Source organism: Acidobacteriota bacterium, assembly GCA_040754075.1.
Classification (GTDB): domain Bacteria; phylum Acidobacteriota; class Blastocatellia; order UBA7656; family UBA7656; genus JBFMDH01.
Map to the genome: position 1 here is coordinate 81,108 of JBFMDH010000013.1, position 115,343 is coordinate 196,450.

Annotated in this window: 87 protein-coding genes, 1 pseudogene and 1 CRISPR repeat array (1 of these 89 only partly in view); of the genes and pseudogenes, 46 read left to right on the forward strand and 42 right to left on the reverse strand. The window is 47.1% G+C overall.

The genetic code is table 11. From position 1 onward, the window contains the following. Nucleotide 1: 1 nt before the first annotated feature. Nucleotides 2–2,059: a CRISPR direct-repeat array (repeat unit 37 nt; unit sequence GTGAAAATCGAAGAGGCGATTGTTAGCCGATTGAAAC). Nucleotides 2,060–2,146: 87 nt separating this feature from the next. Further along, entirely contained in the window at nt 2,147–2,869 is a 723-nt protein-coding gene (locus tag AB1757_15490; GenBank protein ID MEW6128442.1) for a hypothetical protein, read from the forward strand. Between the two features lie 318 nt (nt 2,870–3,187). Here AB1757_15490 and AB1757_15495 read toward each other — a convergent pair whose 3' ends face one another. The 6 genes from AB1757_15495 to AB1757_15520 form a co-directional block, all read right to left on the reverse strand. Continuing rightward, nucleotides 3,188–4,159: a sulfotransferase domain-containing protein gene (locus AB1757_15495; GenBank protein MEW6128443.1), complete on the reverse strand. Its 972-nt coding sequence runs from the start codon at nt 4,157–4,159 to the stop codon at nt 3,188–3,190. A 260-nt stretch (nt 4,160–4,419) separates the two neighbouring features. Then, on the reverse strand, nt 4,420–5,535 hold the full coding sequence (locus AB1757_15500) for an acyl-CoA dehydrogenase family protein (protein MEW6128444.1): 1,116 nt from the start codon (nt 5,533–5,535) through the stop codon (nt 4,420–4,422). Nucleotides 5,536–5,708: 173 nt separating this feature from the next. Beyond that, on the reverse strand, nt 5,709–6,893 hold the full coding sequence (locus AB1757_15505) for an acyl-CoA dehydrogenase (GenBank protein MEW6128445.1): 1,185 nt from the start codon (nt 6,891–6,893) through the stop codon (nt 5,709–5,711). A 176-nt stretch (nt 6,894–7,069) separates the two neighbouring features. Beyond that, nucleotides 7,070–9,139, reverse strand: coding sequence for a heterodisulfide reductase-related iron-sulfur binding cluster (locus AB1757_15510; protein ID MEW6128446.1), 2,070 nt, complete (start codon nt 9,137–9,139; stop codon nt 7,070–7,072). Nucleotides 9,140–9,272: 133 nt separating this feature from the next. Beyond that, nucleotides 9,273–10,241, reverse strand: coding sequence for an electron transfer flavoprotein subunit alpha/FixB family protein (locus tag AB1757_15515; protein ID MEW6128447.1), 969 nt, complete (start codon nt 10,239–10,241; stop codon nt 9,273–9,275). Nucleotides 10,242–10,285: 44 nt separating this feature from the next. Further along, on the reverse strand, nt 10,286–11,095 hold the full coding sequence (locus tag AB1757_15520; protein MEW6128448.1) for an electron transfer flavoprotein subunit beta/FixA family protein: 810 nt from the start codon (nt 11,093–11,095) through the stop codon (nt 10,286–10,288). Nucleotides 11,096–11,358: 263 nt separating this feature from the next. Between AB1757_15520 and AB1757_15525 the strand changes: the two genes are divergently transcribed. From AB1757_15525 to AB1757_15575, 11 genes are all read left to right on the forward strand, one after another. After that, the gene (locus tag AB1757_15525) at nt 11,359–12,333 is read left to right on the forward strand and encodes an NADPH:quinone oxidoreductase family protein (GenBank protein ID MEW6128449.1); all 975 of its coding nucleotides are present in this window, start codon (nt 11,359–11,361) and stop codon (nt 12,331–12,333) included. A gap of 218 nt (nt 12,334–12,551) precedes the next feature. Then, nucleotides 12,552–13,316 carry an SDR family oxidoreductase gene (locus AB1757_15530; GenBank protein ID MEW6128450.1) on the forward strand — a complete coding sequence of 255 codons (765 nt, stop codon included), beginning with the start codon at nt 12,552–12,554 and terminating at the stop codon, nt 13,314–13,316. A gap of 237 nt (nt 13,317–13,553) precedes the next feature. Then, nucleotides 13,554–14,756 (forward strand): acyl-CoA dehydrogenase, encoded by a 1,203-nt coding sequence (locus AB1757_15535; protein ID MEW6128451.1) that lies wholly within the window; start codon nt 13,554–13,556, stop codon nt 14,754–14,756. 171 nt (nt 14,757–14,927) lie between these two features. Beyond that, nucleotides 14,928–15,719: an SDR family NAD(P)-dependent oxidoreductase gene (locus tag AB1757_15540; protein MEW6128452.1), complete on the forward strand. Its 792-nt coding sequence runs from the start codon at nt 14,928–14,930 to the stop codon at nt 15,717–15,719. Further along, on the forward strand, nt 15,716–16,102 hold the full coding sequence (locus tag AB1757_15545; protein MEW6128453.1) for a Rid family detoxifying hydrolase: 387 nt from the start codon (nt 15,716–15,718) through the stop codon (nt 16,100–16,102). The genes AB1757_15540 and AB1757_15545 overlap by 4 nt, the downstream gene beginning before the upstream one ends. Before the next feature lie 134 nt (nt 16,103–16,236). Continuing rightward, nucleotides 16,237–16,440 carry a hypothetical protein gene (locus tag AB1757_15550; protein ID MEW6128454.1) on the forward strand — a complete coding sequence of 68 codons (204 nt, stop codon included), beginning with the start codon at nt 16,237–16,239 and terminating at the stop codon, nt 16,438–16,440. Between the two features lie 17 nt (nt 16,441–16,457). Continuing rightward, nucleotides 16,458–17,255, forward strand: coding sequence for an enoyl-CoA hydratase (locus tag AB1757_15555; GenBank protein ID MEW6128455.1), 798 nt, complete (start codon nt 16,458–16,460; stop codon nt 17,253–17,255). A 25-nt stretch (nt 17,256–17,280) separates the two neighbouring features. Then, the gene (locus tag AB1757_15560) at nt 17,281–17,736 is read left to right on the forward strand and encodes a hypothetical protein (protein MEW6128456.1); all 456 of its coding nucleotides are present in this window, start codon (nt 17,281–17,283) and stop codon (nt 17,734–17,736) included. 6 nt (nt 17,737–17,742) lie between these two features. Continuing rightward, a complete protein-coding gene (locus AB1757_15565) occupies nt 17,743–18,543 on the forward strand; it encodes an enoyl-CoA hydratase/isomerase family protein (protein ID MEW6128457.1) in 801 nt (266 codons plus the stop codon). Between the two features lie 12 nt (nt 18,544–18,555). Next, nucleotides 18,556–19,725, forward strand: coding sequence for a transporter (locus AB1757_15570; protein ID MEW6128458.1), 1,170 nt, complete (start codon nt 18,556–18,558; stop codon nt 19,723–19,725). 234 nt (nt 19,726–19,959) lie between these two features. Beyond that, nucleotides 19,960–20,370, forward strand: coding sequence for an OB-fold domain-containing protein (locus tag AB1757_15575; GenBank protein ID MEW6128459.1), 411 nt, complete (start codon nt 19,960–19,962; stop codon nt 20,368–20,370). A gap of 33 nt (nt 20,371–20,403) precedes the next feature. On the opposite strand, the gene AB1757_15580 is transcribed toward AB1757_15575, so the two are convergent. Both AB1757_15580 and AB1757_15585 read right to left on the reverse strand, forming a co-directional pair. After that, nucleotides 20,404–20,706: a DUF962 domain-containing protein gene (locus AB1757_15580; protein ID MEW6128460.1), complete on the reverse strand. Its 303-nt coding sequence runs from the start codon at nt 20,704–20,706 to the stop codon at nt 20,404–20,406. Between the two features lie 17 nt (nt 20,707–20,723). Next, on the reverse strand, nt 20,724–21,614 hold the full coding sequence (locus AB1757_15585) for an alpha/beta hydrolase (GenBank protein MEW6128461.1): 891 nt from the start codon (nt 21,612–21,614) through the stop codon (nt 20,724–20,726). Nucleotides 21,615–21,753: 139 nt separating this feature from the next. Between AB1757_15585 and AB1757_15590 the strand changes: the two genes are divergently transcribed. The 12 genes from AB1757_15590 (at nt 21,754) to AB1757_15645 (ending at nt 38,659) form a co-directional block, all read left to right on the forward strand. After that, a complete protein-coding gene (locus AB1757_15590; protein MEW6128462.1) occupies nt 21,754–22,041 on the forward strand; it encodes a hypothetical protein in 288 nt (95 codons plus the stop codon). A gap of 358 nt (nt 22,042–22,399) precedes the next feature. Continuing rightward, nucleotides 22,400–25,816 (forward strand): C25 family cysteine peptidase, encoded by a 3,417-nt coding sequence (locus AB1757_15595; GenBank protein ID MEW6128463.1) that lies wholly within the window; start codon nt 22,400–22,402, stop codon nt 25,814–25,816. Between the two features lie 194 nt (nt 25,817–26,010). Continuing rightward, on the forward strand, nt 26,011–26,649 hold the full coding sequence (locus tag AB1757_15600) for a TetR/AcrR family transcriptional regulator (protein MEW6128464.1): 639 nt from the start codon (nt 26,011–26,013) through the stop codon (nt 26,647–26,649). Between the two features lie 23 nt (nt 26,650–26,672). Beyond that, complete coding sequence (locus AB1757_15605; GenBank protein ID MEW6128465.1) at nt 26,673–28,388, forward strand: long-chain fatty acid--CoA ligase; 1,716 nt, start codon at nt 26,673–26,675, stop codon at nt 28,386–28,388. Between the two features lie 16 nt (nt 28,389–28,404). Then, nucleotides 28,405–29,547, forward strand: a complete 1,143-nt coding sequence (locus AB1757_15610; protein ID MEW6128466.1) for a hypothetical protein — start codon at nt 28,405–28,407, stop codon at nt 29,545–29,547. 41 nt (nt 29,548–29,588) lie between these two features. Further along, nucleotides 29,589–31,724 carry a 3-hydroxyacyl-CoA dehydrogenase NAD-binding domain-containing protein gene (locus AB1757_15615; protein ID MEW6128467.1) on the forward strand — a complete coding sequence of 712 codons (2,136 nt, stop codon included), beginning with the start codon at nt 29,589–29,591 and terminating at the stop codon, nt 31,722–31,724. 116 nt (nt 31,725–31,840) lie between these two features. Then, complete coding sequence (locus AB1757_15620; GenBank protein ID MEW6128468.1) at nt 31,841–33,118, forward strand: cytochrome c; 1,278 nt, start codon at nt 31,841–31,843, stop codon at nt 33,116–33,118. A 44-nt stretch (nt 33,119–33,162) separates the two neighbouring features. Further along, on the forward strand, nt 33,163–33,876 hold the full coding sequence (locus tag AB1757_15625; protein ID MEW6128469.1) for an HAD family hydrolase: 714 nt from the start codon (nt 33,163–33,165) through the stop codon (nt 33,874–33,876). Between the two features lie 16 nt (nt 33,877–33,892). After that, nucleotides 33,893–34,630, forward strand: a complete 738-nt coding sequence (locus AB1757_15630) for a GNAT family N-acetyltransferase (protein MEW6128470.1) — start codon at nt 33,893–33,895, stop codon at nt 34,628–34,630. A 67-nt stretch (nt 34,631–34,697) separates the two neighbouring features. Next, the gene (locus AB1757_15635) at nt 34,698–35,885 is read left to right on the forward strand and encodes a thiolase family protein (protein MEW6128471.1); all 1,188 of its coding nucleotides are present in this window, start codon (nt 34,698–34,700) and stop codon (nt 35,883–35,885) included. Nucleotides 35,886–36,068: 183 nt separating this feature from the next. Next, the gene (locus AB1757_15640) at nt 36,069–37,577 is read left to right on the forward strand and encodes an amidohydrolase family protein (GenBank protein MEW6128472.1); all 1,509 of its coding nucleotides are present in this window, start codon (nt 36,069–36,071) and stop codon (nt 37,575–37,577) included. Nucleotides 37,578–37,645: 68 nt separating this feature from the next. Beyond that, on the forward strand, nt 37,646–38,659 hold the full coding sequence (locus tag AB1757_15645; GenBank protein ID MEW6128473.1) for a multiheme c-type cytochrome: 1,014 nt from the start codon (nt 37,646–37,648) through the stop codon (nt 38,657–38,659). Nucleotides 38,660–38,793: 134 nt separating this feature from the next. Here the strand turns inward: AB1757_15645 and AB1757_15650 are convergent, their stop codons facing one another. From AB1757_15650 to AB1757_15730, 17 genes are all read right to left on the reverse strand, one after another. After that, entirely contained in the window at nt 38,794–40,182 is a 1,389-nt protein-coding gene (locus AB1757_15650) for a hypothetical protein (protein MEW6128474.1), read from the reverse strand. Nucleotides 40,183–40,189: 7 nt separating this feature from the next. Further along, nucleotides 40,190–41,212, reverse strand: coding sequence for an AAA family ATPase (locus AB1757_15655; GenBank protein MEW6128475.1), 1,023 nt, complete (start codon nt 41,210–41,212; stop codon nt 40,190–40,192). Next, nucleotides 41,197–41,763 carry a nicotinamide riboside transporter PnuC gene (pnuC, locus tag AB1757_15660; GenBank protein ID MEW6128476.1) on the reverse strand — a complete coding sequence of 189 codons (567 nt, stop codon included), beginning with the start codon at nt 41,761–41,763 and terminating at the stop codon, nt 41,197–41,199. The genes AB1757_15655 and pnuC overlap by 16 nt, the downstream gene beginning before the upstream one ends. 136 nt (nt 41,764–41,899) lie before the next feature. Then, on the reverse strand, nt 41,900–44,350 hold the full coding sequence (locus AB1757_15665) for a glycogen/starch/alpha-glucan phosphorylase (GenBank protein ID MEW6128477.1): 2,451 nt from the start codon (nt 44,348–44,350) through the stop codon (nt 41,900–41,902). 145 nt (nt 44,351–44,495) lie between these two features. Further along, a complete protein-coding gene (locus tag AB1757_15670; protein ID MEW6128478.1) occupies nt 44,496–45,650 on the reverse strand; it encodes a glycosyltransferase family 1 protein in 1,155 nt (384 codons plus the stop codon). Continuing rightward, entirely contained in the window at nt 45,635–46,864 is a 1,230-nt protein-coding gene (locus AB1757_15675; protein MEW6128479.1) for a glycosyltransferase family 4 protein, read from the reverse strand. Before AB1757_15675 ends, AB1757_15670 begins: the two co-directional genes overlap by 16 nt. After that, nucleotides 46,845–48,086, reverse strand: a complete 1,242-nt coding sequence (locus AB1757_15680; GenBank protein ID MEW6128480.1) for a glycosyltransferase family 4 protein — start codon at nt 48,084–48,086, stop codon at nt 46,845–46,847. Before AB1757_15680 ends, AB1757_15675 begins: the two co-directional genes overlap by 20 nt. 189 nt (nt 48,087–48,275) lie before the next feature. Beyond that, complete coding sequence (locus AB1757_15685) at nt 48,276–50,756, reverse strand: Wzz/FepE/Etk N-terminal domain-containing protein (protein ID MEW6128481.1); 2,481 nt, start codon at nt 50,754–50,756, stop codon at nt 48,276–48,278. Nucleotides 50,757–50,787: 31 nt separating this feature from the next. Next, a complete protein-coding gene (locus tag AB1757_15690; protein MEW6128482.1) occupies nt 50,788–52,377 on the reverse strand; it encodes an oligosaccharide flippase family protein in 1,590 nt (529 codons plus the stop codon). A gap of 37 nt (nt 52,378–52,414) precedes the next feature. Continuing rightward, nucleotides 52,415–53,800, reverse strand: a complete 1,386-nt coding sequence (locus AB1757_15695; protein MEW6128483.1) for an O-antigen ligase family protein — start codon at nt 53,798–53,800, stop codon at nt 52,415–52,417. Next, a complete protein-coding gene (locus AB1757_15700; GenBank protein ID MEW6128484.1) occupies nt 53,797–54,729 on the reverse strand; it encodes a phosphotransferase in 933 nt (310 codons plus the stop codon). The genes AB1757_15695 and AB1757_15700 overlap by 4 nt, the downstream gene beginning before the upstream one ends. Further along, nucleotides 54,729–55,850, reverse strand: coding sequence for a hypothetical protein (locus AB1757_15705; GenBank protein ID MEW6128485.1), 1,122 nt, complete (start codon nt 55,848–55,850; stop codon nt 54,729–54,731). Before AB1757_15705 ends, AB1757_15700 begins: the two co-directional genes overlap by 1 nt. 28 nt (nt 55,851–55,878) lie before the next feature. Continuing rightward, nucleotides 55,879–56,730: a glycosyltransferase gene (locus AB1757_15710; GenBank protein MEW6128486.1), complete on the reverse strand. Its 852-nt coding sequence runs from the start codon at nt 56,728–56,730 to the stop codon at nt 55,879–55,881. A gap of 8 nt (nt 56,731–56,738) precedes the next feature. Then, on the reverse strand, nt 56,739–57,887 hold the full coding sequence (locus AB1757_15715; protein MEW6128487.1) for an alkaline phosphatase family protein: 1,149 nt from the start codon (nt 57,885–57,887) through the stop codon (nt 56,739–56,741). Between the two features lie 25 nt (nt 57,888–57,912). Continuing rightward, a complete protein-coding gene (locus tag AB1757_15720) occupies nt 57,913–58,251 on the reverse strand; it encodes an STAS domain-containing protein (GenBank protein ID MEW6128488.1) in 339 nt (112 codons plus the stop codon). Continuing rightward, nucleotides 58,251–60,401: a SpoIIE family protein phosphatase gene (locus AB1757_15725; protein ID MEW6128489.1), complete on the reverse strand. Its 2,151-nt coding sequence runs from the start codon at nt 60,399–60,401 to the stop codon at nt 58,251–58,253. Before AB1757_15725 ends, AB1757_15720 begins: the two co-directional genes overlap by 1 nt. Beyond that, entirely contained in the window at nt 60,382–60,837 is a 456-nt protein-coding gene (locus AB1757_15730) for a response regulator (protein ID MEW6128490.1), read from the reverse strand. Before AB1757_15730 ends, AB1757_15725 begins: the two co-directional genes overlap by 20 nt. A gap of 327 nt (nt 60,838–61,164) precedes the next feature. Here AB1757_15730 and AB1757_15735 point away from each other — a divergent pair, with 327 nt between their 5' ends. From AB1757_15735 to AB1757_15760, 6 genes are all read left to right on the forward strand, one after another. Next, nucleotides 61,165–62,022, forward strand: coding sequence for a sugar phosphate nucleotidyltransferase (locus AB1757_15735; protein ID MEW6128491.1), 858 nt, complete (start codon nt 61,165–61,167; stop codon nt 62,020–62,022). A gap of 212 nt (nt 62,023–62,234) precedes the next feature. After that, nucleotides 62,235–62,963, forward strand: coding sequence for a sugar transferase (locus tag AB1757_15740; GenBank protein MEW6128492.1), 729 nt, complete (start codon nt 62,235–62,237; stop codon nt 62,961–62,963). Nucleotide 62,964: 1 nt separating this feature from the next. Further along, the gene (locus tag AB1757_15745; protein ID MEW6128493.1) at nt 62,965–64,365 is read left to right on the forward strand and encodes a WecB/TagA/CpsF family glycosyltransferase; all 1,401 of its coding nucleotides are present in this window, start codon (nt 62,965–62,967) and stop codon (nt 64,363–64,365) included. Then, nucleotides 64,362–65,855 (forward strand): sugar transferase, encoded by a 1,494-nt coding sequence (locus AB1757_15750; protein MEW6128494.1) that lies wholly within the window; start codon nt 64,362–64,364, stop codon nt 65,853–65,855. The genes AB1757_15745 and AB1757_15750 overlap by 4 nt, the downstream gene beginning before the upstream one ends. Nucleotides 65,856–65,965: 110 nt before the next feature. After that, nucleotides 65,966–66,511, forward strand: a complete 546-nt coding sequence (locus tag AB1757_15755; GenBank protein MEW6128495.1) for a heme NO-binding domain-containing protein — start codon at nt 65,966–65,968, stop codon at nt 66,509–66,511. A gap of 3 nt (nt 66,512–66,514) precedes the next feature. Then, nucleotides 66,515–68,800 carry a response regulator gene (locus AB1757_15760; protein MEW6128496.1) on the forward strand — a complete coding sequence of 762 codons (2,286 nt, stop codon included), beginning with the start codon at nt 66,515–66,517 and terminating at the stop codon, nt 68,798–68,800. 126 nt (nt 68,801–68,926) lie between these two features. On the opposite strand, the gene AB1757_15765 is transcribed toward AB1757_15760, so the two are convergent. From AB1757_15765 to AB1757_15790, 6 genes are all read right to left on the reverse strand, one after another. Beyond that, the gene (locus AB1757_15765) at nt 68,927–69,241 is read right to left on the reverse strand and encodes a hypothetical protein (GenBank protein MEW6128497.1); all 315 of its coding nucleotides are present in this window, start codon (nt 69,239–69,241) and stop codon (nt 68,927–68,929) included. Between the two features lie 105 nt (nt 69,242–69,346). After that, on the reverse strand, nt 69,347–70,657 hold the full coding sequence (locus tag AB1757_15770; GenBank protein MEW6128498.1) for a PQQ-dependent sugar dehydrogenase: 1,311 nt from the start codon (nt 70,655–70,657) through the stop codon (nt 69,347–69,349). Nucleotides 70,658–70,708: 51 nt separating this feature from the next. Continuing rightward, entirely contained in the window at nt 70,709–71,305 is a 597-nt protein-coding gene (locus AB1757_15775) for a hypothetical protein (protein MEW6128499.1), read from the reverse strand. Nucleotides 71,306–71,477: 172 nt separating this feature from the next. Continuing rightward, complete coding sequence (locus tag AB1757_15780; protein MEW6128500.1) at nt 71,478–73,226, reverse strand: vWA domain-containing protein; 1,749 nt, start codon at nt 73,224–73,226, stop codon at nt 71,478–71,480. 7 nt (nt 73,227–73,233) lie between these two features. Further along, a complete protein-coding gene (locus tag AB1757_15785; GenBank protein ID MEW6128501.1) occupies nt 73,234–74,265 on the reverse strand; it encodes a hypothetical protein in 1,032 nt (343 codons plus the stop codon). Continuing rightward, entirely contained in the window at nt 74,253–75,836 is a 1,584-nt protein-coding gene (locus AB1757_15790) for an AAA family ATPase (protein ID MEW6128502.1), read from the reverse strand. Before AB1757_15790 ends, AB1757_15785 begins: the two co-directional genes overlap by 13 nt. A 157-nt stretch (nt 75,837–75,993) precedes the next feature. Here AB1757_15790 and AB1757_15795 point away from each other — a divergent pair, with 157 nt between their 5' ends. Continuing rightward, complete coding sequence (locus AB1757_15795) at nt 75,994–79,272, forward strand: caspase family protein (GenBank protein MEW6128503.1); 3,279 nt, start codon at nt 75,994–75,996, stop codon at nt 79,270–79,272. 318 nt (nt 79,273–79,590) lie between these two features. Continuing rightward, the gene (locus AB1757_15800; GenBank protein ID MEW6128504.1) at nt 79,591–81,210 is read left to right on the forward strand and encodes a hypothetical protein; all 1,620 of its coding nucleotides are present in this window, start codon (nt 79,591–79,593) and stop codon (nt 81,208–81,210) included. A 61-nt stretch (nt 81,211–81,271) separates the two neighbouring features. On the opposite strand, the gene AB1757_15805 is transcribed toward AB1757_15800, so the two are convergent. The 4 genes from AB1757_15805 to AB1757_15820 all read right to left on the reverse strand — a co-directional run bounded on the left by AB1757_15805 (nt 81,272) and on the right by AB1757_15820 (nt 88,274). Then, complete coding sequence (locus AB1757_15805; GenBank protein ID MEW6128505.1) at nt 81,272–82,603, reverse strand: discoidin domain-containing protein; 1,332 nt, start codon at nt 82,601–82,603, stop codon at nt 81,272–81,274. Between the two features lie 98 nt (nt 82,604–82,701). After that, a complete protein-coding gene (locus AB1757_15810) occupies nt 82,702–85,014 on the reverse strand; it encodes a TonB-dependent receptor (protein ID MEW6128506.1) in 2,313 nt (770 codons plus the stop codon). A gap of 130 nt (nt 85,015–85,144) precedes the next feature. Next, the gene (locus AB1757_15815) at nt 85,145–86,839 is read right to left on the reverse strand and encodes a thiamine pyrophosphate-binding protein (GenBank protein ID MEW6128507.1); all 1,695 of its coding nucleotides are present in this window, start codon (nt 86,837–86,839) and stop codon (nt 85,145–85,147) included. 28 nt (nt 86,840–86,867) lie between these two features. Continuing rightward, nucleotides 86,868–88,274: an MFS transporter gene (locus AB1757_15820; protein ID MEW6128508.1), complete on the reverse strand. Its 1,407-nt coding sequence runs from the start codon at nt 88,272–88,274 to the stop codon at nt 86,868–86,870. Nucleotides 88,275–88,501: 227 nt separating this feature from the next. On the opposite strand from AB1757_15820, the gene AB1757_15825 reads away from it, so the two are divergent. Beyond that, on the forward strand, nt 88,502–88,684 hold the full coding sequence (locus tag AB1757_15825) for a hypothetical protein (GenBank protein MEW6128509.1): 183 nt from the start codon (nt 88,502–88,504) through the stop codon (nt 88,682–88,684). A gap of 329 nt (nt 88,685–89,013) precedes the next feature. Here AB1757_15825 and AB1757_15830 read toward each other — a convergent pair whose 3' ends face one another. Together AB1757_15830 and AB1757_15835 are read right to left on the reverse strand one after the other, a co-directional pair. Further along, a complete protein-coding gene (locus tag AB1757_15830) occupies nt 89,014–89,781 on the reverse strand; it encodes an SDR family NAD(P)-dependent oxidoreductase (protein ID MEW6128510.1) in 768 nt (255 codons plus the stop codon). A gap of 189 nt (nt 89,782–89,970) precedes the next feature. Next, nucleotides 89,971–91,131, reverse strand: a complete 1,161-nt coding sequence (locus tag AB1757_15835) for a thiolase family protein (protein MEW6128511.1) — start codon at nt 91,129–91,131, stop codon at nt 89,971–89,973. A gap of 143 nt (nt 91,132–91,274) precedes the next feature. Between AB1757_15835 and AB1757_15840 the strand changes: the two genes are divergently transcribed. The 3 genes from AB1757_15840 to AB1757_15850 all read left to right on the forward strand — a co-directional run bounded on the left by AB1757_15840 (nt 91,275) and on the right by AB1757_15850 (nt 95,696). Next, the gene (locus AB1757_15840; GenBank protein MEW6128512.1) at nt 91,275–93,038 is read left to right on the forward strand and encodes a PQQ-dependent dehydrogenase, methanol/ethanol family; all 1,764 of its coding nucleotides are present in this window, start codon (nt 91,275–91,277) and stop codon (nt 93,036–93,038) included. A gap of 17 nt (nt 93,039–93,055) precedes the next feature. Next, nucleotides 93,056–94,027, forward strand: coding sequence for a c-type cytochrome (locus tag AB1757_15845; protein MEW6128513.1), 972 nt, complete (start codon nt 93,056–93,058; stop codon nt 94,025–94,027). A gap of 112 nt (nt 94,028–94,139) precedes the next feature. Continuing rightward, nucleotides 94,140–95,696, forward strand: coding sequence for a carboxyl transferase domain-containing protein (locus AB1757_15850; protein ID MEW6128514.1), 1,557 nt, complete (start codon nt 94,140–94,142; stop codon nt 95,694–95,696). Between the two features lie 13 nt (nt 95,697–95,709). On the opposite strand, the gene AB1757_15855 is transcribed toward AB1757_15850, so the two are convergent. The 3 genes from AB1757_15855 to AB1757_15865 are packed head-to-tail and all read right to left on the reverse strand — an operon-like array spanning nt 95,710 to nt 96,777. Further along, on the reverse strand, nt 95,710–96,108 hold the full coding sequence (locus AB1757_15855; GenBank protein MEW6128515.1) for a hypothetical protein: 399 nt from the start codon (nt 96,106–96,108) through the stop codon (nt 95,710–95,712). 13 nt (nt 96,109–96,121) lie between these two features. Beyond that, a complete protein-coding gene (locus AB1757_15860) occupies nt 96,122–96,328 on the reverse strand; it encodes a hypothetical protein (GenBank protein MEW6128516.1) in 207 nt (68 codons plus the stop codon). After that, nucleotides 96,325–96,777 carry a hypothetical protein gene (locus tag AB1757_15865; protein MEW6128517.1) on the reverse strand — a complete coding sequence of 151 codons (453 nt, stop codon included), beginning with the start codon at nt 96,775–96,777 and terminating at the stop codon, nt 96,325–96,327. The genes AB1757_15860 and AB1757_15865 overlap by 4 nt, the downstream gene beginning before the upstream one ends. Nucleotides 96,778–96,794: 17 nt before the next feature. On the opposite strand from AB1757_15865, the gene AB1757_15870 reads away from it, so the two are divergent. Continuing rightward, nucleotides 96,795–96,935 (forward strand): hypothetical protein, encoded by a 141-nt coding sequence (locus AB1757_15870; protein MEW6128518.1) that lies wholly within the window; start codon nt 96,795–96,797, stop codon nt 96,933–96,935. Nucleotides 96,936–96,956: 21 nt separating this feature from the next. Here the strand turns inward: AB1757_15870 and AB1757_15875 are convergent. Continuing rightward, nucleotides 96,957–97,664 (reverse strand): annotated as a pseudogene (locus tag AB1757_15875) (choice-of-anchor V domain-containing protein). Nucleotides 97,665–98,037: 373 nt separating this feature from the next. Here AB1757_15875 and AB1757_15880 point away from each other — a divergent pair. The 8 genes from AB1757_15880 (at nt 98,038) to AB1757_15915 (ending at nt 112,371) form a co-directional block, all read left to right on the forward strand. Then, on the forward strand, nt 98,038–101,262 hold the full coding sequence (locus AB1757_15880) for a cytochrome P450 (protein MEW6128519.1): 3,225 nt from the start codon (nt 98,038–98,040) through the stop codon (nt 101,260–101,262). A gap of 88 nt (nt 101,263–101,350) precedes the next feature. After that, nucleotides 101,351–101,950, forward strand: coding sequence for a TetR/AcrR family transcriptional regulator (locus AB1757_15885; GenBank protein MEW6128520.1), 600 nt, complete (start codon nt 101,351–101,353; stop codon nt 101,948–101,950). A 225-nt stretch (nt 101,951–102,175) separates the two neighbouring features. After that, nucleotides 102,176–104,446 (forward strand): molybdopterin-dependent oxidoreductase, encoded by a 2,271-nt coding sequence (locus AB1757_15890; protein MEW6128521.1) that lies wholly within the window; start codon nt 102,176–102,178, stop codon nt 104,444–104,446. Nucleotides 104,447–104,935: 489 nt separating this feature from the next. Beyond that, nucleotides 104,936–107,638 (forward strand): [protein-PII] uridylyltransferase, encoded by a 2,703-nt coding sequence (glnD, locus tag AB1757_15895; GenBank protein ID MEW6128522.1) that lies wholly within the window; start codon nt 104,936–104,938, stop codon nt 107,636–107,638. Nucleotides 107,639–107,665: 27 nt separating this feature from the next. Beyond that, nucleotides 107,666–109,141, forward strand: coding sequence for an ammonium transporter (locus AB1757_15900; protein MEW6128523.1), 1,476 nt, complete (start codon nt 107,666–107,668; stop codon nt 109,139–109,141). An 88-nt stretch (nt 109,142–109,229) separates the two neighbouring features. Continuing rightward, a complete protein-coding gene (locus tag AB1757_15905) occupies nt 109,230–109,568 on the forward strand; it encodes a P-II family nitrogen regulator (protein MEW6128524.1) in 339 nt (112 codons plus the stop codon). Between the two features lie 215 nt (nt 109,569–109,783). Further along, nucleotides 109,784–111,382: an ammonium transporter gene (locus AB1757_15910; protein ID MEW6128525.1), complete on the forward strand. Its 1,599-nt coding sequence runs from the start codon at nt 109,784–109,786 to the stop codon at nt 111,380–111,382. Between the two features lie 248 nt (nt 111,383–111,630). After that, nucleotides 111,631–112,371, forward strand: a complete 741-nt coding sequence (locus AB1757_15915; GenBank protein MEW6128526.1) for a hypothetical protein — start codon at nt 111,631–111,633, stop codon at nt 112,369–112,371. Nucleotides 112,372–112,790: 419 nt separating this feature from the next. Here AB1757_15915 and glnA read toward each other — a convergent pair whose 3' ends face one another. Next, entirely contained in the window at nt 112,791–114,194 is a 1,404-nt protein-coding gene (glnA, locus tag AB1757_15920) for a type I glutamate--ammonia ligase (GenBank protein ID MEW6128527.1), read from the reverse strand. 435 nt (nt 114,195–114,629) lie between these two features. Between glnA and AB1757_15925 the strand changes: the two genes are divergently transcribed. Then, a protein-coding gene (locus AB1757_15925) for a sigma 54-interacting transcriptional regulator (protein MEW6128528.1) crosses the window boundary here: on the forward strand, nt 114,630–115,343 show its 5' portion. Its footprint extends 819 nt past the window's final position; only the first 714 of its 1,533 coding nucleotides appear in the window; its start codon is at nt 114,630–114,632; its stop codon lies beyond the right edge, outside the window.

Sequence of the window (115,343 nt, forward strand, 5' to 3'; positions counted from 1 at the left end):
CGTGAAAATCGAAGAGGCGATTGTTAGCCGATTGAAACATGGCTTTCATACCTCTCCCCCATTTGCAAAGTGCGCACGTGAAAATCGAAGAGGCGATTGTTAGCCGATTGAAACTTGATGGTAATCAATCAAATGTCAGCGGGTTGACATATGTGAAAATCGAAGAGGCGATTGTTAGCCGATTGAAACGAGCCAGGAGACCAAACGTGAAGCGGAATACGCTCCGAGTGAAAATCGAAGAGGCGATTGTTAGCCGATTGAAACGCCGGGAGCCATCATGAGACTGATTAGGGCATCATCCAGTGAAAATCGAAGAGGCGATTGTTAGCCGATTGAAACGTGGAGTTGAGTATCCACCACCAACCGTGTCTCGCGCCGGTGAAAATCGAAGAGGCGATTGTTAGCCGATTGAAACCCAACGTCCCCTCTTCGATCTCAAAGATCCTTATCGTGTGAAAATCGAAGAGGCGATTGTTAGCCGATTGAAACGACAGAATTGCTTCCAACTTCGTGCGTATCTTTTCCCGTGAAAATCGAAGAGGCGATTGTTAGCCGATTGAAACACAATTACAGCTACTACACTACTGTCTTCATCTGAAGTGAAAATCGAAGAGGCGATTGTTAGCCGATTGAAACGATGCCTGTGCGCATCCGTGTAGGAGCCTCCTTTCGGGTGAAAATCGAAGAGGCGATTGTTAGCCGATTGAAACGTGGGTGATTCTTCTAAACGTCATCCTTCTCGTCGGTGTGAAAATCGAAGAGGCGATTGTTAGCCGATTGAAACGCAAATTGCGGCAATTCGTTCGGGGATCATATAGTCCGAGTGAAAATCGAAGAGGCGATTGTTAGCCGATTGAAACGAAACTGGCTGCATAACCTGTCAATTGAACTCACGCGTGAAAATCGAAGAGGCGATTGTTAGCCGATTGAAACATGGAGAAGACTCCATTCTTGCCATAGTCTTCACTTCGTGAAAATCGAAGAGGCGATTGTTAGCCGATTGAAACATGCCCGACGGGCTGAGAGAAAATAATCAGCAAGACTGTGAAAATCGAAGAGGCGATTGTTAGCCGATTGAAACGAGCCAGGAGACCAAACGTGAAGCGGAATACGCTCCGAGTGAAAATCGAAGAGGCGATTGTTAGCCGATTGAAACGACGATAACCGCTATCCACGATAGATGAATTTTCATTTTTTTGTGAAAATCGAAGAGGCGATTGTTAGCCGATTGAAACCTTATGGCCTTCCGTGCATCTGGGAAACCCTGACTATCGTGAAAATCGAAGAGGCGATTGTTAGCCGATTGAAACATGGCTTTCATACCTCTCCCCCATTTGCAAAGTGCGCACGTGAAAATCGAAGAGGCGATTGTTAGCCGATTGAAACACCTACAACATTTCACAAATCTGCTGACGATGACGGCCGGTGAAAATCGAAGAGGCGATTGTTAGCCGATTGAAACATGACCAGAAAAGCTATTCCTATTAGCACAGGATCCGTGAAAATCGAAGAGGCGATTGTTAGCCGATTGAAACCCTGCGGTTCTACTGCCGCCTGCGATTCTTGTTGATCCTGTGAAAATCGAAGAGGCGATTGTTAGCCGATTGAAACTTGACATTCAAAGGCCAGAAGCACACTTTGTCTTCGTGAAAATCGAAGAGGCGATTGTTAGCCGATTGAAACAAGATATCGCATTGTAGAGGAGACGCGGACGCCCCTGTGAAAATCGAAGAGGCGATTGTTAGCCGATTGAAACACGTTATGGCCGGGAAAGAACTGCCGAGCAACGTCATGGGTGAAAATCGAAGAGGCGATTGTTAGCCGATTGAAACGCTATCGTGCATGGCGCGTTCAGGAATCCTTGCTCGTCGTGAAAATCGAAGAGGCGATTGTTAGCCGATTGAAACCGGGATTTACCCTGCTCAAAAATGCGAAATTCATCTGCGTGAAAATCGAAGAGGCGATTGTTAGCCGATTGAAACTCGATTCTAACGCTTGCCGCTTGCGCTTTTAACGCTTGCAGTGAAAATCGAAGAGGCGATTGTTAGCCGATTACCCACATTTTTTTCCAAGTCAATCCACCTGCCAATTTTCTGCGTAAATCTTTCGAGAAAACCCGACAACCTGATTTTGATGGAGGCAGCGCATGGCACAGACGCAAACCCAAAACTCTTCCGCAGAAAAAATTACTGCACCGACGCAAACCAAATCCCGCATCTCGAAATGGAAAATCGTTCTGGCTCTGGCAATCATTCTGCTCGCCTATATCGCTTATGATCTATTTGCGCCGCGCCACTCGAAACTCCGCCAGTTCAATGCCGATGAAGTCGCCCGTCTTGAAACCGCCATGTGGCGTTCCTATTACGCCAAAGAGCGGGTCAAACTGTTCACCCAAATGTCCGAACTCCTCAGAACTCAGTACAACCTGCCGCTGGCGCGCTCGAACACCGTCGCTTATCAAGCCGCCAAAGCCGCTTTTGTCTTTAAAGACGGGCGCAATCGCGCCGATTATGAAAAGGCGCTACCCAATTTAATCAATTACTACACCTCGATTCATCAGGTCAGCGATATTGATTTCGATATTGAAAAAGCGGCAAAGCTGGAATTGGAATGGTGGATTATTCACCGCGAAAGAAAACAGCATAAACCCGGCGACCTGGAACTCGCGCTTGCCGAGTTGCCCGCAGAAATTTATCGCATTCCCACAGACCAATTGCTCGAACACGCGCGGCTTCGCGCCGAAGCCATGACCATACGCGACGACCGCGCCGAAGCCGGGGGCGTCAGCGAAGAAGATTGGCAACGCATCGGCGAACTCCTAAAAGCCTCGTGGAAATCTTTGCACACCGCAGTTCAACCAGCGCCCTGACCCTTTTGGCGATTGAATGCCGAAAAAATTGCCTGATACAAAAACTCTATCGGCAGGCGCGGGATTGAGCAGGCATTGCAGGGAGGGTTTTATGGAGTGCGGTGACTAGTCACCGCTTTCGATTTGCAGAAAATCGCTTCCGGGTTCAACGTCTGTTCGTAGGCAAAAGCGAGTCGCGCGCCAAACTTTTATCACACCTCCAGTCTTGATTTCTGAATAATCTGCCGGGAGGTTCAGAATGAAAAATGGCTGGCAGACGAAACCATCTGCCAGCCATTCCCGGGCAACCCATTAGGGTTTATCAAACTCTCGCTAAACTCATAAAAGAGTGTTAATCACCAATGAGCTTAATGAATCATTCGGTGATTCGACTTTCGCGGATTGTTCAGCCGCCTCTTGCCCCTCGGCTTGCAAACTCTCTTTTTCCCATCCGAAATCGCTTCCCAAAAATTCGTAGAGTCGTTCGTTATAGGGCGCGAAAAATTTCGCCAACCGTTCGCGCAATTCCGGCTCCATCCGCGAATAACGGCGCTGTTCAAACGGCTCAAACCGTTTCGGTTGCCAATCCCTTAAACCCAAAAATCCAGTGACCCGCTCATAGACCCGTCGGGTATCGCCATAAAGGTCTTCGCTCTTTAGCGCCAGAATTTGCTCTTTGGGAAAGATTTCAAACCACGGTTGCAATTGCTCGATATAAATGCCGCGCAGCAAATAAGACATGCCTTTTTCAAAAGATTCCATCATTGTATGAAAATCCACATGGTGATTGCTCGTTATCAATCTCATCTCATCCAAGACCGCGCGCTCAAACGACCGGGTTTCGGGTTCATGCATATTGAAATTGGATAATGCGCGATTGATGGGGTTTCTCAGCAAGGCAATCAATTTCACTTCGGGAATATGTTCGCGAATCCGTCGGGGCGCCGCCTGGCTGTAGATATAATACGGGCTGGCTTCACCGGTTATCAGCCCATTTTTTCGCAGGTATTCGGTCTTCGCAAAATGCGATTTATACCAATCGATCCCCTTATCATAAAGGAAATTGAAAAAGTGAATTTCTTTGGTAATCGCCGAATCAACATCCGGGTGCCAGGTCAAATAGTTGTAAAGCGAAGTTGACCCGCTACGTTGCGCGCCAATGATAATATAGTCCGGCAAAGCATAATCTGCCTTTCCGCTTCTTCTCTGAACCGTTTGCTCGTAAATATAAGTTCTAACCTTTGAAGGAACGTAAGACTTTAATTGATGAGAGTATTTTTCCAACAACACGTTTCGCTTAGGTTTACTCATCAACCCTCCACAAAAAATTAAATTATCCCGTAACAGGTAATTGGTTTGGTGAGGTAATTATTTCCACTTCAACTATCAAACAGCTTGGGTGCAAGGCGACTACGTTTTTATTATTCAGGGGGTAAGGGAGAATGAACGGTGAACGAACAGAGGCAGTTTAAATTCAGCAAACGCGGATGTCAATAATGACCGGGAGTTATCAAATCGAAAAACCGGAAAAAGCCTCGTAAAAACTGGCTTTTTCCGGTCTCTGCCAAAAATCAATCTTTCGCATCGATGACCAGTTGCGCCAGTTTTTCGCGATGGAAAGTGGCATCTCCCATCATCAATTCATTGGCTTTGGCGCGTTTATAAAACAGGTGCAGGTTGTGTTCCCAGGTAAACCCGATACCGCCGTGACATTGAATGCCGAGGTTGCCGACTTCACGACCGGCATCCGAACAATACGCCTTGGCAATCGACACCGCATTTCTTGAGAGCGGGTCATGTTCGGTGAGCGCCCACGCCGCATAATAAACTGCCGAACGCGAACTTTCCGTATACAGCAACATATCGGCGCAATGATGTTGAACCGCTTGATAAGAACCTATCGGCGCGCCGAATTGCTGCCGGGTTTTGGCATATTCAACTGTGGTATCAAGCGTCCATTGCATGCCGCCCAACATCTCCGCCGACAGCGCGATTGCCGCAACCCCCATTGAATATTCCAATGCCGCATTGATGCCCGATGCCATCGCGCCTTCAACGTACACATTATCGAAATCAACCTGGTAAATTTTGCGCGTTGCATCAATGCTCGGCGTCGGCGTAACCTTTACGCCATCAGTTCCCTTTTCAACCGGCAGAACCATTAAACCTTTTTCGCCGCGCGCCACCACGAGCATTAAATCCGCAACAGCGGCATCATTGACAAACTCTTTGCGCCCGTGAATGCGGAAACCTTCGCCATCGCGTTCGGCTTTGAGTTGCACCGCCGCCGGGTTCCAATCGGCGCTGGCTTCCAGCAAGGCGACCGTCGCTTTGACATCGCCTGCGGAAATTCCGTCAAGCCATTTGGCTTTCTGCTCTTCGCTCCCGGCTTTTTCGATTAACGCCGATGCCCAAAGCGTCGAGACGAAAGCGCCCGGCAAACAGGCACGTCCCATCTCTTCGGCAATCACTGCCATTTCAACCAGTCCCAGTCCGAGTCCGCCATACTGTTCGGGAATAATCAATCCCGTCCACCCCTGGTCAGCAATGGCGCGCCAGAGGTTGTCATCGTGCGCGGTATCGCTTGCCATCAATTCACGCACACGTTCGGGCGCACACTCACGCGAAAAAAAAGTGCGCGCTGAATCCTGCAATAATCTTTGTGGTTTACTTAAATCAAAATCCATACTTTGTCCTTTGTTATTTGTACTTGGTGCTTGGTACTTTGTACTTGGTGTTTGGTACTTGGGGTTGATTGTTAGCTTGGCTTGAGTATTAAAACTTGCTGAAAATTTTGAACAATCAATTTGTAGCTAACTCAAACGCCAATAGCCAAGCACCAGGTACAAAGTACAACCAACTATCTGGCATAGCCTTTCGGAAGACCCAACACCCGTTCAGCCACAATGTTGCGTTGAATTTCGCTGGTTCCCGCTTCGATGGTGTTGCCACGGGTTCTCAAATACCCGTAGACCCATTTGCCGTCGTCTAAATCCCAGAGTTGCCCGTGCGCGCCGAGGATTTCCATCGCGTCGCGTTGGGTGCGTTGATTGAGTTCGCTCCAGAAAATTTTCTGAATCGAACCTTCGGGACCCGGTATCGGTGATTTGCTCAATTTGGAGATGGCGCGATTGCTGTTGAGTTTAAATATTTCCAGTTCCAAATACGCCTGGGCGATTTTCTGGCGGGCAATCGGGTCTTGCGCAATCGGTTTGCCGTTGCGTTGCAAAGTATTCACCTTTTCAACTAAGGCATCGAGCGTGCGTTTGATTTGAATGTAAATCCCCGCGCCGAGATTGGCGCGTTCATTCATCAACGTAGCGATTGCCGTATGCCAGCCCTTGTTGACTTCGCCTAACACATTTGCCACAGGGACTCGCACATTGGAGAAGAAAACTTCATTGAATCCCGAATCGCCGGTGATCTGTTTGAGAGGTCGAACCGACACGCCTTCGCTGTGCATATCAACCAGAAGCGCGGTGATGCCTTTATGTTTCGGCGCTTCAAAATCGGTTCTAACCAGCAATAAACACCAATCGGAAACATGCGCCAGTGAAGTCCAGATTTTTTGCCCGTTGACGATAAAATGGTCGCCATCGCGCACCGCTTTGGTTCCAAGTCCTGCGACATCGCTTCCGGCATTGGGTTCGGAAAAGCCCTGACACCAGATTTCTTCGCCGGATAAAATTTTCGGCAAGAAGCGTTTCTTCTGTTCTTCTGTGCCGACTGCAATAATCGTTGGCCCAATCAAAGAAAGCCCCAGAACATTAATCAACATCGGCGCATTGGCTCTTGCCCATTCTTCTTGAAAGATGGCTTGTTCAATCAAGGTAGCGCCGCGTCCGCCATATTCTTTTTTCCAGGAAATCCCCGCCCAACCGGCATCATAAACTTTTTTCTGCCAGGCTTTCAGATAAGCCAGCGATTCGGCGTTTTCTTCTTCGTTGAGTCCCGCGCCTTCAAAGGGCGGCGGAACATTCGCTTCCAGCCAAGCCCTGCACTCGTCGCGAAATTTTTCCTCTTCAGGCGTTAATCGTAAATCCATAAATTCTCCTCTTTAATGATAGGATTCAGGATACCGGATTCAGGGAAAGGAAAGTATGAAGTAGGAACGATGAATGATGAACAGCAAGCGTTATGTAGTTGTTCATCATTTAACATTCCACCTTCATCGTTTCTTCTGCCCCTGACTCCTGAATCCGGTATCCTGAATCCTGTATTCTAACTAACCGACTGCCATAAAATTTCTGCAACATCCATCACCCGCACATCGCGTTCACCCTTGCGCGCATTGATGCCGTCTTCGAGCATGGTGGTGCAGAAAGGACAACCGACGGCAACTATATCAGCGCCGGTTTCGAGTAACTGCCGCGCCCGTTCCTGATTGACGCGCTTATCTTTCGGCTCATCAATAAAACTCATGCCGCCGCCGCCGCCACAACAAAAACCATTCTCGCGTGATTGTGCAACTTCTACAGGAGCATTGCGCGACGCGATTTGCACCAGTTGTCTTGGCGCATCAAATATGCCGTTATGACGCCCAAGATAACACGGGTCATGAAAGGTGATTTTCTTCTGGTTTTTATTTGAGGGAGCGATTTTCCCGTCACTCACTAATTTGGCTAAATATTCACTGTGATGAAAAACCTCGTAACTGCCGCCGAATTCCGGGTATTCATTGCGAAAGGTGTTGAAGCAATGCGGGCACGAGGTGATGATTTTTTTTACCCCGTAATTATTCAGCTTCGCAGTATTTTCTCTGGCGAGCATGTCGAAAAGAAATTCATTGCCGATGCGTCGCGCCGGGTCGCCTGTGCATTTTTCTTCGCGTCCGAGAATCGCGAAATTGACTCCGGCTTTTTGCAGCAACTGCGCCGTGGCGCGAACCACCTTTTGATTTCGCTCGATTAATGCGCCGCCACAGCCGACCCAGAACAATACTTCAGCGTCTTTCGCATCAGCCATCGTCGGAATATTCAATCCTTCCGTCCAATCTATGCGCGTCGATTGCGTACCTTTGAACGGATGACCACGGGTTTCCATTGAAGTCACCGCATCGCCCATAGTTTCAGGAAAATCGGCTTCTTCCATCACCAGGAAACGCCGCATATCGACAATCTTGGGCATCTGTTCGATGAAAACCGGGCAGGCTTCCATACACGCGCCGCAGGTCGTACATTGCCAGAGGGCTTCGGGTGCAGTTGCAGCAACCGCGCCGATGATGGGAATTGCGGATTGATTGCCGGTCTCATTGCCGTTTGCGGCGTTTTTGTTTGACGAGTTGCCAATAGAAATACCGAAAGCTGCCAGAGGGTTGGCGTGCATGAATTTTTGCAAATCCAAAATGATGTCGCGCGGCGAAAGTTCTTTGCCGACGGTATTCGCGGGACAGACACTCGTGCAGCGCCCACACTCTGTGCAGGCGTCGAAATCAGCAAGGTCTTTCCAACTCCAACCGGCAAGGGTTTTCACACCCAACGGCTCGCCGGTTTCCATTGCTTTATCAATGTCGAGTTTTTTTAGCGACGCGCCGGTCGGATTAAGCGATGACGTGTAGATATTCAAGGGACCAAAAATGACGTGCGCCATTTTAGTGTAAGGTGCCCAGGCAATAAATCCGAAAACTAAAATTGCGTGTGTCCACCACGCGCCGAAATGCATTGCGCGCATGGCGTTCTTGCTCATCAATGCAGCAGAACCTTGCGCCAATAAAAACCCCACGGGCGACCATTTTCCCCAGGGGTCAAGGGTGGCGGCAATGCGCCATCCTTCGACTAAAAATCCAGTCAAAGCGATGAGAAAAATTGCCGTGAGAATTAACGTTGATTCTTCGGTATAAACCAGTTTTTTTGGTTTTAACGAAATCCGTCGCCAGAGCGCGATGCCGACGCCAACCAGTACCAACGCCCCGAATATATCGACGATGAATGATTGAAAGTAGAGATAGAAACTGCCCTGCATGATTGGAATGCCCAAATCATCGTGAATGGCAACAACAGTGGTGGCGATAGTGAGCATGATGAATCCGCTATAAATAAACGAATGAAAAACTCTCGCGTACTTTTCGCGAACCGTTCGCCCTTGAGCCGCCGCGTGTTTGATTAATCGCTTTATTCTGTCAGCCGGTCTATCAAAGCGATTTGCCGGAAGCCCGCGCCGCCACACTTGAACTCTGCGCCAGAATCCGTAACCTGCGGTCGCGATTGCTGCGACGAACATCAGATACATCACCCAGATAAATGAGTGTGGGATATTCCAATAAACTTCGCGTGTGGCAAATTCCGGGTTCATATAATTTTTTCACCACCGAGACATCAAGAAGATAGGGAGAAAGGGAGAGAGGGAGAAGGGGAACAATCGAGGCTTCCCTTTCTCCCCTTCTCCCCTTCTCCCCTTCTTCTTTTCTGTGTCTCGGTGGTTCATTTTATTTCTTGAGTTCTTTCAATCGCTCAATCAAAAGCGGCACGACTTTGCGATAGTCCTCAACAATGCCGAAGCGGCAATGCTTAAAAATCGGCGCATCTTTATCGATATTAATCGCGGCTACACATTTTGAATCGGACATTCCTGCTAAATGCTGGCTCGCGCCGTGAATGGCAACGGCGATGTACAACCCCGGCGCAACTTTTTTTCCGGTCTGCCCGATTTGCCACGAAGGCGGAACCCAACCGGAATCGCAAGCCGCGCGTGATGCGCCCATTTGCGCGCCCAGTATATCGGCAATCTTTCGCAATTCAATAAATGGTTCTGAGCCACCGAGTCCGCGACCGCCTGAGACAATGATTTTTGCATCTTCGAGTCGCGCTTCATCACCGGCTTCAACCTTGCGTTCGGTGATAGTTGCCGATAATTGCGCAGGCAATTCAACCGTCGCTTGTGAAATTTCCGCTTGCGTTCCGCGTGCCGGCGCGGTGTCAAAAGCGCGTGAGCGTAACCAAACGACCGCGGGCGATTTTTTCAGTTCGATACTTGCCATCGCTTTGCCGCCATAAACGCTGCGGGTCACGCGAACTTTCCCATCGACAACGCTGAGCGCCAGCCCGTCTGCGCCGGCGCTGCCGCCCAGACGATGGGCAAGTCTTGGCGCAAGTTCCTGACTGTAAGTATCATTGCTCAGTAACACGGCGGCAGGTTGTTTGGCTTTACAAATTTCAGCGAGGGCACTTAAATAATTTTCGGTTTGATACTCCTGAAGCGCCGCCTGGTCAGCAATCGTTAAGACATCAACTACCGAAGCCACTGCCGATTTTGTTGCCTCATCCGCAACACCCAATAAAACGGCGTGGAGTTTACCGCCAAGTTCAGCGGCGAGCTTGCGACCGGCTCCGGCAACGCCCTGTGCGGCGCGGTCATAACCAGCCGAAGCGAATAAACCAATAATGACATCTTTCATATTTTTTTCTCGATTAATTGATAAGCTATAAAACCGGATGATGGTTACATCGTGCCGGTTACTTCGATAATTTTTTGCGCGAATTTATCGACACGATCCTCTAAAGTGTCGCCTTCGGCAAACTCACAGTTGATTTCTTTCACAGGGATGTACAGGTCAACAACTTCGTAATAACTGTTCCCGGCATTCATTTCATCGGGGGTGAGTCCAAGGTCGGCAATCGTCCATTTAGTCAATGGTTGGCGATAAGACATCATGACATCGCGGGTTTTGGGAATGCGCGGAACGTTGAATTCATTATTGGTGACCGTAACCACAAGCGGCGTTTTTGCCACAACGGTATCAGCGCCGACATCGGTTTGGCGGTTGCAGGTTAATCCGCTATCCGTTGCCGTAATCGCATCAACGAAATTGACACAGGCGATAGCCAATTCTTCGGCAAGTAATCCGCCGGTCTGCCCGACGCCCCAATCGCCGGACTCGCGCCCGACCATCACCAGATCATATTCACCTTGTTTGCGGATTGCGGCGGCGAGCGTTTGCGCAACCGTCAGGGCATCAGGATGGGGATTGCCTTCATTGAGGAGGTGAATCGCCGCGTCGGCTTTCATTGCCAGGGCTTTTCTAAGTGAATCTTCGGCGGAGTCCGCGCCATAGGAGATAACCGTGATTTTGCCGCCGACTTTTTCTTTTAATTGCAGGGCGGTTTCCAGGGCATTTTCACAAAAAATATTGGTGACCAGATTTGCTGAACCGCGAACCGCTTCTTTCTTCTCAGCATCGACGCGAAAATCCCGCACCGGGATTTCGGGGTCGAGAATTTGTTTTAAACAGACAATGATATTGAGTGCCATATGATTCCTTATCTGAGGTAAAAATGTTGCTTTGCGGACGACAAACTATCGCACCTTTAGTCTTTGCAGCAACCGTCTTTTGCATAATTTTATGAATATGATTTCTTTGGGTTGTACTTGAACGGTTGGATGCTTATAATCTCGCTGGTTTTGCTTTTACTTACCGACCGTTCGGTAGAAGTATCATGACCAAAAGGCAAACTGTCAAGTTCCAGACAAAGCATATTGAAAAATAATTTCCCTGTCAGAGAGGCGCTATTTCAATGAAAGCATGGCTTGTCAAACAGTGGGGTGAACCGCAACAGATGACCTTGGAAGAGATTGCCATTCCAACGCCGGCAGCCGGTGAAGTTCGCATAAAAAATCAGGCGTCGGCGGTAAATTTTTTCGACATTCTGCAAATTCAAGGCAAATACCAAATCAAACCACCCTTCCCTTTTTCACCCGGCGCAGAAGTTGCAGGCGTGGTCGATGCTGTCGGTGAAGGCGTTACCGGCTTCACCATCGGCGACCGCGTTCAAGCCGGAGTATCGACCGGCGGTTATGCCGAATATGCCATCGCCAAAGCCAATCGGATTTTTAAAATTCCCGATGCCATGAGTTTTACAGAAGCCGCCGCCATGTACATCGTCTACCAAACCGCTTATTTCGCGTTGAAGGAACGCGCGAAATTACAAGCGGGCGAATGGCTGCTGGTTCATTCAGGCGCAGGTGGGGTTGGCATGTCGGCGATTCAAATTGGCAAAGCTTTTGGCGCAAAGGTCATCGCTACTGCCGGAAGCGATGAAAAACTGGCATTCTGTAAATCGCTTGGCGCAGATTTTACCCTGAGTTATCGCGATGATTCGTGGGTTGATGAAATCAAAAAAATCACCACAGGTCACGGAGTCGATGTTATTTATGACCCGGTGGGTGGAGATGTTTTCGATTTATCCAGTAAATGCATCGCTACTTACGGGCGGTTGCTGGTCATAGGCTTTGCCGGTGGGCGCATTCCAACCATTGCCGCCAATCGAATTTTATTAAAGAACATCTCGATTGTCGGCGTGTTCTGGGGCGCACATATTGAAAAACACCCGGATTATCTGGCGCAATCACAGAACGAATTATTCGCGATGTATACGGCGGGCAAAATCAAACCCATCGTTTCCAAAGCCTATGCGCTTGAAGATGCGCCGCAAGCTTTACAGACACTGGCTAATCGACAGGCTTACGGCAAACTGGTTTTGACAATGTAATTTTATTTTCAAACCGGAATTTCCCAACCGCTCGTAATCGGTTTGGCTTACCCCTCAGACTGGGGTAATTTTTACTGCTCCGATTGCGACGAAATGACAAATCGACAATCAACGCTCAGGTTTAAATGAATCATTGTAAAAATTTTTAATCCTTGGTGGGCGTTATCTTCACAACAGACTTTTGGCAAACTCAATAATTTATAAGGAGGCCGTTTTTAATGAGTAAAAGTAATTTGCAAGGTAAAGTCGCAATCGTAACCGGAGGCGGACGCGGCATTGGAAAAGCTATCGCTTTTCGTTTAGCTGAAGCCGGTGCCAATGTCGTCATCGCCAGTCGCAAAATGGATGTGTTACAGACAACCGCTGAAGAGTTCGCACCTTTACCGGGAAAAACTGTTCCGATGGAATGTCACGTCGGTCGCGCAGACCATATTGATAAATTGGTCAGTGATACCGAAAATCAACTTGGCGCGGTTGATATACTGGTCAATAACAGCGCCACCAATATCGGTCAGGGACCCTCGCTCAACGTTACCGACGAGATGTTTGCCAAAATGTTTGAAATCAATGTTCTCTCATCTGTGAGGTTTATTAATCGTGTGGTTCCCAAAATGATCGAACGAAAAACCGGCGGTTCGATTATCAACATCGTCTCGATTGCCGGTCTGCGACCACAGGCAGGCGGCTTGCTTTACAGCGCCACCAAAGCGGCATTGATTATGATGACCAGAACCTGGGCGGTCGAATTTGGAAAACATGGGGTGCGCGTCAATGCCATCGCCCCCGGACTCATTCAAACCGATTTCAGCGAATATTTCTGGAAAAACGAACAATATGTTAAAGCCATCGAAGCCACCCAGCCGATTCCGCGTGTCGGCACCCCGGATGAAATCGGCGGCATGGCATTGTTTCTGGCATCTGATGAATCATCATTCATCACCGGTCAAACATTTGTCGTCGATGGCGGCGCAACCGCGAAGTAAGTAAAAAGTAAAAAGTAAAAAGTAAAAAGTAAAAAGTAAAAAGTAAAAAGTTGCGAGGTTATCCAACGCTGCGATAACCACCTGAGAACGATAAAAGGATAATCTCTTTTCGAGATTCTCAAGATTGTTTTCCCCACCGGCTTTTTGCTTTTGAATATTCACGGTTACTTGCGATAGCATCGGACGCAGTGTCAATCTCCGTCTTTATCATTTCAGACCTGAAAGGAATTTACGGTTATGCATTTTGAATACTCCGACAAAGTTAAAGATTTAATTAAACGGGTTCAGGGATTCGTCGAAGAATATGTTTACCCGAACGAAAAAACTTATTATGAACAAATCGCCGAAGGTGACCGCTGGCAACCCGTGCAAATCATCGAAGATTTGAAACCGGTTGCCCGCAAACAAGGGTTATGGAATCTGTTTTTACCGGAAAGCGACCAGGGCGCGGGTCTCAGCAATCTCGAATATGCGCCGCTTTGTGAAATTATGGGGCGCTCGCCATTTGCCTCAGAAGTATTCAATTGCTCGGCTCCCGATACCGGCAATATGGAAGTGCTGGCGCGATATGGTTCCAAAGAGCAACAGGATAAGTGGCTCACTCCGCTACTCAATGGTGAAATCCGCTCCTGTTTTGCGATGACCGAACCCGATGTCGCTTCATCGGATGCGACAAACATTCAAGCGAGTATCGCGCGCGACGGCGATGAATATGTCATCAACGGGCGGAAGTGGTGGAGTTCAGGAGCCGGTGACCCGCGTTGTAAAATCGCTATTTTTATGGGCAAAACCGACCCAACCGCACCCAAACATAAACAGCAATCCATGATTCTGGTGCCGATGGATGCGCCGGGGGTGAAAATCAGACGAATGCTCAATGTATTCGGATACGACCATGCGCCACATGGACATGGCGAAGTCGATTTTGAAAATGTGCGCGTCCCCGCTGCCAATATTTTGCTCGGTGAAGGACGCGGATTTGAGATTGCTCAAGGCAGACTTGGTCCCGGACGCATTCATCATTGTATGCGGTTAATCGGACTTGCCGAACGTTCGCTCGAAGCCATGTGCAAACGTGTGAAATCCCGAATTGCTTTCGGAAAACCGATTGCCGAACAAGGCACCATTCGCGCAGACATTGCCAATTCGCGAATGGAGATTGAACAGGCTCGGCTCTTAACCTTGAAAGCCGCCTATATGATGGACACCGTCGGCAATAAAGTCGCGCGCGCTGAAATCGCCATGATTAAAGTCGTCGCGCCGAATATGGCATTGCGGGTGATTGACCGCGCTTTGCAGGCACATGGTGGCGGCGGGGTGTGTGATGATTTCCCGCTGGCAGCCGCCTGGGCAAACGCCCGTACACTGAGACTCGCAGACGGACCCGATGAAGTTCACCGTGAAGCCGTTGCCAAACTCGAATTGAAAAAGTATGACTAATGGTGCTCGGTACTTTGTACTTTGTACTTTGTGCTTTGTGCTTTGTTTTTTGGAGTTTGAGTCGACAGCAAATTCGTCATTCAGAATTTCAGCAGTTTTATTAATGCTCAAGCGAATCTAAAAACCAACATCAAGCACAAAGTACCAAGCACCAACTCACTTGAGGAGAAGATGAATTTAAAAGATAAGGTAACGGTTGTGACCGGCGGCGCGATGGGCATTGGTCGCGGACTTTGCGAACGATTTGCCGCCGAAGGCGCTAGAGCCGTGGTGGTCGCAGATGTGGAAATAGAAAAGGCTGAAGCGGTCGCCAAAAAAATCGGCGGTCTCGCCATCCAAACCAATGTCGCAAGCGAAGCCGACATCAAAAATCTGGTTGAACAAACGCTGGAAAAATTCGGGCAGATTGATTTGTTTTGCTCGAACGCCGGGATTGCAGGCGTTTACGGCGGCGCGGAAGTCAGCAACGAAGACTGGCAACGCATCTGGGAAGTGAATGTGATGGCGCACATTCTTGCGGCGCGTTATGTATTGCCGCCAATGCTGGCGCGTGGCGAAGGTTATCTGGTGAATACCGCATCGGCTGCCGGATTACTCAGTCAGATTAACGCCGCGCCCTATTCAGTCACCAAGCACGCGGCAGTTTCTTTTGCCGAATGGCTCGCGATTCAATATGGCGATCAGGGTATCAAAGTTTCTTGTTTATGCCCGCAAGGCGTCAGAACCCGTATGCTGCTTGGTGAAGACGGTAAGGGCGAAAATTTTCTGGTAGCAGGTTCGGTGTCGCCCGAAGAAGTTGCCGATTGTGTAGTAAAAGCCATCGCCGAAGAAAAATTTTTAATCCTGCCGCACCCGGAAGTCGCGGAGTATTTCCAACGCAAAGCCACGGATTATGACCGCTGGATTCGCGGAATGCGGAGACTCAAAACCAGCATCGAAAAATCGCCAGGAGGTAATCAATGAACAGTGTTTTAACTCCTAACGCACCGAAACCCGGCGGCCACTATTCACAGGCAATCGTTCATAACGGGCTGGTTTATGTTGCCGGTCAACTTTCGATTGACCCGGCAACCGGTGAGCGAAAATTAGGCTCAATCGAAGAACAAACCGAACAAGCCCTCAAAAATGTCTCGGCAATTTTGGAGGCTGCCGGAAGCGATTTAAATCATGTGCTGAAAACTACGGTTTATATTTCCGATATAGATTTGTGGGGACAGGTCAATGAAACCTATGCCAAAGTATTCGGCGACCATCGCCCGGCACGAGCCGTGATTCCCGTAAAAGATTTGCACTACGGATTTCAAATTGAAATCGAAGCCATCGCGGCTCTCAAAAGTAATGAGTAATGAGTAATGAGTAATGAGTAATGAGTGATGAGCATTATTGTTCATCACATTTTTACCATTCAAACTTCACACTTGAATTGATCGCTTTCCCTGTCCCCATGCAAACCAGCCCCGAACAAAGTGGAGAAGAATAAATGAGCGAAGAAACCAGAAAAATCATCGCCAGTAACCTCACAGCCGCTTTTTATAATGGTGTCGAACGTCGCATTGCCTATTTTGGTGAAGAGCGTCGAATGATTCCCTCATCACCGATGGAAGATGACCGCGTGCCGACGCTTTCAATGAAAGAGGTGTTTTACGTTTACAACAGTTTTTTAAAAATGCTCGAAGAAGAATAAATCAGGAGGAAAATCAGATGTCTGAGGATGTCATTTTAACCAAAGTTGAAGACCGGGTTGCGACCTTAACCTTTAATCGCCCGGATAAATTGAATGCCTTGAGTCGCGATTTAATATTTCAATCCATTGACACCTTGAAAAAATGGAGCAGTGACCCGGAAGTTGGCGCAATTATCATCACCGCCGCCGGTCGCGCGTTTTGTGCCGGAGGTGATGTGTCGGCGATGGCGCAACGACAGGAGGGTGAAGAAAAATCTCTTGAACAAAAAATCGACTGGTTGCGCGAAGGTCACGAACTTTCATGGACGATTTACAATTTACCCAAAGTGACCATCGCTGCGGTTAATGGTCACGCGATGGGCGCAGGGTTGGGAATTTGTTTATCCTGTGATTTGCGAATTGCTGCCGACACGGCGAAATTCGGAACCGCCTATGCCAAAGTCGGATTCGGCGGCGATTTCGGAACCACCTGGTTACTCACGCAGTATGCCGGAGCGCCGAAAGCCAAAGAGCTTTATTTTCTCGCAGAAATTATCGAAGCCCACGAAGCGCATCGCATCGGCTTATTAAACAGCGTGGTTCCCGCCGAGCATCTTCTCGCAACGGTCAATGATGTGGCGTCGAGAATCGCGCACGGTCCGCTCGTCAGTTTCCGTTACATGAAAGCCAATGTGAATCTCGCCACCACGGTTGATTTTCGCACCATGCTTGACCGCGAATCGGAAACCCACATCCGTTGCGGCGAAACCGAAGACCACAAAGAAGGGGTGCGCGCTTTTCTTGAAAAACGTCCACCGGTTTTTAAAGGTCGATGATAAAGAATTGTTTGGCAATCGGTGAATGTGCAATTTATTCGAGCGCGAGGTGATGATGGCAAAGAACGTTTTGGTTGTTCTTCTATTCAGTGTGATGGTAACGGGGCTATTTGTAGTTGAGGGGTTTGGTAAGACCCCGACTTCGTTTGATGACCCGCCACCCCAGCGCATCAAATTTCAAAAAGGCGCATCATCGGCAATCGTCAAAGGCGTAATCAAAGGATATGCCTTCAAAGACTATGTGTTTTCGGCGCGTGCCGGTCAACACGCCAGGGTCACGTTGACTTCCGCAAATACTTACGCGGTTTTGGTGATTCGCGCTAAAAGTAATCCCGATGATAACCTCGCGGTTGAAGCGGTCGAATGGGATGATGATTTACCTGAAAGCGGAGATTATCTCATTCGCGTTTTAATGATGCGCGCAGGAGCGCGGCGTCCCGGCGCTACTGCAAATTTTTCACTGAAGGTTGAAATCGAATAGGTGGTTATGGAATTCAAACAAATCATCTACAGCAAAGAAAATCACCTTGCGACCATCACCTTGAACCGTCCCGAAAAATTAAATGCCTATTCGGAAGTGATGGTGCATGAAATCATCGCCGCTTTAAGTGATGCGCGCGATGATGAGACGATTCGCGTAGTGATGATTACCGGCAACGGTCGCGGCTTTTGTTCGGGTGGCGATGTGTCGCGAGACTTTCAATACCCATCGCGCTATCGCGGGCACAAAATGGAAGCCATGCTTGAGATGCGCGAGAATATGCACCAACTCATCACTTTGCTCAGGCGTTTCGATAAACCGACGATTGCGGCAATCAACGGCGCGGCGGTCGCTGGTGGTTTAACGCTGGCGCTCAGTTGCGATTTTCGCATCGCCGTTGAGAGCGCCAAATTGGGCGATACCAGTTTGAAGTTCGGTTTGATACCTGATGAAGGCGGCGCATATCTTTTCCCTAAATTCATGGGTTTACAAAATGCTTTAAAGATGTCGCTCTTTTCCGAAGTCTATTCGGCAATGCGAGCAAAGGAATTGGGCTTGGTGACTGAGGTAGTCCCCGATAGCCAGTTGATGCAAACCGCCAAAGCGTGGGCTGAACGATTAGCCGCAGGTCCACCGATTGCGATATGCATCACCAAACGCATGATGTACAAACAACAAACGATGGATTTGGAAAACGCGCTTGAAGATGCGGCACTGGCGGTGATGATTACCAACTACACCGAAGACGTTAAAGAAGGCACAGCGGCATTCCATGAAAAACGCCAACCGAAATTCAAAGGGAAATAAATCAAAACCAGAATGAGTTTGAAAAACCAAGCGGCAATTGTTGGCATTGGCGAAACCGATTATGTGAAAGGCTCGCCGCATTCGGAAGTTAAGTTGATGCTCAAAGCTTCGCGAGCCGCCATCGAAGACGCAGGGCTTAAACCAGGTGACATTGATGGCATCATACCGCCACCGCTGTTTACCACTGCCGAGGAACTCGCGGCAAATTTAGGCATTGAAAATTTACGTTACGCAACAACGGTTCATATGGGCGGCGCAAGCCCGGTTGCCGCTTTGCAAAGCGCCGCGATGGCAATTACTACAGGAGTCGCCAACCATGTTTTAATCACCCTTGGGTGGTTGGGCTACACGGCAATGCGCCCGAAACCGGATGCTCCGCGTCAAGGCAAACCGCTTACCAATCCATTCGCCAATAACACGCGCGATTTTTATTTTCCATACGGGGTGCTGGCTCCGGTTCAAGGTTATGCGTTTTTAGCCATGCGCCATAAACAACTTTACGGCATTCGAGACGACCACACCGCAGCCGTCGCCATCGCCTGTCGCAAACACGCGCAATTGAATGAACGCGCTTTGATGCGTGGCAAGCCGATGACCTTGGAAAGTTATCTTGCTTCGCCGATGATATCCGAACCCTTTCGGCTTTTTGATTGTTCGCTTGAAAGCGACGGCGCGTGTGCTGTGGTGGTAACCGGTTTAGAAAGAGCGCGTGACCTGAAACCGGCTCCGGTAGCCATTCTTGGGGTTGGCGAAGGTCATCCGTATCCGGCTGATGACATTGCCTCGAGAAAAGAGTTATTGAGAATCGGTTTAGCGAACGCTGCGCCGAGGGCATTTGCAATGGCTGAGATAAACCCGACGGATGTTGATTTCATTGAAATATACGATTGCTTTACCTATGTTGTGCTTTTACAGATTGAAGCGTTGGGGTTTTGCGGCATAGGCGAAAGCGGCGATTTCGTCCGTGATGGAAATATCGAGTTGGGTGGGAAATTCCCTCTGAATACGCATGGTGGATTGCTCTCTCAGGCGCACACCTGGGGAATGAATCACATCGTTGAAGCGGTTCGCCAGTTACGCCATCAGGCAGGAGCCGCGCAGGTTCGAGATGCCAGACTTGGACTGGTCACGGGGTGGGGCGATCTGGGAGATGGAAGTCTCGCGATTCTTGCCAGAGTTTGAAACGGTAAGGAGAGCGTGTGAAAAATAATTCATTCGCTTCCATCAAAAGAGCCAATATTGCAGTGGCAATTCGCCCCTAAGCAGTAATGACGATGACAACCTGCTCCGACTCCGAAAAGGTTTACCAATTACCCGATACCAAAATTGAAAAACGCGGGTAAGAATCCGGTAAACCGGCTCACTAACAAATTTATTTGACCAGTTGATGAATTTCACAGAAAAGGACTTTTTTTAATGATTCAACCGGAACCGGTCGAAGAATTGAATAAACAATACTGGTCGCATTGCGCGGCAAAGCGTCTATGTTTTCAGCGATGTAACGATTGCGGCGGGTGGCGACATATTCCGAGACCCATATGTGCCGAGTGCGGTTCGACGGATTGGGAATGGACAGCGTCGTGTGGGCGCGGGAAGGTTTTTTCATGGACTGTAACCCATGCGCCTTTGCATATGGCTTTCGCCTCCCAGGTTCCCTATGCAGTTATCATTGTCGAATTGGAAGAGGGGGTGCGAATGCTGAGCGGGTTAAAAAATTGTCCGGTCGATGAAGTTGAACTGGATATGCCCGTTGAAGTCGTTTTCGAGAGCCTCAATGAAACCGCAGCGATACCATTTTTTCAGCCGGTTGATGACGCGAAAAAGTGAAAGGCAAAGCGAGGAATCACTTTCACCTGTTGTCTAAGCCAATCCCCGTATTTTTGCGAACCACCAACGCAGTCCAACAAACAAGAATCGCCAGTCTTTGAAAAACTCCGGCGGTTTGCCTTCCACCCAATGACCGATGAATTGAAAAATCCAGCCGATGACAAACATCGCAAGCGGCACAAGCCAGATGGACTTTACAAAAATTGCGATGATTGCCAACGGAATTGACGCGGCAATCAAGGGAATACCAATGGTGTGGCAAAAGCGATTAACGGGATGTTGATGGCTTTTTGCATATTCAGCTATCCAATTTTCCCAGGGTCGCCCGGCTAACATGGTTTCACCTCCAAAATTTATGCGGTGTGCGTTTTGTAAAAATCCCCGATTCGATTGATTGCCTCGCGCCCTTCTTTCAACATCGGATGAAAGAAATGCCAGACATGAACCATGTCTTCCCAGATTTCAAGGGTGACGGGGACACCGGCTTCTTTCGCGCGTTTTTCAAGGTTGAGGGAATCATCCAGTAATATCTCTTCGGTTCCGACTTGAATCAAAAGCGGCGGCAAGCCTTGCAGGTCAGCGTACAGTGGCGAAGCGAGCGGCGTTTTAGCATCCTGTCCCTGTAAATATGCGGTTGCCATCTGGATTAAAATTGTCTCGGTGCAAATCGGGTCAGCTTCGGCTTTGGTTAGAATACTTTCGGCAGAATTCGTTAAGTCTACCCAGGGAGAAATACAAATTCCGCCCGCCGGAAGTTCAATCCCCTGTTCGCGCAAGGCAACCAGTGTCGCAATCGTCAATCCGCCACCTGCCGAATCTCCGGCAATCATGATGTTATTGGCTTCAATTCCCTGTTCGAGTAAACAGCGATAAGCCGCCACGCTATCTTCGACCGCTGCCGGGTGGGGATTTTCCGGGGCGAGACGATAATTGAGCGATAGCACCGATGCGCCGGTTGCCTGACTGATGGCGGCTACCTGATGACGATGCGAATTCGTCGAACCGATAATGTATCCGCCGCCATGTACATAGAGCACGGTTTTAGCCTCGGTAGCCAGGTCGGCTTTAACCCATTCGGCTTTTACGCCGTTCACCTCGACAGGTTGCAGAGTTACCTCTGCCGGTAAGGGAAACGATTGACCCATTTGATCATAAACCGCGCGCAATTCCGCTAAAGACAAGGAACTGGAATCGGGAAAAGAAGCGAGTAAATCGCGAACCGCCTGCATATCCTGGCTTGCCATTAAATCTCCTTTTGCAATTTCGATTATTGAGGCACGCAGATTTTACACAATCCGATTTGCTCTTAGAAATCAAAATGGCTTAAATTTCAAATTGTCTGTGACGACCTTATTAATCAATATCAAGGAATAATTGAACGCTATGGAACAACCGATTTGGAATTTTGAACAGCAACCGGCAACCGAACCGCTCGATGAGACCAGCATCAACCTGCGGGCTTATTTCGATAGAATGCCGGATGAAAAATTACGTCAATATTCACAGAACTGGACAAATGAACAGGTCATCGAATGGGATGGTAATTTTACTGATGAAGGAAACCTGTTGATACTTTGTTGTGAACGGGATGTAGAAATCGCTGAATATCGTCAAGTTATCGCTCAATGTATCGAATACCGCGACCGTGAGAGAGAGGCGATTCCAGCGTAAATCGCCAATTCATCCCCATATCCCGCCAATTAAAAATTTCTTTTTCTACCCCTTATAGGGGATTGTATGGATTATTTTTTTCAAATATAATCTCCGCGTCATCCCCCCAAACCAGGGTAATGATAATCAAGTAATTGATGAACCAAGGTTAAAATTTTTAGAGACTACCTCCCTCTTTAAAACCTGAAAAAATTACTCGTCGAAAAAAATAATAAATCTGTAAAAGATTAAACCGATACAGAACGGTTCCCATTCTGTAAAGCCATTAACCGCTATATCGCAGGAGATAGCCAAAAGTTTTTTGAATTTTATGATTTCTTATTTGGAACAAGAAATCATCCAGAGAAGGAGATCGGTTATGAATCGCCCCCAGAATTTAATATCGAATTCTAAAATGTCAGGAGTTTCCAATAGCTTTTTAAAAAGGCTACGGGGAAATTTTGCAAAACTCTTACCACTTACATTTATCATCCTAGCCTTTACCTGTTCGGCGTCTGCACAAGCAACCTTTGTTAGTTCTACATCGGGTTCGACGACTAACAGTCATAATGCCAATAGTGTAACGATATCCGGTTTTACGGTTCCGTCTGGATTAAACTCATCCCTGCTGGTTGTGAGTGTCGCCATTCGTGAAGAAAATAATGACAATTTACCCTTTGATAAATTTGTCGGTTCCGTCTCCTATGGTTCAACAACCTTTACAGCCGGAAACAATGGGGGACAAATTGGTGCGTTTGATAAATCCGGTGGCGGTCCCAAACAAGTTCGCATAGAAATGTGGTATTTGAAAATGCCCACGCCCGGAACCAATTCGATAACCGTTACCCTGGCGAATAACCAAACCGGGGAGTTTGCAATTGGTGTGGCGCTCTTTCATTTCGTTCATCCAATTAATCCCTTTAGAACGCAAACCACATTATGTACAACTCCAACAGGGGCGACGGAAACCCCATCAACCAATTTTGTGGGGGAACAATCAGATGCGGGTACTGGTAACTCGATTGTCGATGTGCATGTCACTTCTGAGGAAGAAGATTTAATCGTCACTGCTATTGCAACCGATGACACGGCATCACCCAATCCGTTAATTTCAGAAGCGGGCTTTCCGGTTCATACCCAATATGCCATCAGCAGTTCCAATTTTGGAGCAAATGGAGCCGCACAAGGGTTAAGCGGCTATACTGCGACAACGACATGCTCGGTAACCGGTTGGAAAATTACCGGAAACCAACCTTATGCCTTGATGGGCATTGCATTAATCGGTGGCTCTGCGCCAACTGCGGTTACTATGCAATCTTATAATGCCGTGCAAAATGGCAGAACGGTCAAAATCGAATGGCAAACCCAAAATGAAATTGACAACCTCGGCTTTAATATTTATCGAGAAGCCAAAGGCATTAGAACCCGAATCAATTCCGAACTCATTGCCGGGTCAGCATTAAAAATCGGCGGAGCCATTCGCAACCAGAGCGGCAATCGGTACTCGTGGTTCGATACTTTACCCAAGAAAAGTAAAAATGCCTCGTACTGGATTGAAGAGGTCGATACGAAAGGGGAAACCACCCTTTTCGGGCCGATGGCTCCAGCCCTGACTTCCGATAAAGCCGGATTCACCGCAACTGGAAATGAGGGGATGTTGCTATCAAAATTAGCAAATTCCATCAATCTGGCGAATCCATCAAGTGAAACCACATTCATTGAAACCAAAGCGTCGCCGGTTGAATTAACCGCCGCAACGGTTCAAGGTCAATTCAGTTTAGCCGGCAAAGCCGCTGTAAAAATCGCCGTCAATAAAGAGGGATGGTATCAGATTAGCCAACCGCAATTGGTTGCTGCCGGATTGAATTCCGCTGTTGACTCCAGATATTTACAACTCTTTGTCGATGGCGTCGAACAACCCCTCTCTGTCCTTGCCAATAAAAGCGGTGGGTTCGATAGTTCATCAAGTATCGGGTTTTACGGATTGCCACTGGATACGCCATCAACTGATACACATGTTTACTGGCTCACCGTCGGCTCACAGCCCGGCTTGCGTATGGTGAAATCCAAATCGACCGGACCCAATTCGGCAGCTCTTAATTTCACTTCGACGGTCGAAAGAAAAGATCGCTTTATCTATTTTTCCGGTTTAATCAATGGCGACACTGAAAATTTCTTTGGCAGCTTCATCTATTCCCAACCGGTTTCGCAAACCTTAAACCTCAAAAACGTCGATTTAACTTCGGCGCAATCGGCGGTTTTGGAAATCTCCATGCAAGGCGTAACTCAGATTGCTCATCGTGTTCTGGTGGAACTCAATGGCACTAGCCTCGGAGAAATCGATTATGAAGGGCAACAAAAAGGATACAGTCAATTCAGTGTACCCAATAGCCAATTAAGAGAAGGCATCAACACCATTCGCCTGGTGGGGGCAAACGGTAGTTCTGATTTCAACCTGGTGGATTATATTCGTCTGACCTATAAACACAGTTTCAATGCTGATAACGACAGCCTGAAATTACTGGTTTCGGGTAAAGAGCAGGTAACGATTAACGGCTTCACCTCACCATCCATTCGGGTCTTTGATCTTACCAATCCGAACGCGGTTCAGGAATTGGAAGGAACGGTTAAAGACAATCGCGGCAGCTATTCAATCAAAGTTGGCGCGAAAGATAGTGGTCAAAGAATCTTGTATGCTTTGGCATCCAGCCAGTCCAAAGCCCCTGTGAGCATCACCGCTAATTCCCTTTCCAATTTGGCGGCTACCTCGAATGCGGCGAATTTACTAATCATCTCGCCCGGCGCGTTTTCTGCGGCAGCGGAAAATTTAAAAACTGCCCGACAGAGCGAAGGCTATCAAACGGCGGTAATCAATATTGAGGATGTTTATGATGAATTCAGTTACGGGAATAAATCTCCTCAAGCGATTAAAAGTTTCTTTGAGTATGCCAAAAACAATTGGCAGGTTGCGCCAAAATTTGCCGTTCTGGTGGGCGACGCGACCTATGACCCCAGAAACTATCTGGGTTACGGGTACAACGATATGATTCCGACCAAATTGCTCGGCACCACTCAACTGGAAACGGCATCGGATGATTGGTTGACGGATTTCGATAATGATGGCATCCCGGAGATTGCCATCGGGCGTCTGCCGGTTAAAACCTCGGACGAAGCCTCAGCGATGGTTTTCAAATTGTTGAGTTATCCGTCAAATAAACCTTCGGCGAGCGCTTTGTTGGTTAGCGATGTCAATGACCCGAAATTCAGCTTTGAACAAGCCAATAACACTTTAACCACAATCCTTCAGGGTCATTTACAGGTTACAGAATTGCAACGCGGCGATTATCCGGGAAATACTGCTGCTGCCAAAGCGCAATTCATCGCTGAACTCGACAGTGGTAAAGCATTCGTTAATTATGTCGGTCACGGTTATGTATCGGTGTGGCGAGATAATCTTTTCACCTCGAATGACGCGCGGGTTTTAACCAATAATAAACTTCCGGTGTTTGTCGGCATTACCTGTATGAATGGTTATTTCCAGGATGTTTTACAGGATTCGCTCGGCAAGGCGATGATGAAGTCGCAGGGCGGAAGTATCGCTTCCTGGGTTTCATCCGGGATTACCTCACCTGAGGAACAGACCTTGATCAATCAGGAATTTTACCGACAGTTATTTAGCGGCAGCGGTGAAATCACGATTGGCGAAGCCGCGGCTCGCGCGAAATTGGCAATCACCAACAAAGAACTAAGAAAAACCTATATTTTGCTTGGTGACCCAACCTTGAAATTCCGCTAAACAGCCATAGATTCACCATAAAAAAGCAGGGGCGACATTTACAAATCGTCCCTGCTTTTTTTGTTGAAGCTTTTTATTTTTTTTCGTCCTCATCTTCTTGACGAAGGCAAGTTTAGCAGAGTAGTTTCCTACCGAACGGTCAGTAGCTTTAACCGTTTGAACGCTCTACCCAACAGATAAATTGTCGCAAACAAATGAAAGCACAAAAAAAAACTGCAAAACCGACGGATGCCAAACGGCTGGCGGAAATTTATAACATCGCTGCCAGAATCATCTGTGATAAAGGCTTCGATGCGATGTCCATGAATGATATTGCGCGGGCAGTCGGAATGACCAAAGCCGGGCTTTATCATTATATTCATGGGAAAAAGGAGATGCTGTTTGAAATCATGAGCTACGGCATGGATATGCTCGATCAAGGCGTCATCGCTCCCGCAAGTCAAATCGAAGACCCGGAACTGCGATTGAGAACCATCATTTATAATCACGCGCAACTGATTACCAAAGGCAGCAACGCCATCACGGTTCTGGTTGATGAAGTCGCCGGGTTGTCTCCTGCGAATCGAAAAAAAATTCGTCAACGCAAACGGGTCTATTTCGATTTTGTTCGCGACACTCTCGAACGCCTTAAAAGCGCGGGAAAACTTGCAGAGGTCAATACTACGGTTGCGGCTTTCAGCATACTCGGAATGTTGCTATGGATTTCTCGATGGTATGACGCAAGTGGTAAACTGACTGCCGAGCAAGTTTCAGATGAAATATTAAAAGTCGCTGTGGGTGGCACTTTACGCTCTCCACAACGGTTATTACGTTCCGCTCTCAAATCGAATTAATTATCTAAAAGGCAGGGGTATTTATGTCGGCTCCGAATATTCAACCCGAAAGAAGCAATACTCAGGAACTTTCTTCATATGCAGTTAAACCCTGGTTAAAAAGTTATGATTTCTGGGTCCCCGAAAATATCAATTACTCCGAACAATCCGTCTATCAAATTCTCGGTTTAGCATCTTCGATGTATGCGGACAAAAAAGCGGCGGCATTTTTAGGAGCCGAATTCACCTTCGCAGAAATCAAACGCCATGCCGATAAACTGGCTTTTGCTCTACATCAATTAGGCGTCGCGAAAGGTGACCGCGTCGGCATCATGCTGCCCAATTGCCCGCAATATATGATTACCGCATTTGCTATTTTGCGGCTCGGCGCTATCGTCGTAAATATCAATCCGATTTATACCCCCCGCGAGGTCGAACTGGTTGCCAAAGATTCCGGGTTTAAAGCCATCATCGCCTTTGATCTGGTTGCGCCTTTGATTGCGGGAGTGCAAAAAAATACCCATATCGAACAGGTGATTATCACAAGCCTTCTCGACTATTCTGCAAAACCCGAAGATGCGCCACCCGCTCCCGACGGCACGCTCGCTTTCAAACAATTAATCGAGGATGCAGGCGATAACCAACCACCGCGAGTCGCCATCAATGCCCGCGAAGATGTAGCAGTTTTACAGTACACCGGTGGCACGACGGGAGTTCCCAAAGCCGCGATGCTGACGCATTACAATATTTTTGCCAATGTCTTGCAGATGCATTTGTGGTCGCGGGAATTTTTTCGCCCAGCCGAAGGGCGCATTCTTCTCGTATTACCGCTCTATCATGTTTATGCCTTTACCTGCGGCATGATGCTCGCCACCTGGCAAGGTTCGATGTTGGTGATGATTCCCAAATATGACGTAACCATGGTTTTGCAAGCCATTCAAAAATATCAACCGACCTACTTTCCCGCCGCGCCGACTATTCTGATTTCGCTTCTCAATCATCCCGATGCCAAAAAATATGGACTCGATAAAGTGAATCGTTTCGGCAGCGGTTCCGCGCCTTTGCCGGTAGAGGTCATCGAACAATTTGAAAATATGAGCGGCGTGACGGTTTACGAAGGTTATGGATTATCGGAAGCTTCGCCGACGACGCATTCGACCCCGACACTGGCAAAACGCAAAGTCGGCAGCGTCGGTCTGCCGCTCACCGGTGTTGAATGCAAAATCGTTGATTTGGAAACCGGCGAACACGAAGTTCCGGTTGGTCAAGACGGGGAGCTTTGCATTCGTGGACCCCAGGTCATGAAGGGGTATTGGAACAAACCCGAAGAGACCGAACTCGCTTTGCGTAATGGATGGCTTCACACAGGCGACATCGCCAACATGGATGAAGATGGATTTTTTTACATCGTACAACGCAAAAAAGACATGGTGATTGTCAGCGGGTTTAATGTCTATCCGGGCGAGGTCGAAGATGTCTTGTTCACCCACCCTGCGGTAATGGAAACGGCGGTGATTGGCGTCCCGGATGAATATCGCGGGGAACGTGTAAAAGCCTTTGTGGTGATTAAGCCCGGCTCGAATACCACAGAAGAGGAATTGCTGGAACATTGCAAAGCCAATCTCGCGAAGTACAAAGTTCCCGCCAGTATCGAATTTGTTGAAAGTTTACCGAAATCGAATGTCGGAAAAATTTTGCGTCGCGCCTTGCGCGATTTGGAAGAAGAACGCAGAAAAAATTCACAAATCAGTGATGAATAAAAGCGAGGAAACCCAGATGAAATCCCTGATGATTTCAAAAACCTTTTTACTATTATTTATCGCACTTTTCGGGCTTTCGGCTTTAGATGTAAATGCGCAAACCCGGCGAACCCGACCACGAACCCGGCGGGCGCCGGTCGCCAAACCGAAAACCACGACACCTCCGGCTACCACAACAACGACCACACCCACTGAAACCAAAAAAGCCGAAACTCCGAAACCGCCTGAGAAAAAGAGCGAACCCGAAGAGAAACCGGAACCGATTCTTCCTGGCCCAACCATCTGGCGAAATCCCGGCAAGGTTGAAAAACTCGATTTTCAATATGGCAAAGGCGGCGCGGCGAACGCCCCGCTGCCACCTTTTAATTTTATCGAAGAGGATAAAAGCGGCAGCAATCCCAAAGTGAAAGTGAAAGATGCCAACGGTAAAACCTGGGGCGTGAAATGGGGCAGCGAAGTTCATTCGGAAGTGTTCGCATCCAAACTGGTTTGGGCAGCGGGTTATTATGTTGAACCGGCATTTTTCTTAAAGTCGGGAAAAATTATTGGCGCGATAAATTTGACTCGAGCGGCAAAATACATCGCCGCTGACGGTAGTTTTAAAGATGCCCGATTTGAATTGAAAGAATCCGGTATCAAGAAAATGCAAGGCAAAGAGAGTTGGTTGTGGGATAAAAACCCTTTCCTTGGCACCAAAGAATTGAACGGCTTAAAAATCATGATTATGCTGACTTCAAATTGGGACAGCAAAGACCAACGTGATGCGAGTCGCGGTTCCAATACGGCAATTTTCAAAGTCAAAGCCACCGGCGAAGAACGATTCCTGATGACCGATTGGGGCGGTTCGATGGGTAAATGGGGCGGCGTTTTTTCGAGAGAAAAATGGGATTGTGACGGATTTGCCAAACAGTCCAGAGACTTTATCAAAGGCGTGAAAAACGGCTTCATTGAATTCGGCTACAAAGGGCAACGCACAGATGAAATCCGCACCCGCATCACCCCGGCAGACGCCAAGTGGTTATTGCAATATATCGGTAAAATCACCGATGCCCAGTTAAGAACCGGGCTTCAGGCAAGCGCCGCGACCCCTGAAGAAGTTGAATGTTTTACCAGAGCGATTATGGAACGAATCAGCCAGCTTAAACGCATTGCTGAGTAGATTGATTAATAAACAGATTTTTTACCAAAGGAGCAATTTTTATGAGCGAACTCGTTACCTTAACCAGACAAGATGGAATTGGCATTATTACTGTCAACAACCCGCCGGTAAACGCCTTGAGTCCCGGCGTTCCCGAAGGCATCGCTGCCGCCGTCGAAGAAATCGAACGCGATGAAACGCTCAAGGGCGGCATTCTCATCGGTTCAGGGCAAACTTTCATTGCCGGCGCCGACATTAAAGAATTTGGGAAAATCACCTCCGGTGAACGCCGCGAAGGCGTCGGACTGGTTCCCGTTCTATATAAAATCGAAAGTTCCTCAAAGCCGCTCGTCGCGGCTATTCATGGGACTGCGCTTGGCGGCGGACTGGAAGTCGCGATGGCTTTTCATTATCGCGTCGCGGTTCCCGCTGCACAGGTCGGTCAACCGGAAGTCAACCTCGGCATCATTCCCGGCGCTGCCGGAACCCAACGTCTGCCAAGACTCGCAGGCGTCGCCAAAGCCGTTGAGATGTGCGCCTTCGGCGCGCCGATTAAAGCCGGTGAAGCATTGAAAGTCGGCATTGTTGACAAAGTAATTGATGGCGATTTGCTCAGCGGCGCAATCGAATTTTTACAGGAAAAAATCGCCAGCGGTGAAACGCCGCGCCGCACCCGCGATTTTATTGACAAACTCGGTGATGAGACGACCAACGCAGAAATTTTCGCACAGGCGCGCAAACAAGCCGCTAAAGTCCGTCGCGGTCAACCCGCTGCGATTGCCGCGATTGATGCGGTTGAAGCGGCAACCCAATTATCTTTTGAAGAAGGTTGCAAACGCGAAGAAGAACTCTTTGTCAAATGCCTCTTCTCAACCGAGTCGAAAGCCATGATTCATGCGTTTTTCGGTGAACGCGCAGTCGGAAAAATTCCCGGCATCGGCAAAGACGTGCAAACTTACGAAATCAAAAAAGCCGCAGTCATCGGCGCAGGCACGATGGGCGGTGGCATCGCCATGAATTATGCCAACGCCGGGATTCCGGTTTTACTCAAAGAAACGTCGCAGGAACTTTTGGACAAAGGCTTGGCGGTGATTCGCAAAAACTATCAGAACTCGGTCAACAAAGGTCGTTTCCCGCAGGAAGTCATGGATAAACGCATGGGGTTGATTACCCCGACGACAACTTATGATGGCTTTGAAGAAGTTGACATCGTTACCGAAGCGGTCTTTGAAAACATGGCATTGAAAAAAGAGGTTTTCGGTGAACTCGATAAAATCTGCAAACCGACCTGCATTCTGGCGTCAAATACTTCAACGCTTGATATTGATGAAATCGCTTCGGCAACCTCGCGCCCGCAGATGGTTATCGGGAATCATTATTTCAGTCCGGCAAATGTCATGCGATTGTTGGAAATCGTGCGCGGTAAAGCCACCAGCAACGAAGTGATTGCCACATCGATGGGACTGGCTAAAAAACTCAAGAAAGTTGGCGTTTTAGTTGGCAATTGTCGCGGCTTCGTTGGCAATCGTATGCTTGGACCTTATGGACGCGAAGCGTTGTTCCTGATTGAAGAGGGCGCAACGCCCGAACAGGTTGACGGCGCGTTGTATGAATTCGGACTCGCGATGGGCTATCTTTCGATGAGCGACCTCGCGGGCGTTGATGTCGGCTGGCGTGTGCGTCAAGAGGCAAAACATCTGGAAAAACCCGGATTGCGTTATCCGATTATTGCAGACCGGTTGTATGAACTTGGTCGTTACGGTCAGAAAACCGGCGCAGGGTTTTACAAATATGATGAGAACCGCAACCGGATTTCCGACCCGGAAATTGAAGCAATGTTCAAACAGATGGCAACCGAAGCCGGAATCGAACAACGCGACATCAGCAAAGAAGAGATTATCGAGCGAACGATGTATGCATTAATTAACGAAGGCGCAAAAATTTTAGAAGAAGGCATCGCGCTGCGCGCCGTTGACATAGATATTATTTACCTGAACGGTTACGGCTTCCCTGTGTGGCGTGGGGGCCCGATGTTTTATGCCGACACGGTCGGACTCAAAAAAGTCTATGACCGCATCTCAGAATTCCACGCCGAGCACGGCGAACATTGGGAACCGGCACCGCTACTCAAACAACTTGCTGACCAAGGCAAAACCTTCGCCGATTTCGACAAAGGCAACATCGCGAAATCCGCCTAGCTTGATGGCGGCAATTGCAGGAAACGGGTTGAGAGGCTTACCTTCAATTACCCTAAAGGGTGTTAAGGAATAAGCCTCCAACCGTTGGCTCAGAGGTTCTTGGAGGTTCTTTGTAGATGAAAACTCGATTGTTGGTCATTTTGATTTCTTTTGTGGTTCTATTCTCAACCGGGTTTTTCGCGACAACCCGCGAGTCGAGTGCAGCTAGTCCAACTTTTTCAAAAGATGTAGCGCCGATTCTCTATAAAAATTGCGCAACTTGTCACCGGGCAGGAAGCATTGCGCCAATGTCTTTGTTCACCTATCAGGAGACTCGCCCCTGGTCGAAATCCATTCGCGAACAAGTCATCACCGGGCAGATGCCGCCCTGGCATGCGACCGACCCTCACGGAACCTTTTTAAATGACCGACGATTGAGCGAAGCTGAAAAAGATATTCTGGTTCGTTGGGTAGATGCTGGCTCTCCGCAAGGCAACCCAAAAGATTTACCGCAGCCGCCATCATTTTCTGATGATTGGGAAATCGGTAAACCCGATGTGGTTTTAAGTATGGCGAATGAATACACCGTTCCCGAAGATGGCACAATCTCTTATCAATACTTTCCAGTGCCGACCAAATTCAAAGAAGATAAATGGATACAAGCAATCGAAGTCAAACCCGGCGCGCGCAGTGTGGTTCACCATGTCCTGGTGTTTGTCCGTGAACCGGATGGCAAAGGGCGTCCGATGCCCTTCAAACAGGTGATTCCCAATTTTTCGATTTCGCGTGGTGGCGCGGGTTCATTGATTGCCACCACCGCACCGGGAACCAATGCGATGACCTACAAACCGGGCGAGGCAATATTAGTGAAAGCCGGGGCGGTGTTGCTTTTACAAATGCATTACACTACTAACGGAACGGCTGCAAAAGACAAGACCAGCGTTGGAATGATTTTCGCCAAACAACCGCCGCAGATGGAAATTATCACCAGCGCCTTTATCAATCCCATGTTCGTTATTCCTCCGGGAGCCAGTAATCATCAGGTTGATTCGGCAATCGAATTCACCGAGGATTCGCATATTCTGGGACTGGTTCCTCATACACACTTGCGAGGCAAAAGCTGGTCTTATCGTTTAGTCTTTCCCGATGGTCGAAAAGAAAATGTGCTGTCGGTTCCGAAATATGATTTCAACTGGCAAACCTACTATATGTTTGCCAAACCGTTGGCTGCGCCAAAAGGAGCCAGGCTTGAAGCAACCGCTCATTACGACAATTCAACTGCCAATCTATTTAATCCCGATCCCAGGGCGACAGTGAGGTGGGGCGATCAAACGTGGGAAGAGATGCAATATACCGGCATCACCTACACGATTGATAAACCGAAAAGCCAAATCACGACCCAGGGTAATCGTTAATTTGATTGGCAAATCACTAACTTTGGGCTGGTATAAAAATATCTATGACAGAAATCTCCGTTATCAATGACATAGATATTATCGCTTTCGATGCGGACGATACGCTCTGGCATAACGAGTCGATTTTTTATTCAACGCACGACCGCTTCAAAGCGTTACTCTCGAAATATCACGATGAAGCGTGGATTGCCGACCGGCTTTACAAGACTGAATCGCGCAACATCCTGCATTTCGGTTACGGCGTAAAGGGATTTACCCTGTCGATGATTGAAACCGCGATTGAACTTTCCGAAGGTCGCATCACCGCTACAGAAATTCAAAACCTCATTGAAATCGGCAAAGAGATGATGAACGCGCCGGTTGAACTCCTGGATGGAGTTTATGAATCAGTAGCAACGCTCGCGCAATCCTATGAATTGATGCTCATCACTAAAGGCGACCTGTTTCATCAGGAAGCGAAAATCGCGCGTTCGGGTCTTGGCGATTTTTTCAGTCGCATCGAAGTTGTCAGTGAAAAAGAACAGCGTGTTTATGAGCGCATCATCCGTAAACACCACATTGCCCCGCAACATTTTGTTATGATAGGAAACTCTTTGAAATCCGACATCCTCCCTGTCGTTGCCATCGGTGGAATCGCCATTCACATTCCCTACAAAACCGAATGGATTCATGAGCGAGTTTCCGAAAACGAATTGACCGGCAAACATTTCCTCACGGTTGAACACATCAGCCATTTGCCGAATTTGTTTTCAAAGTAATTGCGGGAGTTTTTTAATGCAACCACAAAGTCAGGTCTTTTTACAGGATAAAATCATGCAGTTGGCGAATGCTCTGCCGGACATTCCCAGATTCGTCGAAACGCGCGGCATGTTACGTTCCCACGCTTGCGAAATTTTCGGACTGAGCGAAGGAAAAATACTCAGTTTTGTTGTTCGCAGTTTGCAAACCGGTTTGATTGCGGTGATCGGCACCCCTTCCGTTCAAGCCATCAAACGCGCCGTGCAACAAAACACTCAGCAAAACGCGGTTCTGGCTTTCGATGACAATATTCGCGTGGTCGCCGAAAGTTTATCCGGTTGGAAAGTTGAACGCGCCATTTTGCATCAGCGAATCAACTCGATTCGTTTAGCCGATGTGCCGAAAAACACTGTGCGTTATTTGAATGCCGAGGAGATTCGCGACAATGCCGAAATACCTGCGGGATTAAAAAACGAATTGATAATTGCCGCGAAAGCCACCAGTGTGGCGGCTACCATCATTGATGATAAACCGGTGTCATTCTGTTATGCGGGATGGGAAACCGAAACGCTTTGGGATGTGTCGATTGACACCCTGAAAGCTTATCGCGGTCATGGTCACGCGCTCGCCTGTGTGACTTTCCTAATCAATGAAATGAATGCGCGAAATAAACAGCCGGTTTGGGGCGCGGTTGAATCGAACGCCGCGTCTTTGAAACTCGCAAAAAAACTTTTCTTTGAGCCGGTTGATGCGCTCTTTGTATTTGAACATTAAAGCGAAAAGGCTTAAAGTTGAAAATCATTCAAATTTTAATCAAACAGTAAAATAGAAAGGATCACCTATGAGAGAGGCAGTCATCGTAGATAGTGTCAGAACCGCGTTATGCAAATCATTTCGTGGCTCTTTCAATTTAACTAGACCCGAAGATTTATTGGCACACGTTATCAAATCGGTTATGGAGCGCAACCCCCAGGTTGCCAAAGAAGAGGTTGAAGATGTGATTGTCGGGTGCGGGCAACCACACGGAAAACAGGGCAACAATGTTGCACGGGTTTCTACCTTACTCGCAGGACTCCCGGCTTCAACCGCCGCCATCACCATCAATCGTTTCTGTTCATCCGGTTTGCAATCGGTCGCCTATGCCGCACATCAAATTCTCAACGAAGGCGTTGATGTAGCCATTGGCGGCGGACTCGAAAGCATTACCATGATGAGCCGCGATTATGACCCGCATCCAGTGGCGCTGGAAAAATATCCAGGGGTTTATATGGTGATGGGCGACACCGCCGAAGTCGTCGCCAAACGTTATAACATCAGCCGCCAGTCGCAGGATGAATTATCACTGCTCAGTCAACAACGCACGGCACGCGCGCAAGCCGAAGGCTTGTTCAATGATGAAATCGTGCCGATGCAGGTGACGCGCGGCATTTTCGATAAGAAGACCGGCGAGATTGTTGAAAAACAGGAATTCGTCGCCGATAAAGACGAGTGCAATCGTCCCGACACCACAATTGAAGGGTTGCTGGCGCTCAAACCGCACTTTGACCAGACCAGTGGACAAGGCACAGTCACTGCCGGAAACTCATCGCAACTTTCCGATGGCGCTTCGGCGACGCTGGTGATGTCCAGGGAACGCGCCGATAAATTGGGACTCAAATACAAAATGATTTTCCGTGGCTTCAATGTCGCGGGTTGTGAACCCGATGAAATGGGCATCGGACCCGTTTTTGCGGTGCCGAAATTATTAAAACGGTTCGGGCTGCAAGTCGATGACGTAGATGTTTACGAACTCAACGAAGCGTTCGCGGTTCAAGTCGTCTATTGCCGCGACCGTCTCGGCATCAATCCTGAAAAATTAAATCCCAACGGCGGGTCAATCGCTATCGGTCATCCGTTCGGTATGACCGGCTCAAGGCTCGTCGGCACCATCGCCAATGAAATGTTGCGCCGCAAACATAAATGGGGCGTCGTCACCATGTGCATCGGCGGCGGACAAGGAGCAGCAGGTTTATTTGAAGCCTGTAATTAGTCATTGGTCATTCGTCCCTTGTCATTGGTTCAATTCGGAAAAACACTTTGTTTAATCAAGGCGCGCTAATTGCGAATGACCGATGACAAAGGACAAAATTCGTAACTCACATCTGATTAAAAACGTAGTTAAGTCGAAGCTTTCTTCTTATTTTCAAATCAAACAACATAGAAAAGGAGCGTTATGTGGATAAGAAAAGGTGACAGAGATGCCAGGAAAGGGGTGATTTCGCCCGTTCCAACGCAAATCGTTTCAAACGAAGAGTTCATTCCCCGCCCCCAAAATGAACGACAGAAAAAGGTTGAAAATCTCATCGGTGAAATGTCCGAAGCGCGCGCCAAAAAACTGGGTTTATCGCGCCGCGCCTTCATGTCAACCTCGATGGGGATGGCGACCTGCTTTCTGGCGATGAATAAAGTTTATGGCAAGGTGTTCGAGGTCGAAGATGTCGAGACCTGGGAAGACGCTGCCAATTTCGAGAAATGGCCGAAGAGCGAATACTTTATCATTGATGTGCAATCGCATTTCACCAATGGTTTGGCTCTCGGTTTTCGCTCTATGGAATTCGCCAAAAATATGGGCTTCCAAAATCTCAAAGACGACAAAGAATCTTATAGCTTCAGAAACTTTGTCAAAGAGATGTATTTCGACAGCGAAACCTCAATTTGCGTCATCTCTGGTGTGCCCAGTATGGAAAAAAATAAGGATGAAAGCGGCAAGCTTCTAGTTGGCCCAGCCCGCGACAAAGGCGTATTACCAAGTTGGTTGATGGCGCAAAGCAAAAAGAAAATCAATGAACTCGCGGGTTCGCAACGCGCCTTGTGTCAAGGCAATCTCGCGCCCAATCACTATTGGGACAAGACCGCCAATAAGCTTGATAAAGCCGCGACCCTTGAACAGATGGAACGCGAAGTCAAACTTTATGGCATCGATTCGTGGAAATGGTATTGCCATTTCGATCCAGGTAAATCCGGTGGTGGATTCCAGTTGGATGATGACAATGCCCAGTGGTTTATCGAGCAATCTCGCAAAATGGGGGTCAAACTCATCAGCACCCACAAGGGCTTCTCGTATCAATCACGCACCCTTGGTCACCTTGCGAATCCCAAAGACGTGGAGAAAGCGGCGCTCAGAAATCCCGATTTCAATTTCGTGGTTTACCACTCGGCATTGAAACACGGACCTAATGAACCAAACTGGAAAGAGAACAATATGTATGACCCGACCACCGGCGATTTCGAGTGGCATAAAATTCTGATGGACATCAAGGTTCGCAATCCGCAAATCAATAACATCAATTGTGAAATCGGCAGCTTCTTCAATGTCCTGATCATTGCCGACCCGGTGATGGCAATGCATGGCATCGGCAAAAACGTTAAAACCTATGGCTCTGACCATGTCATATGGGGAACCGATTGTCTGTGGTGGGGTTCGCCGCAATGGGCAATTGATGCCTTCAAACGTTTCCAGATTAGCGACGAAATGTGCGAAAAATTTGGCTACACGAAACTCACCAAACAGGACAAAGCCAATATTTTGGGCTTGAATGCCGCCAAACTTTACAAAGTCAAACTCAAGGCAAAACGCAAAGCCTTGCCAACAGACACCCTCGACAAACTCAAAGCCGAGTATATCGAACGCGGCGGCGAACGCAGCAACGCCGCTTATGGTTGGGTGCGCGCCAGCGACTAAATCATTCACCAGAAGAGGAACGAGTGAATTCATTCGTTCCTCTTTTCTTTCCTCGTTGTTTTAATCTTATGTCTCCAGAAAGTTTTACCTACCATCTGCGTGTCGCTATTTTGTTCACTGCAATTTTCGTTATCGGCTGGGCTTCGATAAGCCATATCGTAAACGCGCATCAGGAACAAAAACTCGACCCGACAGCCTGGGGTAAAAATCATGCAGGCGAGCCGGTTCCCGATTTCGTAACCGGCGGGGAATGTCTCTTCTGTCATCGCAATACGATTGGCGCAACCTGGCAGAAAAATGCCCACGGCGTGACCATTCAACAACGAGAAGACGCGCCACAGTGGAAGGATATTTTTCTGGGACAACTGAAACTCGCGCCGCTCGCCAAAGAGATTGAATTTTATTTAGGCAGTCGCAATCATTTGCGATTCTTGAAAAAATCGGGATACGGAAAATTTGCCATATTAAATACCCATGCAACACTTGACGCTAACGATAAGGTGACAAACTGGACAGATGCAGAAACTCCAACCTGGGATAAAGATAAATTCGCCAATCGTTGTGTCGGTTGTCATGCAACCGGAGTTGACGAAAAAAATAAAACCTTCGCGCAGTTTGGACATGATTGTTATGTTTGTCACGGCGTGGTCAATCTCGAACATACCAACAACACATCGTTGATTCTGTTATCGAAAAAAAGCAGAACGCAACCACAGGTGGTCACTTCGATTTGCGCTTCGTGCCATTTACGTGGAGGGACGGCGAAATCAACAGGGCTTCCCTACCCCAACAACTTTGTTCCCGGAGATAATCTCTTTCAGGATTATCAGGTCGATTTTGCCAAAGCCGATGATGAAAGTTTGAACGCCGGCGACCGGCACGTTTATCGTAATGTTCGCGATGTGGTGATATTTGGCAAAACCGTGACTTGTTTAAGCTGCCATTCGGTGCATGGCAATTCCGCGACCAAACACCGACTGACTCCGAAAACCGCGATTTGTTCCGATTGCCACAATACTGAAACCAGTGTTTATAAACCCGCGAAAGCCTACACGGTTAAAAGTCCGCTTTGTGAATATTGATTGAGAAAGTAGTCGCGGTCAGAGACCGCGCTCTAAACCTGTTTGATTTACTTAAAAGTACCCTGCCCAAAAAATATTATGTTCGTTCGGTTATTTCCGCTTGCTTCGTATTCTCTTTGTGTCGGTTCCATCGTTTATCGAAAAACGATTTCCGAATGATTAAGGGTCGCGTCTTTAATCTCGGTAGAATACTGTAGCACCTTGCCGTTAATGGTTTCGTCGCCGACCAATTCTTTGATGGTGAGGTGTTGGTTTTCACCGAACAGATTCAATAAGGCTTTTTTGATTTCCGCCTCATCACCCCAACCGCCGCGTATTTTGAAAATCAAAGAACGGTCTTCACATTGATGTAATGAGAACTGCCCGATAGGAAACGGTTCAAGCGCCTGCGTCACATCGATGTTGTTAATCAAACGGTCATCCGCAGTAAGAAACATGATCGGCTGCCTGCCCTCGAATTGCACAAGAGTCGGGTAGGCTTTGTCGAAATTCAAAGCGGCGAAATCTCCTGTGCGATACCGCAACAAAGGTAAGAAGGGGTTTCGTCCGCAGGTTAAAGTGATTTCACCACGAACGCCCGGCAGACAAAGATTCCCTTCATCATCCAGAATTTCGACAAACAAATCATGAGGTACGATTTCATAATTTTTTGCATCGACGCTGGCGGCGATAAATCGGGATTCGTTCATCGAATAGACATCAATGACGGGACACTCAAAATGATTTTCAAATTTGGTTTTGAGTGCAGGCAATAACATCATTGCCGATGAAACCAGGGCTTTGGGTTTAGTTTGCAGGGGTATTTTCATCAAGGCAAGAAAAGCTATCGGGTCGCCGGTGAAGATTTCCGGTTGCAAATCGTTTATAAATTTTTCTATGTCGGCAGGATGTTTCCAATCATTCGGATTGAGATTGATTTTCACATAACCCGCACAATCGAAATAGGTCGAAACTGTCGCATAGGTAAGCGTCGAATTTTGGGCGCAGACATTCACAGCGAAAACTCGTTCAGCGCCCCCTTCGATTTTCACGCCGACACGCGCAAGCGCAAATTGCAAACACGGCAAATATTTCGTTGAAACCTCGGGGTGAGACAAAATATCAAACGATTTTCCGGTTGTTCCCGAAGTGTAATAAACCAGCATCTCATCTAAACTTTGCGAGTCTGGCACAAATGCCCACTGTTGGTTTTCCAAATCTTTTCGCGAAAAGGCGGGTAGTGATAAAAAGTTTTCGGCGGTTCGTTTGTAGCTACGATAAAACGGCACATCGATTAAACAGCGGTCGGCAAAATTCAAAACCCAATCAGGTATCTCGCCGGGTTTCCAACCTGCTCTTTTATTTGCCAACTCTTTTTCAAAGTTTCTGACTTCAGTTAATCCATCAATAGATAATTGGTCGCCACAGGCATAATTATAATTTGGCGCAAATTCATGTTCCCGCAACCGGTTTAACATCCTAAGTCCGGCTTCGGTCAGATTAGGAAATCGTTCGCGGTCTTCAAGGTAATGAATCATTTTCATTGGTGTTTTACCTTTTATCAATGCCGTGTTGATTTGAATCTTTATCGGAAAACAGGCTGGTAATGGCGGCAACCGCTTTTTGAAATCGCTCCTGGTAATTTCCCGAAATTACCACGAAACGACGACCGCGATTTTCCAATTCCTGTTTAAACCAATTGAAAAAATATTCCCGTTTATCGGGTTCCGGTCGTTGCCAATCATCAACCCATTCTACATCAATATCCAACAACAGGTATAAATCGTATGTGCGTTCATCAGCTAGCGCGCGAATTTCATTAGCGCACTGACCCATATAATGCTGGCTGTAAATACAGGTGGTGATTAAATCGGTATCACAAATCAAGACGCGGTTAGCAACCCTCGCCAGCTTATCTTCAGACTCAAGCTGACCCACGGCAATTTGGGGGAAATCCTCCGGTTCGACCCAAGCGCCTTTTTTATCGAGATAATCGCGGGCAAATTCGGGAACCCAGACGGTATTAAAATGTCCGGCTAACTTTTCTGCAAGGGTGGTTTTTCCTGTTGATTCAGGACCATAGATTACCACCCGTTTGACAAAATAAGGGCGAACCGGTTCAGGAATAAATTCCCAGTTTGCAAAGGGGTTTTCCCGAATTTTAGTTGCCGAAACCGGAACCGCCTGGCGCGATAAATCGCACATCAGATGTCGCGCGCCAAGTTGCCGCGCCAGTTCTTCGCCGTAATCTTCAGATGTAAATACCAGGTCTGGCCCCGTAGGTATAAATTTTCGGATACTGGTTTTCCAGATTGCCCAGAAATCGGGATGCTCATTAGGGTATTGCGGATTCTCATCCGTCAGGTGACAGACGCGGGCTTGCGGATAAAGCTCTTTGACCCACTCATAACGCAAATGACCGGGAATCGGTTCGGCTTCCAATGTCCCCACTATGATGGTCAGGTGGTCTACTCGCGCAAGCGCAAACTCAATCAGATATTGATGCCCTTTATGAACCGGCATGAATTTTCCTAAAATCATCCCGGTTGTAAATTGTTTTATGCCTTCAACCATTCCAGGTATCCGATAATTGCCAAAATTAGAAATAGCAGATAAAGCCCTGCGGTTAAATAGAGTTTCTGTTTCACGCCTAAAAAAATCACGATCAAATTTACCAGAACCCAAACCACCCAGTTTTCAATATATTTTTTAGCCAGCATCCATTGCGCAATCAAACTCAGCACGGTCGCCGCTGAATCCGCCAGTGGTCTGGCATTATCGGTAAATTTAATAAAATATAAATTCATAAAAATAATGCCGATAATTGCCACCATCAAAAGAACCAAATTCAAGGTCAACGGGGAATGCGAGATGGGTAACTCCGAATTCCCTTCACCGCCTCGCAACCATTCGTACCAACCATAAATTTGCAAAGCGATAAACATGACCTGTAACCACATATTGGCATACAATTTCGCGCGGTAAAAAACGATGAAATAAAAGACCACGCCAACAATGCCAAATGCCCATTGTCCGATATGGACTTTAATTGTCAGCACCACCGAAATGAAACTGAAAACCACAGCGAAAACTTCCCAGTAATTGAGTGAGCGAATTTTCATCATTCTGTTATCGAAAATATTTGGCGTTTAATTTAAAGCGGTTATTTTGCGTGTAAAAGTTCAGGCGCGCCAGTCACGATTGAAAAAAAAGCCGGACTAATTTTGTCCGGCTTTTATCAGGGGTAAGGAATTGAACCATTTAATGATTTTTCAACTTCCAGATTTCCTCAGCATATTCTTGAATCGTTCGATCACTTGAAAACCTGCCGATTCTTGCGACATTCAAAATCGCTTTACGATACCACTCGGAGGTCTTTCGATATTCACGCATTGCTTTTTGCTGAGTTTCCACATAAGACTGAAAATCAGCGAGTAAGAAATAGTCATCGCGATTCAGCAAGGTATCGAAAATCCATTTAAACAGTCCCGGTTCACAACAACAGAAACGGTTTGAGTTCAAGCTATTCAAAACCCGTTTTAAATTGGCATCATTTTCGTAATAATTTCGCGGATTATAAGTGCGCGAATTCACCATTTGTTGAATCTCATCTGCCGAAAGTCCAAATATAAATATGTTGTCAACACCGACCTCTTCCTTGATTTCGATATTCGCGCCATCAAGTGTGCCGATGGTCAGCGCGCCATTCATTGCAAATTTCATGTTACCGGTTCCTGATGCCTCTTTTCCGGCAGTCGAAATTTGTTCACTTAAATCTGCTGCGGGTATTAACTTTTCTGCAAGCGAAACCCGATAATCCGGCACAAAAACCACTTTCAACATATCCTGAACGCTGCGGTCTCGATTAATCACCCTCGCCACATTGTTAATCAGTTTGATGATTTGTTTGGCAGCCCAATAACCCGGCGCGGCTTTGCCCGCAAAAATAAAGGTTTTGGCTACCACTGGCGATTGGTCATCTTCAACTATTCGCAAATATTCATGGATGATGTTCAAAACATTAAGCAATTGTCGCTTGTATTCATGGATGCGTTTCGCCTGAATGTCGAACATCGAATCGGGGTTGACCACAAATCCGGTTGTTTCTTTGATTATTTGGGCTAATTCGATTTTGTTCTCTCGCTTGATGCGGCGAAAATCCTTTTGAAAATCTCGATTGGTCGCAAGAGGTTCCAACCCCTGGAGTTTCGTGAGGTCGGTAATCCATCCCGCACCGATTTTTGAATTGATTAACTCGGCAAGCTTGGGGTTGGCTTTCAAAAGCCAGCGCCGCTGGGTTACACCGTTGGTTTTATTATTAAAACGTTCGGGGTAAATATCATAAAAATCCTTGAAAAGATTTTTCTTCACTAAATCGGTATGAAGCGCCGCCACGCCATTAACCGAATGACTGCCAACCAGCGCGAGGTGTCCCATGCGAATCTGTTTTTCGTCTCCTTCTTCGATGATCGACATGCGGCGAAACCGTTGCTGGTCTTCGGGAAAAACATTGGCGACAGATTCCAAAAACCGGCGGTTGATTTCGTAAATGATTTGCAAATGTCTTGGCAAAACCCGCTCAAATAACGCGACAGACCAACGCTCCAGAGCCTCGGGCAATAGGGTATGATTGGTGTACCCAAGCGTCGCCAGAGTTATTTCCCAGGCTTTATCCCATTCCATTTCCATTTCGTCGATGAAATATCGCATGAGTTCTGCAACGACCAGCGCCGGATGCGTGTCATTAATTTGGATGGCAACTTTATTCGGGAATTCATCGAATGAATCGTGGGTTTTCAAATACCGATTCACAATATCACGAACCGAACAGGCAACCAGAAAATATTCCTGAATCAACCTGAGTTCACGACCTGATTCGACGGCATCAGATGGATACAGCACTTTGGAAACATTTTCAGATGCGATTTTTTGTTCAACCGCTTTCAGGTAATCTCCCTGATTGAATATTTCCATATCAAATTCATCGGAAGAGACTGCCGAATATAATCGCAAATAATTTACTGTCTTTCCGCCATAGCCAACGATTGGCATATCGTAGGGAATTCCGATAATCACTTGCCAATTCATCCACATGGGATTGTAATGATTATCACGATCTCCGGTATGTTCAATTTGTCCATAAACCGGAACAAAGACCGCCTCGTCTGGGCGTTCAATCAGCCACGGCGAACCTGATGCTTTCCAATGGTCGGGTTTTTCCTTTTGATAGCCGTCTTTTATCTGTTGTTGAAACAGCCCGTAATCGTAATTGATGCCATAACCAAATCCGGGATAATTCATAGTTGCCAGCGAATCCAGAAAACAGGCAGCCAATCGTCCCAGTCCGCCATTCCCCAAAGCGGCATCTTTCTCTTGTTCGACCACCTCTTCAAGGTCAATACCCATTTGCATCAATGCCAGTTTGCAACCGTCGTATAAATTCAGATTGTATAAACTATTCGATAACGCCCGCCCCATTAAAAATTCCATTGAAAGATAGTAAAGCCGTTTGGCATCCCGCTGTTCATAACGGTCTTCGGTTTCCAGCAGCTTTTCAAAAAGCTGGTCGCGAACCGCCAGTGCTGTCACCATGAATTTATCGCGCGCAGTCAAATCATCTTCCCGACGCCCAAGCGTGAAGCGCATGTGCCGTCTGAGTGAATTCTGTAAAAATACAAGATTATCGGTGATCAGTTTTTTTCTGGTTTCCATATGCCTACCTCTTTAATCCGAGTCATTAAAAACCAATTTTTTAAACCAACGGTGAAGACACTTTTGGGATTGGTTTTAATCGACCAGCATCTTGAGAACTGCAAAGGGGCAACAAATCAATAATCAATTCACTCGAAGGGGATATTTATCTGGCGCAGGCATTCTGAATTACCTGCATCGTTTTTTGTGCAGTCGCTTCCCAGGTAAAGCATCGGCTTCGTTGGTATCCGCGCTCGGCTAAGTCCTGGCGCAATGCATCATTGGTCAAAATCATTTTCAGAGTCTCAGTCAGGTGTTCGACCTCGTATGGGTCAAATAAAAGACCCGCATCGCCTGCGACTTCCGGCATAGAGGAAAGATTCGAGCACGCCACCGGGACTTTACAGGACATCGCTTCCAGAACCGGCAGACCGAAGCCTTCATATAGTGACGGGAAAACAAACAATTCCGAGCCGCAAAACAAATCCGGTAAATCTTCTGTGCGTACAAACCCGGTAAACATGATGTCATTCTTAAACGGCGAAGCCTCTGCAAGACGGTGCACTTCCGCAGCGCCATTCCAATCGCTTCCGGCAAGCACCAGTTGATGGGGCAAATGTTCACGCGCTTTCAACAGGTTGAATGCTTCAATTAATTTCGCATGATTTTTTCCGGGGTGTTCGATGCGCGAGATAAACAACATATAGGGTTGTGTCACGCTAAATTTATTCGCCACCCGGTGGAAAGATTCTTCCTGGTCTCGCGGAAAATAAATTTTCGGGTCTGCGGCTAGCGGCGTAACCGTGACGAATTCTTCGGGGACCCGCGCGTATTCTACGATGTCGCGTTTACTCGATTCGCTGACGGTTAAAATTCTGGTGAGTCGGCGAATCAAAAACGGTAATACCCTGGTGATATAAAACATTCTCGCCGGGTCGTATTTAGCCTTTACATGAATGCTTGAGAAGTCATGCACGGTTCCAACAGTGGGACAAGGTGAAGACATGGGCAGCCGGCGGTTTCCTGCCGGCAGAAACATCACATCATATTTTTGTCGTTTACAGATGTGCGGTAACCTTGATTGATGCCACGCGACATTGCGAATCGGGTTTTGAATTTTTTCACTAAAACATAAGGATTTGAGACCATTTTCGCGAGGAACGAAAATATCTTTTTCGTTTTCATAAACCATTACTTCAAATTGCGCAGCATTTTCCATTTTAGAAAATTCATTTAATAGATTAATGATGTATTGGCTGATGCCGGATTTTCCGCCATCTCCCCCAAAGGTCGTCACTCCGACTTTTAAATGACCGGACATAGCGCCTCCTTCCCGACCTGCAAACAACTTTCAAGCTGAATTAAATAATCTTCAAACCCATAAACTGAGCGGTAACGTTGATAGGCGTTATATCCATACTTGGTTGCCAATTCATCATTAATCAAAATTCTTTCAATTGCGGTTGCCATCGCATCGGTGTCCTGTTCAGGAACCAGTACGCCTGTTGAATTTTGCTCTAACCAGTCGGGAATTCCGCCGACGGCAAAACCCACCACCGGTCGACCATGACGCATCGCCTCCAATCCAATCATGCCAAAGGGTTCGGGCCAACGAGATGGAACAACGACAACTTTGGCGGCATCGTAGAACATATTGAGTTGCGAGTTATTTACCCATCCGCGAAATTTGACACGGTTTCCCAACCCCAGTTCTCGACTTAACTTTTCCAACTCCACCACCGCATTGCCTGTGCCAACCAATGAAGCTGTAAAATCGCATCTGATTTTTTTAAGCGCCTTTAACATTAAATCAACGCCTTTGCCGCGAATCAGTTGTCCAACATAGAGTATCTGTTTTTCTTTGGGCACCGGCATCGGTTTTTCGACCGGCGCTTTGACCACCGGCGGCAAAGTAAATACCCGATCAGACGGGAACCCATTCATCAACAGTTCATCGCGCATAAATCGGCTGCCAACGAGCAAAGTGTCGAACTGATAATTTCGTCGCATCTCGTTAATTTTTTTATTGATGTTGACAAACTTCACACCCAGTAAAGATTTGGGGGCGCGTTCAAGGAAAGCGCCATCCAGGAAACATCGCCAACTGACCGGTTGCGTACAAACCTTTTCACTTTTCGCAAAATATTTATGCCGACGCGGGCAACACAAATCATGGTCATGAATCATTCGGACAGTCTTGACATTGTGAAGCGAATCCACAAATTCGCCCATATCCGGGACTTTGTGAAAATAGACCACATCAGGAGAAATAGATTGCAAAATCTCTTTAAAAGAAAGCGGTGCTTGATTTCTTGTCCGCTCTCCATTTGATTGCGAAGCGTTTTGCATTAACTCTTTACAATAAAAAGTCTCGGTGAACAGTTGCTGATATTCAAAAGTATTGCGGTTGGTTCGTTCACCATAAACGAGAAAACATTGATGACCGCGTAATCGCAACCCTTCGGCGGTATCAGCCACATTTTGTTCAACCCCACCGAAATACCCGCATTTTTGATTAACGAAGAGGATTTTCATCAATCGCCTCCTCATAAATGTTGATCAGTTTACCGGTGATACTGTCCCAGCTATATTCCGAGCGAGCCTTTTGGTTCCCGGCATCAGCCAGCGATTTCCGTTTTTCAGAATCCTTGATTAACGTCATATACGCCTTTATGAACGTCTGTTCATTGGCAGTATCAAATAACAATCCATCTTTGCCATCTTCGACAAAAGCAGGAATGCCACCGACACGATGGGCAATGACCGGTAAACCGGCTGCCCAGGCTTCAAGAATGACAATGCCAAAGGGTTCATGGATGGAGGGCAGTAGAAATATGTCAGCGGCTTTATAGGCGTCTTTTAAATCGGAACTCTCGCTATCTAAACCCGAAATCAACGTCACGCGATTTTCCAATTCCATTTCATTCACGACACTCAACAATTTTTTATAGTAGTCATCATTGGTGATGTGACCGATGAGAACCAGATGCGCATGGGCATCTCCCTTGATGAGTTCGGGCAATAATTGCACCGGGAATAGTTGATTTTTTTGCGGGTCGATGCGACCAACGGTCAATAAAACATTGGCATTTTGCGGAATGTTATATTTGCTCCGAAAAGCTCGCCCGTTTCCTTGTGCAAATTTCTCCGGGTCAACGCCATTGGGCAAATAGACAACTTTTTTATTGGGATAGCGCTTCTGGGTTTCAATCTGTTCTGGTTTTCCAACACAAAGGATGACGGCGGCATCGTCCATCACCCGACGTGAACCGACAACCCAACCCAACGCTTTTCCCCACTCATAACTTCCCATCGTCGGTTCCGTCCAGGCTTTTGCTTCATCGGTTGGAACATCAAACAAGCCACCGTGTAAGGAAACGATGTAAGGGATTTTTCGTTTTTGTGCGACAAAACGGGCAATGCCGCCCAGTCGTTTTCCTGTGTGTAGATGAATGAGATTGAGCGATGGGAATTTTTGCAGCGCGCGCATCAGTGAAAATGAGAAGAGGTTTCCGCCTTTGTGGTCTAACTGGTGTTTTGCTTCTTTTCTTAATCCCAGGTACGGATAAAAATAGTTGAAGCGATGGATTTCGATATTATCCAGCTTTTCTAAGTTGGAAGCAGCCAGCGCATTCGGACAAAAAATTTCCGTATGATGTCCCATTTTTTCGAGACGCTTACTGGTTTCGAGAATGACGGTTTCGGTTCCACCCCATTCGCTTTTGACAAACCGGCGTGGCAATTGAATTACATTCATAAATCATTGGGTATTGGTTTCGTTAAAGTTTTTCTCAACTGTTCCAATCAACTCCTTTCAGCAACTTTCCCGCGCCTCGTATAGCAATTTTCCAAAGTCATCAACCGATTGTTGCAATGTGCTCTGCTTCTCAACTGTTTTACTCCCGATTGCCGAGGAAACAGATTTGCAATCACCGGTAGCTTCATCTCAATCTTTTTCCAGATAAATGGAATCAATACCATTCAAAATTGTGCCGATAACCGGCGCACCGGCTGATTCGATTCTGCTCATCGCCTTTTTCAAGGTTGCGCCGGTACACATTCTGCCTTGAACCACCAAAACGATGGCATCTGCCCATTGCGCCAAAACCTCTGCATCAACATAAGGCAGAATCGGCGGGCTATCGATGATCACCACATCATATTTTTCCGAGGCATTTATGAAGAGTTGCCGCATCTTTGAAGTCCCTAAATCTTCGGGAATAACTTCGCACCCAATTTGCGGTAAACAATCCACATTGGGCAGTACCGTTTGAAAAATCGCATCATCAAAACTCACAGCCGGCTCATCAAGAAAAGCGCCCAACCCTTTCATTCCATTTGAAGGTTTATCAATTAATCCGGCAATATCCTGACGATTTGCCCATCGTCGTCTTTCCTTCCTCTGATGATAGATTTGCAGGTAACCCGCAAAGAATGCTGCCGGTGATGAAATTACCGCGATGCCTTTTTTAATGACTGATCGGGAAAACCTCAGCGGCGGTTTAATAAATTCAGGAAGCCGTTTTCTTAACGGCGCAATAATCTTTCTACCCGATTCGATGATTCCTGTTTCAATATCCGCCGGTAAAATCCGACCTTTTTGCTCATCGTTTTCAGTGAGTTTCACCCAATCCCGTAGCGAGGGAATGCCATTGCGCATTCGGATTTGGGAATCAATCAATAAAACCCTATCGCCCTGACGACCGAGGCTGGCAGCGAGATTGGTTGCCACCCAGGTTGTCCCTTCCCCGTGCGATGCACTGGCGAGAAGAATTCTTGCGCCGTGATGATTAACCTGACGGCGAATTTTTCGAGTGGTCATTTTTAAATTCTCAACTAAGGCTATTTCTTTTGATTCAAACAGCCGTTCGCCTTCCGGTAATTTCGGTATAACACCGATTACCGGTATGCTGAGTTTGGCTTTTAAATCTCCAGCGGATTTAACCGTCGTATCCATCAACTCTGAACCAACGGCTGCAACAAAGCCCAGTACCAATCCGGCAACCGCAATAACGATAAACAGAATCGCGCGGTTGGATTTCACCGGCGCAACCGGAGGCTTGGCTTCCGCTACCAGAACAAAATCCGATGATTCGGAATCGTGTACGCGATGCGCCTTAACCAATAGGTCTTCGAGAGTTTTCTTTTCTGATTCCAAGGTTGTCACATCACGGCTATAAGCCACATACTGGCGTTCAAGTTTGGGCATTTCATCAATTTGCGATTTGACTTTATCGCGCACCGCTTTTAAATGTTCGGCACGTTCGGAAAGCGATGAGCGTTGCAGTTCCAGATCAAATTGCTTGAGCAGCATACTCTGTAAAACAGGGGCGCTCGCTGAACCGGCTTTACTCGGTATGACAACCTTATCGAGGTCTTTAATTTGTTCTCGCCACTCTTTGATTTGTTCCGTATCAACCGCAATCGCTTTGAGTTTTTCAAAAGCTGCCTGGATTTTGGCAAAATCAACATCCGATATCAGACCTTGAGCGCGCAACCTTTTGGCGGTTTCAAATTCAACCTCCTTTTCGGTATATTCCGCCATTCGCGCTCTGTGCAGTTTGTCATCATCAATCGCCTCTCTTAACCGTTGCAGCCTGACGTTATTTACGGTGACGGATTCCATCTCGCTGGCGGATTCAGACTGCTCTTTTGCGACCCGTCTCTTTAAGTCTTCGATAATTCTTTCAATATTTTTTAATTGTAATTCGTTGGACTGTTGCTCGATTTTTGCCTGTTCAAAAAGCAGTTCAACAGAATTGAGTTGTTCCAATGCCCACTGAGATTGTTTGCTCAAATCAATTAAGGTGTTTGCTGTGGTGTATTGCAGCAGTTTAGCGTCCGCTTCTCTTAATTTTTCTCGAATAATTTTTAATCTGGCTTCCAGGTCATGAATTTGGGTTGCAGCCTCTTCCCTGCGCAATTTCAATTGGCTTTCGATAAACACCTCGCGAAAGATGTTCGCTAAATCGGCAGCTCCTTTAGCGGAATCCCATTTCACATCAAGAATGATTAACGTCGTGCCTTTTTCGAGCGTGATTTCGCAAGCGGCGGCAATCGATTTTAATGTGGCTTTCAATTCTAAACGTTTGCGTATCTCTTCAAGATTCGATTGCATTTTTATCATTTCGATTTGGGTCGTCAGGGAGAGCGGTTTATATGGGTCGTCTTCTTCCGGTGCAGGTGGTGGTTTATACAACATCACCGTTTCGGCTTCGTATACCTCTTGATGTTTGATAGATGAAATCAAGAAAGCCAGGATCAGGAAGACCGCAATAAATCCGATAACCACATTTCGCCTTTTCCAAATCCCTAATAAAAGCGTGCGAATATCTAATGGAAATCCGCCGCTTTCGCCAGCCTGACCAGCCGATTGTCCGTATGCCGTATTTGTATTTTTTTCAATTTCTCTGGTTTCGCTCACCATCACCTCCGGGTTCTTGGCTCGATAATCAGTTTTATGATTTCAAAACCACCTGTTTCGCCGGGCGATTCATCAATCGTTTGAGGACTTTTTCTTTGAAGTAGTCACGTTCCTTTTTTTCAAAACCGATAAACCAAAAGGTCGAAAAGAATAACGTCACTCCGATAGCTTCAAGAACTGCCACTTCCAAAAGGTTTTTCAGCGGATAAAAGCGTTGAAAGACATAAAGAAAACCAACTAACAAGATTGCCGGGGGAATGCTCGGCAACACGGTTCTCGAATAAAAGCGCCAAAGTGACAGGTGATAGAGTTTTCCGGCTTTGACCTGAATGACGCCGATTTGTAAAGGCAACGTCACCGCAAAGGTTGCGATTGAAACGCCAACGATGCCAAACGGTTTGATTAATAAAATTGAGAAAATAATATTTAGAATTTGACTCGCCAAGGTCGCCATCGCGATGAATTTCTGTTGCCCGACCATGCTTAAAATGTTGTTGGTGTTACCGTGTATCACCCCTAAAAAATTTGCCGCAATCAGCCATTGACACGCCGGAACCGCAAGTTCAAATCCGGGTCCCGTCCAAACGCGAATCAGCGGTTCGCTCAGTACCGCCAATCCGAGGAGCAACGGTGTGGCAAACGCTACCGCCAGCTTGGTGCCGCGCTCCCAGACGGCGCGAATATTGGCAACCTCTCCTGCCGCATGTAGTTCAGCCACCACCGGCGATAAATTTTTGATCAGTTGAAAACAAAATTGTGAACTCTTTTCCGAAAGGCGCATGGAAATCGCATAAACCGCAACCATTTCAAGCGGCAAAAATGCCTTGATGATAATCGAATCAACCCGCGTATAAATAAATCTGGAGACTTGGATAATCGTGAAATAAATCGAAAACGAACCAATTTCTTTAATAATTTTGCGATCAAAAATTTTCGGTGAAAGTTGAATGTCAGGAATGGTCTTTTTCACATGAATGCCGATGACAATCATCGGTAACACACCTAAAACCAGATTCACCACGGCGAACGCTTTAATGTCTGGAAGGATGGATAAAACGATTAACGAAGCGATGAAATATAAAATTGCCGCGATGGTTTTATACACATTTGCCACACTGGCTTTTTGGTAACCGGCGATGACGCCGCGAAACATGCCAAGCGGCATCAACATAGCTGAGCGCGCGCCGAGCACAATCAGCACAAATTTCGCAGCCCCCGAATAAGCATCGGGAATATCAAATAACCGGTTAAAAAACAGCAGACTCAACAAAACGCCTGAAAGCAAAAGCGCACCAATCCCAGCATAAACCCAAAACATCGTGCCGACGATTTTCTTCAGGCGCTCGCTATCGCCTCGCCCTTTGGCATCGGCAACATACTTGACGATGGATGCGGCAAAACCTAAATCGGCTAATTCAAACAGAGAGACGAATGCCCAGATTAACGACCATAATCCGAAGCTATCTTTACCCAGGGTTTTAATTAAAAACGGAATTAAAATCAGCATGGTGATGGCATCGACGATGTCATCGGCGTAGCTGGTTAAGGTATTCAATAAAATATTTCGCGAACGGTCTTTTTTGAGCGCGTCTGGCTGAACCTGATGCTCAATTGTTTCAGACATAACCTGCCTTAAAGGCAAACCACAAGATAGCCATCTGTCAGTTTGCATTTGCGCTTTGATAAGCAGGAATTTTTTTGGGGGCAATGATATTTCCGATGGCAACCATCAGACCGGAAAGCAATAAAAACAGGTAATAAACCTGCGTCTGTCGAAAAATCCATTCAAGCAAGCCTTGTAAATGTAAGGTTGCAAATCCGATCAGCAGACCTAATAAAATGGCTTTGTAAAAATCGTCCTGAGATTTAAAAAATAGAAAGAGGTTACGAATATAAAATGCCGCAAGATAAGCGATAAATACGAACATTCCGAACTGACCGATTTCCGCGCCATACAGTCGATAAATATGGTGGCAGGTTCCCAGTCGGCTTTCGCCCTGCTTGCTTTCCCGGAATGCTTCCGGGTCTTGCAAATCAATCTTATCCGGGTACACATACCAGTAATAATCGGTGTTGGCTAAAGTCCAGGAATAAGCGTTCAATCCGACGCCAAAAAACTTATCTTTCATCATCGCGTCCGCCGCGGTATTAAAATATTCGCGTGTCGCTTCGGACTCTTTCGGAGCATTTTCAAATCGCTGAATAATTTTTGGCGCAGCCATTGTTCCGATAATTGCCATCGCTACTACACCCAATGCGACAACGCCGAACTTCCGCGCTGTCGGTTTCATTAAAACGGAAATCGCCACAACCAGACTTAATGAGCCGAACATAATAATGAGTCCGGCGCGGGATTTGGTAAAAATAACTGAAACAACCCCTAATAAAATCGCCAGGATGGCGAGGTAATTTTTCTTTTTGGTCAAGGTTCCCGACAGGTAAAGCGCCAGTGCCGATGGGATGATTAAATCAATATACATCGCCAGAGAGTTGGGATGTGGAAAACTTCCCGTCGAACGGTTCACCACTGCCTTGGTTATATATTTCGCCCAGATGACATTGATTCCTTGAAAAACCACAGCGGCAATGACACCCGAAATAACGGCTTCGACGTCCTCGCGTTCTTTAATGATATTGACGATGACCCAAAATAGAATGTAACCGCGAATAAATTTATGCAGAGTAAACAAACCAAAATAAGCGACTGGAGTTCCAATCAAAGAGATTGCCGAAATGATCAACAGGACAACAAAGAGGGTGGTGTTATAAGGCACCCAGATGATTTTCTTTTTGGTTCCGCCCAGAATAGTAAACACAAAAAAGCTGAGAAAAAACAGGTCGGGAACCGTAACCCCAAAGCCTCTATCTACGCCGCGATAATTGACAAAAAACACTTCCTGATAAAAAGGCTTGGTTATCAGGCAGGTAAAAAAAGCCATGATGGATAACATCGGTCTTCGCCAGCGAGGTTGCGAAAACAGTAAACCGGTAATCAGCGGAACCCCGATGAACCACATCAGGATGCCAAGCATCGATGCCGTCGTCATAAGCTATCGCCCTCCCGGTAAGCGGTGCGGGCAAAGGTTGCTATCCCTCTCAAAGCCTGTAACCAATCCTTAGGTGAATGGGCTGTAAGTTTCAACATCAACCAACGCCGTCGGTGATATTCAAAATAAAATTGTCGGGCAATGAGCGGAAATTTCAGTTCACTTAATTCCGCTGTAAAACTTTGCCATAATTCCGTTTTCAATTTTTGCGGAATGAACATATTCGCCAATGCGAATTTGAGATTATAAATATCATTTAGAATGTGGCTCTGAAAATTGGTGTTGGCAAAATCGATTAAACCTACACGCGCCCGGCTGACATGGATATTTCTAAACACCAGGTCGCCATGAACAAACGATGCACCGACGTTGGCGTCTTGAAACCGTTGAGCGAGGCGGTCTGCCTGCCGGGTAAAATGATTGAAAATAGTTTTCCCAATGACCGGCAATGATTCCAGTTTTTGCGAGGTGTAGGTTAAATACTCAAAAACGAATGAGGTGGATAAGGCATCAGCGTCAAAGGTTTTTTCGTAAAATTCCTTTAATAACTTACCGAGAAGTTGCATTGCGCGATTGGCGCGCTTTCGCTCTTTCGTATCTCGCGCGGCGCGCCAAATTAACGCTGTCAAAGTTTCGCCCTCGACAAAACCGATGATAAGCAAATTGCTTTTGGCGTTGAGCTTTAAGGTTTTTGAGTCAATCAAATTCAAATTGCCGCAGGCAAATTGGTGATAAAAATTAAGCGCTCTGGCTTCGGCTTCAATCAAAGACGAATCGGCGGTTTTATATTTTTTGATAATGACAGGGGTGTCCTGTATGGTGGCGCGATAAATCCGGCAATAAGCGTTCTCTTTAATCAGACTTAAAGTGGCAATTTCAAAACCGCTTTCAACCGAGATTTCCGCTTTGAGATTTATCGCTGTCGCCATTAATTAAACCGCCTCCAGACCTCGATAAATTTCGCGCTCTCGGTATCCCAATCCTTAACCGTCGAATGGCAAACGCCCAGTAAAATCGGCAATGTTCGGAACAATGCTTCGCGGGGATAGCTGAGCGATAATTTTTTTATTTGCAAATTACGAATGAAATTTCGCAAGGCATATTTAAAGGTGTTTTGTTGAGGCTCGCGAATCCCTATCCAATTGGCATACTCATCGAGTGAATTGAATTTCTGTCGCGTGCGATAGGATTCGATATGTAAATAAACGATACCCCAGTTTTCAGCCAATACCTGTAAACGAAATTCATCAATGGTGGTATTGGAAATATCGTCAGGCGAAAATTTGAAGATCAATGCCTTATTGTATAAACCGGTTAAATTCATAGCTGCAACTTCAGCATTTTCTTTTGCCAGGTTGGCAAGCAGTTGATTGCGACCTCGATAAGCGGTTTGATATTGACGGTAGGTAATTAGTAAGGCATCGCCCAATGCCAGCGCACACTTATAATAATTGCGACGAATAAAATCGGAGTCTTGACCGCTTTCTACCTTTCGCGCAATTCGCATTGCCCAAAGTAATCCAGCCCCGCGGTTGAGAAGTAAACGGCTTGCCTCAATAACCGGTAATTTATCTTTCAGCGTCTCAGGCGCATAATCATTTAAAATATTTTTATCCCCTTGGATAACGATGTGACCATTCAATAAATCCTGCCACATTAAACAATTTGGCAGATGCTGAATATCTTTGAGGTCTAACGGGCGACTGAAATCGACATGAATACCCAGATTTTTGGCATATTTCTCGCTTATTCGATGAAGAGCTTTATAATCAATTCGCGTTTTTTCTTTTACAACCAACACCAAATCCAAATCATTATAAGGCTGTTCAATGCCATCCTTATAAACAACCCCGCCTTCCCCCCGACCATATCCGCCACCCAAAATCAGGGCTATCAGGTTTTCCCCAAGCGCCAGATAAACCGCTTCACTGATGCGATTCAATGATTCATTTAATCGAAAATTGAACGCGGGCGAAGCCTGTCGGGCATAAACCAACTCAGCAGAGTTTATCGTCTCAAGACAATTTATGGTTTTAATAATTTGAGACATGTTTTTAGCCTCTTAGCCAACGGGTTGCTTAATGCCGGCTTTCCTTTAATCCGGTGACAAACCCGGCGCGACGACCAAGCAATTGCGACATTCTTAAAAACGGCGAAAACCCTGCGGATTTGAACTCCCGTCGGGATAGGCAATATTGCAAATCACTTAATACCTGTCGGGTGAAAGGCAGCAAAGAATATCGCAAGAAGGATTTCTGCCAATTTTCCCAGGCGAAAATTGCCGCATCAGCGCGTCCTTCGCCGAATTGCCGTTTGTAAAATTGTTTTAATGAATAATTATGTGAATGTGAAACCACGGATTGCGGCACATATTCAACTTCATATCCGGCTTGTTTGGCACGCCACGTCCACTCGATATCCTCGGAATAGTGAAGCTGTTCGTTAAACGGCATCTTTTCCCAAACCGAACGTCTGATAGCCGAAGATGCCATCGAAAAACAATGACGCCAATATTTTTGGCGCTCGCCATCGCCAAACGTATCTTCGGTGTCTTTGGCATATAAAGGTTGGCAATCGGTTCGCGGAATCTGTCGTCCAAAAACTGCCGCAACCTTGTCACTGTGAAACCCCTTTAGTAATTCTTCGAGCCAACGGTCATTTTGCGGCGTGCAATCCGAATTCAAAAAAACTACAAATTCACCATCGGTTAATCGCATTCCCTGATTCAACACACGTCCCGGCACATAAGTTCCTTGCGGGATATTGAGCAATTGATGAGCATATTTCTCTGCTTCCTGAGTGGTGCCATCGCTTGATTGATTGTCCAAAACCAGCAATTGGAAATCGTGATTCTGGCGTTTAACCCTTGCGAGGGTTTCCACAACCAACGGCATATCGTTATGTGAACGCATGACTATCCACGTTTCCATAAATCACTTTAATCCAAATCCGGTACGGACATTTTCATCAACTGGAACAGTCCGTCGAGCCGTTGAGGCATTCGAGCAGGGGATACATTACTTGCAAGCATGGCGATTGAATCCTTATCCAAAGCGTCATAGCCATGCATACCCGCAAGGCGTGCTTCCCCCATAAAACTGGGATTGATGAGCACACCGGGGTTGGTCAAAAAAAACAGGTCGCCATATTCATGATTGGCAAAATTGCAGCCATATTCATTCAAATCATTTTCCCGGAGTATTCGACCTCGCGGTTCTTCTTGAAGCGCCTGAATAATTTTTGTGCGAGCCGTATCATTCAGGAACCAGAAGCGCGCCATCGTCGAGTCGTACATTGCGGCGTAATCTTCACCAAACTTCAAACCGAGTTTATCGATGCGCGCCATCAAATTGCACTCATCGGTGGTATTGGTCATGCCGTGGTCTGAAAAAATATAGAGGTTGACTTGGGAATATTTTTGCTCAGCCAGTTTGACGATTCTTCGCAGGTTACGGTCATACCATTGAATCTTTTCTTCGACGATTGGGGCTTCCGTACCGTGAGCATGAAGAATGGCATCCATCGCTGCTAAATAAACATACGCAAAGGTGACACCACCGTTGTCAATCGCCCTTTCCAGCGCCAATAAATTATCCGCTTCTTTGGCTCGCCAATCCGACAGATAGAACGGAATGTTGCGCTCGCGAAGTTTGTCAAAAATGGTTGGGGAGCCGTCGTTAATTCCACCTGTCTGGTAGAGGTCTCGTTTTTCCGAATAATCGAACAGGGGCAAATAGTCAAACGGCAGGTTGTAAATTTGGAAATAGCCGGTATAGCCGTAAAATTTCTGAATAACTTTACTCATCATTCGGCGAACCCGCCCGCGCCGAGTAATCGAATCGGGCAAAATGCTCAAGCAACGACACAACGAAAACGGCGAATTTTCCGGGTCATATTTGAAAAAGGACAGGTGTCGATGTTCATATGGCATTTTGCCCGTCAATATCGTCGGGATGCAGGTAGAGCTATAGCCAAGCACGGTTCCCAGCGGCGCTTTGGTAGTCAGGAAATCATCCATAAAATGGTGCTGCTGTAAGATTTCCCAACCGAACGCATCAATGAAGGTAAAGATACTGATGGATTTCATTGGCTATTGCTTAGACCTTCGACAATTAATTTTCAAATGCCCGAATCGCTTCATCTTTACAGTTATAGATGTCAAAAATGCGATGCATCCTGACGAGTTCAAAAAGCGCGCGCACGGGTTTACCCAGTGAACAAAGTTTTAAATCACCGCCCTGAGCATTCAATTGCCGCAAACAGGACAAAATCGCGCCAAGTCCGGAACTGTCAACAAAGTTCACCCGCTCTAAATCGAAAACCACTTTTTTGCGCTCATTAATTACCGAACCAACGTCGCGTTTGAATTCTTTAACATTGCTGGCATCCAGCGTATCTGTTGGCAAAAACACCACTGTTACACTTCCTACTCTTTCTAAAATCGGTTCCATTAACAATTCCTCCTAATTTTTTTCTTCATCACAATGAAATTTTTTCCGCTCTCATCGCAGAAATACTCAACCGAGTCCATAATCGAATCGATGATGAACAAACCAAAACCTCCATCACGCGAGCCATCAAACGATGGGGGAACCACCTTATTCGGATTAAAATGGCGTCCTAGATGGTGGATTTGAAATCCCAAGGTTCCTGATAAATATTCAGCCTCAAGATGAATCAACTGATTGGGGTCACTATCGTAGGCATGCAAAATGATATTGGTAATCGCTTCATTGATTGCCAGTTTTAACTGTGCCACGATTTCGCTTTCGGGTTTTAAAGAAAGCAACCTATCACTTACTTCTTCAACAAATTTTCTTGCCGCTTTCAGGCTTTGCAGATTGGATTTGAGTTCAATTTCCATTCGGTCACTGTGACTCTCCGGCTGTGGTTTTGACTCCTGAAAATGTTTGACCTCTGCTGTTGACGCGGGTTCGATTTTCACGGCTACACAGGTAAAATCATCGGCAAATTTTTCTGATTGGGTAAATTCAATAACCGTTTTGCGAATCGCCTGAACCAGATCGGTTTCCGATAATTCCTGAAATTTCATAATGCAATCGGCCAGGCGAGCCTCGCCAAACATCTCCCCATTCGGACTTTTTGCTTCGGTTACCCCGTCGGAATAAAAAATGAAAACGTCCCCGAACCGAAATTCTCTTTCTACCTGTTTGTAGGTTTCATTGGGATAGATTCCCAGCGGCAAATTTTCGCCTTCCAACATGAAATACTGCTTTTCATTTTTTTGATAATGAATGGTCTTGGTATGCCCACAATCGACAAAGCAAAGCTTTTGCTTTTGCGTATCAAACCTCGCATAACAAATCGTAACGAAGCTATCGAATTCCATCAGTTGTTGAGTTAATTGGGCGTGTACCCGACGCAGGATTTCTTCGGGTGCCGGAAGTCCCGAGGGGTGTTGCAAATTGGCTAATTGACCGGCAGCCCGCATGATTTGATTTTTGGTTCCGGCTCCGAGAAGGGCAGCCGGTATCCCTTTGCCCATCACGTCTCCAACAATGACATCCAGGCAATTTTCTTCATGTTTGATAAAATCATAAAAATCCCCGTCAATGCGTTGTGATGGAATACTCATAGCCGAGATTTTCAAACCGGCTATATTTTCAGGGATTTTTCCAAGCAATAGGGTTTGTTGGATTTTGGAACCGATTTCTATCTCTTGAACCAATTTGGCATTTTCAATTGATTCCTGCATCAATCGTTCATTTTCAAGAACGATGGCTCCCTGATGCGTGAGCGCCTCAATTAATTTTTTTGCCCGCGAATCGAAAACCGGTGCGCTCCGGTCTTCACTCCAAATCTCAATAGCGCCTAAAACCGCGTGACGAGTCGCAATCGGCACCACCAGAACTCCGGTTGCCAGTGCCAATTCAGGGTCGGATTCGCGAAATTCATCGATACGCGATATCGAATTGATGATGAACGTCTTCCCTTCTTCGACGGCTTTGTGGATGAGACCGTAGCCATCAAACCGTTTATCAATATGAGTGATATGTTTCCGGGCAACCGGTTCCAAGCCTTTTTCAGAATTAATCCAAAAAATCGCTTTCAAATTCTCATGAATCGAAACCGCTTTATCCATGATGCGCCGCAATACCATTCGCGGATTTTTCAAAACCCGCAAATCGGTGCTGATTTCATATATGGTTTCCAGACTTTCCCAACTGATACTGAGTTCTTCCAGAAGTGATTCTTCCTGATTTTGCATCGCGACTTTTTCAATGGCTTTTTCAATCAGCCGTGAAAAGACCTCTCGCAAATGGCTTTGGGTTTCTTCAAAACATAAAAGCAGGTTACCGATTGGCGAATATTCAAAGCTGATCTCCAGCCGCTCCTGTTTTCGCAGGGTTGAACAGGCAAAGGAGTTTATGGAGTCGTCTTTAAAACCCAGACATGAACAGTTTTTATTTTTAATCAACCATTGCCAATCCGAGTTGGATTCAAAACCGATGCTAATCCCAAGCGCATACGCCAGCGGTTCGGCAATGCCACCGAACTCTTCCAAAAATCTATCCCTTATAGATATGGTTTGCGGCGCAAGGGCGTAATCTGGCAGCGTATTAAGGGCGTTTGTACTCAAAATTCGTCTCCGGGTTGGTTAATACAATCGGCTTTTTATGCGGGGGCAAGCCAAATTCGAGTAATATTTTTACCAGCGATGATGGCGCGATGGGTTTGGCGCACGAGGCATTCGCTCCGGCTTCCAGGAAATCTCCCTGATTATCTTCAAATGACCGGGCGGTTAGAACGATTATCGTGAGGTTGTCGAACGCCTGGTTCGCGCGTATATGATTGATGACATCCAAACCGGACATCCCCGGTAAGACAAAATCGAGAAGTAAGCCATCAGGTTGGAAACGATTGATGACTTCAATCGCCTGTTCGCCGCTATAGGCAACCGCTACGTCGTACCCTTCTTTTTTCAGAATAAATTCCAGAAATCTGGCGATATGACGTTCATCATCGACAACTAATATTTTGGTTTTGTGACTGTGATCCGAACTGTTGTTAAACATGTTCCACTCGGCTTTAGGAAGTTCGTAAAGGAACAAGTTAAACTTGTCGGGGAGGAAGGTTGGTTAATGCGCTTAGCAATTGGAAAGTTTGAAGCGATTTCCCGCTTATACTTTCAGCAATGAGAAAAAGCTTTTTTTACTGGCTTTTTCTTAATTTTTTGTTCAAACAAGGGAATTTCTTTTGTCTTCTAAAATTACCGCCCCCAAGTTAGCATAGACCTCGTTATTTGTCGTGAGTTTTTTTTCAGCCCCCTGGGGTTTTATCTGAACCCCAAATTAGTGATAATTTTTCTATTCCCCCTTAAACAATATTTGGAGTAAATACGAATGAACGTTAAAACTGGAATCATTGCAGCGGCTGGCTCGGGAACCCGTATGTTGCCGGTGACTTTAGGCTATCCCAAAGAGTTGCTTCCCATCATCAACAAACCGGCATTGCAACTCATTGTTGAAGAGTTCATTGATGCGGGCTTAAATAAAGTGGTCATCGTTACCGGAGCCAATCCCGACCCTTTGCACAGGCAATATGATTTAGCGGCTGCGCCACCGCACGGCAAATACCCGGCACTGGATGAGTTTGTAAACAAACTCGAGGGGATTGAAATTGTCTTTGAACCCCAAAAGGGACCTTATGGCAATGGCACACCGTTGTTGGTTGCGCGTCCCCATATCCCCGAAGGCGAAGGATTTGTTTACGCTTATGGCGACGACATCATTAAAGCCAAAACTTCGTTTGCCAGACAACTCATCGAAAAACACCAACAAACAGACGCAGTGGTTGTTGGCACACAAAAGGTCGCCTGGGAAGACGTGGTGCGTTATGGGATTGCTCAAATTAAAGAGGGATCCACTGAAAACGAATTATTCGATGTGATTGAAAAACCGGCGCGTGAAGAAGCCGCATCGAATCTGGCGATGTTCGGAAGATTTGTGCTGTCTCCGGCAATCATTCAAATCTTATCGGAAATTCCTTTAGGCAAATCGAATGAATTATGGCTAACCGATAGTGTCCGCGAATACATTAAACGCGGCGGAAAAGTGGTTGCCGAATCGGTTAAAGATGGCGAATGGCTAACCATCGGCGACCCGATTAATTATTTAAAAACCTTGATGGAATATGCGCTTTCCGACGAAGAAATTCGCAAGGCGCTCGAACCCCGAATCCATCATTTGTTGAACCGCTAAATAGATTAGCGAATTAACCTGAATTTCATTTAGCTCAAATAACCATTGATTTGAGCTAAATGACGGGTTATTTTGTGCCTGAAAATAAATCATTTTCCTGGGAATCGATTTTAAGTCTTTACCTAAACCCCTCCTACTTGTAAATCCTCAGCTCAAATTCATTGCCCCTCACTCCTGGGTTATCGGTTTATCGAATCAATGGATATTGCTCTATGTTGGAAGACGCTTATTACAAAACTTCGCTCATCGATGAAGTTTATCAGCGACATGCAGGAATCGGGTTAACGAAAAACTGGCGATTTCTCAAGAAAAAATATGTGTGGGTTACGGTAATCGCCAGCGCCAAAATCCTGAAACGAGCCATTGATATTATCGCTGCTGCCAGCGGCTTATTGCTGTTATCGCCGGTTTTTTTATTTGTGGCGCTTTCAATAAAACTGACCGATAGAGGGCAGATACTTTTCTGGCAAACTCGTGTGGGGTTATGGGGAAAAGAATTTTCCTTTCCCAAATTTCGTTCCATGGTTATCAATGCCGAAGCTTTGAAAGACCGGTTATTGGAGCAAAATGATCATGGGGATGGCATCACCTTCAAAATGAAAAAAGACCCGCGTATCACCTGGATTGGGCGAATTATTCGCAAATTCAGCATTGATGAATTGCCGCAACTCTGGTGCGTGTTAAAAGGCGATATGTCGCTTGTGGGCCCACGCCCTCCGGTTCCGCGCGAAGTGGCGCTATATACGCTGGCAGACCGCAGACGTCTGGATGTGGTTCCGGGGCTTACCTGCATCTGGCAGGTAAGCGGGCGGGGTGACATTCCCTTTCACGAACAGGTCAAACTCGATGTCCAATATATCGAAAGTCACAGTGTGTGGTTCGATATTTTATTACTTTTGAAAACCATTCCGGCAGTGATTCTAGGTAAAGGCGCTTATTGATATGGCAATCAATCGACCTCCTAAACCGGTGATTAACGAAGCGTATAAACGGGAACTTTATCTGCAATTTTCCCGCATCGGAATTTTGCGATTAAGAGTGAAAAGATTGATGCGGGGTTTCACCTGGTTTTTTATTATCCAATTGCTTTCAACCTCGAAACGTGTGGTCGATTTCAATATCGCTTTGCTACTCACCATCCTCCTTTCACCTTTGTTGATAATCTCCGTGTTACTGCTAAAACCAACCGGACATGTTTTATTGAAAACGCGAAAACTCGGACGATGGTGTGCCCCATTTGATGAATTCGCCTTTCGAGTGCCTGGTCATTTAATCGGACGGTTAATCAGGAAAACCGGCATTTCAAAACTCCCGGTATTATTCAATATTTGGCAGGGGGATATGTCATTTGTCGGACCACGCGCCGCGCTTCCCGGAGAATTAAGTCCGCGCGATAAGCTTGTCAGACGTCGTTACAATGTTCGACCCGGCTTAATTTGTCTCTGGTGGATTCGCAATCGCGCCAATATCGATTATGGCAACGAAGCGCTCTCAGACAGTGAATACATCGACAACCAGAGTTTGATGGGTGATTTGGCGATTGCTTTGCGGGCTATTCCGGCAATCCTTTATGGCAAAGGCGTGGTTACCGCTCCCGACCAATTAAAAATCCTGGGGGCGAAAATTGTTAATCTCACAATGCAAGAGACGGTTGATACCATCCTTGAAAAACTTCGTGGACACACCAGCAATCAAATCTGTTTTATCAATGCCGATTGCGCCAATCTCGCCTATGACGATAGGGAGTATTTGGGAATTCTCAATCAGGCAGAATTGACGCTTGCCGATGGAATCGGGATGAAACTTGCCGGAAAAATTTTACATCAGGAAATTAAACAAAACGTCAACGGTACAGACCTCTTCCCAAGATTATGTGCGGCATTAGAAAGCACCGATAAAAAAATCTACCTGCTTGGCGCAAAACCCGGTATCGCCAATCTGGTCAAAGAGTGGATTCATTCAAATTATCCTCAGACGATGATCAGCGGTTGTCGCGATGGTTTTTTTTCAGCAGATGAGAATGAAGCCGTCGTCCAGGCAATCGCCGATTCCGGAGCCGATATTTTGTTGGTGGCATTGGGCGCGCCCAAACAAGACAAATGGATTCATCAAAATCTCGCTAAAACCGGTGTAAAAATCGCAATGGGCGTTGGCGGGCTGTTTGATTTTTACTCCGGTCGAATCCCGCGCGCGCCGCAGTGGATGCGCGAAATGGGATTGGAATGGTTCTATCGGTTTTACCAGGAGCCGAAAAGAATGTGGCGGCGTTATTTTGTTGGAAACTTTGTTTTCTTATTCCGCGTCCTTAAAGAAAAATTTTTAACCAAAGGAAAATCCATATGAAAGCCATAATCATTGCGACAGGAAAAAATTATGATCTCGCAGCCCTGAATGAACATTATCCCACTCCTTTAATTCCCCTGGTCAACCGACCTTTTATTCAACACGTGATTGAATATCTGGTTGATAATGGAATCACCGCGATGGAATTTATCGTCAGTTATTTGCCTGAGAAAATTGAAAAATTTATCGGGGATGGAACGCGCTGGGGAATCAAGGTCAATTTTCATCTGTGTCGGGATGAAGAAACGCCTTACAGAAAGCTGAAAGAAGTCTGTTTATTATTAAACTGTGACGAAAGATTCGTACTGGCTCATGCTGATCGTTTGCCGCAAATTAAAATCGAATCCTTAACCGAGCCGACCATGTTTTATAACGAATGCAATCGCCAATGGAGCGGGTGGGCATTACTCAGCAACCTCAATATTTTAAGTCTTCCCAAAAATGCCGACGAGGAGGTTTTAAAAGCTCATCTTGCCTTTGCAGAAAAATGTTCAACGGAAGTGTCGCCGGTTATGTTGAGCCTGCAATCTTATGAAGACATCCTGGCATCTCAGGAAGCCGTGATGAAAAAGCAATTTCCGGATTTAATGCTCAATGGCAAAGAAGCCAGCGACGCGGTTTGGCTTTCACGAAATGTTTCATTACATCCCACGGCAAAATTATTTGCGCCGGTATTTATTGGTGATAATTGTCGCATCGGGATGGGCGCTCATATCGGACCTAATGCGGTCATCGCCAATGATTGCGTTCTGGATTCCAAAAGTACGGTTGCCAATTCCCTGATTTTTTCCGGCAGTTATATTGGAGAAGCTCTGGAATTAAACGAAGCAATTGTCGATAAAAACCGTTTGATTAATACACGCTTTGGCATTGCGGTTTCGGTTGCGGATGATTTCATTCTCGGAAATCTTCATAAAAACCACATCAGAGAATCACTGACCTTTTTCTTCTCAAGATTAACGGCAACTTTGCTTTTGATTTTAACCTCGCCCTTAATATTACTTATTGCGCTGGTCTTAAAAATCACCAAGGGGCAAGCGTTTTATCAATACGAAGCCATCAAATTGCCTGCCGCTTCGGATGCAAAAGCCTGGAGCAAAATCCAGGTTTATAGCTTTTTACCATATTCCAATGGCTATCAGAAAAATCGCGGAATCAGTGATATTTTTTTAAGGCTGCTTCCGGGTCTAATTAATATCGCCAAAGGCGAATTGCATTTCGTCGGGGTTCGCCCGCTTCCCAAATATCGAGTCGAACTCTTACCACACGATTGGCAGTCGCTTTACCTGAATTCCAAAGCCGGAATCATTACAGAGACCTTTGTCCTCTATGGTGAAAATGCCACAACCGATGAAATTTATTCAGCGGAAACCTATTACTCGGTCATGAGTGGTTTTTCGTATGACCTGAAATTACTTTTGCGCTACCTGCTGCGAATCACCAAACTCAACCACTCTCAATCAAACAAAAAAGCCCGATTGCAGGAGTAACGCCAGGACATGCTTGAAGATTTGAGATTGAAAAGAAGGGCAATAGAATTAAGCCATCTGGAAGCGCGGCTCGGACAGGGACGCAGTGCCGAAAAAGCCCGAAGGAGTAAATGATGAAAGGCATCGTGTTCACTGAATTCATTGAAATGGTCGAAAGTCAATATTCGCCGTTGATCGCCGATAAAATTATCACTGCAAGCGAATTGAAATCCGGCGGCGCTTACACGGCGGTTGGGACTTATGACTACCAGGAAATGCTGCAACTGGTAAATGAATTAAGTAAAGCAAGCGGAGTCGCGGTTGCCGATTTACTGCGACGATTCGGTGAACGCCTTTTTCATACTTTCGTCCGCAATTATTCACAATATCTGAACGGCGCGCATTCAACATTTGAATTTCTCCGTCAGGTTGACCATCACATCCACGCGGAGGTTCGCAAAGTTTATCCCGATGTCGAACTTCCCCAATTGGAATGTGAATTAAAAGATAACCGGTTGGAGATAGTTTATAAATCGATTCGTGCGATGGCGGATTTAGCCGAAGGGTTAATCAATGCCTGCATTCAATATTTCCACGAAGATATTCAAGTAATTAAAAAGGATTTATCCGGCGGCATCGGCGTCAAGGTTAAATTCATTTTAATCAAACGCAGGTAACTTATGACCATTAACGAGGAATTAGAGTTACTGAAAAGACGCCTGGAACGAGAGCGACTGGCGAGAAAAGAGGCCGAATCGGTTCTCGAAAATAAGTCATTTCAACTGTATAAGGCTAATCATGAGCTTAAACAATGGGCTGAAAACCTCGAAGAGTTGGTTTTAAAACGAACCAATGAACTGGCTGAAGCCCGCGACCATGCCATTGAAGCCAACCGCATCAAAGGGCGATTTCTCGCCAATATGAGTCATGAAATTCGCACCCCGATGAATGCCGTAATCGGCATGACCAGTCTGTTATTTGATACCGATTTAACTTCCGAGCAAAAAGATTATGTCGAAACCATTCGCAATAGCAGTGAAAACCTTTTAAATATCATCAACACCATACTGGATTTCTCAAAAGTGGAATCCGGCAATCTGGAATTGGAAAAACAGCCCTTCGATCTCTACACCTGCGTTGAGGAAGCGATTGATATTTTCCGTGCCCAGGCGAGCGAGAAAGACCTGGAATTGCACTATCTGATTGATAAAAATGTCCCCCAAACCATCATTGGCGATATTACCCGGGTTCGCCAAATTCTCGTCAATTTAATTGGCAATGCATTGAAATTTACCGATGAAGGCGAAGTTCTGGTTCACCTGAAAGCCCATCACAAGTCACGCCCGCAATTTCAGAATTTCGATCCATTAAATGAACAATCCAAAGTTTATGAATTGATTTTTACGGTCAAAGATTCAGGAATTGGTATTCCGAAAGACCGGATGCATCGTCTCTTTCAATCTTTCTCACAGGTCGATTCTTCGACAACCCGCAATTACGGCGGAACCGGATTGGGACTGGCAATCAGCAAACAACTGAGTGAAATGATGAGCGGTAATATCTGGGTTGAAAGTACACCCGGAAAGGGTTCGATATTTTATTTTTCACTTCTTGTCGAAGCGAGCGAAATCCTGATGAACCAACCGGCGGCTGAAACCCTGACGGAATTAGTTGGTAAAAAAATATTGATTATCGATGACAATCTCACCAATTTAAAAATCCTTTCTCAGCAAACCAACTCTTGGGGAATGAAACCGGTTGCGGTTGAATCGCCGGAACAGGCAATGCACGCGATTCAAAGTGGCATTGATTTTGATGTCGTTATACTTGATATGTCGATGCCGCAAATGAATGGGCTGGATTTAGCCATGCAAATTCGCACTCTAAAACCAAAAGAAAAATTGCCTTTAATCATGCTCTCATCCATCGGTCGGCGGACGACCAAAGATTTACATCCGGGGCATCTGGAATTGGCTGCCACTTTGTCAAAACCGGTCAAACCTTCGATTCTTTATCAAGAAATTTGTGAAGCGATTGGCAGAAAAATCGCCAATCAACCCAAGCCGCTCCCGCAACCGGAAACTCAAATGGTAAATCAATTTCCTTTGAGAATTCTGCTGGCAGAGGATAATCAGATCAATCAAAAAGTGGTTACCCAAATGCTCGGTAAATTAGGTTACCGACCTGACATCGTGAGCAACGGGTTGGAAGCTGTCGATGCCGTATTGCGGCAAAAATATGATTTGGTGTTAATGGATGTTCAAATGCCGGAAATGGATGGGCTGGAGGCATCCAAACAAATTATCAAATTCGTACCGGTTGCCAACCGTCCAAAGGTGGTTGCCGTAACCGCCAATGCCATGCGTGGGGATAAGGAGAAATGTCTGGCTGCCGGAATGGATTATTACATCAGTAAACCGATAACGATGGATGCGCTGGTCTCGACAATTAAGGAAATCGGAACGGTTATTCAAAATAGCCAACAGTTAAACGCGCTCAATCCACCATCCCGATATGAAGCAAATGAATCCGCACCCGAAATCGAAGATAGCTCCGTCAATCATTTTGAAGTCATCGAAATATCGACTATTGAAAATAGCATTCGCTGCCCGATTGATCAGGAAAGCTTAAAAGAGTTGTGGAATCTTGGTGGAGAGGAAAGCCAGGAATTATTTGAAGAGATTATCCAGCTTTTCCTTGAAGATACGCCCCAACGAATCACCAGTGGACGAGACGCTCTGGCAGCAGGGGATTTAATTTCGCTCTCAAAAATTGCTCATAGTTTAAAAGGTAGCAGCGCCTATATCGGAGCGAAAGTCATGTCAAAACACTGTCAACTGCTTGAAGACGATTGCAAAAATAATAATTTAAAAACTGCCGAAGCGCGTTTCAAAAAGGTGGTCATTGAATTCCAATCGGTCTCCCATTATTTAAATAACCATAGCCAAAAATTAATTTCGGTTTAAGTCAATAAATATTTAAAAGCGGAAGTGGATGGCAGAAAACCTCTCAACCTTTCGGTTGAGGATACTCGATAATGCCAATCTCATTTTCCGCTTTTTAATTCACTACCATTTATTGGGAAATAAAGCTCAGTTCTTCACCTTTCCTTCTCCGCTTACGGTGCCTTTTCCAGCAGCCTTACCTTTGCCTGAAACCGTCCCTTTGCCAATGGCGACGCCCTTGCCCGATACAGTTCCGGTTCCGCGTTTGGCGTGAACCCCGGATTTATTTTTGTAAACCACCACACCGGTTCCCGATGCCGTTCCGGTTCCTGCGGTGACGCCGGTGCCGGTCGCCGTTCCCTTACCCTTCGCTTTGCCCTTACCGGTTTTTGTACCTTCGGCAAAACCCATCAAACTCATTGATAAAATTGTAATCACCACAAACATGAATATTTTTTTCATTCTGATTGTCTCCATCTCCAAAAAATAGTTTGACTTCAAATTGTACGGATACTAAGACCGTTGATTAATAAAAAAGTCTGATTTTTATTGCAAGGGTTTTTTAAATTATTTCTGCCCCGCAGGCTTTTCTTTTACTTTTTGATAAACATAAAACACCCGCCCGTTAAAATCATCCGAAAATAAAAAGGCGTTATCGCTCAGGCGAAAGACATCAGCCGGTCTTCCCAGAACCTTTGTGCCCTGTAAGAAGCCGGTAAGGAAATCCTGCGGCGGCGAACCTTTTCGCACCCGCGCCAAACGATAGCCGCGATTTAACAGACGTTTGGATGAGCCGTGAAGCGCCACCAGGAATGAATCTTTCAATCGACCATCGGTGCTTTTGGATGACGGAAAATATTCGAGTCCGAGCGGCGAACTATGCGCCGGAAAGCCAACAAAGGCTAACGGCACCTCGCGGCAATCAACCCGCTTTGCGGATTTCGCAAACACCGGGTCTGAAATGCGAGTTCCCTTATACTCATAACAATAGGGCCAGCCATAATTTTTATTCGGTTCAATGAGATAAAAATTATCTTCGGGGCGATCATCACCAAGTTTATCCTGTCCCATATTGGTTGCAAAAAGCTGCCCTTTACTAAATTTCAAGCCCACGGCATTTCTGAGTCCGCGAACGATAATATGTTGATTCTTCCCGTCGGCATCCATCTCAAGAATCGACGCGCGAATCTCTTCGCTCTCTTCGCAGGCATTGCAACTGCTGCCGACCGCAACAAACAATTTACCTTTATCATCAAAGGCAAGCGTGCGCGTCAGATGCCAGCCACCATATTTATAATTCAATCCATAATCGGGAAAAGTTGCCAGCACCTGCGATTCACTCGATGGCGCATCGGCTCCCTCGATATAGCGATAGCGAATCAATTTGTCGGTCAGTGCAATATAAAACCAGGATTTGCCGGAGGTATCGGTATAAAAGGCAATGCTGTTGGGATTGCGTAAATTTTCAAGGTAGGGAGTCAGTCTGCTGAATCGCCCGGTCTTTTCGTCGAATCCTTCGAGAATATAAACCGCGCCTTTGGAATTGTCGGCGCGTGTCCACATGGTGGTTAAAAAGATGCGATTATCAGGGCTTTTGGCAAAAAATCGCGGACGTTTCAACCCATCGGCAGCCATCGTAATTTCAAAACCTTGAGGGACATTGAGCGATAAAAATTTCCCGCCACCCAAAGCAATTTTGCGCGGCGCGAGTTTCAATGGCTTGGAATCGATGGTCTCCTCAGCCTCGGTTTTGTCCGCTTGTGTGTCACTGCTTTGATTATTATTTGATTGACGATTCGCTGCCTGAGTTGACACCGGCGATTTGTTGGTCGCACAGGCTTCAATAGCGAAGAACAAATAGACGCATACCAGAATCATTAGAGGTCTCATTTTTACCTTTTGCCTTTTCACTTTTGCCTTTTGATTTTCTTATTCTCTGCCCCAGGATGCGGCGGCTTCTTCTTCTGCCTTGCGACGCATCTCTTCACGAATTTGTCGCGCGCGTTCTTCGGCTTCACGCGCCGCTTTGATTACCCGCGCGCGTTCGACGCTATCAAGCGTTGTCAGCCGGTCTTGCGCCTGCGCTTCACTTTCGCCCAGTGGTCGCAACCCGAATTGTTTAAGCGAAAGTCTCGCGAGTTCTTCGCGCCTGTCGGCATCGGAAATAAATTGAGTGGGGTCAACCAGATTTGCCAGTTCACCTAATCCATTCAATAAAAATTCCAGCGCCTTATCGGCAAACCCTTCTCTTGAGCGAAACCAGGCATCATAGAATAGCCAACTGGCGATTAACGCGAGGCGAAGGCGATTGCGCTCTTCTTTCGATTTGGGGTTTGAAATTTTTAAGCTGTCGAGTTGCTGTTTGGTTAAAGGCTTGCCGCCGAGTTCACGAATTAAATCAAAAACAATGGCGCTGACCTCTACTTGCCCTTTGCCATTCGCGGTTTTCGGCTCACCCAGAAAATCCGCCGGACACTCAGACAAGCGGCGCGTTAAGGCTTCCAGTTGTGGTCCTTCGTTTTTCATACTTTAAGAAGTCTGGAGTCTGGTGTCTGGAGTCCTACTAACAGAATGATGAAACTTTCAGGATGATATAGATGAATCAAGCTTATTTACCGGGTTCACCATTTTACCTTCGTCAGGCTTATTCCAGCTTTATTATTATGACTCTGGACACCCGACTCCAGACTCGCGACTATCAGGTTCCATATTTCGCTCGACTGAATGCACGGGCGAATTCTACCAATTGTGTCCAATTCTGCACACGGTGGATGTCCCACCCCTGTTGATGTGCCTGCACCAGTTTTGGCGTTTGTTGCCAATCATTCCAGAGGTTCAACACAAAAGTTCCGCCACCGCGTCCATTTTCCAAAGCCATCTTCGATACCTCCCAACCGCTGTTGCCTTTTTCATCGGTATCAAACATGGTGTCAACACCATCATCCGAAATCACCAGAATATGAACCGGGCGGTCTTTGGGTTTTCGGTTTTGAAATGTCTCACGCAATAGGTGAATCGGAAATGCCGTCGCCCCGCCGATGTAACCGGTCAGAATTTTTAATATTTCGGTTTCATCGCGAATAAAGTCTTTAGTGGTTTGAAAATCATTTTTCCCGCTCCACAAGGTCGCCTTCACACGCGAACCAACCCGCAAAGCCGATAAAGAAATAATCGCTCCAGCCAAAGTCAGGTATGACGTCGAGTATTGCGGATTGGGCATCGAACCCGAACAATCGACATATAAATCCAAATCAATCGGGTCACGCTCCGGCATCGAACCGCTCGTCGTGCCATACAATCGTTGAACCGTGGTTACGCCGGGAATAACTTTATGGCTGATCATCGCGCTTTCCACCCAATCGACATCATCTATAGAATTGCCAATATCCCAAATATCCAGCCCTTCGATTAACGGTTCTTTCGATTCCGGCAATTCTCTGGTTGGAAATTTAATCAAGTAAGGAATAGAACGCTCGCGGTAATATTTAATGGCAATTTCCTGCTCGCTCAACTTAATCCCTAATCCCTTTAATATCTCGCCATATTCAAAAGGTTCCCGACACTGTCCCGTTGAACCGGTATTTTGAGCGTTCGGCGCGATGGTGTTTCCCGAACCTTTGGTATCTTTATTACTTTCACTGCTGATACCTGAAAGCTCATCATCGTACATCGGATGAATTGCGCCTTCGATTTCATCGGCGTCGATTTCTACCAGTCCATCAGGCGCTTGGCTGGAACCGGTATTCCGAATGTCGCTCCACCCTCTGAATATTTTCTGGGTTTCCTGCGCATCACTTTTCAGGAGATAATTCAGGCACAAAGCGGCAAATCGCCCTGCGCCTTTCAACCAATCCTTGGCATAGGCGCGAATCACTCGCGCGCCGAGTTGCGCATCAAGGTCGAGTTCAGGCGTAATCTCACCCGTGGCGATTGTTGCTTTCGGCAATCCCCAGAGGTTTTCATAAATTCGCATGTATAACGTCCACAACTCATCTTTTGAATCGGTCTTTAAGGCTTTATAAACCTCGTGCATTTTCAGACCGGCGCTTCTTTGCAATCGGTCATTGATTAACAAATCCGCATAAAGATTGGCGACAAATGGCGCGTGATGTTCTTTGGATGGCAAAGCGCGGCGCATTCGCGCAAGCATACGCCCCTGATCGGATAAATCCGCCGGGCAAAAAACGTGATGCCCGATTTCATGCCCCATGATTTCGAGCGGATAATTCTGTAATTGATTGGCGAGAATTTGCGGCAGACTGACCACCACAGCATGGTCATCCAGACGAATCATTGCGAAACTGCCGGATAACCCTTCGACCTTCTCATCGGAAACATTAAAACACCAACGCGGCTCGCGAAGTTTTGTAAAGCGACTCCACAATGCCAGCGCGTCCTGCCAACGCGCTTCCCATCGCACTTTTAAATTGTTGAGGTCGTTTTTCAAAAAATCATCAACTCTCTTTTAACGCAATCAGGTAAATCCCGAATGAATGCGGGACAGTAACCGCAAGCGTCGTTTTATTGGCGGCAACGCTTGATGATGAAGCGAGTTCGGGAAGGATTACCTCCTGACCGAAGCGTGTGACTTTGCCTTTTTTATCAATCTCATAATCAATCACCACTTTTTTATCTTCGTCAGGCAAATCGGTTCCTCGTTTATGCAAAGTTGCGCCGAACAAATCGGCGGTCATCAGCCAGCAATTCTGATTGTCGAATACATAAAAGTCACCGCTTGAGGTGAAGACTTCCGGCGGCGAGGTGAACAATCCGCCAAAACCGCGAAACGCGCCGACAACCGAGGCGATTCTTAGGGCTTTCGGTCGATGGTTATCGGTGCTTGCTGACCAGGGCGCAAGCCACGGGTCATTTCTCATTTTAAAAACAATCAAATCCACCGGCAGCAGATTATCTTCCGGGATACACAAAGCGCTTTTCCCGAGTTTATCATCGAGCGTCAAACAGGCATCCAGGGCGCTCTCTCTGAAATGCGCCATTCCCGAACGCCACGCTACAATCTCTCCGGCTGCTAAAAATTGAGCGACCTCTTTGCATTTCGCGCCAATGCGAATCATTTCATCAATCCAATAGGTCGGGCGGGTTCCCAGATTGGTTGACAGGTTGTAAATTGCATTCGATACCGAGGCGACAAATAACGAAGGATTTTGAATCAGCAAATGCGGCAGTTGAATGAACAGGTGTGACCAGGCTTTAAAAAGCGCCGGATAACGGGTTTCGGTTCCAAGCAAGCCTTTGCCTAATAATTCGAGAAGAAAGTCATAAACCGTCAGGACAATCTCTTCAGTCTTTTCCCTGTCCGAACGTTCAACTGCTGCGGCAATCGGTTCAACCAGGGTTCGCAAATGAGCCAGTACAACATCGCCGTCGAGTTTCGGATAGGCGTGACGCGCATAAGCGAATTTGGTATTCAACTTTTCGCGGTTATTTTTTAAGGTGGCGACAAATGCCGCGCTCATCCCTTCCATGTCAACCATTTCAAATAATTGGTGTAGCGTTGATGCAAATATTTCAACTTCAGAATATCGTCAAACAGATGCCCGTAGAGTTTTCGCCCTTTGCTCCATTCGGTAAGCAACCGTTCAATTTTCACCAGGCGCGCGCGCACCGCCTGTTCACTGACGCCCTCAAGCCCGGCTTCAAATTCGGCTGCGAGTTGCGCAATCGGGTCATCGCGATCCAGATTCAAGCGGTCATATTCGGCGCACGATAAATCGAAAAGCGTGCGAATCCAACCGACTTTATCGCTTCGGTAAATGGCGTTGTTGCCGGCTTCAAAATACGGCGAGTCAGGGTCTTGCACCAGTTTATCGTGCAGAACAAAGGGAATCATTTGCCGCAGGTCTTCAAATTCAACTTCGGGTTTACCGCGAAACCATGCCATCGCTTTGGCAAAGACCAGCACCGTCATCAACGAACGAACCGATAAACCATTGCGGGTTTGACTGCCTAAATCTTTCACGCGGTCTTTGCCGGTGTCTTGCGGAATCAAATTGAAATCCAGGGCGGCGAGTTTAACCGTGTCTTTGGTTTTGTATTCCACTTGATCGGCAGCGCCGTCACAAAATTCAAAATGGCTGGAAAAAAATTCCATTCGCCGCCTGAGTGTGTCGGAGAATTTTACTTCAAGAATCTGTTGATATGCCTGATCGAGTTCCGATACATTGAAAATAATCTCTTTGGGAACGATCTCTTCGGGTCGTATGTTGTCTTCGATTCTCGTCAGCAATTCTTTAAGAAACCGGGTGTTGAAATGGAGTGCTTTTACGACAATATCAATGCGGTCGCGCAATGCTTCGATGACCTGATAGGTTCCGCCGCCTGCATCATCATTAGCGGTTAAATACCAGGCGGCTTCCGGGCATTCATAAATCTGGTCATAAATTTCCGCATAGTTATCGCCCATCACGGTTAGCAGAGCCGATTGCGTGCGGGTTGGAATGCGATTGTATTCATCAATGATTTTCACACGCATGCTGAGCCATTTACGCCAGGCGATTTTTACATCATCCATCGTCTGAGCATTAACCAAAGTTGAAGGCAAGGGATTGCCCAGCAAATCCGCGATGGTCATTTGTGGTTGCCCATGTTGAATGGCGCGTTTGATGTCTTTGATGGAATAGCCTGCAAGCACTCCCATCAAAATGGCGCTGGCAGTCTTTCCCCGCCCTGGCCCGCCGACAAAAAGACACCTTCGTTGCAACACCAGATTCAACAACGGCATCAACACAAAACTCGAATAGCTTTGGTCAGAGGGCAAGATGACCCGGCTTTTTTTATCACCGAAAGTAAAGGTTTGCGGTGGACCGTCGTTATATTCGATGTCGTAATAAGGACTGATGATGGCGTGATTGACAATCCAGAAATAAGCTTGTCGCAATTTTTCATCCAAAGGGATGGCGGTTTGATTGGTCACTTCAATGGCGGTCAAGGGTCCTTCATAAAGTTCCGCGACATCAAAGCGTTTGCGAGTTTTTACGGTTTGCGGATTGGTCGGTGACTGCGAAATTTTCGTATAGGGTTTATAGTCCGGTGTCATGCGCTACGATTATCTATTCAACGTCCCGGATGTCAAGACTTGCCGCTCATAAGTTTCGCTTGCTGCCATTTGTTTATTTTAGTCGCTTCAAAGTGTGAGGGTTTTTCTATATGCTTTGTGCGTTAATAAACGTGGAACTTTGTTCAAGGAGGCGGCTGTGAAAGCTGGACGTTTAACCCTGATTTGTTTAACGGGTCTCTTGTTTTGTCTCGTCAGCTTAACCCGTGTTCAATCCTTTACAGCGCAACGCGGAAAATCCACACCGCAAAAAAAACAAACACAACCGAAAGTTAAACCGAAACCCAAACCGAATAGCAATAAACCGCTGACGCCTCCAAAAACCAATGCATCTTCGCAAGGCAATCAACGATTGATGCCGGAAAAACCTGAGCTAGTCATCCAAAACGGTCACGCCGATACGGTGCGTTTCGTTGCCTTCAGCCCGGATGGGGAATTCATTGCTTCAGCAAGCAGCGACAAAACCGTTCGTTTGTGGGATGCAACGAATCAAAAGCTGATTCGCCAATTTGAAGGTCATTACGATAACGTGACCTCCCTGGCGTTCAGTCCCGATTCCAAAACCCTGGCATCCGCAGGGCTTGACCGCACGATTAAAATTTGGGATTTGAGCAGCGGAAAACTTATCCGCAACCTGCAAGGGCATGATGATGACGTAAACAGTTTGGCTTTTTCTGCGGACGGGAAAACCCTTGCATCCGGCAGCAAAGACCGCACGATTAATTTATGGGACACCAAAACCGGAGAGTTGATTCACACCATTGAAATTCATACCTCAAGCGTTCGTTCAATCGCTTTTTCACCCGATGGTAAAACCGTTTTTGCGGGATGTGATGATGGCGCAATAAAATTATTCGATGCCGAAGAAGGACATTTGCAGCGAACCTTCACTGGTCACACCGGCGAAATTCGGGCAATCGCGATCAGCAGTGACGCCATGAAGCTGGTTTCGGCGAGTATGGATAAGACCGCGCGGGTTTGGGACGTTCAATCAGGAAACCTGCTGCAAATTCTCAAAGGGCATTCAAGCGGACTCACTGCTGCGCTGTTTACCAATGACCGGAATGCCATCATCACCGCGAGTCAGGATAAGACGGTTAAAATCTGGAATGCCGGAACCGGCAAAACCCTGCGAACGCTTGATAATATTCCCTTTCCGGTCAATTCGATTGCCTTGAAATCCGATGATGAACGATTAGCCGTCGCAAGTTATAAAAATATTTATTTATTCGATGTCACAACCGGCAAGTCAATCGGCAACCTCGAAGGCCATTCTTATGAAGTCAACGCCGTTGCCATCAGTTCTGATAACCAGACCGTCGCTTCCAGCAATTCTAAATCCATCAAGCTCTGGGATATTTATATCGGGCGATTAGTTCGGACATTGGAAGGTCATTCATCCGAAGTCAGCGCCCTGGCATTTCATCCCGATGGAAAAATTCTGGCATCCGGCAGTTGGGATAAAACCATTAAACTTTGGGACACCGATAAAAACAAATTGCTGCGCACTTTCAAAGGCTTTGAAGCCGAAATCCGCTGCCTGGTTTTCAGCCCGAATGGCAAGATGATTGCAATTGGAAGCGAAGACCGAACCATCAAACTGCTCGATGTCGCCAGCGGAAAAATTATCAAAACCTTTACCGGTCATCATAGCCTCACATCAACTGTCGCTATCGCACCCGATAATTTAACGCTTGCCTCTGGCAGTGCCGATACCGACATCAGGATTTGGGACATCGCAACCGGACAAACCATTCGTATATTGAAAGGGCACGAAGCGCAAATTCATTCGATTGCGTATAGCCCGGATGGCAAGCGGTTGGTTTCCGGCAGTGCCGATAAGACCACGAAAATCTGGAATACGGAAACCGGTGAAATCATCAGGGAGTTCAAAAGCACTTATGACGTGCTGAGTGTCGCGGTGAGTCCTGATGGAAAAGTCATCGCTTCAGGGGGATTTGAAAAAGCCATTAAACTCTGGGATGCGACGAGCGGAAAACTGATTCACACCTTAAACGGTCACGCGGGACCGGTTGCCGCGCTCGCGTTTAGTGCCAACCAGCGAATTCTGGTTTCAGGAAGTTGGGACACCACAACCAGAGTATGGTGGACAGAATACGGCAAACTGATTTCAACCTTTCTGGCATTCAAAGACCAAAACTGGATTGCTTTTACCCCGGATGGTTATTATGACGGGTCGCAAGACAGCGCCCTTTACATCAACTGGCGCATCGGTTCACTGGTTTTTGATTTCGATCAATTGTTTGACCGCTTCTATAAACCCGAAATCATTTCGCAAAATTTGCAGGCAGCCAAAACCACATCACCGGTCGATTCGATCACCAAAGGATTTGCGCCACCGCCGGAAGTAAAAATCCTATCGCCCCGAATTAATGAAACGTTTACGACTCCCGAAGTTGAGGTGCAGGTCGAAGCCAAAGATAACGGCGGCGGCATCGGGGAAATCCGTCTATTTCAAAATGAAAAACTGGTAAATCCCCTTGAGCGCAGTATTAAAATTGCCACGCAAAAAAACTCGCTATTAACTTTTAAGGTATTGCTCACCGAAGGCGATAACCTCTTTAAAGCGGTTGCCTTGAGCAAAGATCATACGGAAAGCAAACCTTATCAAATCAATGTCAAACTGAATGCTCCCGAAAAAGCCATTGCTTTGCATCTGCTGGTTGTCGGCATCAATCACTATAAAAATTCGGCTTTGAATTTGAATTATGCCAAAGTTGATGCCTCGGGGATTGCCGAATTTTTTCAACGCAACAGCAAAACCTTATTTCGCCAGGTGAATACCGCAACCCTATTCGATGAGGAAGCCACCAAAGAAAATATTGGCAAAGCTTTTCAATCCATAATTCAAGCCGCTGAGCCTCAGGATGTGGTCATCATTTATTTCGCTGGTCATGGCGATAGTCGCGGCAACCAATGGTATTTCATTCCTTACGAGATAACCCAGCCTGAACGGGATGAAATTTTAACCAAACAAGGTCTTTCATCTACGACCTTGTCTGATTGGCTGGTCAAATTACGTTCCCAGAAAGTTTTGCTGTTGTTGGATTCTTGCAAATCAGGAACTGCTGTAACTGCTTTTCGTGGATACGAAGATCGCAAGGCGCTCGCACAGTTAGCGCGGTCGGTTGGAATACATATCATTGCGGCTTCCACATCCGACCAACTTGCAGCCGAGGTAGAGGAACTCGGTCACGGGGTGTTCACCTACCTGTTGCTCAGAGGATTAAACGGAGAGGCAACCATTGGTCAGGCGAATCGGGCGATTACGGTTCGCGGTTTACTGGCTTACGTTGAAGACCAATTGCCGGAAATCTCCAAAAAATATAAAACCCAGACACAGTATCCCGTGAGTTCTTCAAAGGGCATGGATTTCCCGGTTGCCCTATCAAGGTAACTGCCATTGAAAATGGGCAGGGTTGATTCTGAATAAATTTCAAAATTTTCTTCACTAAATCAGATTTTATCTGTAGTATTGCGCTGAAAAATCCCTGAAAAATGGAATAAAAAAGTACAGGCTCAAAGCCGACGCCTTGGAAAGCTTTGTGGCTTTGAGCCTTTTGGAGACTAAAACACAACTGGTGTGCTTTCGTCTTATCGTTTTTATAGACGTTTTAAACTGAGAAAAAGTCACAAAAAATTTTAAGTAAAAAACGGCTATACGGCACAGCGGGGTGGTCTCCAATGAAACTTCACTTAATTGGAGAAATGGTAGATGGTGCCAACGGTTCGCAGTGCCTCAACTCAATATCTTTATCCCTTTGCGCGTTTGAGCCTTGCAAAGGCTTTTTCAAAATCGGGGTTCTATTTTTGTCTATTCCTCCTGCTCTATATGCTGACGCCCACAGCAAACTACTTCTGGGATGGCATCACCTTCGCTTTGCAAATCGAAAAGGTTGCAAACCAGCACACCAATTTCGATTTGTTGTTCCATCAAAATCATCTTTTATACAATGCCTTGGGATACCTGGTTTACTATCTGGTTTTCGCAATCGGGATAAAAATCAAAGTTTTATATCTGCTGCAATTTATCAATATGATCATTGCAGCCTGTGGAGTAGCCACCCTTTATTCAATTATCAAGCCACTGACCAATAATTATATTGCAGCAGTGACCGCCACTTTTTTCGGAACTACAGCAACCTGGTGGAAACTATCTACGGATGCTGATGCTTATATTTTATCGGTAGTCTTGCTGATTTTATGTCTAAAAAATTTGCTCGGTGAATTGCCAAATTCGGTATTGAGCGGAATACTTTTCGCACTGGCGATGCTAATCCATGAATTATCGTCGTTGTTTTTTTTCGCCGGACTGGCAATTATTTTCACCCATCCACATATTGAGAAAAAATTAAAATTCTCCCTTACCTTCTCCACACTCTCAGTTGGATTAACCATATCGGTATATTATCTGGTTGCCATAACCATGCACGGAATTACCTCACCTGGCGAGTTAATCGAATGGGTTACGACAAATCCGAGTATGATTACTCCCGAAAATAATCCCATACCGGGAATTTGGATGACCCCAAACTCCAATTTGCGCTTAATCGTCGGGCATAGCTTCAAGCTCTTTTTGGCGAAATCAACCGGGTTGGCGCTGGGGACAGCAATAATCACAGGAATTGTCGGGATCGTTCTGGCAGCAAAAATGTTTCAATCTTCCGGGCTTGCAGGTTGTTGGAAAATCATTCGTCACTTCCCTAAACGCCTGGTTGGCGACGAGCGGCGATTATTCATCATCATCACATTCTGGATAATTCCTTATTTAATCTTTCTATTGTTTTTTGAACCGATGGATGAAAATTTACGGTTGTTTTACCTACCGGCAATAGCACTGGCACTTGCGCTGGTTCTTAAACCAAACCAATCCCAACCGGCAAATTCCAACGCCACTTTCCCTTTGCGGTATAAAGACCTGCGCGTCGCAGCCTTATCGGTGAGCCTGCTGGCGCTGTTCAACACTGCTTTTTTCATACTCCCCAATCATCACCCCGAAGCCAATCCGTTAATTGCCGAAGCTCGAAACACCGCAGCAATCTGGCACAAAAACGCCATTATTTATTTTGCTGACCGCGAAGAGGTCGATACAACCTTTCAGTATTTCAACGATCAACCGCTATGGAAAAAAATGCCCAAGGGAAGTTTTGCGAAAATCATCACAGAAATTGATCAGGCGATTTTAAACGGGAAAGAGGTTTGGCTGAATAAGGGCGCTATAAAAGATGCCGACCAGCTTTTTGAACATTATGAAAGTGGAGACCATCTCGAAGTAGTTGCTGATTATGCATGGGGGAAGTATATTCGATTAATTCCCAAACCATTAACGCCCTAAGAGATTAATAAAAACGGGCAAACCATATTGTGCCCGTTTTTATTGACTCAAACTTTGTCGCCTATCCGCGAATCCGCAGTTTATAAACCGTCCACTCGCGACGATTATTTTTGTCATCGGTTGCCGTCAGTCGAATGTAGCGCGCGCGAACCGGAGTAAAGGTTGCGACGGAACGTGTGCCCGTACCAACGCCTTCAAACACCCTTTGCCATTGATTGCCATCCATACTGATTTCGACAAGGTAGCGACCGGCAAAATTTTTATTGTCAGGTTCATGCACCTGAACAACTTTGGCAATCGTGTAACTGCCACCCAAATCTGCTTGAATGAAACTGCCGAGATAATCCGTAGTTCTCGTCGTTGCCGCTGTGCGGTTGTTTTCATCAAGCAAGGCGTTCAGGTTGGAAAAGCCCCGACCTGTGAGGTTGCGAATCTGCCGATTCATTAAACCGTCGTCATCATCGCGGTCAACCACATCTTCGTCCCGATTGGTTCGTAGTTCAGCAATCGACCAAAAATGTTGATTGTCGAGGTTGCGCAATGCCGTGATGCGGATAAACCTCGTGATGACCGGCGTAAATCGGGCAACGCTTCTAGCCGTTTCACCCCGACCGCGAAATACTTCGCGATATTTATTTTCATTGCGCGAATCACTGACTTCGATTTTATATTCTCCGGGATAATCATTGGCGCGCGTGCCGTGAATTTGAACCACTCTGGAAATTTCATACTCGCCGCCCAAATCCACATTAAAAATTCGACCACGATAATCGGCTGTCCTACTTGTAGCAAAAGTGTCGAGTTTGTTATCGAAAGCAAGATTTTTATTCTCCAGCTCTTTCACAGTTTCAACAGGTGCGGGTTCCGGCGCTCTTTTTGGCGGAATGGTTTTAGGTTTTTGTCCGGGGTCGATGCCGCCGCGCAATTCCGCAATGCTCCATTCCTGGTTATAAGTTTTGTTTAGCGCGGTCGCGGTTACACGAATGTAGCGGGCGCGAACCGCTTCAAACACCGCTTTGCTCTCGCCTCGCTGCCCTTCGCCCTGCCATGCCAGAAACCAGTTATCCGGGGTTTCGGCAACTTCGACTTTGTAAGCGCCGGGGAAATGGGTCGGGTAACGTCCGTGGTCTTGAGAAACCCCAATCACCGGTTGAATGCTGCCTAAATCAATCGTAAAACTCATGCCAATATAATTGGGGTTACCAGAATGCGCCCGGGTGTCGGGGCGGTTATCGAGTGTCGCTGATAAATCAAGCAATTCTCCGGTAACCGCTTGTGGTCTGATGGGCGCGGATTGATAGGTCTGTTGTGCAAATATTAGGGGTGTTGAAAAAATGGTAAACGCAAATGCCAATAACGAAATCAATGAAGTAAGTTTATTGGTTTTAATCATAAGACTTCTCCTCCTCTGTCCAATTCCACCATGTCCGATGGTTTTTAGACAATGCGAAGTTGTCTTTTATGGGAGTGCGGAAAGTCAAGGTTGATGAATCAATGGAAAGTAAATTTCAAACGACCGCTCCAATAACGTAAATAACCGAAGTGCGTTCCTTCAAAGGGATTGCCGAAATTGTAAGCATACTCTTTATTAAACAGGTTTTCTGCATCGACTTGAAAGTTAATCGCCAGGTGTTCACCTTTTCTCAGGTCAATACCAAATGACCAGTAATAGATTGTCGATGGTTTAACCCGACCGCGTTCAAAATTGACCAGGTGTGCGCCTCGCGCCTTCATTAATTCTTCAAGCCGCTCGTCATCGACTTCCAGCGGAACGCCGCTTTCATGACGCCCGGAAAATGAGGTCCAGAAATTTCTATACTCATAGGTTATTCCGAATTCACCGACATTGCGCTGGTCATGGTCTGGAATGAATTTCACCCCGGGACCGATTTCGATAAATTCATCGGTTAAAAACAGTCCACCATTAATCGGGCCGGTTTGTAATATTCGTTGATTGGCATAACTCACATACCCAGACCAACCCTTTTTGCTGGGAAAATCCAACCGGGCATCCAATCCCCGCGCGAAGCCTTTGGCGACGCTGTTGGGAAAGATAACCGTGGTATTGAAAAACACATTCGGGTCGGCAAAATTGCGAAAGTTCCTGTACCAGTAAACCATGTCCAACTTCGCAAATCCTTTTATATCCTGGGCAAATCCTACTTCATAAGCCGAAGTTTTTTCCGAGCGAATTACCTCGCCGCCACCGGTTTCATCGACAAATGGAGAAAGTTGTCGCGCCTGGTCGGAATCCGCAAGCAGGAGGTTTTCAATTTGCGGCGGCATAAATAACCGATTAAACGAGCCGCGTATGGCGGTATTGGTTTGTGGAATAAAATAGACCGCTCCAATGCGCGGACTGAATTGATAGTCGTTTGATTTTAAACTGAAATAATCATAACGAATCCCGGCGTTGACGGTTAAATTTTTAATTGGAGAAAAATTATCCTGCACATAGGCGGCAACTTGTTTTCCGACTTTGCGTTCGCGGAAAACGAAGGGATTAGCGGGTGTAAATTCACGGGCTTTATCGGAAAGACTTTGCTCTTCGGCTTGCTCATCATCGGTTATCGCAAACATAAAATATTCATTCGGAGAAAGCCGCATAAACTCTTGCCCGATTTTTACGGTGTGCTTTTTGAACGATTGCGTCAGACTCGAAAGAATGCCGATGCGTTTATGACTGCGATTGTGATTGGCAAAGATCGGCGTATCAAATTGACTGCCGAATAATTTTGAAGAATAGTAGCGATGAAAGGCTGCAAAATTGGTAACGGTGTTGGGCGACCAGACTCTTTGCCAGCTTAACGATTCGCTGTTATCTCGCAGTTGCTGTCGCTGTTTTTGTCCGGCTTCCTCCTGTTCCAGACGGTTCGGAACCTGATGATTGGTGCCGTTGATTGACAGATTGACAATCAAAATATCGTTGGCGGTCGGATGAAGATCGCCCCGGTGATTCAGACTGATATTTTTTCCGGCGTTGTTGAAATTAAACAAATCCACAACATCAAGATAATATTCCGTTTGATAAGCCGACCCGCTAAAAAAGTAACCGTACTTTTTCTTGTAGCCCCCGCCAAAAGATAGCGCCACATCCTTGGTGGCAAATTCACCGAACCCCATTCCGAAACTTCCGAAATGCGGTTCATCAATACCCGATTTTGGATAAAGCACAACCACCGCGCCTGAACGTCCGCCGAATTCAGCGGGAATATTGCCGGTGATGACATCCATCGAATTAACCATCTCGGTATCGGGTGAACTTGCCGACACCGCATCATAACGGTCGGCGCTTGGTATGCCATCAATCACATAAAGAATGCCGTCATCTACGCCACGCACATGCAAGAGTCCATTATTTTCTGTGGTAATACCCGGCGTTGAAGCAATCACTCCCTGTATGCGTCCGCGATGAGCAGAACCGGGAATTCGGCTGATGACGTTTTTTTCAATTTTAATGAAAGTGCTGGTTGAATCTCGCTCAATCAACCCCTGAGTACCGACCACATTCACCGTATCTTTGCTGCCGGTCGGTGAAAGTTTAATATCAATGTTAATGGGTATATTGGAACGAACGGTTAAACTATCTTGAAAAATGACAAACCCGTAAGCGTTGACGTTTATCTGATATTGGGCAAATGAGACATTATTAAAAACAAAAGTCCCGTCTGCATCGGTTTTAACCGTGTATGAACTTTTATTAAGCGGATTTTCAATTGTGACTTTGGCATCGGTGATGATGGCACCGTTTAAGTCAACAACTGTTCCTTTAATTGTACCTATTTGAATTTGGGGAAAACCCAAAAAGGCAGAGCATAATATCAGGACAACTGTGTTTAGGAGGTTTTTCACAGATTGTTACCCTTTCATATTGAGAACTACCACTGTTTGAAAACCGCTACTGAGGCGATGAGATTTTGCTACATTTAAGCCCTTAACGCAACACACTTCGGGCATCGCGGGAAATCATGACATCCAACAAATGAGGCTGTTGTTTATGGAAACTTTCCGTCAACGCCCAAACCAATGCCGCTTGCAACTGCGATGCATCAACCACCCGACGCGCAGCGACCCCCATTGATTCTGCCATTTTGACAAAATCAATTTCCGGTTCGGTAATATCCATTCCCTTAAATATTCCCCGCTCAACCGATGAACCATTCAACGCCAGTAAACCGCCTTTCAAAATTGCATAACTGGTGTTATTAAAAACCACGAACACGACGCCGAGTTTATATCTTGCTGCCGTCCAAAGCGCCTGCGGAGAATAGAGCAATGACCCATCACCAATCGCGCAAATCACCGGACGGTCTTTGCGCCCGAGTTTGTAACCAACTGCGGTCGGTGCGCCATAACCGAGCGACCCGCCTTTGCAGAAAAGATAAGCGCCGGGTTCGCTGAGTTCAAAAAGCGTTCGCACATATGCCGTTGAAGTAACCGCTTCATCAACCAGCAAAGTATCGTCGCTGGCGACTTCACGCATGACTTTCGCCACAAAAGCCGCAGGCATCCATTCCCCATCTTTCGGAGGCACAGCAGCTTCTTTGAGTTTTGCCCGCCCATCGGTTATTCGGTCGGCAATCAAGGTGCTGCGTCGCCAAACCAATTGAGAAAAAGCAGGCGTCATCATGGACTTGATTGACGAACTTAAATCTTCAATGGCGCTTCGCAAGTCTGCTTGAATTGCCACCTCAGCGAAAAAATTTTTTCCGAGTTCGTGGGCGTTTACATCAAGCTGAATGAGCTTACTGGTATCGGGAATCATCCTCGCACCCGTATAAACCAACGGCGCAAGCGTATAAACGCCGATTGCCAGAATCACATCGGCGTTTTGCAATTGCGCGTGCATCTGATGGGCGGCGGGCGATAGCGGCCCGGCAAACAGTCTATGATCGGTCGGAAAACCCAACAGCGAATGCAACGGTTCAGGGTGAACCGCTGCGCCAATCAATTCGGCAAATGCAACCAGTTGCGGAACCGCTCCTGCACGCGCTACGCCATCACCTGCGATAATCACCGGTTGTTTCGCATCCATCAATAACTTCGCTGCGGCATTGAGGCGTTCAGGGTCAGATTGAAGAGTGGAACCGATTTTGGTTATTTCGGGGAATTCAAATTCCGCGCGCGCTTCCATAAAATTCACCGGTAATGAAATAAAAACCGGAGCGGTCGGTGGCGTCATCGCAATCGTAAAAGCTCTTGCCAGAACTCTCGGAATCTCTGCGGCACATTTCACTTCCCAAGCCCATTTCGTATGTTGCCGAGCCATCTCAACCATATCGGCTTGCAGCAAGGGTTCATCAATCAGTGAACGGGTATCCTGTTGCCCTGCGGTGACAATCAACGGGGTTCCTGCGCGATAGGCGTTATAGAGATTTCCCAACGCATGCGCGAGTCCGGGATTGGTATGCAGGTTGACGACTGCCGGTTTGCCAGTCGCTTCGGCATAGCCTGCGGCGATACCCAAAGCCGAGTCTTCATGAAGCGCGAGGACATATTCAATCTCGTTGCGTTCGGCGAAGACATCCATTAAAGGAAGTTCGCTGGTGCCGGGATTACCAAAAATATATTCCACTCCCTGACGGACTAAAAATTCATACATCGCCTGAGCGCCGGTCATTTCGGGCATAACATTACTCCATGCATGGGTTTTAAAATTATGGATTCACCGGGTATCCGCTTTTTAAGCGGATTAAACTTTTTGCAAAAGGCTTCATACCTAACCACAAGGATAACGCCGCGAGGCTCTGCGCGATGCCTCCGACGATAATCAATGAATAGCGGATTGACTGGTCGTTTTGAAATACATAATCGTTCAAAACCGCAACCGCTGTCGGGCCGATACCTAACCCGATGACATTGACGAAAAAAATATAGATTGCCGAAGCCTGTCCGCGCATCTCATTCGGCACAATTTGTTGAATGGCTGCCGGAGCAACGCCAAACGGCGCGCTCGCAAAAAAGGCGGTCGGGATGTAAAGCCAGGTCGCCCAATTTCCATTCGGCGCAAGGCTAAAGGCGACCCCAGTGGGAATCATCAAAAGTACCGCAAACAGACCAACGCGCATCGGCGCATCCTGATAACCACGTTCAGCAAGCCAATCCGATAAACGCCCCCCGGCGACGATTCCTGCGGTTCCTGCAAGCGAAAGAATGATGCCTAAAACAATGCCGACCTTGGCAGTTGACCATCCATGTGACACTCTGAGATAAGTCGGATACCACTGTCCCCCGGCATTAGTCGAAAGCGCAATCAGCCCGAATCCCAGACTGTGACAAATAAACGTCAGCCGGTTTTCAGAAATGTATTTAATAAATTTTGCGATTGATACGTTGTTGGTCTCGGCAACCTGGGGTTGCGCTAAAAGCCCGCGCCGAACCGGTTCCTGAATCGTGTACATCAAAAGGGCGAGCAGGATGCCGGGCAAACCAACGATAAAAAAAATTACTTGCCAGGGGCGCGTCGCGCCGACCAGTGGAAGTTGATACATTTCCTGAGAGGAAACCAACCCGACTACGACGCCACCAAGCAAGTATGCCATTCCTGCGCCGAGATAAATTCCCATCGAATAAACACTGATGGCAGTTGCCAGTCGCTCTTTACGAAATGAATCACTGATTAATGAAAAAGCCGCCGGTGAAAGTGAAGCCTCACCGACGCCGACTCCCAGCCGGTATAAAAACATCTGCATGTAGTTTTGCGCGATGCCGCAAAGTGCGGTCATCACACTCCAGAATGCACAACCGATTGCAATGATGGTTCGCCGACTTTTTATATCCGCCAACCGCCCCAGCGGAATGCCAAACAAGGTGTAAAAAAATACAAAGGCAAAGCCCATCAATAAACTGAGTTGGGTTTTACTGATTTGCAAATCTTTGGTGATGGGTTCAACCAGAAGCGAAAGAATCTGTCGGTCAATAAATGAAAAGATATAAATAATGGTTAAGACCCCGACCATATACCAGGCATAGCCCGGAGCAGGATAATCTGGTTCAGCGGCGTTTATCCGGGTATCGTTTGCAACCGGCTCAAGGCTTTCTATTGTTTCTTTTTGGGTTTTCAAAAATTACTCCGTTGTAGAATATCCAAATCCTTTAGGGCTGGGTATAAAGAAATCGTGCTGGTTTATTTTCGCCTGATTAACGGGAAGCAAGATAACAAGGTGCCGGGATGTCGTCAAAGGATAAATCGGAGCGCCGTGAATTATAAAAATTCGCCGATTGCGAACCTGTGTGAATAATCCTCTACCTCGACAATTGACTATCATAATTGGCGAATTTGATTTAACAGATGAGCGATTACCTCAATCGCCGGGTTGAGTCGGCAAACCATACTGCGATTTGTCGCGCATTAATGGTTGCTTTAACGGTGTGGTCAGGAATTTCGCAGGGCAGCTTTTTAGCCGCCCTGCTTTTTCTTGGGCAAAGCTTTATCGCACCGGTTGAGTATGTGGTTAGCCTCGAGTGGGTTTAACACTTGCGAGACGTCAGCACGATGAAAGGATGCCCCAAGAATTCTGAGGTTCGGTGATGGCAGTGGTTAGCAATGCATCATCGTTTAGCAACGGATGGATGGCGATTGAACACTCGAAATATCCAGACCACATACTCGCCACAGGTATAACAAATATGGATTTGCGGCAGCGTGTCATTTTCGGAATTTTTTGCATTGCAGGTCAAAGAACCCCAAGGCTTTTGGTGAAGCCCTGGGGTTCTTCGTAACTTCAGTTTTTTTTACGCAATTCACTATGAAGGACGATGAAGAAGTAACACCCAGTCGCCTCTTCGTCGTTTGTCAGTTGATTATCTCGGAGCCATGCGAATAGCGCCGTCCAGGCGAATGACTTCACCATTGAGCATCTCATTTTCAATGATGTGTTTGGCTAAAGCAGCATATTCGCTCGGTTGTCCGAGTCGCGAAGGAAAAGGCACCTGCGCGCCCAATGATTGCCTGACCGGTTCGGGCAATCCGCCAAGCAGTGGCGTATCGAAAATTCCCGGCGCAATGGTCATCACGCGAATGCCAAGACTTGCAAGGTCACGCGCCGCCGGAAGCGTCATCCCAACAATTCCGCCTTTCGACGCCGAATAAGCAATCTGTCCGATTTGCCCATCGAATGCCGCAACCGATGCGGTATTCACAATCACCCCTCGTTCGCCGCCCGTGGTCGGTTCATTCTTTGCCATTGCAGTAGCAGTCAATCGAATGACATTAAACGTGCCAACCAGATTGACCTGTATAACCTTCATGTAATGTCCGAGGTTGTGGGGACCATTTTTACCGACGGTCTTTTCCGCCGTGCCGATGCCGGCGCAATTCACCGCGCCGCGCAATTCACCGAACGCCACTGCCGCATCAACGGCAGCCTGCACGCTCGCTTCATCCGAAACATCGGTTTTCACAAACAAGGCTTTATCTGCGCCGAGTTCTTCGACCACACTGTTTCCGGCGTTCTCATTGATGTCAGCGATAACCACTTTTGCTCCCGCGGAAGCCAGCTTCCGCGCGGTCGCCGCACCCAAACCCGAACCGCCGCCTGAAATTAAAAAAGTTTTTCCATTGATTTCCATAAATTATTCCTCGTTAAGATAGTCTGGAGTCTGGAGTCTGGAGTCTGGAGTCATTCGGAAATCTTTAATTGCCACCTGATGATTTAAAGATTCACGAATTGGGAAGGTGAGTCTTAAATATTGATTGTTACTGCTTCTTTCTCAGTGGTCGGACTCCAGACTCCAGACTCACGACTCCAGACCTTGAATTTACTGAATTCTTTCAATAATCGTCGCCGTTGCCATGCCGTGACCTGCGCACATGACCTGCAAGCCGAATTGTCCATTGGTGGCTTCAAGTTCGGCAAGCAATTTCGACATCAACACTGCACCGGTCGCGCCAAGCGGATGACCATGAGCAATCGCGCCGCCCCAGGCATTTACCTTTTCCATATTCGGATTCAATTCACGCGCCCACGAGAGCACCACGGTTGCAAAGGCTTCGTTGATTTCAATGCGGTCAATATCCGCGAGTTGTAAACCGGCTTTTTCCAAAGCGAGTTTGGTCGCGGGAATCACGCCGTCCAATTGGAATTTCGGATCGGAACCGACGACGACTCTGGCGCGAAAGCGTGCGCGCGGTTTGAAACCGTCGGCTTCGGCAACTTCGCGATTGGCAATTAAAGCCACGGCTGCGCCATCCGATATTTGACTCGAATTCGCGGCGGTGACGACACCATCGCCATTCGGACGAAAGACGGTTGGCAAGGTTGCCATCTTTTCCATATTGATGGATTCGCGAATGCCTTCATCACGAGCGAGCGAAATATTTTTGCCTTCACTATCGAGTCCGGGTGTAGGAATGATTTCGGTATGATTGCCTGCTTTTGCGGCGGCTGCCGCCAGTGCATGGCTTCGCGCTGAATAGTCATCCACCTCTAGGCGAGTGATGCCATATTTTTCTGCTAAGAGTTCGGCGCTTTCACCTTGATGCACGAGGTCGTGTTGTTCACGCATCGAGAGATAAATATTTTTCCAGACCGCTGCGCCATCGCTTCCCATCTGACAACGAGTCATGTTTTCGACGCCGCCGGCGATGATGTAGTTGTGGTCGCCTGCGGCAATTGCCTGTGCAGCAAAATGAATGGATTGTTGGGCGGAACTGCAAAAGCGATTCAGAGCCACGCCGGGAACCTGAATCGGAAAGCCCGCAAGCAGCGCCGTGCGACGGGCAATATTGATTCCCTGTTCATTGACTTGCGTCACACAACCGATGATGACATCTTCGATTTTCGCTTTATCAATGCCACTGCGTTGGGTTAAACCTTCAAGCGCGTGGGCGAGTAAAATATCCGGGCGGGTTTCGCGAAATGCGCCATTAAACCTGCCAATCGGCGCGCGTATCGCATCGATAATTACTGCTTCTGACATATAAGTTCTCCTTTTTTTCGCCAAATAATCGAAAAATATTTTTATTCATTTGAATAGAACTTGATTCCTTACCGAACGGTAGGTAAGTTTAAGGCTCACATCTTTCAACAGTCAAATCAATTGCCAAATCACGGGAGGTTGTTATGCAGATGCCATTGCTTCACATCCGTCGAACGGTTTCACGCCCAGCTTTTTTGCAAAGTAAAAATTTTCTTATTTTAGTTTTGTTTATTGGTTTGATTTTATCTCAATCTGCAAATGCTCAGGAACTCACAGGCGAACGCCTCGTCAAAGCCGATAAAGAACCGCAAAACTGGCTCACCTATTTCGGAACCTATAATGGCTGGCGCTACAGCACCCTTGATCAAATCAATCGCGATAACGTCAAACAACTCGCTCCCGTTTGGGCTTTTCAAACCGGCAAAATCGAAGGCGGGTTGAACGCTACGCCGCTTGTCGTTGACGGAGTTCTTTATCTTGTCGGTTCATACAATCGCGTCTTTGCATTGAACGCCGTGACCGGCGAACGATTATGGAATTACTTTTATAAATTGCCGCAGGGGACTATTCCTTACGGCGTTTCGGTGCGCGGCATCGCGGTCGGTTACGGGTTGGTGTTTATGGGAACCCTCGATAATCACATGATTGCGCTTGATGCTAAAACCGGACGGGAAGTCTGGGATGTCGAAATCGAAGATGTGAAGCAATGCGGTTGCAACGTTACCGGCGCGCCGATTGTGGTGAAAGATAAAGTCATCGTCGGCGTGACCGGCGGCGACAGCGCGCATCGCGGATACTTGAATGCCTTTGACGCCAAGACCGGTCGCCACGCCTGGCGGTTCTACACCATACCGGGACCCGGCGAACCGGGATTTGAAACCTGGGACAAAGAATCCTGGCGATTCGGCGGCGGCGCAACCTGGATGGTCGGCACTTTCGACCCCGAACTCAATTTACTCTACTGGGGCGTCGGAAACCCGGCAGCAGATTTTTACCCGGATGACCGCAAAGGCGATAACCTTTACACCGACTGCATCGTCGCGCTCGACCCCGACACCGGCAAATTGAAATGGTACTATCAGGAAGTTCCGCACGATGCTTATGATTTCGATTCGGCATATGAACCGATTCTATTCGACGGGGCGGTTGATGGCGCAAAACGAAAATTGCTGGCGCACACCAACAAAGGCGGCTACGTATTTATTATTGACCGCACCAATGGCAAATTTATCAACGCCTGGAAACACGTCGAGAATGCCAACTGGGTACAAAAGATTGATAAGGATGGGAAACAAATTGGCAGGTTAGAAGTCCCGCCCGATAAAAGCACGCTGGTTTGTCCGCACTGGGGCGGCGGGCGCAGTTTTAATCACGCTTCATACAGCCCGCGAACCAATCTGCTCTACAATCACGGCATTGAATGGTGCGGGTTGATTATGCCCCGAAAGCAGGAACCCAAAGAAGGCATGGGGTATGTCGGGGGAACGATTATCGCCAAGCCGCCTCCGAGCGGAGAAATCACTGCGCACCTTGATGCTTTCGACCCGGTGAGCGGCGCGAAGAAATGGAGTTGGAAAACCAAGTATCCGATTCTCTCATCGCTGCTGACCACTGCCGGAGATTTATTGATGACCGGCGATGTTGAAGGCAGGTTTCTGATTTTCGATGCCAAAACCGGCGAGCAACTTTATTCATTCAATACCGGCTCAGGGCTTCGCGGGGGTCCCATCACTTATGCGGTTAATGGCAAACAATATATCGCAGTGCCTTCGGGACTCGGTTCGATTTTTGTAAGCGGTATGGCTGCGACCTGGCCCGAAGCGCGAAACTTTCCCGCAGGCTCGACGCTGTTTGTGTTTGCCTTGCCGGATGCGGCAATGAATAAACCGGCATCAACCGGCAAGTAATTTTGCGGAGGAGAAAAATGAAAAGCGTTAAACAGCATTTGCCCTTTGCGCTTTTAGGTCTTTGGACAGGGAGTTTGATTTTTACTTTTTGTCTTACCGGCAGTGAAAAAACCCGTGCTGCGGTACAGCAATCGCAAAATCAGATGATTTTGGCGGGCGGTAAAATTTTTAATCCGACTTGCAGCAGTGGCTATTGTCACGGCAATGAGGGATTCGGCGGCAGCGCGCCGACGCTTCGCGGCAAACGCTATACGACCGAGTACCTCACAAAAGTAATCAGCGATGGCGTATCCGGTACACCCATGCCGCCGTTTAAAAACAATTATTCCAAGAAAGAAATCGAACAACTGGTGGCTTATGTGATGTGGATTTCAAAGACTGAGCCGAACAAACCGTTGCCGAAACTATCGGGAAACGATAAAGGGAAAACCGAGACCGCAAAACAACCTGAAAAATCCGAGCCAGCTAAAAGCGAAGCAGTGAAATCGACAGTTGAAACAGTCGCCGATGCCAATCAACTTCGCGGCGATGCAGCCAACGGCAAGTTTTTGTTTTTTGATGCGGCGAATGAAAGAAGTTGTCGCGCCTGTCACCTATTTCAAGGACGCGGCGGAAAACTCGGTCCCGATTTAACCAACATCGGTTCTAAAACTCCGCGTGAACTTTATTTGAGCGTAACCGAACCGCATACCCAGATCACCCAGGGTTATGAATCGATCACCATTTTCACAAAAAGCGGAGAGCGCATCACCGGAATCAAGCGAGAAGAAAATGCGGATGCGATAAAACTATTCGATACCGCGACGGTTCCGCCTGTGCTGAGAAATATTTTGAAAGCCGAGGTCGCAAAAGTTGAATCGCAAACAGGAACGCCGATGCCCGGAGACTTTGCAAAACGCTACACGCAAAAACAGTTGCTTGATTTGATTACCTTTTTGAAATCGACGAATCAAACGGCATTTACCGTCACCTTGAAAGATATTCAATAAACGACGATGTGAAAAACCCAGAGAACACGAAGACCATGAAGAAAAATTATATTTTCTGCGTGCCTTTCGTGTTCTTCGTGTTTCAATACCTTTTAATCAAGGAGATACGAGATTGAGTTGGGAAACAGAAGTTGACGAGATCAAACATCGCATAGAACTCGCCAAGCAGTTGGGCGGTGAAGCCAATGTCGCGCGCCATCACGCAAACGGCAAACTCACGGTTCGCGAACGCATTGAAAAACTTTTAGACCCCAATTCATTTCATGAAACCGGCGCGCTTGCCGGAAAAGTCTCTTATGAAAATGGCGAAATCGCGTCTTTCATCCCGTCAAATTTTGTCTTCGGCACAGGGCGCATTAACAACCGCAAAGTGGTAGTCGGCGGCGATGATTTCACGGTGCGCGGTGGCGCGGCTGATGGCGCAATCGGCTATAAGATGCCTTATGCCGAACGACTCGCAAGAGACCTGCGACTACCGATGATTCGCCTGGTTGATGGCACGGGTGGCGGTGGCAGCGTAAAAACCATTGAAACCATGGGACGAACTTATGTGCCGCCACTTCACGGCTGGGATATATCGGTGGCGATGCTCGCAGAAGTTCCGGTCGTTAGTGCATGTCTCGGTTCGGTCGCCGGACTCGGCGCGGTTCGTGTAGTCAATTCACACTTTTCGGTGATGGTCAAAGGCACGTCGCAACTCTTTGTCGCCGGACCTCCGGTTGTCGAACGAAGCATTGGTGAAAAGGTGAGCAAAGAAGAACTCGGCGGTTCGCACATTCACGCGCATGGCAGCGGTTGCGTCGATAACGAAGTCGCCAGCGAAGAAGAAGCCTTTGCAGAGATTCGCCGTTTTCTTTCTTATTTGCCGACCAATGTCTGGCAACTCGCCGACCGCCAAGTAACCGGCGATCATCCGAATCGCCGTGAAGCGGATTTAATTTCGATTATCCCCAAAGACCGGAAACGCGGATACAACGTGCGCCGCCTGCTCAATTTGATTGTTGACCGCGATTCGTTTTTTGAAATCGGAAGATATTACGGCAAACCTTTGGTTGTGGGTTTGGCGCGACTCGATGGTTATGCGGTTGGCGTGATGGCAAACGACCCGCATTTTTTAGGCGGTGGTCTGGATGCGGATGGTTGCGAAAAGATGACGCGCTTTGTCGATTTGTGCGACACCTTTCATTTGCCTGTCGTGAATTTCGTTGACCAGCCGGGTTTCATCGTTGGCACCCGCGCCGAACGCGCCGGAACCGCGCGATATGGCGCGCGGGCGATTGCCGCGATTTATCAAGCGCGCGTCCCCTGGGTGAGCCTGTTGATTCGTCGTTGTTACGGCGTAGCAGGCGCTGCCCACGGTGATACCAATGCTTTGAATTTACGTTATGCCTGGCCCTCGGGCGATTGGGGTTCGCTTCCCATCGAAGGCGGCGTAATGGCGGCTTATCGTAGGGACATCGAATCATCGCCAGACCCCGATGCGCGGCGACAAGAAATCGAAGATATGTTGAACGAGTTACGTTCGCCGATGCGAACCGCCGAGGCTTTCGGCATCGAAGAGATCATCGACCCACGCGACACCCGCCCGATTTTGTGCGATTGGATTGAAACCGCTTATGGATTATTGCCCACACAAATCGGCATCAAGGGGCGTGGCTTTCGCCCATAATTGAAAATTATTCTTATAATATTCGATTTAGAAGATCTTCGATGCTCTTAAATTCATATTTGGATTTAGGATTATTTACCTTATAGTCTCCTTGAGATAAGGTACAATCCCCAATAAGTTTATTCATATCTTCGGAAGAGAAAACATACCCCGCATTGCTACTATTCAACAACAGGATGGCAAACCACTTTATTGATGCTTGATTAAGGCGTTCTATTTGGTTTTTGGTTATTCCCCAAAATGCTTTTGTACCATTCCCCTCTTTAACATATAAAATTGTAGAGGGTTGTGTAGTATCTATTTTGAGCAGATGTTTCGAGCGACGGGGTGCATCAGTCCACTGATCAATTCTAAGACCTCTTCTTTCAAGTCCCTCCCCCATTTTACTTTGGAATTCATCAATTGTAGTCATAGCCCCCTTATAATTACGCCGCTTCTGCCGGAGTTTCTCCTGGGTGCTTTTTCAGGTACTCCATAACCTCAGCGTGCATTTTGTCTATTTCTGCCAGATAGCTGCTTGAAAAAAGACGATATTCTTCGGGAGTTGCCTTGAGGCGCATATTGGCAACGGTTTTATAAAAAAACGCTATGCGCTCTTGCGTTGCTTGAAGTTCAATGTCATTTGCAATCATTGTGATTCCTCAAAGATGAGTTGAATAATTCCACGCTTTCTTAAATCGCGTTTCACCTGCCAATGTGCAACAAATTCATCAATTGTTTCCCCAATTAAAAATGCGGGTCGAATTACAAATAGACTCGCACCCAGCTTTTGCTGGGATTTCAAATGGTCAAATACCGGAAACTCGTCGGCATCAAAATCTTGCTCTCCGAAATCGTCGCGCATCACAAGAATGATGTCAATATCATTAGGGTCTGGCTTTGCGGTAACGAAGCTGCCGAAAATAACCAATCGTTCAAGCTTGCCTGTCGTTTGAGCCAATTTAAAGATTTGCTTAAAACGTTCCGCTACAATTTGACGCTGTGGCGTACCTTGACCAAATCGCTCAACAACTTCATCAAAGGTAGATTGATACACGCCTTCCGGTAAATCTCCTTCACTATTGAAATCTGGTAACGCCATTTTATGTCCTATGAAATTTGCAACACACTGAAGCCTATGGCATCGAAGAGATCATCGACCCACGCGACACCCGCCCGATTTTGTGCGATTGGATTGAGACCGCTTATGGGTTATTGCCCACACAAATCGGCATCAAGAGGCGTGGCTTTCGCCCCTGAAACGTATTTGAAGGAACACGCTTATTCGAGTGGTCGCATAAAAATAAAGGGGTCGGACATTTTTCCGTCCGGGTTTTTAACCTGTATGCTCACAGTTTGTCCAGGGGCGATATTTTTCCCGGCTTTTTCTGAAACCAGTAACACAACCGGTGGCAAATCCTGCAAAAAAGCTAATTTCTGTTTTTGCCCATTAATGAACAGTTTTACACCATCATCAAAATTCAAGCCTCTGACTTCCAATCGCTTTCCGAAAATAAGCACGCCTGAAATACTCGGGGTTAAACTTTCACTGGTTGGATTAATGAGGAGTTCTTTGGTGTAGGTTTGATCTCCCAATCGTGTGCCATCATTATCCGCCTGTAGTCCTGCTGCAAATAAACGGATGACGCCTATATTTCTTCCCGGAGCAATCCAATCAAATGTCCAGCTTACCTGATTGATTTGCCCTTCATAGCTTCCGGTTAAGGATTGGGACATGTGCTCACGATTATGTGTGAATCCATCGAGAATCGTTGTGTGATTGGTTGTTTGATCGATTTCCCGGAAAGAGCCTGCCGCCTGGTTTTTCTTTTTTATTGTCGTCACCATAAATCCCCAACGTTTCCTTGTCAGGTCAGTGGTTTGGTGGCTCACGCGAATTTGATAAGTTTCACCCGGCACATAAACGCTGGGAGCCTCAACGATAAACTGCCCGTCTCCGGTATTCGGATTTCCATCGTGACACCCTGCTGATGAACAGGTTCATTCATCCGGCGCGCCTGTGCTGGGAATGGGAAATGTTACTTTCGCAAATGAAGTTCTTGTTGACAATGAATGGAATAGGAGTATTCCTATTCCACCAATAAAAATCCAAAGCAAAATCCGTTTAATCGGTTGAGAGGTCATCATATCATCCTCCTGAATTTTAGTGAGCGTGCGGATTGTTAAGCTGGATTGAATCTAAACTCATTGCATTTAAAAGTCCAGTAATCCATTGCTTAATTTTTTCTTTCAACTCTGAATTTAAGCATCACTGCGTTATAATCCTCGGCGTAGATTTCTCGGATTTTACTCAAACCACAATTTATTAATTTAAACTTATCGCATTAGAGGATGGATATTCATGGCTACGTATGAACGAATTCCGCAACCACCGAAAACTTTTCTGTTAGGCAATGCGCTGGCGTTAAGCGCCTCAACGCCGGTTCAGGATTTAATGAAAATCGCCCGCGAACTCGGCACCATCTTTCGCCTGGATATTCGCAGTCGCGTGACCGTCATCGTTTCGGGTTACGACCTGGTCAATGAAATTTGCGATGAAAAACGTTTCGATAAAAGTATTCGCGGGGCGCTCGGTCTGGTGCGACGCTTCAGCGGTGACGGATTATTTACCGCCAAAACCTCGGAACCCAACTGGTCAAAAGCTCATAATATTCTGCTTCCCAATTTCAGCCATAAAGCCATGCAGAGTTATCACCCGATGATGCTCGATATTGCCGAACAACTGGTGTTGAAATGGGAACGCCTCAACCCCGAAGAAGAGATAGATGTGGTTCGCGATATGACCGGACTGACCGTAGATACCATTGGCTTGAGCGGTTTTAATTTCCGCTTCAATTCTTTCTATCACGATAAAGAGCATCCGTTTGTCTGTTCGATGGCGCAGGCACTGGGCATCACAATGGACGAGTTGCGCGATGTGCCAATGGAAAATCTCATGCGCAAGAGTCGCGACCGCCAGTTGCAAAACGATGTTCGCACCATGAATGAAACGGTTGACCACATCATCAAAGACCGCAAAGCAAGCGGCGAAGATTTAACTGCCAAAGCAGATTTATTGAGCTACATGCTCACCGGCGTTGACCGAAAAACCGGCGAACGATTAGACGACCTGAACATTCGTTATCAGGTCATCACCTTTTTAATTGCCGGACATGAAACCACCAGCGGCTTGTTATCGTTTGCGATTTACGCGCTGCTCAAGCATCCCGAAATATTAGAGAAAGCGTATGAAGAGGTTGACCGGGTGTTGGGCGGCAACCTTTCGCGAAAACCAACCTTCGCGGAGGTCAACGGGCTGCAATACATTTCACAAATTTTAAAAGAGACGCTCAGGTTATGGCCCACGGCTCCGGCGTTCTCGCTCTACCCTTACGAAGACACGGTGATTGGCGGCAAATACAAAGTTAAACACCGTCACACGCTTTCGGTGCTGCTTCCCATGCTGCATCGCGATAAAAGCATCTGGGGCGAAAATGCTGAACAATTCAACCCGGATAATTTCTCGCCTGAAAATGAAATGAAACGTCCAGCCAATGCTTATAAACCTTTCGGCAACGGGCAGCGCGCCTGCATCGGCAGACAGTTCGCCATGCAGGAAGCCACCCTCGTACTCGGAATGATTTTGCAACGCTTCAAATTGATTGACCACACCCGCTATCAGTTAAAAATTAAAGAGACCCTGACGATGAAACCCGACGGTTTCAAAATTAAAGCGCGGCACAGAACGCCCGAAGAACGCAAAATGGTTGAGCGTGATGCCATTGAAATCAGCAGAAGCGAAATAACATCGGAAACCGCTGTGCGACGCCAGCATGATACGCCGCTTCTCGTCCTCTTTGGTTCAAACATGGGAACCGCCGAAGAGCTTGCGCGGCAGATGGCGCAGGATGGCGAAGACAATGGTTTCGCCGTCAAGGTTGCGCCGCTTGATGATTATGTCGAACGTTTACCGAAAGAAGGTTTAGTAGTCATCACCTCCGCTTCATATAACGGTTTGCCGCCGGATAATGCCGCGCAATTTTGCGAATGGTTGAAAAATCCTGAGCTAAAAAATGATGCACTGGCGGGCGTCACCTATGTGGTATTCGGCTGTGGCAATCGCGATTGGGCATCCACCTTTCAGGCAATTCCGCGATTCATCGATGAACGATTATCGAGGCTCGGCGCCAGACGACTCATTGAACACGGCGAAGGCGATATGAAAGATGATTTCGACGGGCAATTCCGAAAATGGTATCAACCCGCCAGAGTTGCAGTCGCCAAAGAATTCAATATTGCGCCGATGACTGACGAAGGCGCAAAACAACTGTTCAGGCTTGAAGTCGTGCCTGCCGAACAGATGTCGCCGTTTGTCGATTCCTTCAACGCCTCGCCGATGACAGTGCTGGTTAATCGCGAATTGCATTGCAAGAACGGCGCGCAGGCTTCGGAACGTTCAACCCGCCACCTTGAATTACGATTGGCGGAATCGGTTTCTTATAAAGCAGGCGACCACCTCGGCGTCATTCCGCATAACAGCCGTCAGATTGTTGAACGTGTGGCATCGCGTTTCGGGTTTACCAAAGATGGGTTTATTCGTTTGCGGCGCAATACCAATCGCAAAACTTTTTTACCGGTCGACCAATCCATTTCGGTTTATCGTGTGTTGAGCGATTATGTTGAATTGCAGGAGGTCGCGACCCGCTCACAAATCAAACAGCTTGTCGAGTACAACGAGTGTCCGCCTGAAAAAATCAAACTCGCGGCGCTGATTGGCGATGACGAAGTGAGCGCCGCGAGGTATCGTGAAGACATTTTGCAAAAACGCAAATCCGTCATTGACCTGCTTGAAGCTTTTCCGGCTTGCAATTTGCCTTTTGAAATTTACCTTGAGATGTTATCGCCGCTCAGACCGCGATATTATTCGATTTCATCATCACCATTGGTGAATCCGACAGCCTGTAGCATAACGGTTGCAGTTATCGAAGGTGAAGCGCGTTCCGGGCAGGGAAAATTTTTCGGCGTTTGCTCCAATTATTTAAGCAATCAACATGAAGGCAACGTGATTTATGCCTTCGTCAAAGATACCCAATCGGCATTTCGTTTGCCGGTTGATCCAACCACACCGATTATCATGGTTGGTCCGGGAACCGGGTTTGCGCCATTTCGCGGTTTCCTGCAAGAGCGCGCGGCATTGAAGACACAAGGAATCGCCATCGGCGCATCACTGTTATTTTTTGGTTGTCGTCACCCGGAACAGGATTTTATTTACGCCGAGGAATTGCAGAGCTTTGTTGCAAGCGGCGTCACCAATTTATCAACCGCTTTTTCGCGCCTTGAGTCTCAGAAAAAATGTTATGTGCAGGATGAAATTTACCGGCAGCGCGATGAAGTCTGGGAACTGATTTCACGCGGCGCAGTGATTTACGTTTGCGGCGATGCAAGCCGCATGGCACCCGATGTGCAAAATACTTTCGCGGCAATTTATGCGGAAAAGACCGGTGAAAATCTGCAATCCGCCATTCGTTGGGTCGCTGAATTGACCAGTCAGAATCGCTATCTGGTTGATGTCTGGGCAGCCAGCTAAATCAAAAATCATTCCCTAAATTCCAGCGTTCGATTCTTCGGAAATTTTTATTTGACCTTTATATTACGAACGTAATACTATACCCCCCATGCGTTATGCCAAGGGACATCGCGAAGCGACTCGTAAAAAGATATTGGCGGCTGCCAGTCGAATGTTTCGCGAGCACGGCTATGATGGGGTTGGAGTCGATGCCATTATGGCAGAGGTCGGATTAACCGCCGGTGGGTTTTACAGTCACTTCGATTCCAAAGAAGCGCTGTTTGCCGAATCACTGGTCGCGGCATTTGACCAGCGCAGCCATCAACTGAAAACTCAGGTTCAGGTTGCCGATGATTCCAATATTTTAACTAACCTCATTTACGGCTACCTGAGTCGAACCCACAGAGATATGACCGGCGAAGGTTGTGTATTTCCTTCTTTAACCGCCGATGTTGTGCGGGGCAGCCAAACGACCCGCAAGCATTACGAAAAACGGTTAAAACAATTTCAATCGACAATAGGCAAATATCTGGCGAAATCCGACACCTTAACCAATGAAAAAGCGATTGCGATTCTGGTTCAGTTAATCGGCGGGGTCATGCTGGCTCGCGCCGTCGATGATGAAAAATTCTCTAACGACATTTTAAAAGCCTGTCGCCAGGCGGCATTAAATATCGCTAACGACGAACAAACTACGGTCAGGAAGTAATCGTTTGCTTATTCCGGTTTATCAAAACCGGCTGCTCTTTGCCAAATGCAATTAAAGGAATTGGGCGAATGGAGGAATTGTTCGCAAATGACTTTTACAACAGCGAAATCATGAGCTAGGTAAGCAATTCGCTTTCGTTCGTCCATCTATTTCACCCCTGAGAATTGAAGATTGTTTTAATCAATCTCCGCGGTCTTCTCTTCTCACCTGATTAAAAGGAGTCGTATGAATCCAACCTTAGAGAGCAATAGTTGGCATCCCACAGCCTGTATTTTATGCAGCCGCAACTGCGGACTCGAAGTGCAAATCAGCGGACGTGAAATCACCAAAATTCGCGGCGATAAAAACCATCCGGTTTCCGAAGGCTACCTCTGTCAAAAAGCCCAACGGTTAAATTATTACCAAAACCATGCAGACCGTCTGACTCATCCGTTACGACGACGACCTGACGGCACCTTTGAAGAAATCGGTTGGGATGAAGCCATCAGTGAAGTCGCCCTTAAACTCGTCGAGTTACGCGATACCTTCGGCGGTCATTCGCTGGCGTTTTTCGGTGGTGGCGGTCAGGGAAATCACCTCGGCGGTCCCTTTGCAAAATGTCTGCGTTCGGCGATGCGAACCCAGAATTATTACAACGCTTTGTCGCAGGAAAAAACCGGGGGCTTTTGGGTCGATGGCAAACTTTACGGCAAACAGAACTGCCACCCTGCCGAAGATATCGAAAATGCCGAAGTGGTTGTCTTCATCGGCACCAACCCCTGGCAATCACATGGCATTCGCAATGCGCGCGAAGTTTTGCGGGAAATCCATAAAAACCCTGACAAAAAAATGATTGTCATTGACCCGCGCCAAACCGAAACTGCCAAACTTGCCGATATTCATCTGCAATTAAAACCCGGAACCGACGCCTTTTTGTTATTGGCGATGCTGTCGATCATTGTGCGTGAAAACCGTGAAGCTAAAGATTTCATCGCAGAGCGCACAACCGGATTTGCAACGGTTCGCGAGGCACTCAACAACATTCCGGTAGAAGTTTATGCCGCACGCGCCGGAGTTAATCTCGAAGATGTTTATCGGGCTGCGCGACTGATAGCCGACGCCAAAAGCTGTTGCGTGCGCACTGACCTCGGCATTGAGCAAACCTTAAACAGCACCTTGAATGCTTATTCGCGCGCCCTGCTTTCACTCATCACCGGGAATTTCGCAAAACCCGGCGGTATCAATCTACACACCTCACTGGTTCCGTTAATCGGGCATTCACCTGATGGCAAATCACGCACACAGGTCAATCAATTCCCTGCCATCGGCAACCTGTTTCCGCCAAGCATCCTGCCATCGGAAATCAACACCGATCATCCCCGTCGCATTCGCGGGCTTGTTGTTGATAGCGCCAACCCTTTGGTGACCATGCCGGACACGCTGGCGTATTGTGAAGCGTTTGCGAAGTTGGATTTGCTCGTTGTTATCGATGTCGCGATGACCGAAACTGCCTGCATGGCGGATTATGTTTTGCCCGCTTCATCGCAATTTGAAAAATGGGAAGCCACTTTTTTCAATCTGGAATTTCCGAAAAATGCTTTTCATTTGCGTAAACCTTTATTTGAACCGCTCGGCAACAGCTTGCCGGAATGCGAAATCTATACACGCCTGGTTCGGGCAATGGATGAAATTCCTGTCGCCTTCACTGAACTCGAAGCCGCCGCCGTTCAAGGGCGATTGCCATTCGCGATGGCGTTTAAAAAATCGCTGAAAGAACATCCCGAATGGCTCGAATATGCGCCGATTATTTTATATGAAACGCTCGGTAAAACGTTGCCGGAAGGCGCGGCGGCGGCAGCCTTTCTGTGGGCGACGGCGCATCAATTCGCGGCGCAACACCCGGAAGCGGTTAAACGCGCAGGTCACACGGGCGATGGACCAATGCTCGGTGAAACGCTTTTTAACGCCATCATCGGTTCGCATTCGGGTGTGGTATTCAGCGTCAATGAATATGAAGAGTCCTGGAGTTTTCTGAAAACCGATGATGGTCGCATTCACCTTGAAATTCCCGAACTGCTTGTTGGGTTGGATAAACTTGAACAGCGACAGCCTGAGCCATCAACCGAATTTCCCTTCATACTGGTTGCCGGAGAACGCCGTTCGTATAACGCCAACACGATTTATCGCGACCCGCGCTGGCGCAAAACCGACCCGGAAGGCGCATTGAAAATTCACCCGGATGATGCCGCCATCGTGGGTTTGGAAAATGGCGGGCTTGCCAAATGTGAGAGTAAAAAAGGTGCGGCGATTGTTCGCGTAGAAATCAATGATACGCTTTGTCGCGGGATGGTGACCTTGCCTCACGGGTATGGGTTGGAGTATTCGATGGGCAATGGCAAACGTCAACGCACAGGGGTCAACCTCAATACGCTGACCTCAGCGGAAGATTGTGACCCGATTGCCGGTACGCCTTATCATAAATTCGTTCCCGTGAGATTACAGGCGGTCGGTGATTAAGACAATTTTGTGAAGGATAAAAATCCGACATAAATGTATAGCTCTTTTGGTTCATATACATTTTTGTAACCCGGCAAAACCGGGAGTCAGGCAATCGGAGAAACCTGCTCACCTGATTCCCGGTTTTATTTATCGGCTGAAAAGCAGAATTTATGAAACGCTTTCATCCTCGACGGATTTCCGGCATGGGTAGCGCGAATTATCCAACCCATTAAATTAACTTATCGCCAATCACAAGATTTTTTCGGGTTGGTGAATCCCCTTCCTGTTGATCAATGAACCAGAGAAACCATCACAAAACCGAGAAAACATTTTTGTAACAATAAATTTTCTCACCTACATTATTGTCATTTTTCAAATCCGGCGAACCTCGCATTTTTATTAGCGGATGACGCTAAAACACGGAAACTTAAAGAGATTTTCTCAATCAATAGCTGATTTCATTGTTTGGCATCAACTTTGCAGTTCGTTTGCGTGAGCCTAAATCAAATGCAATTTAATTTAGCGACGATTGAGCAGCATGCCATAGAAAAGTTACACCGAATCGAAAGTCAGCATAATTCGGTTGAGCGGCTGAACGCGCTCAAAAAATTTATCAAGACGGAAACCCAACGACTCTGGTTTCGCCATCGGTTCGGCATCGGCGGCAGAGAAATTGTTCGCGCTCGCAGTCTGATTGTTGACCTGTTGATTCGCGTCATCAGTCGCCGGGTGGTCGATGAACAATTCCGTTTAACGGCGCTTCCGGGATTTGCGGTCATTGCGGTTGGCGGTTATGGGCGACAGGAACTCGCGCCGCATTCCGATATTGATTTGATGTTTCTCTATCAGGATGGCGCGAAAGCCCAAACCATCTCTCAGCTCAGCGAAGAAATTTTATACTCGCTCTGGGATATTGGGTTCACCGTCGGACACAGTCTGAGAAGCCTGAAGGAAAGTATCTCCATCGGCAAAGACGACATCGTTTCGAGAAATTCAATGGTGGATGCGCGGTTGTTATTTGGCAATCACGCGCTATTTAAAACCTTAACCGACAGGTTGGAAAAAGAGGTCTTTGAAAAACAGAAAGACAAACTGCTCGCTGAATTGATGAGCGAACGACTAGCGCGATACAACAAATTCGGCGAAGTCGCTTGCGTGCAGGAACCCAACATTAAAGAAACCGCAGGGGGATTGCGCGATTTCCATTATTTGATGTGGGCGTGCCGGATTGCTTATGGTTATCGAACGCTTCAGGAACTGGTGAGCGCCGGAATTATTTCCGAACGCGAAGCCCGGCTGATGAATTCGGCATACGATTTTCTGTTACAGGTTCGCAACGATCTGCATTTTTTAACCTCGCGGCAAAGCGATTTATTATCGTTCGATCTGCAACAGCAGGTGGCGCGGAATTTACGTTATGAAAATTCCGATAAACAGCAGGCTTCGGAAATTTTCATGCGCGATTATTATCTGCACGCCCGCAACCTCAAACGCTTGACCGAATCGCAACTCAATCGCGCCACCAAAAAATCGGAATATCAATTCTGGTTCCGAAAGCGTCGCACACCAAGCGTGAATGGCGGATTTGTGGCGCGCAATCAGGCGCTTGATTTTTCCGAGTCGATTGAGATGCCCGTCCTCAAAATTGATGGAGCGCGAATGATGCAGGCGTTCAATTACGCGCAATCAATCGGCATGAATTTCAGTTCGAGAGTGCAGGAAAGCATTCAGCAGAGTTTGCCGGAAATTAACCGCCGATTCATCGCTTCGCCGATTGCTTCGCAAGGTTTTTTAAAAACTCTGCGACTGAAAGGGCGCGTCGCCAACGGCTTGCGGCTGATGCACGACCATGAATTTTTAAGCAAATTTATGCCGGAATTCGGGCGCATCACCTGTCTCGTTCAACACGACCTTTATCACCGGTATACAGTTGATGAACACACGCTCAGAGCCATTGAAACCCTGGATTTACTGGCGAATTCTCAAGAGACCAAGCTGGAACGTTACCGGAAAATCTATGCTGAAATCACTGACCCGGCGATTTTACATTTAGGGTTATTGCTTCACGACATCGGAAAAGGTTTAGGCGGCGGGCACACCGAAAAAGGCATAAAAATCGCCCAGAAAATTTGCGCCCGGTTACATCTCGAATCGCAAAAAACCGAACAGGTTCTTTTTCTCATCCGCGAACACCTGAAGATGTCTTATATCTCGCAGCGTCGTGATCTCGCCGACGATAAGGTGATTCAAGAGTTCGCCGCGCAGATGGGTACGCTTGACAATTTGAATATGCTGACTCTGCTGACTTATGGTGACATCAATGGCGTAGGTCCTGGGGTTTGGAACGAGTGGAAAGATACGTTGCTCTGGGAACTCTATGCAAAGGCGCGTGGCTGTTTAGCGATTGAAGACCCGGCAAAGAAAGACCCGGAGCCGCGACAGCAAAAAGTTGCCCGGCTGCTTGCCAGAGATATTGATGAGGAAACCATTGCCAAACATTTTGCAACTTTGACCGGCGAATATCTGAACACCACGCCGATAACCACGATTGTCGAACACATTCGGCTTTCGCATACGCTGGGGACAAATCCGGTTAATACCAGTTGGCACGTCAATCATCAAAGCCGCTTTACGGATTTACATTTGTGTTCGCGCAATCAACCCGGCTTGTTTGCAGCGATTGCCGGAGCGTTGACCGCCAAAGGCATCAATATTCTCAGCGTTCGCTTGAACACCCGAACCGATGGGTTGGCGGTTGATTCATTCAAGGTTCGCGATATGACCGGCGAACCGATTATTGAACCTTCGCGTTGGGAACAGATTGATAAAACCATCAGACAGGCACTCAGCGGCGAGTTGGATGTGGCGGCGGCAGTCGATAAACGGTTGAAGGCGCATCGTCAATCACCGATGCAAAAGCGCAAACGGGAAAGCGCCAAACCGACAAAAATCACCTGGGACAATACGCATTCCGAACGTTGCACGATTTTGGAGGTGCGCACCAGTGACCGTTGGGGATTGGCTTATAAAATCGCCAGTACGCTGGCATCTCTCGATTTGGATATTGTATTCGCTAAAGTGGCAACCGAAAAAAATCTGGCGCTCGATATTTTTTACATCACCAATAATTTCGGTGAGAAGTTGACAAACGAAGTTTTACCTTTTGTTGAAACAACCATACTCAATACGTTGAATGAAAATCAGCAATAATTTGAGAAAGGTTTCAGTTACTCGGCTATGAAAAATACAAATTCGATTCAGAGGTTAATCGGCCTGTGTCTATGGGTAATGGTCATTTCCCCATTGGCGTTTGCTCAACCAACCGACCCACAGGTTGAGGAATTACTGGCAAAGCTGGAAGCCGCAACCAACAGCGCCCAAACTGCCGGAGACAATGCCTGGATGCTGGTTTGTTCGGCGCTGGTGTTAATGATGACCGGACCCGGTCTGGCGCTGTTTTATGGCGGATTGGTTAGAAAAAAGAATGTGCTGGCAACCATGATGCAAAGTTTCATTATGATGGCAGTCATCACTGTGCTTTGGGCAGTGTACGGTTACAGCATTGCGTTTGCCGAAGGGACGCCATTTTTTGGCGGACTCGAATATCTGTTTCTCAAAGGAGTTTCGGGTGATCCCAATTCAACGTATGCGGCAACCATTCCGCACCAAACCTTCATGGTGTTTCAAATGATGTTTGCAATTATCACCCCGGCGTTAATCACCGGAGCCTTTGCCGAGCGCATGAAATTCAGCGCGATGTTGGCTTATACGATACTCTGGGCAACCCTGGTGTATTTTCCGCTGGCGCACATGGTTTGGGGATCGAAAGGATTGCTGGCGCTTCCGGCGCTTGGCGGAACGATTCCTTCACTTGATTTTGCAGGTGGAACGGTTGTCCATATTTCATCGGGATTTTCCGCGTTAGTTTGCGCAATGTTTCTCGGCAAACGCATCGGCTATCCCAAAAATCCGTTTCCGCCGCACAGTCTGGTGCTCAGTGCGATTGGCGCGTGTTTATTGTGGGTCGGTTGGTTCGGCTTCAATGCCGGGAGCGCGGTTGCGGCAGGCAAACTTGCAACCTCGGCATTTGTCGCAACTCATTTTGGCGCGGCGGCAGCAACCCTTGGCTGGTTAATCGTCGAATGGCTGCGGCATGGAAAGCCGACTTTGCTTGGCGGCATATCGGGCGCAGTCGCAGGGTTGGTGGGGATTACCCCCGCATCGGGATTTGTGACGCCGATGGCGGCGTTGGTTATCGGCTTTGTGGCTGGCATTGTCTGCTTTTTCGCAGTTACCGAATTGAAAAAACGCTTGGGTTATGACGATTCGCTGGATGCTTTCGGGGTGCATGGCGTTGGCGGGTTTACCGGCGCGATGTTGACGGGGGTGTTTGCCACTCAGGCGGTTAATGATGTGTTTAGCGGCAATCCGGTTGGTTTGCTGGATGGCAACGGCAAGCAGTTATTGAATCAGTTGATCGCTTCGTTGATCGCTGTGGCGATGGGCGCGGTTGGCACCTTGATCATCTTAAAAGTGGTTGACCTGGTGATTGGTTTGCGAGTTTCCGAAGAGGATGAATTACAGGGGCTTGATTTAACCCAGCACGGTGAAGAGGGCTATAACTTTGACCTCGATTTAATCACTGCCGAGCGCACCTCTGTGGGGTTAATCAATACGGGTTTAGCCACCGCTTCGCAGGCTGTAAACGAATGAAAGTTTGTCCCGGAGTTTATGGTTATTGACTGAATGGCAATAAGCTCATGGTTTGTGCGTGAATCATCAGTTTGGTTAGGAGAATATCATGAAAAAAATAGAAGCGATTATCCGTCCGCATTTGCTCGAAAGTGTCAAGGATGCGTTGCAAACGCTGGGCGTTCAAGGCATGACGATTAACGAAGTAAAAGGGTTCGGACGACAAAAAGGGCACACCGAAGTTTATCGTGGCAGCGAATACAAAATTGAATTCGTGCCAAAGGTAAAAATCGAAGTGGTCATCGATGATGAAATTCTGGAAGACGCGATTGCCGCTATCACCAAAACGGCGCGAACCGGCAAATTCGGCGATGGCAAAATTTTCGTCTTCACCGTCGAAGAAGCCATACGCATTCGCACAGGTGAACATGGACTTGGAGCTATTTAAAGTCGGGCGTCGTTCGTATCGCCAAGCGTTTCAACGGTTATTACATTTTCCAAATTCAGTGTCGGCAACCGGGTAAATGCTCAGTTACTTGTCCAACGGTTTCGACAAAGTTTTCATCGTCCGTTTTATTTCCGCATTAAAAAAATCTCGAAGAGGAGGAATTTATGTCCAAGGGTAAAGTCCTGGTGTTGTTATTTTCATTATTTTTAGGTTGGATGACTTTGCAGGCAACCAGTCCGCTGGTTAAAGCACAGGAAGCTGACGCGCCGCCTGCCCCGGTTGCCGATGCGTCCGGTGGCAATACCGGTTCGGCAAATGACGTTACCGCAGAAGAAGCCGGTAAACCGACGCTTGATGAAGTCGCCGCCACCGTCGGTCACAATAAAATCGCTATCAACTTTATATGGGTTTTAATCGCAGGCTTTCTGGTGATGTTCATGCAAGCCGGGTTCGCGCTGGCAGAAACCGGCTTCACTCGCGCCAAAAACGCGGCGCACACGATGGCGATGAATATGTTGGTTTACGCGGTCGGGATGCTGGCATTCTGGTTATGCGGCTTCGGTCTGATGATGGGCGGCATCGGTTCAACCCCGGCTTTAGGCAGCGTCGCTTCGGTCTTGAATCAGGAATTTACCATTGAGATTGGCGGGAAAACTCTTGGGCTGTTTGGCATGAAAGGGTTTATGTTAGGCGGCGAAGCTTATGATGTCGGGGTGTTCGCGCTCTTTTTATTCATGATGGTATTTATGGACACTGCCGCCACCATCCCGACTGGCGCGATGGCTGAACGCTGGAAATTTTCTGCTTTCATTCTCTTTTCGTTTTTTATGGGCGCGCTGGTCTACCCGATATTTGGCAACTGGGTTTGGGGCGGCGGTTGGCTCGCTACGCTTGGCACCAATTTCGGAATGGGTCATGGCTTCGTGGATTTTGCCGGCTCATCCGTCGTGCATATGACCGGCGGCGTTACCGCATTCATTGGCGCAAAACTGATTGGTCCGAGGCTTGGCAAATACACCTCAGATGGTAAACCGGTGGCGATTCCCGGTCATGATTTACCGATGGCGATGCTTGGGGTTTTCATTCTGGCTTTTGGCTGGTTCGGGTTCAACGCCGGAAGCAGCCTCGCGGGTGGCGATTTGCGCGTCAGTGTGATTGCGGTCAATACCATGCTGGCGTCGGCGTCGGGCGCATTAGTCAGTGGCATGTATGTCTGGAAACGTTTAGGCAAACCTGACCCCAGCATGATGTCAAACGGCATGCTTGCAGGATTGGTTGCCATCACCGCGCCGTGCGCTTTTGTAACCAGTTGGGCATCCGTAATCATCGGCGCAATCGCCGGAATTCTTGTGGTGGAAAGCATCCTCTTCATCGAACGAACTTTGAAAGTGGACGATCCGGTGGGCGCAATTTCTGTACACGGGGTTTGCGGTTTCTTCGGGGTTGTGGCTTTGGGGTTGTTCGCCGACGGCACTTATGGCGATGGCTACAATGGCGTCACCGGCGGCATTCGCGGCTTGTTTTACGGCGATGCCAAACAATTTCTTGCACAGGTCATCGGGCCGCTCACCAACATCATTTTTGTCGGCATCAGTTTTTATTTGATTTACAAACTGGTGGACAAACTGGTGGGTCATCGTGTGGATGCCGAAGCCGAAATCGGTGGCTTGGATTTGCCGGAAATGGGCGCATTGGCTTATCCCGATTTCCAACTGTCGTCAGGCAGTCAACTGGGCAGTTATTTAATTCCTGTACCGGCGACTGCGGCAGCCGAAAAGGAACTCTCAGGCGCTTTAATCGAAGAAACCCGGTAAATTTTAAGGAGGATTTTTTATCCGAAATCAGTAAGGGACGCTTCTTTTTTAAGGGTGATGCGGCAACATCGTCCCGAAGCGTCCCAATCACAAAACGCGCTAACACCTGTTGGGTAGTCAGCACAATTGCTTTCCGAGTGTAAATCTACAAAGAAGATTTTTGCAAGCATTCGTTTGGCAGATTGTCCTTCGCTGGTCGTCACTTCGCAGGTGCAACGCAAATCTAACGCATAGGAGGCAATCACCAAATGTTTAAACGTACTCTCATTTCGATTTTTTTCCTGATTATTTTAACCGTCATCACCAACCAAACGACTCGCGCTCAATCGACGCTGTTTAATATTCCCTCAACTGATGTGGTGTCCAAAGGAAAGACCTATCTGGAGTTTGATTTTTTCAGCCATTTTGAAAGCCATAAAAACGGCGGATTTCAAGCTTATGTGCCGCGCGCGGTTTTCGGACTTGGCAAAGGCATTGAAGTCGGCGCGAATGTCGCGTTTACAGATACGCTTGCGCCCGATCAACCCGTCGAATTTCAGCCCAACATCAAATGGCAAGCTTATGCCAATGAAAAATCAGCGGTGACGGTTTCGGTTGGCGCTATCGGTTATCTGCCGATAGCCAATACCACCGGCACAGACAGTTTTGCGATGATTTACAGCAACGTGAGCAAGAAAGTCTCAGGTAAATTTGGACCTAGGCTCACTGGCGGCGCTTATGGATTGTTGGGGCGCGATAAAGGATCAATCCGCGAGGATGGCACGATTATCGGCGTTAAAGCCGGGGCGATTGTCGGTTATGAACAACCGATTCATCCGAAAGTCAGTTTCGTTGCCGATTGGTTCAGCGGCGCGAATCGTTTCGGATACGCGACACCGGGACTGGCTTTTTCGCTCCCGAAAAACAGCCTGTTTTATGCCGGATACAGCATCGGCAATGAAGGGCGCAAAAACAACGCTTTGTTTCTCTATTACGGCATCACTTTTTAACCCATTCAAATACTACTCTCTCAGGCAACCGCTTCATTCAACTGGAAGTGGTTGCCTTTTTTTATTGCCGAAATTTGGAAGCAATTCTTCACAGGCAATTCCCGGCAAGCGACTCATTGGAAACAATCATTTGAAGCATTTCAAATTCGTATTAGCCATTTGATGAATTGCCACTTGCTTGAACCAGGGCGGTTTGCGATTGAGTTTACTCAGCCGCTGTTGAGGAAATAGTTTTGCAAACTGCTATAGTGGATAATAGACAGGCTGGAAAGCGGCTTTAGCCAAAATCAGTTATGCGTGAAAATCCAGTTAAGATGTTCTAATCTTTCTTCGCATAAAATTTATTGCTAAAAAAAAATAACCACGAAGTCTACCTGCTTAGTAAACTTCGTGGTCGAGTTGGTTGGGACAAACAAAGCTTAAATATCGTAATAGAGTTGGAATTCCAGCGGATGTGGACGCATGCGAACGGCGTTGATTTCACGGTCGGTTTTGTATTCAATCCAGCGTTTGAGCAAGGTTTCATTGAACACCCCGCCTTTGAGCAAGAATTCATGGTCGGCTTCCAGCGCCGCCAGCGCCGCATCCAACGATCCCGGCACGCTCGGCACTTTCGCGAGTTCTTCGGCTGGCAAATCGTAAATATCCTTATCGAGCGGTTCACCCGGATCAATGCGGTTTTGCACGCCATCAAGTCCCGCCATCAACAATGCTGAAAATGCCAGATACGGATTGCACGAGGCATCCGGGAACCGCACTTCCAGACGTTTGGCTTTCGGGCTAGGTGAAAACATCGGGATGCGCACGGCAGCCGAACGATTGCGCGCCGAATAGGCGAGATTCACAGGCGCTTCAAAACCCGGAACCAGCCGCTTGTAACTGTTGGTGGTCGGCGAAGTCAGCGCCGCGAGCGCCGGCGCGTGTTTTAAAATCCCGCCGATATAAAATTTCGCCATCTCGGATATTCCTGCATAACCGTCACCGGCAAACAATGGCTTCCCTTCTTTCCACAAAGACTGGTGGCAGTGCATACCGTTGCCGTTATCGCCATACAGCGGTTTGGGCATAAAGGTCACGGTTTTGCCATATCGTCTGGCGACATTTTTCACCGTGTATTTAAAAAGCATCAGGTTATCGGCGGTTTGCAAAAGCGTGTCGTAACGAAAATCGATTTCGCACTGTCCGCCGGTCGCCACTTCGTGATGGTGACATTCGACGTTGATGCCAAGGGTTTTCAGTTCGGCGGAAATATCGGCGCGCAAATCAATCAAGGTGTCGAGCGGCGCAACCGGCACATAACCTTCTTTGGCGCGAATGGTGTACCCTGAACCTTCCGAGCCAGAATTCCAATGCCCTTCGGCGCTATCGACGGTCGCGCCGCAGGAGTTGTTGTTGTTATGAAAAACCACTTTATCGAAAACAAAGAATTCGGCTTCGGGTCCGAAATAGCAGGTATCGGCAACGCCCGTCGATTGCAGGTAGCTTTGCGCTCTTTTGGCAACCGCGCGCGGGTCGAAGGTGTAGCCTTCGCGGGAAATCGGGTCTACCACATCGGCAATTAAAACCAGAGTTTTTCGTTGTAAAAACGGGTCGATATAAAATTTTGACGGATCGGGAATCAGCAACATATCGCTTTCGTTAATCGCAGCCCAACCGCGTATGCTGCTGGCATCGAAACCGAACCCGCCTTCAAACGAGCCTTCATCCAATTCGCTGATTGGAAACGACAGGTGTTGCCAGGAACCGACCATATCCGTAAAACGCACGCTGACAAATTCCGCTTTCTCATCGGCGGCAAATTTCAAAACAGTTTTTGGATTCATTCTTTCTCCTATTTAGATTCAATATTAAATTTCAAAGGATTGCTCTCAGGTGATGCTTCATTAAGTACACCTGAAAAAGCAATGCCTGTGCCAACCTGAGAAAATTGCTTAAATTTTTTTTAACAAATGTGATTTCAACAATTGCCTTGTCAATGCGGGTGATTCAATGGCTGGATGGCTGCAAATCCGACAAACATTTTTGTACGATGAGATTTTGATAATCTACAATTTTGTCTTTTTTCCAGGCATCGTCATGAGCCATAATTCCCGGCTACACCGGTTTGAAATAGTTGAAGGTTTAAAAATCTTCGCTTTTCCTGACACCGGGTTATCCGGGGTTCGCTGCTTGACGAACCTGTAGGGCTTAATCATACAATGCTGTCGATTAAAGAAGACAAACTTACAAAATTGTAAGCCGATAATGAGAAAATCCGAATGACCGATAAAACCGACGAAATCAAAAAGCTCTCCACCCTCTTAGAAATCTCCCAAGCCCTCTCAGGCGTGAGCAATCTTAAAGCCTCATTTCATCGCGCCCTCGAAGTTCTCGAACGCCAGCACGGCTTTATTCATAGCGCCGTCACCTTGATTAATGAAAAAACCGGCGAGCGCGAAATCGAAGCCACCAACGGCATCAGCCTGACCAGCCAAGCCAATCGCTTTCTGCTCGGTGAAGCGATAACCACGCGGGTGCTTGAAAGCGGCAAACATGTCGTGGTGCCGCAAATCAGCCGCGAACCGTTAATTTCACAACGCGCCTCGCATCGCAAAGATTTAGCCAAACACGAACTGACCTTCATCTGTGTGCCGGTCTTGTTGAATCGCAAACCGGTCGGCGCGGTCAGCGTCAATCTGGTTTATAAAAGCAATCGCGATTATGACCGCTCGGTAAAATTTTTGCGCGTCGCCGCTTCGATGATCGCCCAATCCATCAAAGCCCAACATGCCATCGAAGCCGAACGCCAGCGGCTGGTCGATGAAAATATTCATTTACGGCAGGAACTCAAAGAGCGCTACGATTTTTCGCATATCATCGGCAACAGTGGACCCATGCGACAGGTTTATGAATCGGTCGCCCAGGTCGCCCACACCAACACCACCGTGTTGATTCGCGGCGAATCGGGAACCGGTAAAGAGTTAATCGCTCAT

Excerpts from the sequence above, each read along its gene's own strand:
- AB1757_15490 (MEW6128442.1), top strand. The coding sequence starts at position 2,147 with ATGGCACAGACGCAAACCCAAAACTCTTCCGCAGAAAAAATTACTGCA.
- AB1757_15495 (MEW6128443.1), bottom strand. The coding sequence starts at position 4,159 with ATGAGTAAACCTAAGCGAAACGTGTTGTTGGAAAAATACTCTCATCAA.
- AB1757_15500 (MEW6128444.1), bottom strand. The coding sequence starts at position 5,535 with ATGGATTTTGATTTAAGTAAACCACAAAGATTATTGCAGGATTCAGCG.
- AB1757_15505 (MEW6128445.1), bottom strand. The coding sequence starts at position 6,893 with ATGGATTTACGATTAACGCCTGAAGAGGAAAAATTTCGCGACGAGTGC.
- AB1757_15510 (MEW6128446.1), bottom strand. The coding sequence starts at position 9,139 with ATGAACCCGGAATTTGCCACACGCGAAGTTTATTGGAATATCCCACAC.
- AB1757_15515 (MEW6128447.1), bottom strand. The coding sequence starts at position 10,241 with ATGAAAGATGTCATTATTGGTTTATTCGCTTCGGCTGGTTATGACCGC.
- AB1757_15520 (MEW6128448.1), bottom strand. The coding sequence starts at position 11,095 with ATGGCACTCAATATCATTGTCTGTTTAAAACAAATTCTCGACCCCGAA.
- AB1757_15525 (MEW6128449.1), top strand. The coding sequence starts at position 11,359 with ATGAAAGCATGGCTTGTCAAACAGTGGGGTGAACCGCAACAGATGACC.
- AB1757_15530 (MEW6128450.1), top strand. The coding sequence starts at position 12,552 with ATGAGTAAAAGTAATTTGCAAGGTAAAGTCGCAATCGTAACCGGAGGC.
- AB1757_15535 (MEW6128451.1), top strand. The coding sequence starts at position 13,554 with ATGCATTTTGAATACTCCGACAAAGTTAAAGATTTAATTAAACGGGTT.
- AB1757_15540 (MEW6128452.1), top strand. The coding sequence starts at position 14,928 with ATGAATTTAAAAGATAAGGTAACGGTTGTGACCGGCGGCGCGATGGGC.
- AB1757_15545 (MEW6128453.1), top strand. The coding sequence starts at position 15,716 with ATGAACAGTGTTTTAACTCCTAACGCACCGAAACCCGGCGGCCACTAT.
- AB1757_15550 (MEW6128454.1), top strand. The coding sequence starts at position 16,237 with ATGAGCGAAGAAACCAGAAAAATCATCGCCAGTAACCTCACAGCCGCT.
- AB1757_15555 (MEW6128455.1), top strand. The coding sequence starts at position 16,458 with ATGTCTGAGGATGTCATTTTAACCAAAGTTGAAGACCGGGTTGCGACC.
- AB1757_15560 (MEW6128456.1), top strand. The coding sequence starts at position 17,281 with ATGTGCAATTTATTCGAGCGCGAGGTGATGATGGCAAAGAACGTTTTG.
- AB1757_15565 (MEW6128457.1), top strand. The coding sequence starts at position 17,743 with ATGGAATTCAAACAAATCATCTACAGCAAAGAAAATCACCTTGCGACC.
- AB1757_15570 (MEW6128458.1), top strand. The coding sequence starts at position 18,556 with ATGAGTTTGAAAAACCAAGCGGCAATTGTTGGCATTGGCGAAACCGAT.
- AB1757_15575 (MEW6128459.1), top strand. The coding sequence starts at position 19,960 with ATGATTCAACCGGAACCGGTCGAAGAATTGAATAAACAATACTGGTCG.
- AB1757_15580 (MEW6128460.1), bottom strand. The coding sequence starts at position 20,706 with ATGTTAGCCGGGCGACCCTGGGAAAATTGGATAGCTGAATATGCAAAA.
- AB1757_15585 (MEW6128461.1), bottom strand. The coding sequence starts at position 21,614 with ATGGCAAGCCAGGATATGCAGGCGGTTCGCGATTTACTCGCTTCTTTT.
- AB1757_15590 (MEW6128462.1), top strand. The coding sequence starts at position 21,754 with ATGGAACAACCGATTTGGAATTTTGAACAGCAACCGGCAACCGAACCG.
- AB1757_15595 (MEW6128463.1), top strand. The coding sequence starts at position 22,400 with ATGAATCGCCCCCAGAATTTAATATCGAATTCTAAAATGTCAGGAGTT.
- AB1757_15600 (MEW6128464.1), top strand. The coding sequence starts at position 26,011 with ATGAAAGCACAAAAAAAAACTGCAAAACCGACGGATGCCAAACGGCTG.
- AB1757_15605 (MEW6128465.1), top strand. The coding sequence starts at position 26,673 with ATGTCGGCTCCGAATATTCAACCCGAAAGAAGCAATACTCAGGAACTT.
- AB1757_15610 (MEW6128466.1), top strand. The coding sequence starts at position 28,405 with ATGAAATCCCTGATGATTTCAAAAACCTTTTTACTATTATTTATCGCA.
- AB1757_15615 (MEW6128467.1), top strand. The coding sequence starts at position 29,589 with ATGAGCGAACTCGTTACCTTAACCAGACAAGATGGAATTGGCATTATT.
- AB1757_15620 (MEW6128468.1), top strand. The coding sequence starts at position 31,841 with ATGAAAACTCGATTGTTGGTCATTTTGATTTCTTTTGTGGTTCTATTC.
- AB1757_15625 (MEW6128469.1), top strand. The coding sequence starts at position 33,163 with ATGACAGAAATCTCCGTTATCAATGACATAGATATTATCGCTTTCGAT.
- AB1757_15630 (MEW6128470.1), top strand. The coding sequence starts at position 33,893 with ATGCAACCACAAAGTCAGGTCTTTTTACAGGATAAAATCATGCAGTTG.
- AB1757_15635 (MEW6128471.1), top strand. The coding sequence starts at position 34,698 with ATGAGAGAGGCAGTCATCGTAGATAGTGTCAGAACCGCGTTATGCAAA.
- AB1757_15640 (MEW6128472.1), top strand. The coding sequence starts at position 36,069 with ATGTGGATAAGAAAAGGTGACAGAGATGCCAGGAAAGGGGTGATTTCG.
- AB1757_15645 (MEW6128473.1), top strand. The coding sequence starts at position 37,646 with ATGTCTCCAGAAAGTTTTACCTACCATCTGCGTGTCGCTATTTTGTTC.
- AB1757_15650 (MEW6128474.1), bottom strand. The coding sequence starts at position 40,182 with ATGAAAATGATTCATTACCTTGAAGACCGCGAACGATTTCCTAATCTG.
- AB1757_15655 (MEW6128475.1), bottom strand. The coding sequence starts at position 41,212 with ATGGTTGAAGGCATAAAACAATTTACAACCGGGATGATTTTAGGAAAA.
- pnuC (MEW6128476.1), bottom strand. The coding sequence starts at position 41,763 with ATGATGAAAATTCGCTCACTCAATTACTGGGAAGTTTTCGCTGTGGTT.
- AB1757_15665 (MEW6128477.1), bottom strand. The coding sequence starts at position 44,350 with ATGGAAACCAGAAAAAAACTGATCACCGATAATCTTGTATTTTTACAG.
- AB1757_15670 (MEW6128478.1), bottom strand. The coding sequence starts at position 45,650 with ATGTCCGGTCATTTAAAAGTCGGAGTGACGACCTTTGGGGGAGATGGC.
- AB1757_15675 (MEW6128479.1), bottom strand. The coding sequence starts at position 46,864 with ATGAAAATCCTCTTCGTTAATCAAAAATGCGGGTATTTCGGTGGGGTT.
- AB1757_15680 (MEW6128480.1), bottom strand. The coding sequence starts at position 48,086 with ATGAATGTAATTCAATTGCCACGCCGGTTTGTCAAAAGCGAATGGGGT.
- AB1757_15685 (MEW6128481.1), bottom strand. The coding sequence starts at position 50,756 with ATGGTGAGCGAAACCAGAGAAATTGAAAAAAATACAAATACGGCATAC.
- AB1757_15690 (MEW6128482.1), bottom strand. The coding sequence starts at position 52,377 with ATGTCTGAAACAATTGAGCATCAGGTTCAGCCAGACGCGCTCAAAAAA.
- AB1757_15695 (MEW6128483.1), bottom strand. The coding sequence starts at position 53,800 with ATGACGACGGCATCGATGCTTGGCATCCTGATGTGGTTCATCGGGGTT.
- AB1757_15700 (MEW6128484.1), bottom strand. The coding sequence starts at position 54,729 with ATGGCGACAGCGATAAATCTCAAAGCGGAAATCTCGGTTGAAAGCGGT.
- AB1757_15705 (MEW6128485.1), bottom strand. The coding sequence starts at position 55,850 with ATGTCTCAAATTATTAAAACCATAAATTGTCTTGAGACGATAAACTCT.
- AB1757_15710 (MEW6128486.1), bottom strand. The coding sequence starts at position 56,730 with ATGGAAACGTGGATAGTCATGCGTTCACATAACGATATGCCGTTGGTT.
- AB1757_15715 (MEW6128487.1), bottom strand. The coding sequence starts at position 57,887 with ATGAAATCCATCAGTATCTTTACCTTCATTGATGCGTTCGGTTGGGAA.
- AB1757_15720 (MEW6128488.1), bottom strand. The coding sequence starts at position 58,251 with ATGGAACCGATTTTAGAAAGAGTAGGAAGTGTAACAGTGGTGTTTTTG.
- AB1757_15730 (MEW6128490.1), bottom strand. The coding sequence starts at position 60,837 with ATGTTTAACAACAGTTCGGATCACAGTCACAAAACCAAAATATTAGTT.
- AB1757_15735 (MEW6128491.1), top strand. The coding sequence starts at position 61,165 with ATGAACGTTAAAACTGGAATCATTGCAGCGGCTGGCTCGGGAACCCGT.
- AB1757_15740 (MEW6128492.1), top strand. The coding sequence starts at position 62,235 with ATGTTGGAAGACGCTTATTACAAAACTTCGCTCATCGATGAAGTTTAT.
- AB1757_15745 (MEW6128493.1), top strand. The coding sequence starts at position 62,965 with ATGGCAATCAATCGACCTCCTAAACCGGTGATTAACGAAGCGTATAAA.
- AB1757_15750 (MEW6128494.1), top strand. The coding sequence starts at position 64,362 with ATGAAAGCCATAATCATTGCGACAGGAAAAAATTATGATCTCGCAGCC.
- AB1757_15755 (MEW6128495.1), top strand. The coding sequence starts at position 65,966 with ATGATGAAAGGCATCGTGTTCACTGAATTCATTGAAATGGTCGAAAGT.
- AB1757_15760 (MEW6128496.1), top strand. The coding sequence starts at position 66,515 with ATGACCATTAACGAGGAATTAGAGTTACTGAAAAGACGCCTGGAACGA.
- AB1757_15765 (MEW6128497.1), bottom strand. The coding sequence starts at position 69,241 with ATGAAAAAAATATTCATGTTTGTGGTGATTACAATTTTATCAATGAGT.
- AB1757_15770 (MEW6128498.1), bottom strand. The coding sequence starts at position 70,657 with ATGATTCTGGTATGCGTCTATTTGTTCTTCGCTATTGAAGCCTGTGCG.
- AB1757_15775 (MEW6128499.1), bottom strand. The coding sequence starts at position 71,305 with ATGAAAAACGAAGGACCACAACTGGAAGCCTTAACGCGCCGCTTGTCT.
- AB1757_15785 (MEW6128501.1), bottom strand. The coding sequence starts at position 74,265 with ATGGAAGGGATGAGCGCGGCATTTGTCGCCACCTTAAAAAATAACCGC.
- AB1757_15790 (MEW6128502.1), bottom strand. The coding sequence starts at position 75,836 with ATGACACCGGACTATAAACCCTATACGAAAATTTCGCAGTCACCGACC.
- AB1757_15800 (MEW6128504.1), top strand. The coding sequence starts at position 79,591 with ATGGTGCCAACGGTTCGCAGTGCCTCAACTCAATATCTTTATCCCTTT.
- AB1757_15805 (MEW6128505.1), bottom strand. The coding sequence starts at position 82,603 with ATGATTAAAACCAATAAACTTACTTCATTGATTTCGTTATTGGCATTT.
- AB1757_15815 (MEW6128507.1), bottom strand. The coding sequence starts at position 86,839 with ATGCCCGAAATGACCGGCGCTCAGGCGATGTATGAATTTTTAGTCCGT.
- AB1757_15825 (MEW6128509.1), top strand. The coding sequence starts at position 88,502 with ATGAGCGATTACCTCAATCGCCGGGTTGAGTCGGCAAACCATACTGCG.
- AB1757_15830 (MEW6128510.1), bottom strand. The coding sequence starts at position 89,781 with ATGGAAATCAATGGAAAAACTTTTTTAATTTCAGGCGGCGGTTCGGGT.
- AB1757_15835 (MEW6128511.1), bottom strand. The coding sequence starts at position 91,131 with ATGTCAGAAGCAGTAATTATCGATGCGATACGCGCGCCGATTGGCAGG.
- AB1757_15840 (MEW6128512.1), top strand. The coding sequence starts at position 91,275 with ATGCAGATGCCATTGCTTCACATCCGTCGAACGGTTTCACGCCCAGCT.
- AB1757_15845 (MEW6128513.1), top strand. The coding sequence starts at position 93,056 with ATGAAAAGCGTTAAACAGCATTTGCCCTTTGCGCTTTTAGGTCTTTGG.
- AB1757_15855 (MEW6128515.1), bottom strand. The coding sequence starts at position 96,108 with ATGACTACAATTGATGAATTCCAAAGTAAAATGGGGGAGGGACTTGAA.
- AB1757_15860 (MEW6128516.1), bottom strand. The coding sequence starts at position 96,328 with ATGATTGCAAATGACATTGAACTTCAAGCAACGCAAGAGCGCATAGCG.
- AB1757_15865 (MEW6128517.1), bottom strand. The coding sequence starts at position 96,777 with ATGGCGTTACCAGATTTCAATAGTGAAGGAGATTTACCGGAAGGCGTG.
- AB1757_15880 (MEW6128519.1), top strand. The coding sequence starts at position 98,038 with ATGGCTACGTATGAACGAATTCCGCAACCACCGAAAACTTTTCTGTTA.
- AB1757_15885 (MEW6128520.1), top strand. The coding sequence starts at position 101,351 with ATGCGTTATGCCAAGGGACATCGCGAAGCGACTCGTAAAAAGATATTG.
- AB1757_15890 (MEW6128521.1), top strand. The coding sequence starts at position 102,176 with ATGAATCCAACCTTAGAGAGCAATAGTTGGCATCCCACAGCCTGTATT.
- glnD (MEW6128522.1), top strand. The coding sequence starts at position 104,936 with ATGCAATTTAATTTAGCGACGATTGAGCAGCATGCCATAGAAAAGTTA.
- AB1757_15900 (MEW6128523.1), top strand. The coding sequence starts at position 107,666 with ATGAAAAATACAAATTCGATTCAGAGGTTAATCGGCCTGTGTCTATGG.
- AB1757_15905 (MEW6128524.1), top strand. The coding sequence starts at position 109,230 with ATGAAAAAAATAGAAGCGATTATCCGTCCGCATTTGCTCGAAAGTGTC.
- AB1757_15910 (MEW6128525.1), top strand. The coding sequence starts at position 109,784 with ATGACTTTGCAGGCAACCAGTCCGCTGGTTAAAGCACAGGAAGCTGAC.
- AB1757_15915 (MEW6128526.1), top strand. The coding sequence starts at position 111,631 with ATGTTTAAACGTACTCTCATTTCGATTTTTTTCCTGATTATTTTAACC.
- glnA (MEW6128527.1), bottom strand. The coding sequence starts at position 114,194 with ATGAATCCAAAAACTGTTTTGAAATTTGCCGCCGATGAGAAAGCGGAA.